We start from the raw sequence: 110,668 nt of genomic DNA on the forward strand, positions 1-110,668 counted from the left end.
GCGGCTTTTTTGTTTTCCGGCCGCCCCGTGTTGACCGTCAACACCTGCTGGCCGGTGATCCAACGAAACCCGTCGGTTCAGGTGGCGATGGTGGCCTGTGCTGCCGCCTTGACCGTTGACGCCTTGTTAACCGCTGCCCGATCCGACTCCCCACGCTGCCGCCCTCCACGGCCCACCGCTGCCGGATCGTTGACGGCGTGGGACGTGCGGTGATCCTTGCCCGTCCGATCTGCCCAGGAGCTCGCAGACGCCCCGTCATTCGGTACCCGCCGCTGACGTACAAAGACACCTCAAACCGCATGGCGAGCCCTCCCCGTGGTGCGGACCACCGCCAGGACCTGCACACGTTGCGCAGGCGATAGCTCCGCCCAAGCCTCAATGACTTCCTGCAACGTCAGCCCCGCTTGAATTTGTGAGCGCTTTTCTCTGCCAAACCCGCTTGGCGCTATCGAAAAGGCCGAAATGTTGCGGGTTCGAGCCCCGTCGCCCTCGCTTGCAAACACATTATTTTTAGCGATGCATAGATCGCTGCGCCGGGGGCGGGTACACCTTAGCTCGATTCAGATCGCGGCCCGCGTCGGAGTGATGAGCGCAATTACTGCAACAGGGTTCGCAGCAAATACACGCTCACGTTGAAGATTAAGAGCGATAAAAAAGCCGCGCGGCTGCGCGGCTTTTTCGTTAATCCATATTCCCAATTTATGCACTGACTACCCGCGGACTCACCCGCCGCATTATTTGAATGCGGGATCATCCACTTCCGCCGGTGCTGGCGCTGGAGCCGGTGCCGGGGCCGGGGCGACTTCGACGGGGGCCGCCGCTGCTGCGCCTTCACCTGCGGTGCCCGGGCCGGTGTAGTTGTTGGGTACGAGGAAAATCTCGACACGGCGATTCTGTGCTGCACCTCGCTGGCCGTTGGGGACCACGGGTCGGTTCTGGCCATAGCCCGCCACACCGATGCGCACCTCAGGCACCCCTGCGCCCGCCAGCACATCCTTGACCGCGATCGAGCGGTGGACCGAGAGGTGCCAGTTGGTCGGGTGCTTGGCTCTGGTTTCAGCCCGTGCGATGCGCACGTTGTCGGTGTGGCCGACGATCCGTGCTTCGTAACCCTGCGCTACCGGCCGTGCGAGAATGTCCGCCAGTTTCTGGAGCGCGCGTTTACCTTCCGCGGTGACTTCGGTGCTGCCGAGTGCGAAGGTCAGGTCGCTCTTGAAGCGGACCATGCCGAGCTTCGAGTCATATTCCATGAGGTTCGGGTCGGACGCGGCCAGATCGCGCAACGCCTGATCGAGGTCGCTCGGCAGCGGGCCATACGTGCCGCTGCCCTGGGCGAGCTTATCGAGCGCGTCCTGAAGTTTCTTCGCCATCGCGTCACGATCCGCCAGTGCCTTGGCGAGCTTGTCGGCAAGGTCGGCATCTCCCGGTCTGGCAGCCTCGGTCAGAGCCTTGATGCGGGCGTTGAGTTCCTCGATCTGCGCCTGAAGCTGCGCGACCTGTTCCTGACTGCGGCGGTAGAGCTTGACCTGATCGTCATATTGACGCTGCGATACGCAACCAACCGGGCCCAGCGTCAGCAGAGCCAAAAGTGCCACCGTCGAGTAAACCATCCATGAACGATTTTTCACAGGGATTTCCTTTCAAGCATTGCTCATCTGGAACGGAGTCGATCAGATTATCAGGCTATCGTGTGGGTCTGTAAAGGCAACGGGGTGTACCCGCTGCGAGTTATACGGATCGAGGCGGGGAGTTACGTTTCCCAGCCGTGGGTACGCGGGGCGGACATTGCGGAAACCCGCGCGATCCGATGGACTATCGCCATGAGCGAGCCGTTGACGACAATCTTTCGCGCCGGTGCGGTGCGGGACGCAGCCCCTCGTGAGGTCGCGCCGCAAGGCCCGGTGAATCTCAGCCCCGGTGCGGTGGCGGTGTGCGAGGGGCGGATTGTGGCGGTTGGCGGATGGTCCGAGGTCGAGCGCGCGGTTGGGCGTCCTGTGCGGCTGCGCGTCGTTGATCTGCCCGACCGGCTGATTTTGCCGGCCATGACCAACGCCCATGCGCATCTGGACCTGACGGACATCGGAGCGGTGCCTTACCCCAGCACGGGCCGTGACTTTATCCGGTGGATTGAGATGGTGATCCGGTCCAGGCCGCGCACACAGGAGCAGATCGAGACCGCGGTGCGAAATGGTCTGCGGATGAGTCGTCAATCAGGTGTGGGAATGGTCGGTGACATCGCAGGCAGTGAAACAGCGGTTCGTGCCCGCTGGTGTGCCTCAGAGGAAATACGGTTACCCGGATGCAGTTATCTCGAATGTTTCGGTATCGGCGCAGGAGAGTCAGCAGCAGCGGGACAGGCGACTCTGCGGCGCGATCGGCTGTGGGATGAGTTGAAGCCCAACCCGCAGGGAATAAATCGGGTCGGCTTGCAACCGCACGCACCTTACTCGGCAGGGATCGAGCTTTTTCGGGCTGCGGGTGATCCGCCTTTTACCGCTGCCTGCTCGACCCATCTCGCAGAGACACCGGAAGAAGATCAATTCATACGGCACGGCAGCGGGCCGTTTGTCGAGTTGCTTAAGCGTCTGGGCAAATGGGACGAATCCATCAAACCCACGGGGCATAGTCCGGTTGAGTATCTGGCCCCGGTCCTCAGGACGAGTCGTTGGGTGGTTGCCCACTGCAACGAAGTTTCCGATCGTGACATCGAGCTACTCGCCAGCACGAAAGCAGCGGTTGCCTATTGTCCTCTCGCCAGTGAATACTTTGAGCACGCGGGACACCGTTACCGGGACATGCTGGAAGCGGGGGTCAATGTGTGCATCGGGACTGATTCGCTGATTTGTCAGCCGCCTCACGAGTCGCAACCTCTGGGGGTGATGCCTCAGCTTCGTCGTCTCTACCGCCGTGACCGCACGGATCCAGGTGTTCTGCTGGCGATGGCGACCTGGCGCGGTGAGGCAGCATTGTGCGGGCGGTCTTACGCCGAGGTGGAAACCATCCGTGTCGGTTGTCACGCTGCGCTGGCGGCGGTTCGGTTTGACCCCGCCGTTTCAGCCGACGCACTGACGCAGGCATTGCTGAATGACGAACCGGTTGAGCCGTTGGCTGATGCGGCCGCTTTCCTCTGAGCGAATATCCACAACCCGCATGAGCGGCTAAAGGAAAAAAGTAATGACTCCCATCCAACACGTCGGATACATCGGCCTGGGCATCATGGGTGGTGCGATGGCGCAGAACCTTCTCAAAGGCGGGTACAAAGTCACCGTGTGGAATCGCACCATTATCAAAGCTGACGCACTCCGGGCGGTCGGCGCAGCCGTCGCCACCTCACCAGCCGACCTGGCGTCGCGCAGACCCGATGTGATCTGCATCAATGTCACCGACACGCCCGATGTCGAAGCGATTCTGTTCGGAGATAACGGGCTGGCGACTCAGGCGTCACCCGGCCTGATCGTCGTGGACCACTCGACGATCAGCCCCGTAGCTACGCAGGAGTTTGCGCAGCGATTGGCGGCCCGACACGTCACGTTGCTCGATGCGCCGGTTTCAGGCGGCGATGTCGGCGCACGCAACGCGACATTATCCATCATGGTTGGCGGTCCGGCGGATGCCTTTGAGCGCATGCTGCCGATGCTTCAGAAGGTCGGCAAGACGATCACGCATCTTGGACCGGCAGGCATGGGTCAGGTTTGCAAGGCATGCAATCAGATTGCAGTGGCGCTGACTCTGATGGGTACGTGCGAAGCGATCGCACTGGCGAAAAAAAGCGGCCTGGATGTGGAGAAGATGCTTCAGGTGGTCGGTGCCGGGGCCGGTGCGTCGTGGCAGATTTCCAACCTTGGCCCGCGCATCGCGCAGGGCGATCACAATCCCGGATTCATGATTGATCTGATCCTTAAGGATCTGGCGATCGTCGGGGACACGTCCCGCCGGTTACAACTGCCGCTGGCAGGCACCGCGCTGGCGGAGAATTATTTCCGCGCGGTGGCGGCTGGCGGAGGCGGTCGGCTCGGTACGCAGGCGATGTGCCGCCTGCTCGAACAACTCGGTAATTTCAAAATCAAATAATGCACTGTGACAAAGGGCACATGCGCACTGCGATAAATCGCGGCGCTAAGCGGGGCGAAGCCTTTGCGTGATCATTCATGCAGCCCGCGGCTTGCTGCGGTTTTACGCGCTTAGCGGCTGTGCACCGGGGGCGAATGCCGCATCAATGATGATCGCCAGCAACTGTTCCGGAGGAGTGCGGTCGCACCAAGCGGGGAATTTCTCACCCGGCTGCCGCCCCGCCAGCCACGCCTCGATGAGGCTCTTGATGGACAGGTGAATCCGGTCGGCGGGCACCACGTTCTTTTTGTTGATGTACTCGCCGAACTTCGGGTCTGTCCCCAGCCGCCCGCCCAGCAGGATGCGGAAGCCGTCCACCTTCAGCGGCTTGCCCGCTTCATTTTTCAACACGGGGTCCGCGGTGGGTGTGCCGGTCATGCCGATGTCCGCGATCTGGTACTGGGCGCAGCTGTTGGGGCAGCCGACGAACGTGATAAAGAGCTGATCTTCCTTCGCCAGTGGTACGTTCTGTTCGAGCCAGCTTAAGACTCGACCGGCCCGGTGCTTGGTCTCGACGACCGCCAGGTTGCAGAACTCGGTTCCCGTGCAGGTGATCAGCGAATCTCGCAGCGGGTGCGCCACGACCGGCAGATGTACGGTCGGGCTGGACAGCTCCGCGGTCAGTGCATCGACGTTGCTCCGAGGTACATCGAGGATGATGACATTCTGCTTGGCGGTGAGTCGGATGCGCTTCTGGCCGACGGCGTAGCGATCCGCAAGCCGGGCGATATCCGCCATGTTTTTCGCGGTCCATCGGCCGCGCTCGATGGGTACGCCGACGTAGAAGTTACCGTCCTTCTGCTCGCCGATACCCATATGGTCACTGTGTTCAGAGGGGGGATGGAGCAGCGTATCGTCATGTTCAAGTTTGAAGCCGAGCTTTTCTTCGATGCGGTCGCGTGTCCACTCCCAGCCTTTGTCGTCAACGAGGAATTTGAGTCGGGCGCGGTTACGTTTTTCACGGTAGCCGTAGTCACGGAAAAGGTGGGCGACAGCTCGGGCGACCTGTGTGACCTGATCGGGTCGAACAAAGGCGCGCAAGGGCTTGGCGTAATAGGGGGTGTCGGAAAGCCCGCCGCCGACCATCAGAGCGTAGCCGACTTCGCCGTTGGCGCGTTTGACGCCGTAGAACGCCAGGTCGTTGATTTGCGGCTGGTGGCAGTGGATAGCGCAGCCTGCGAGGGAGGTTTTGTATTTGCGGGGCAGGTTGGAGAATTCCCTGCCGCCGAGTCGGTACATCTCATTGACCTCGAGAACGTGCGCAGAGGAATCGATAATTTCGTCTTTGGCGACGCCTGCCAAGGGGCAGGAAACGACGTTACGGGGTGTGTCACCGCAGGCGAACTGGCAGAAGAGGTTGACCTCTGCGAGGGTGGCGTAGATGGGTTTGATGTAGTCGATGCGCAGCCAGTGGAGCTGGATAGTCTGCCGTGTGGTGATGTCACCAAAACCGCGGGCGTATTTTTCGGTGATCTCGGAGATGCGTTTGAGCTGGGCGGGGAAAATTTGACCGCCGGGAATCTTGATGCGCTGCATGAAGAAGCCGGCTTCATTGGGTCGCTGCGGGTAGAGACCAAACCAGCGGAACAGTTTGCGCTCGGATTCAGACGCGGCAGAGAAGTCGCCCTTGGCGGAGTATTCGAGAATATTTTCGAGAACGGAAAAGCCATCTTTTTCGAGCTTGTAAAGCTCAAACTTGGACAGCGGAGGCGTCCCGGCAGGTGTGGTCGTGGGTGAACTCGGCGGAGTGACGGTACTCATGGTGCTCTCAAAACGGAACGGATTGGTTAAATGCGACTAATTTTGTCGCCATTAAAAAAGATGGTAGGGGAAACGAAAGACGGAGGCAAGGAGAAAAGTCAAACTTTATTCGAGCCGTGCAGTCTAACCGAAACTGTCTCCGGCTGTGCAACTCAGCCGGCTATTCCGACACGCCGATGCGAAAATAACAGGGCCATCATTGCCGATCGACAGGAGGAGCGCATCCTGACAACTTGTTGTCGGCTGCGATTTTCATGGAGTTGCCTTTGTCAAGCTACAATAGCTAAAATGATCTAACCATTTAACGGTTAACAAAATAAAGCTAGACGTGATAGTCGTCACAGGGTCAGATTGATGGAGGATGGCTGGGGGTTAAATGGGACGGAAAGCAGTCAGGGTCTAGCGGAGGCGGCAGCGTACAGAACGGTATTTAGTCCCGATAAGATAGGTAATTCAATACCGTCAGGCTGGTTAACTCGATTCGGCCTCGCCGATGGCCGACGATAACCCTCACGGGATGCTGCGTCGGATCGCGGCATCGCTTTGTTCAGCAGTTTCAGACCAAGGACAGTTTCATGCGCATCACGATGGTGGGAACCGGTTACGTTGGCCTCGTCACGGGTACTTGCTTTGCCAATACTGGAAACGACGTGACCTGTCTCGATATCGATGAAAAAAAAATCGCTCGGCTTAACAAGGGTGAGTCACCCATCTACGAGCCGGGGCTTGATGAGTTGATCCGTCGCAATGTTAAAGCGGGACGACTCAAGTTCACCACGGACAAAAAGGCGGCGTATCAACGCGCGGAGGTTGTCTTTGTCTGTGTCGGCACACCTAGTGACGATCGCGGCCGGGCTGATCTGAAATACGTGCTGGCGGCGGCGCGGGACATAGGCGATGCGATCGAGAGCGACACAGCCGAGGCTGACCGTCGCGCCAAGATCATCGTCGTTAAATCCACCGTGCCTGTCGGCACCAACGCAAAGGTCAAGGCGGAGATCAGCTCACGCACCCGCAAGCCTTTTTACATGGCTTCGAACCCGGAGTTTCTCAAGGAAGGCGCAGCGATCAACGACTTCAACAAGCCTGATCGCGTGGTCATCGGCTGCGCGGACAAGGGCACGGGTGATCGGCTGCGCGATCTCTACGAGCCGTTCGTGCGTCAGGGAAACCCGATTTTTCTGATGGATATTCCCAGCGCGGAGATGGTCAAGTATGCCGCCAACGCCATGCTTGCCACGAAAATCTCGTTCATTAACGAAATCGCCAACCTCTGCGAAAGCTACGGTGCGGACATCGATGAAGTCCGTCGCGGGATGTGCAGTGATAAACGGATCGGCAACCAGTTCCTCTATCCGGGTCTGGGCTACGGCGGAAGCTGCTTCCCCAAGGATGTGCTGGCGGTGATCTCGATGGGTGACGAGGCGGATACCAAGACGCACCTGCTGGCCGCGGTCCACGATGTCAATCAGAAACAAAGGCTGGCGTTCCTGGCGAAAATCGACAAACACTTCGCCCCCGCCCCCGGAAACAAATTCAGTAACGGTAACGGTAAGACGGCTCCCGCGAATCTCAAGGGCAGGCGGATTGCAGTCTGGGGTATTGCATTCAAGCCCGGCACGGATGACATCCGCGAAGCGCCTTCGATCACCTTGATGAAGGCTCTGCTTGAGCGTGGTGCGCAGGTTGCGGCATATGACCCGGTGGCCTTTGAGCCGGCCCGGCATGTCTTTGGTGACAAGATCGAATACATCAACGAGCCGACCTCAGCTCTGGATAAAGCCGATGCGCTGATCGTCTGCACCGACTGGGATGAGTTCCGCCAACCGGACTTTGAGGATATGAAGCGGCGGATGAAGTCCCCCGTGGTGTTCGATGGTCGAAACCTCTACCGCCCGGACCACATGAAGGAACAGGGGTTCATCTATCACTCGGTGGGGCGTGACGCGGTGATCAAAGATTGAGTCGCCACGTCGCCGAATTGAGCAAGCCCGGGCGTTCCCACCGCCTTAAGTTTCGACCATTTTTTGCACCTGATTGTTGACCCGCTTGGGGTGGTAATCCGCTCGATTCGCGGGTTGATAGTGTTATTTTAATGCGCTTGTAACTAGTCAATTTTACAATATTTATACCCGACAGGTTATTTTGTGGTTAGTTGATCGGATTTGGGTTGACACCTTATCGGGCTGCGGTAATTTCGTCTTCGTGGGGACAACGATCAGCATTTCATTCATGTCCCTCAAAATCAGTTTCGTCGTCAGGCTGGGTGCGGGGTGGTGAACGCCTGTCGATGAAGTTTTGCTGCGGTTGAGAGTTTAATTTTCAGGAGACGGGCTGACCGTCTCCGCCGCGCGGCCTTCTTTCCCGCGCGTTTACGGGGAAGTTTTCAAAATCCAGGTTCTGCTATGGCTCTGCTCGCGCGTGCGACAGTGCATCCGAGGTGTTTCTGGCGGTCCACATTTCCAGGAGGATTGCGATGAAAAGTACATCCCTTCTTTTCGCTCTGGCGGTTTCCCTCTTAACCTCGACGCTGGCGTTCGCGGCACCGGTCACTCACGGCACATTGGTGGCTGATGATGGTGTGGATGTTTATGACTGGGAATTGGCTGACCTGATCAGCACCCATATCCCGACCTATGAAAGCATGATCCTCGCCTTTACCGAGTGCTACGGCGGGGACAAGATGGATGACTTTGCTGGCAAGCCCAATACCACCGTTCTCTCCGGCAGCACGCCAGGCAATACGACACAGTACGGCGGATACCACGCTGCCCTCAGCGGCGCGCTGACACCCGGCAGCACCACCAACGCGGCACATGCCGCTGGTGTCGCGGGTGCCCATCCGACCGGCGACTCACCCACCTCAGCAGGCCCCAACCAGACCATCGGCGGGACCAACTCCACTCACATCCTCATCTGGGCGGGTGATCCCAATGCCCAGGATCAGCAGGACATTCAAAACATCCACAACAACTTTGCCGGCCATCCCAACACCACCATCACCACTCTCTCCGGCGATGGTACCGGCCCTAACGCCGATGGTGCCGCCACCAAGGACAACCTCATCGACGCCCTCGATGACATCGGCGACGTGATGAACGCCAACGAGCAATTCATCCTCTTCGTCACCGACCACGGCGATCTCGATACCGGTGAAAACGCGGCGACTCTCACCCCCGGTGCGAACAATTTCACCATTCCTCTGCCCGCGCTGCCCGACATGATTAACGATCCGCTCAACATCCCCGGACTGTCCATTTTCAGCCAGCACCAGATCGTGCCGACTGAGATCCTGCAGATGCAGCTCAACGGGCAGAACATGCCTTCGTCGTTCTTTGATGTCTTTACGGAGATTCAGCTCGACTACGACAACGACACGATCATCGACATGTATGAGTACCACGCACCGCTGTGGATCTCGGAAGGGGCACTCCTACCGTCCAACAATCTGTTTATCGGCGCGGGTATCTCCTCGTCGCTGGACTTGATCTCGCTGGAAAGCGGCGCGATTTCCCGGCTGCCTGAGCCGGCCAGTCTTGTGCTGCTGGCGGCAGGAATCCTCGGTATCGCACCGCGGCGCAGGACAACTGGTCGCGCGTAACGCGCCGCCAGCCGCAATCCTCGTAAATCACACGCCTCACTCACACGCGCTCAATGAGCGCGTGTTTTTATTTAGCATTCAGCGCATCTGGTTGCAGCATGATTTTCATCACAGATAATCTGCCCCAAAGGACCCGTGATGACAATCAGTTCATGCATTGACCGTGCAGCGATCGCGGCTGCAGACATCATCAACAGCGCCACGCCGCTCGAATGCACGCTATTAGGCGTTCATCCGCGTCTGTTCTGTATTACGCATCCGTTCGAGATACTTCGGCAGCGGCTCGATGCTGAGCCGTGGAAGCATTGGATGGAGCGTCTGCGGCGCGATGGCGAGTCGCGCCTGACGATTCAAATTCCTGAACGACTTATGGGCGTGAGCAATCCCGGCTTTGATGCTCGCGGAATCGGCGGCCACCTCATCAGCCTCTCCCTGCTTTATCGCCTGACCGAGGAGTCCAAATACCGCGACCGAGTCTTGTATCTCATGCGGCGGTTGGACGGCGAGCCGAACTGGGGTGACTCGCTGACCTACGGCCACTGGGCGCAGGGCTACGCGGTGGCGCTCGACTGGCTCTGGCACGATCTCGATGAGGCGACGCGGCATGCCTGTATCGAAACGCTGTACAGCCGCACACGCTACGTCTTCGACAAGTGGGCTACCTACCGGGCCGGCGATGCGTTCGGATATACGTGGAACATCGCGGCGGTTGTCCTCGGCGGCGTGATGGCCGCGGCCGGCTGCCTCTACGGCGAGCGTGCTGATGTCGCACCATTCGCCAACCTCGCCTGGGAAAAAATGCACGCCCAGAGCAACGCCCTTGGTCCCGACGGCGTGTCACCTGAAGGCATCATGTACGGCGGGTACTACGCCAGCTATCTCACAGCCAATTTTTTTCTGGCCGGCGAGTTGCTAGGCCACGACCTTTTCGCCATGACTCCGTGGCTGTCGCGGTACGCAATGGCGCTTTACGACCAGTCGCTCCCCCGCGCTTCATGGATTGCTGACGACGCTTTTTTCATGCAGGGCGACGCCCACGGCAATGTGTTCGGCAGCGAATCCGTCCTGCGGATTATCGCCACCGCGACTGGTGATCCTGCTACGCAATGGCTGGCTGACGAGTTTCTCAAGAGCGGCTTCGGGAGTGTCAGTCCGTTCACGTTCCTGCTCTACGATCCTGGGATCAAAGCTGTGCCTCCGCTCGGCCGCTCACCGTTCGCATGGCTGGAAGATCACGACATCGTGATCATGCGCGACAACTGGAGCGGGACCGAATCAGCCAGCGTCGTCAAGTGCGGTCCGAATGTCGGCCATCATGCCGCCCGCCGCTACAACCACCCGCTCGGCGGCGGACACATGCAACCCAACAACGGAGAAATCCAGATTTTTTCCCATGGCGGGTGGGTCTTGACCCATCCCGGCTACGTTTACAAAAACACCGCATTTCACAACACTCTGCTGATCAACGGCGTCGGCCAGTATGGTGAAAACTCGGAGTGGTTCGAGGACTTGCCGTATCGCCAGCGTCGTCAGTATCCATTCATGGAACGGGCCGAGCATCACGAGTTGTGGGATTACTGCATCGCTGACATGACCCTGGCTTATCCTGTGGAATTGGGTTTGCGCCGATTGCGGCGGCATGTCCTCTACATCAGGCCCGATGTCTGGATCATCGCCGACGCCGTGGAGAGCGTGTCTCCGATCACGCCGACGCTCCTGTTTCATACGGCCTTTCCCGTTCGGGGCAGTGATTCCAACACCTTTGTCGGACGCGGGGAGAAGGTTGCCTGTCGTCTCCGCTTTCATGCTGCTGCGGCACTTAAGGCGACGACGGAGGACCAGCCACGCATCCACACCGGGGGCAAGACGCATGGCACGATGCCTCTGTTGCGGATTTCTCCAGCCACCGCCGCGACGCGACATCTGCTGGTAACGTGCGTGCAGACTGCGCCAGCCGCTGCTGAGGTCACGGAAGCGGTTCAGATCGATGTGTCAGGCTTGGAGGATGAGGTGCGTATCCATACGGCGATGCCCCGCCTGACCGTGACGCTTACGCCTTTCAGCAGTCAAGCACCGGCTGCTAAGGATGCCTGAGCTATCTAGCGAACGGCGACCACCGGTGCCTTGATGGGTGGAGTTTTATGCTCGTGGAGTTCCTGCCGTGATCTCCATGATCGCGTTCCTTTTGTCATGCTTCTGCCGTCGCTGGCGCGAGCGTGTGATGTGATGCACAACCCGGGCTGCCACTCGACCTGGTTACGCTGCCGCGAAATCGAGATATTCAGCTTCACCTCTGTTCACCCCCTGCACAGTAAGCGGCAACGATGAACAAACGCACGGTTTGAGAACTCGCTTGCCGGATACTTTTAGTTACAGATAATTCGTTCACGAAGTCCTGCAAATCGATGCGGGGATTTTCGGTCTGAGGGCACGCTGGAGATTTACTCATGCTCGAAGCAGGATTTGGCCGCACGGACATCACGCCTCGCGTGGGTGTGGAGCTTTGCGGATATGGGCCGTATCGCAACCGCCACTCGACCTCAGTCCGCGACCGACTGTGGGCCAAGGCTATAGCCCTGAAACTGAGCGGTACGACGCTCGTCCTGGTCAGTTGTGACCTTATCGGCGTCGCAACCGAGGTGACCCGGCGAGTCCGCGAGTTGGTACGGCGATCGTCCGGCCTGCCTCCCGAAGCTGTCATGGTGCATTGCACCCACACGCACAGCGGGCCTAACCCGCTGCCGCATCTGACCGGCTGGGGTGACGTGGACGCACCGTGGTATGAGATGCTGCCCTATCGCATCGCCAAGGCCTGTGAGCAGGCGATCGGCGATCTTCAGCCCGCAACTCTCCGCCATGCGGCGACGCCTTGCGAAGGTATCGCGCTCAACCGGCAGTATGACCGGGACTCTCCGCCATTTGCTGAGGTTGCGGATGAAAATTGGCGGCCGGCTAAACCCGAACTGACCGATACCCGTTGCCACGTGCTGACGGTTAATCGTGGTGACAAGCTCGCAGGATTCCTCGCATACTTCGGCTGCCACCCGGTTGTCGGCTCGTCAGTGACGACCTGTATCCACGGCGATTTTGTCGGCGTCGCAATGACGATGCTGGAACGCGAAGCGTCCGGCTCTCCGGGGATCACCGGCATGTTTCTTCAGGGCGCGCTGGGCGATGTCAACTCCGGCTTCGTCCACAAAAACGAGGCTGAGACCATGATGGGGCTGGACATCCTCGCCTCACGGTTTGCCCGGAGCGTGAGGCGGGGCATCGTGGAAGCACAGCCCATTGAGGTTGATGTGATTCGAGGTGTGCTGCGTGATGCGGTGTTCAAGACCCGCAGGATGACCGAACCCCAGTTACGAAAGATGCTCGCCGAGTACGAGTTGAAGTTGCACACTCCCGATGCATCCGACGAGGATGGTCAGACGCGGCTGGCGATGGTTTACGTTTCTGCTTTACGTGATCTGATTGCGAGGCGTAAGCGGGGCGACTCGATGGACCTGTCCACGCAGGTGCAGGGATTCCGCATCGGGCCGGTCTCGCTGCTGGGAGCACCGCTGGAGATTTTTCAGGCGATTAAGAATGACGTGGTGAAACAAGCTGTTTCGCCGGTCCCGCTGGTTTTGAGCGTGACCAATGATGAGCTGGGCTACGCCACGGATCGCACGACAGCCGCGACAGGGGGTTATGCAGCCGAGCAGGTGCCGTTCATGTGCCGACAACTGCCTTTTGATAAGGTCCATGACTCACTTGCCGGGCAACTCCTCGATCTGGATGCGTCCCTGCATGAGGGAGCCGCCGTCACCCGTAAGAGCAAGCGTATGTTGAAGCGAAGCGGTAGGCGTTTAGCTAAATAAATATCCGACCGTATTTTTTGTACGCTTATCATCTTGTAATAATTTTATAAGTCAATTTATATTAAATATTTAATTCTGAAAGTTCTGGTTAAGGTAAGTCGAAAATTCGTTCTGTAATTTTTGGCGTAAAGGTAAAATTGTTGTATAATGACGGGAGAAGCTGCCTTGATGTAATTGCTATCTGTCCTCGCAACAGTAGCGATGTATTCGTTTTCTGAGCACAGGTAGTGTTGTCGGAGAAAGCAAGAGGAAATTAAGGAGGAGGAAGCATGCCCTGTTTGACGTCTCGCAAGTCCGCTCTATTCATGGGTGGATCGGCCGTTCTTCTGGCGTTATCGCTATCGACTCCCACCCACGCTGCACCGACCGATGCTGCATGGGGATGGGGGTTTAACATCTACGGGCAGCTTGGCTACGGATCAGCCGTTGACACTCATCCCACACACGTTGCTGTCAACTCTCCGATGGACGGCGCTGTCTCCGCGGTCGGGGCAGGGTTTTACCACAGTCTGGGACTCACCAGCAGCGGCGCTGTCTATGCGTGGGGTCGGGGCGACTCAGGCGAGTTAGGCAACGGTGCGAACAGTCATTCGTCCTCTCCTGTGGCTGTCAACACGCTGACCAGCAACGTGACCGCCATCTCGGCGGGAGGGAATTTCAGTCTGGCGATCCAGAACGGCAACGCCTTCTCCTGGGGGGCGAATGGAAGCGGCCAGCTCGGTAACGGCAACAACACCAACTCCAACACCCCCGTTCAGATTCTCACTGGCAGCGTGACCGCCATCTCCGCGGGAGGCGACGCCACCGAGGGGCCAGAGTTCGCCTTGGCGGTCCAGAATGGTGCTACCTATGCGTGGGGAAAAAACGCCAATGGCCAATTGGGTAACGGCACGAACACTGATTCCAATACTCCAGTAGCTGTCAGCAGCCTGACCAGCGGTGTCACGGCTGTCTCGGCTGGGGGATATCACAGTCTGGCGATTAAAAATGGTGCCGTTTACGCCTGGGGTTATAACGGACAGGGCGAATTCGGAAACAGTACGTTTACCAGCAGCAATACTCCCGTCGCCGCTTCGGTCCTTACCAGCGGCGTGACCGATATTTCAGCCGGGAGCTATCACAGCCTGGCGATCATGAACGGCGACGTCTATAGCTGGGGATATGACGCCTCTGGTCAACTCGGCAACGGCGCGGGCGGGTCCAGCGTCAACACTCCGACGATGGTGCTCCAAGTAGTTGGCGTGCCCTTTGTCCGCGTCGTGGCGTCTAAGGGTTCCAGCTTTGCACTCTCATCGGACGGCAGCATCTGGAGCTGGGGACTCAACAACTACTATGGCGAGGCGGGCTTTGAAAGCGGAAGCCCTGCCCAGTACGACACTCCGCAGCACCTGCTCCCTCCGACGGGCTATGTGTACACCTCTATTGATTCCGCCCATGCACACGTCATCGCTACGCTTGCCTCTATCCCTGAGCCGGCCAGCGCAGCACTTCTGGCCGCAGGCGGGCTGTTGGTTCTGCCCCGTCGCCGTGGCCGATAAACAGTACGCGGGCTGCGCATCCATGCGCGGATACAGCTTTCGTCTCTATTTAACGAGACCGTAAGGCGCGGTGATTGACGGTGGAAAGCTCCGCACTCTTAAGGCCGCGACTCGTCCAGACAGAGTTTCTCAGATCTCTTTCTGCGTCCGCCTGCGATCGTATTCGATCGAAGTCGTTGTCCGGGTGGTTCAGATCGCCAGCATTCGCTGGTACTCCGCCAATCGCGTGTCCAGGTCTTTGCGGGTGATCTGCATGAGACGGCTGAGGCTGAAAGATTCGATGTTGTAACTGGCGACGATGGTTCCATACGCCATCGCTTTTCTGAGGCTGGGCAGGGAGAGATCATCGGTGGAGGCGAGGTAGCCCATCATGCCGCCGGCGAACGAATCGCCCGCGCCAGTGGGATCAACGACGTGATCCGCCGGATAGGCCGGCAGCACGACTTTGAGATTGCCGTGCGTGATCAGCGCGCCGTGTTCGCCTTTTTTCACCACCACGAACTTCGGCCCCATCTTCGTGATCTTCTCCGCCGCACGAATCACGTTGCTGTCACCGGCGAGTTGTTCCGCCTCATCATTGTTCAGCACCAGCCCGTCCACACGCTTGAGCAGCTTCAGCAGCGTCGGCCGTTCCGTTTCGATCCACAGATCCATCGTGTCGGCGATGGTGAGCCGGGCGTGGGGGAATTGTTCGAGCAGCGATAGCTGGCCCGCTGGATGGGTGTTGGCGAGGAAAACGTAGCGGCTGTCGCGGTACGCCTCAGGCACGGGGGGCAGTGCCTCCGCCAGCACGTTGAGCTGGACCTCCAGCGTGTCACGGTGGTTCATGTTCTCGTGATATTTGCCGCGCCAGCGAAAGGTCTTCGACCCTTTTCGTGTTTCCAGCCCCGCCAGATCGACCTTGAAATGCCGGAATGTGTTGAGGAACTCCGGCGGGAAATCCTCGCCCACAGCGCCGACGAGCCGCACTGGACCGAAAAACGATGCCGCTGCCGCGAAATAAATCGACGACCCGCCCAGCACGTTGTCAGCATTGCCTGTGGGTGATTCGATGGAGTCGATGCCGATAGAGCCGGTGACGATCAGTGACATGGTTTGATTAGGGTAGGGGGTTGAGGTTGAGGATTCAGGGTTGAGGTTGCGGATTGTAAGGATCAGCGAGGTAACGCGGCAGCGCAGAAGGTCAGGCAGCGATCGATTCTTCGGATAGTCGCTGATTTACCGAGGATCGCCAGCGTGTCGTGAATGGCCGGGCTGACCGTCGTGCCGGTGATGGCAACGCGCAGCGGCTGTGCGACATCGCCCATGCCGCGATTTGTCCGGGTGGAAAACGTCTCGATAAAGGTGTGCAGCGCAGCGGGGGACCAGTCGGACAGGCTGTTCATCTCGTCGCGAAGCTCGGTCAGGACTTTCAGACCCGCGCTGTCATTTTTTCGGAGTACTTTTTCGACGGCTTTGGCGTCAAGCTCGATCGCTTCATCGTCTGTGATAAAAAATCGGCCCATCATTGCCGGATCAGCCAGCGTCTTGCTGCGCGGGCGGTAAGCCTCGGCGATCATCCGCAGCGCATCATCACTGAGTTTGCCGGGAAACTCCGGCTGGAAGGCTCTCAGATGTCCCAGCCATCGAGTGAAAAACTCATCCGGTGAGAGTTTGGAGATCGTCTCCTGATTGAACGCGAGCAGCTTGAGACGGTCGAACTTCGCATTCGACTTACCCACGCGATCCAGCGTGAAATGGCTGACGAGGTAATCGAGGTTGAACCGTTCGTGATCCTTATCCGGTGGTGACCAGCCGAGCAGCGCGAGATAGTTGAGGATCACTTCGGGCAGATAGCCGCTGCGTCGGAAGTCGATCACGCTCACTTCGGGGAGCTGGAGTCGCAGTGTCCGGCCGAGGCTCTCGGCGATATCCATGTCGTCGTTTTCTTTGGCCATGAATGCCGCCATTCGGGGGCCGTCCACGCCGCTCTGTTGTGCAAGTGTGGCGACGGTTTGAGTCGGGGCTTTCTTAAGCCAATCCTCTGCGGCTTTGCGTGCGGCTTTGGCTTTGTCGCGCTTGCCCATCTTTGAGTTGTCGGGGTTCAGGATCGCCGGCATGTGTGCGTAGCACGGCGTGGGATAGCCCAGTGCCTCCTGAAGCGCGACATGCTTAGGCGTGTTCATGAGGTGCTCCTGACCACGGAGCACGTGCGTCGTTCCCATCGTCGCGTCATCGACCACGACAGCCAGGTGAAACGTGGGAAATCCGTCACTTTTGAGGATGATGAAATCTTCGAGCTGATCTTTGGCGATGGTGATATTACCCAGCACTTCGTCGTGAACAGTGATATCCCGGCCGGGCATACGGAAGCGGACAGCACCGTTCTCCTCGAAAGCACGACCGGCGGTGATGAGCTTCCGAGCGCAGTCGCGGTACTGTTCAAGCCGCTGACTCTGGAAATAGGGTGCGTGTGGACCTCGCTGACATTGATAAGGATCGGCGGCGTCGGGATCAGGCCCTTCGTCCCAGTCGATCCCCAGCCACTTGAGATCGTCGATCATGGCGACGGTGCTGGCGGCACTCGAACGGCTCTGGTCCGTATCCTCGAAACGCAGAATAAACGTGTTGGCGCCAGTGTGGCGGCGGGCAAACGCCCAGGCAAACAACGCCGTCCGCGCCCCGCCGATGTGCAGATAGCCCGTCGGCGATGGAGCGAAACGAGTGACGATCTTGGTATTCACATCCGGCATGATCGCGCGATTGTAACGTCAGCGATCAGGTTGTCGGTGCGGATTGTTTGGCGTGCTCGAGTGCATCCTCACGGGTGAAGCCCAGCCACTCAAGCATGTGCTCCTCATATGCACGCGAATGATCTTCACGCGACAGGTCGAGACGCAGCTCGTTGATGACCTTGGTGCCCATGCCAATCCACTCGCGCCAGGTGTCCTGCGTGTAGTAGTCGTAGATGAATCTGCCGATCGGTCCGCGCATCGGAGGGTCGGCGAGTCGATTGCCCGGCTTGCCGCTCTTGCGATCGACGATCACGTTTTCACCTAGCTCCACCTGTGCGGTTTGCGTCCGCTTAACCTCCGGTACGGGCTGGCCCAGCTTCTGAAGGAGCGAACCCATCGCCCGCTGCGGCATTACGTCACCCTGGCTGGCAGCCACCACGTAGCCCTTGGTGAGCAATTCCGCGGCGTCGTCATTGCGGTTGAGTTGAATGAGCACCTGTCCCAGAAGCTGATAAGCGCGCGAGCTGCGCGCATTAAGCTCGATGGCTCGGTTGAGTGCCTTGGCTGCTTCCTCGGAGCGGCCGGCATCGCGGTACGCATTGCCGAGGCTGAACCAACCCATGTCGTTGTCGGGATCGGATTGAGTCATCTTCTCCCACTGTTCGATACGTGTGTTTGCATCCATGCTCATAGCATAGGCGGTATGAACGACAGGATGTAGTGCGCAAAAGAAACCGGGCGTGACCCGCGTGTTATTCCGTTCACCGTAGATCCGAAAAACACCCGACCGGCGCGAGACTTGGTCAGATGTCCTGCGTCAGGCGTTTGTTAACATGCCCTCATGTCAGTTGAGCGGGTGTTTTTAGGTTGGGAGTTGCCTGCATTACGGCGAGCAGCAGAGTGGCTGCGTCAACGTTACATCCGTGATGGTGTGTGGAATCTGAGCGAAGTGGCGTTGGTGACGCCCGGCTCTCGCGCGGGCCGGCGATTACTTGAAGTTCTGGTGGACGCAGCTGACGGCCTGATGCTGCTCCCGCCGCGGATCATCACGCCCGGCGACTTGCCGGAGTTGCTCTACCGCAGCCCTGATGCGGTCGTGATCCACGATCTGCGTCGCACGCTGGTGCGCGCGCACGTGTTGAGTCAGGCTGAGGATGGGTTGATCAAGAGCATTATTCCCGATCCGCCGGAAGCGGAAAATGTGCGCGGGTGGTGGAATGTGGCGCGTGAGTTGGAGAGAGTTTACGACGCCGTCGCCGCCGGTGCGGTAGAGCTGGAACAGATCCCCGCGTTATGTCGAAATCAGTTGGACTTTCCGGATGAGCAGCGATGGGTGGCCCTGGACCAGCTTGACCGTGCGTATCAGAAAATGCTGGATCGGCATGGATTGACGGATCGCAACCGTGCGCGGCTGGCAGCATTGAAAGCCGGCTCGTGCGCTGCCGAGCGCGACATCGTCCTCGTCTGTACCGCAGACCTGGATCAGCTTCCCATTCGCATGCTTCGTCAGGCTGCCCAGACGAGTGAGCAGGGCAGCGGCAATATTTTCGCGCTGGTCCATGCTCCTGAATCCGAGGCGGCGACGTTTGACGAGCTGGGTTGCCTGCTGGTGGATTCCTGGAGTGCGCGACAGATTGACCCGGACCCTCGGATCATCCGCATCGTGGATCGTCCGCGCGATCAGGCGTATGAAACCCTGCGTCAGATGGAATCGTTCAATGGGCGCTTCGCCGCAGATCAGATCACGATCGGCATCGGTGATGACAAGATCTCGCCGATGATTGCGCGTGTGCTGGAGATTGCCGGTATTTCCACACGGTCAGCCATCGCACGGGAGGTTTCGCAGTCCGCACCGGTGATGCTCTTGACCGCGATGACACGGTTTATCGAGAGCGAGCGTTTCGATGACTTTGCCTCGCTCCTGCGTCATCCGGACATCGAGGAATTTCTGCTGGAAAGATCACGGCCCAATGCCGCGACACCCGCTGCTGAAGATACAGCGCACGGTTCAGGTGACTGGCTTACGCTGCTGGATGATTACATCACCGATCACCTGCAAGGCCGGCTGTCCGATCAATGGCTGGGCGAAAAATTCCGCGCAGCTCGACTCAAAAAAACGTGGGAGACGATCCGTGCGCTGGTGCCAGCGGACCATCACGTGGCGCGACCGCTACCGGAGTGGGCGACGGTCTTTTCCAAGTTGCTGGAGCGAGTTTACAGCCACCGTGAACTCAACCGCGAGATACCGGACGATCGGTTGCTGCTGCTGGCGTTGCAGAAAATCGCCGACGCCATCCGCGAGTTGGCTGAACTTGATGCAGCCGATCCCCTCACGCCGTCACTCTCGCTGGTGGAAGCTACAGCCATCCTCATTTCCTGTCTGACCGGTGCGACCATTCCGCCTTTGTCGAGCGGGCCGGCTGTCGAGTTGCTCGGCTGGCTTGAACTCCAGCTTGATGATGCGCCAGCGCTGATCGTCACCGGCGTCAATGAAGGCTATATCCCTGAAAGCGTGCGGGCCGATGCTTTTCTGCCCGATCGCACCCGCCGTTTTCTGGGGCTGGTGGACAACCGCCGCCGTCTGGCTCGTGATAAGTACGCGATGTATGCGATCCTGCGCAGCCGTCCGACAGTGCGATTTATCAGCGGACGACGAGGATCGGACGACAACCCCCTCACACCCAGCCGCCTGCTTCTGTCCTGTTCACCGGATGAATTACCCCGCCGCGTGCTGCGGTTTTACGACCCCAAATCCGCGGACACTGATCATGCTGTGTCGTCCACCGTACTTGAATCGGGAAAAACCAGTCGCTTCATCGTGCCTCCACCGCAGCCGCCGGCAACACCGATCAACCGGCTCTACGTCACCGCATTTCGGGACTATCTGCGGTGTCCGTATCGTTTCTACCTTCAGCACGTTCTCAAATTGAAAGCTCTCGATGATCGTGCGGTGGAGCTGGATGCGGCTTCTTTTGGCAACCTGGCGCATGAAGTACTTCAGATGTTTGGAGACAGCGATTTAGCTGTGTCGTCCGACGCCGACGCCATCGGGAATGATCTGCTCGCCCGGCTGGGTGAATTGGTGCGCCACCACTATGGCGATGAGCTTGGCGCCGCGGTGATGATCCAGACGCAGCAGCTCAGCGAGCGTTTGCGTGCCTTTGCCCGGTGGCATGCCGCCCAGACCGCGCAAGGCTGGCGCATCGTCGCGCGGGAGCAGAAAGTAACCGCCACGATCGACGTGGACGGTCAGCCGTTCGAGATCACCGGAAAAATCGACCGCATCGACAGAGACGAAGCGGGCCGCGTGCGTATCGCGGACTACAAAACCGGTGACAAAGCAGCGAAACCAGAAGCCATTCACCGGAAAAGCGGTGAATGGGTCGATCTTCAACTGCCCCTCTATCGCGTGTTGGTTGCCAGTCTGAATCTGCCGGGAGTCCGCGGCGAGCCGGTGATGGGTTACATCCAACTGCCCAGAGAATTGTCGAGTGTCGGCTTTACCGAGGCAACGTGGTCGCAGGCGGAGCTTGATGCCGCCCTCGAAACTGCGGCAAAGGTGGTCCGTGGGCTGCGTGAGGGAGTATTTTGGCCGCCGACATATCCAGTTGACTACATGGAAGATTTCGCGGGTATCTGTCTGGACGACTGGGAGGAGCGTGAGACAGCACTGTCTGAAGGTAATCGTCTGGCTGGTCTGCCAAAGAGGAGCGGGCGATGACCGTATCGGCCACGCATCTATTGATTAGTGCGTCGGCGGGGACCGGCAAGACTCACGCCCTGACGGCTCGCTATCTCAAACTGTTGCGCCACGGCGCACTGCCGGAGACCATCCTGGCCACGACGTTTACCCGTAAGGCTGCCGGTGAAATCCTCGCCCGTGTGCTGTTGCGGCTGGCGAAAGCAGCTAGCTCGGATCACGAAGCCGCCAAGCTGGCCGAAGACATCAAGGATTTCACGCTCACACAGCAGGATTGCCGGAAACTCCTCGTCCAGCTCTGCGACTCGCTTCATAGCGTGACCATTTCAACCATCGATGGTTTCTTCAATCGCGTGGCGTCGAGCTTTCGGTTCGAGTTGGGTATTCCGCCATCGCCGCGCATCGTCGATGAGCGCGATTCCCTGATTAACCAGATTCGCCTGCGCGCCATCGAAGCACTGCTTGCTGACGACCAGCCGCAGGTACTCATCGATCTGCTCCGAAGGCTGCACCACGACAGTAATAAGCGGTCGGTGACCGATTCGATCGAGACCATCGTAAGCGAGCTATACGAGATCTACCGCGAAGCACCAGAGGAAGACAAGTGGAACAGACTCAGCGTCCCGCCCGTGCCGACGGAGGAACAGATACGCGACATTAGTAACGGACTGCTCGCCGTGTGCGTTGAAGGTGCTGTCCCAACCAAAAATCTCGCCAAGGCACTGCGCACCTGTCGTGAATTGTTTGAGCAACGTCAATGGGATGTACTGGCGGGAAACACCCTCATCTGCGCCGTGCGCTCCGGTAAATGTACGTATGGCGGGACGACAATCGATCTCCGTGTGGTCGCTGTACTGGAGCCTTTGGTCCGCTGCGTAGACGCGATCGCGATTCAGCGCGTCGCGCAGCGCGGTGAGGCGTCCTATGACCTGGTCCGCCGGTTCGACAGCCACTTCACCCGTCTCCGTCATGAACAGAACGTGCTGCTTTTTTCCGACCTGACACATAAGCTCGCCCGCGAACTGCAAACACTGGGTGAACAAATCTGGTTTGACGTTTACTACCGTCTCGATTCGCGCGTCAAGCATCTGTTGCTCGACGAATTTCAGGACACGAGTATTGCCCAGTGGACGGTGCTGCAACCCGTGGCCTCGGAGATCACTGCCAGCGATGATGGCACGATGTCGCACAGCTTTTTCTGCGTCGGCGATGTCAAACAGGCGATCTACAACTGGCGCGGCGGTTGTGCCGAGATTTTCAACCAACTCCCCAAACAGTTGAACCTGATAAATATGTCGATCGAAACGCTCGACAAGAGCCACCGATCCTCATCAATCGTGCTCGACGCGGTAAACGCAGTGTTCAGCGACCTGACGGAAAATCCTGTGCTGAATACTCACGCTCCGATCGTGCAGCGGTGGGCGCAGAAGTTCCCCAGACACGAAGCAGTTAAGTCCCTGCCCGGTTGTGTGGAACTGCTCACATCGACTCTGACGCAAGGGGAAGTCACGGTTAATGAAGATAGTGATGGTGACGATTCCGCGGTCACGGAGCAGGCATCAACACATGAGGTGTTTGTCGCGGAAAAAATCACCGCTTTGCATCGTGCTGTGCCCGGAGCTTCCATTGGAGTGCTTGTCTCAACGCATCTCGCAGCGAGTCGTCTCCTGCCGCAGCTTCGTAATCTGGGAGTGGACGCCAGCGGCGAGGGCGGTGTTGCCATCACCGGCGATCCGGCGGTGCTGGCGATCCTTGCAGCTCTAACCCTGGCGGATCATCCCGGCGACAGCATCGCGGCTTTTCACGTGCTTCATTCGCCGCTGAACGAGATTGTCGGTCTTGGAAGTCAACGCTCCGCGGATTGCCACGCCGTCGCGATGCACATCCGACATGAGATCTTGAATCGCGGTTATGCCGACCTCATCGCCGACTGGGTGCAGCGATTGGCGCCCTCATGCGGGCCGTCGAGCACAAGGCGGCTGCTGCAACTGATCGAAATAGCCGACAGCTACGATGCGACGATCACGCTGCGCACCCGCGATTTTGTGGAGTATGTCCACGCGAAGCGCGTCGAAGAGACATCGCTTTCGCCGGTACGGGTGATGACGGTGCATGCGGCAAAGGGGCTGGAGTTTGATGCGGTGGTGATGCCGGAGCTTGATCGTCTGATTGTGAAAATGACCGACCTGCCTGCTTATGTGGAACGTGATGCGCCGACCTTGCCGATCAGTGCTGTCTTCGCCCCGGCGAATAAGGATGTGCGGTCGCTTTCCAGCGATCTTGAAAAAGCCTACAACCAGATGCTTGAAAGCCGTCTGCGCGACGACCTGTCCGTGCTCTATGTTGCGATGACTCGGGCACGTCACGCGCTGTACATGATTGCCAAACCATTGTCGATGAAGAAAGATGGTAATGCCTGCGCGCGCGGATGGAGCAATCTCAGCTACGCGGCGATTCTCCGGCGGGCACTGGGGCCAGAGCAGCCGACCTATGAAGGCGGGGAGACTTTGTATTCCAAGGGCGGTAATGAGTGGATGAAGCTGTTTGCCAGTGTTGCACCCGCTCCGCCTGTTATGGAGTTGCTGCGACCGAAGCTCGCGCAGTCACCGTCGGTGGCACAACGGGCATTGGCGGTGGTAGCGCCGTCATCTCGTGAAGCTGGAGGGACGGTTCGGACCGCCGACCTGTTCGCTTTAGAAACCAGCAGCGCGAGGGTCCGAGGCAGCATTTTTCACGCATGGTTTGAGCAGGTTGAATGGATGGATTCTGCGCTGCCGGACGATTCTGCTTTGCTGCAAATTGCCGCTGATGTGGTGAATGATCTGGGCCGTGCGGGCGGAATGAGCGGTGAAGCCCGGCTTCGTCCGCTGTTGGCGGAGTTTCACCGGATGCTGGAGATTCCTTCGGTTCGCGCAGCTCTAGGACGCGCTGAAAAAGGCGCGGAGCTTTGGCGCGAGCGGCCATTTATCGTGCGGATCAACGGAGAGATCATGCGCGGGCAGTTCGACCGCGTGGTGGTTCATCGCCATACCGGCCGACAGGTGACAGCCACGCTGACCGACTTTAAGAGCGATACGGTGACTGTTGACAACCTGTCGCAGCGCGTGGAGGCCTATCGCCCGCAGATCGACAGCTATCGAGCCGCACTGGCAGCCATGCTCAAAATCCCGATTGCGAACGTCACCGCTAAGCTCCTTTTCATCAACAGGGGTGAGGTTGTCGATATCCATTGACCGTATCATGTTTGCGTGATGGCGGGCCTATCCATGATTCATCGCTGGTCGATCGGCGTGGCGGCGACAGTGATCGCGCTGAGCTGCACAGGATGTAATTCCTGGAAGCGTGTCGATACCACGGTGGGGCTGCTGACGGTACCCAACGTGGACACGGACAAGGTGGATGGGCGGCAGGTCATCCGCATGAGAGGGCGTCTTTCCAGCGTGACGATCGATCCGGTGGGTGCCCGCGTCATTGATTTTCATGTTGGTCGTCGTCCGAAATGGATTTCAGAAAAGGTGGATCCCCGCAGCCTGGCGGACCCGACCTATCGCCTGGTCGAGCGGCCGCAAAAAGCAAATGTCCTCAGTTCGCCCGGATGGATGACGACCGTGGAGGGCTGTCCCGCACTGGACGCTTCGACCTATTGGCAGGTCGAAGCATGGGGCGATCATCTGGTTTTATTAAGCGATAAGCATTGCGGCCTGCGCTGGCGCAAGACATTTGATCTGCATCGAGAGTCGGCGACGCTCGATATCACCGTAGAGCTGGAAAACGTGCAGGGAAAACCGCTGCCTCACGGTGCTGTCACCTCGCAGCTGGCGACAGCGGGAGAGTTGACGGGTGACAGCGCGGTGCAGCGTGGAATTGTCGAAGGTCAGCAGTTTGAGCGTCAGTGGCTCGATGGACCATCAACAGCAGAGATGTTCGCCATGCCCGCGGGGACGCTCAGAGGCTATGGCCGATTAAAGTGGCGCGAACGCTGGATGATCAAAAGCGGAACACCGGCTACTCAGCCGGGAGAATCGGCGGATGCGTCCCTGTCCTCGCAACCCACGGAAGGACGATAAAGCCACTGTGAAAACCGTCGCATGGTTAGTCTGCCTGGGAGCGGGAATTTTCGCACTCTTTGCCTGCGGCGAGGACGTGCCGCGCGGTTCGGGGCCGGGTAATACCGCGGCTGCATCCGCACCGGCGAGTGAGCCGGCCAAACCGCTTGTGGTTGTCTCGATTTATCCCGTGGCGAGCATCGTGGATCAGCTCGCGGGGGACTGGTTGGAGATTTACACGCTGATTCCACCTGATGGCTTGTCAACCAGCCGCAAGCTAAGCGATTACTCTCGCAAAAAGCTTTCTCAGGCTCAGGTGTTGTTTACCGTTTCTCCCGAATACGACGGATGGATTGAGGCAGAGGCGAAGGAGGTTTCTCGCAAGGATCTCAAACTCCTGCGCTTCTCTGATATCGTCGGCCTCACCGGGGCTGGTGCTCGGACAAAGCCCGCCACGGAGCCAGACACTCGCGACGCGCAGGCACTCTGGCTCGATCCAGCCCTGGTGGATTACTTCATCCAGCAACTCGGCGATCGACTTTCCCCGCTGGTGATGGAGCATGCGACATCGCTGCGCACACGGGCGAAACTGATGCGTACCCGCCTCATCGCCATCGACGTGGAGTTTGCGGCCAAGTTTCGTGAGTCGGAGCAACGCAAACTGGTGGTTTACGATCCGTCGTTCGACGGCTTGATGCGGAAATATGGTTTGGAGGTCGTCGGCCATGTGAAAAGCTCGATCGCCGATGACACGCCTGCACTCGATGCACAAGAGCTGGCGCACGTGATCGAGGAGCATCACCTGCCCGTGGTGTACGGCTACGCTAGACGGAATGATCCGACGCTTGATGCGGTGATTCGCCACACCGGGGTGAAACTTATCGCGCTCGATCCGATGGGTGGGGAGGGGATCAGCGGTTACGACAACTACCTTGACATGCTCAAATCAAATCTGGAAAAACTTGAGTACGGCCAGGCGCGGCCGACAAAAAAACAGAGTGACGACGATTTCTGAGTCCGGGAGTCAGTGTTCATTTGCTGACTCGTGACTGGAGTCATGCACCGGCGACGTGTTGCGGTCGTGTTCATGATGGGGGTGAAGTTCGAATCGGCTGACACCCCACGCCAGCGCCAGCCCCAGCAAAAAGACGATGGACAACGGCACGCGGTCGTGAGCGTGAAATTGCAGTTCCGGCAAAAGGTCGCTGGTTGAGATGCAGAGAAACGTGCCGGCGGAAAACGCCAGAGCACAGCCGACGACGACACCGCTGTGGTCGGGGCCTACGCCGATGTAGAAGATCAGCACTCCCAGAGGGATCGCCAGCGCGAAGAGGCCGTTGACGATATGGCAGGCTTTGGTGGACCAGCCGCCCGAGGACATGAGCGTGACGAGAGTCATCGAATCAAAAGGCCGGTGCAGGAGGATTACGAGGAAGACGGTCAACCCCGCCGCGACGGAAGCGGCGTCGCTGTGAGGGCGAGTGGTAGCCGCAACAGCGGCCGCCAACGCGATACCGTCGAGAATGCTGTGGAGCGTCAGGCCGATCGCGGCTCCACTCCACGAGAGCGCGTGGGTGCTCAGAGCGTCCTCATGGTGGACGTGTCCGGTGCAGGCGTGATCGTGGTCATGATGATGCGCGTGGCTGTGGTCGCGGGTAGGGGTGTCGAACTTGTCGGCCTCTGATTCAGGCACGTCGTGGCGGTGATATTGAAAAAACCGCTCGATAAAAAACATCGCCAGGAATCCCGCCAGCAGCCAGAGCACGACACGGTCTATGTCTCCGACCGCTTCGGCGGCGTGCGGCAGCATGTGCAGCAAACCAACTCCCAGCATGAAGCCGGCGATACCGCTGATCGCCAGTTCCATCCGTTTATGGGTCAACCGGACAAAGTGGGGAATCCATCCGCCCAGAAGCGATGCGACGACAATCAGCAGGCAGTAAACGACGAGGCGCGTGGTGGGGGGCATGACGGCCTTCCGCGTTGCGGATTACAGATGCGCCTGATTGCGAACGAACCGTCAATTATGGTGCCCTGTGCCGCTTGTGCAAGAGTGCCTTGAACGTGCAAAGCTCCCGGCGGGCAGTTATCACGAATCGATCAGGCTCGATTCACCGCGGAGATCCTTTTTACGGGCTTCCACGGGTTCATATCAGCGAATCTTCCTTGGAGATTCCCAGAGCCGGCCGCACGTCGAGTTGTACCAGCTTTTCCCGTTGGACTTTCTTAGCAGTTTCGGGGTCCACGTAGTCGCTGTGACAGGATGGCTTGGCAGCCGTATCCGTTGAGGTTGCCGTGTTTTTGCTGTCGGTGGTATCGTCGGTACCGCCAGTCATCGCTTTCTTTGTTTTGCTTGCGAGTTTGTGGATTTCATCGGGACTCAGTACGCCGCGCTTTGCCAGGATTTCCTGCTGCTGGGCGGTAAGAGCCGCGGACTTGATGGGCTTGTCCCACTCGTAGTTTTCATCTTTGCCGGAGCAGAACTCATTGATCTCCTTGCTGATCCGCACGCTGCACCAGTCGTGGCCGCACATGGCGCAGAAGTCGGTGTCCACATCAAGGTCTTCATCGTGGTAGGCGCGGGCGGTGTCGGGATCGAATGACAGCTCGAAATGTTTCTGCCAGTTGAGGGCGGCGCGGGCCTTGGTCAACTCATCATCACGGTCGCGCGAGCCGGGGATACCCAGGGCCACGTCAGCCGCATGAGCCGCGATTTTGTAGGCAATACAGCCCTGTTTCACGTCATCCTTTTTCGGCAGGCCCAGATGTTCCTTGGGGGTCACGTAGCAGAGCATGCTCGCGCCGTGATAGGCGGCATACGTGGCACCGATGCAACTGGTGATGTGGTCGTAACCGGGGAAAATGTCCGTTACCAGCGGGCCGAGCACGTAGAATGGCGCGCCATGGCAGAGCTGCCGTTCGAGTTTCATGTTGTATTCGATCTGATCCACCGGCACGTGTCCGGGGCCTTCGATCATCACCTGCACGCCGTGGGTCCAGGCGCGTTCGGTCAGCTCACCCATGGTCGCCAGCTCGCGGAGCTGCGCCTGATCGGAGGCGTCCGCCAGTCCGCCGGGTCGCAAGCCGTCGCCGATAGAGAAGGTCACGTCATACTGCCGCATGATCCGGCAGATGTCATCCCAGTGGGTGAACATCGGATTCTGTTGGTTGTGAACGAGCATCCACTTGGCCAGCAGCGAGCCTCCACGGGAGACGATGCCGATGAGTCGTTTTCTGACAAAAGGCAGATGTTCGCGCAACACGCCGGCGTGGATTGTGAAATAGTCCACACCCTGCTTGGCCTGATGCTCGATCTGTTCGAGGATGAGGGGAGGAGTGAGGTCTTCGATCTTTCTCCCGATAATCATGGAATAGATCGGTACCGTGCCAATGGGTGTTGTCGATTCGCGGATGATCGCCTGTCGCGTCGCGTCGAGGTCACCACCCGTGCTCAGGTCCATGACCGTGTCGGCACCCCATTTTTCCGCCCACTTGAGCTTTTCGACTTCCTCATCGAGTGAGCTGGAAACGGGAGAGGCTCCCATGTTGGCGTTGACTTTGGTCTTGCTCGCCCGGCCAATCGCCATTGGTTCGAGCTTGTACTTGAGATGCTGAATGTTGGCGGGGATGACCATCCGGCCGGCTGCGACCTCATCGCGTACCTGCTGCGGTGTTAGGTGCGGTTCACGCTCCGCGACACGGCGCATCTCCGGCGTGATGGTTCCCAGTCGTGCATGCTCAAGCTGAGTGATGGGTTTGAAGTCCGCCGGTGCCCGCCACGCCTGTGCGTGTTCCTTGTTGGCCGGATCGACACATTCCCAGTCACCGGGCATGAAATCCCACGCGGTCTTGTCCGACGGCTCAGGCATGCCGGGTGTGTCCGGTGAGCTGAAGGTGTACCGACCCGCGAGGCCGGCAGCGATTTGCGGCTTTTTCGCAAAGCTGCCCGGTGTCGTACCTTGCGCATCAGTCGATGGATTCGCACCTAGCGGCGGCAGGGTGAAAGGTGCTTCGGTGGAAGCAGACGGATTGGAACGGATCATGTCGAACTCCTCAAAAACAGCTTGGGAAGCTCGACTCGGAGAGCGACGCGGGAGCATCGCCCAGGAGTTCGCTTCCCTACGCCGGGGCCAGCCGGATCAGGTTCTAAGGGTTTGATCTCAGTCCAGCCCGCTGATGGCGCAGGCGACGGACACCCCTAGCGAACGCTTGGTATTGTAGCACCTTCATTGCGCCGACGTCGGCGGTAAAGTCTTGGTTAGTCGAGCCTCCACCCGTCTCAACATCCTCAGAATAAAATCGTTCGCATGTCCGAACCTGCTTTTATCACCCGTCTGGTCGCCAGTGAGAAGCGTATTGATGAAGTGGTGGTGATGGTGGGTCAGCGTGTCGTCGCGACGCTGCCCCTATCGGTCGTCATGGAAGCAGGCCTGAAAGTGGGGCAGGCGTGGGACGGAGCGTTGGCAGCACGAGTCAAGTCACTGGCGGATTTCAACCGTGCGGTGTCCGCAGCGATGAAAGCGGTGGGACGCCGTCCGCTCAGCATTCGCAGGCTTGAGGGAAAGATGCGAAAGGCTGGTCATGACGACGACACGATCGCGCGTGTGGTCGAGCGGATGAAGGGCCTTGGCGCACTGGATGATGAAAAATTTGGCCGGGCACTGGTGGCGGAAATCCAGTCGCATAAACTAGCCGGCCCCGCGCTGCTCCGCGCCAAACTCCAGCAACGCGGGCTGGAACAGCGACTGATTGCAAAACTTCTGCGAGAAACAGCGGAAGATCCCGCCCGTGATGCGGTCGCCGACGCCAGAGAGCTGGCTCGGAAAAAACTGCGCGGTCTCAGCCGACTCGAACCCGTGACCCGGAAACGTCGTCTCTGGGGTATGCTCGCTCGACGAGGGTTCGACTCGGAGACGATCTCAACGGCATTGTCGGGATTGACAGAGTTGAGCGGCTCAAGCGAGGAGGAGTTTTAGGGCGTCAGGACCGCAGGACTTCATCCCTGGTCAAGTCGTCACCCCAGAGGACGAAAGTTTGCCGTCTTTAGATTTGCTGATGAGTCTGATATTTTCGATGCGAAGGGCCTTGTCAATAGCCTTGGTCATGTCGTAGAGCGTCAGACACGCGACGCTCACCGCCACCAGTGCCTCCATTTCGACACCTGTGCGAGCTGCGATGCTGGCACTGGCGGTGACGCGGACAACATTCGACGCGGTTCGGGCGAAGTCAACCGATACGTGATCCAGCGGCAGCGAATGGCAAAGCGGGATCAGCGCATCGGTACGTTTGGCAGCGGAGATGCCGGCAATGCGAGCGACGGCGAGGGCTTCACCCTTGGGCAGGTCGCCACGCAGCAGGCGGTCCAATGTGGCTGGCGCGGCGACAAAGTCCCCCGATGCGATGGCGACACGATGGACGATCGGCTTATGGCCAACGCCCACCATTCGGGCTCGCCCAGCTTCATCCAGATGCGTCAGCTTGGTTCGAGATGGGCGGTCGGCAGTCTTTGATGAGGAGCGTTGGCGCGGCATGGCAAGATTGTAATCGACATCGCAGCGGATCACGTGTGACGGATTACATCATCACCCTCCCAACTTAATCGCTGCCGTTACAATGCCATCATGCCCGCAAGGCGATTGCTCATCATGTTGGCACTTCTGACGTCGGCTGGCTGCGTCGAGCGGACGATCAGCATCACGTCCGAACCTGACGGCGCACTGGTGTACCTCAACGATGAGGAAGTCGGCCGTACGCCTGTGACCGTACCGTTTACCTACTACGGCACCTATGACGTGCGACTGGAACACGAGGGCTACCAACCCCTGTGGACGCAACAGCGTGCCAAGGCTCCCTGGTGGGAAGCACCGGGCCCGGACCTGCTGGCGGAAGTCAAACCGCACAACAAAACGGAACAGGTCTGGCATTTCACGATGAAGCCGGAAGAACCGGTTGACCACGATACGCTGGTCGATCGCGCCCGTCAGCTCCGCGCTTCGCTATCTGATCAAATCCAGCCAACGCCGACGACACAACCAGACCGCCAATAGCACGGCTCGATACCCGTTATCTGGGCGCTTTTGTTGACGATCCATCCAGCGGATTCACAAAGAGCAGATATTTTTCGACGATCCTGCCATTGACGAGATGTTCGTCCACGATTTGTCGGAGTGCTTCAGGCGTGCATCGGCCGTACCACGTACCTTCGGGATAGACGACGGCAATCGGCCCGCCCTGACACACTTTCATGCACTGCGTCTTCGTCGCCCACGGGTGCGCACAGCCGTCGAGACCCAATTCTTTGACACGTTCCTTGAGGTAGTCCCACGATCGTTTCATCTCTTTGCGGCCGGCGCATGCGGCTTCTTCGGTGTCACAACAGAGGAAGATGTGTCGCTGGATGGAGGTCAGGCCGAGTTTTCGCGCGCTTTGCCGTGCCTTGTGCAATTCGTGGGTGAGATCGTCGGACAAGGTGACACTCCGATACCGCGGATCAAAGTAATCCGAACAAAGGATAGGCGCGATGCGAGAAAAAAGGCGCGAACGTCCGTGAGGCATATCCGTCAGAGGTTGGGAAGCCTTGGTTCGCAGAAATTGAAACAGCATAGTTCAGCAACAGACCTTGCCTAGGCTTAATGAGGACGACCGATACATGCACCGAGAGCAAGGATGCTTCGCTCCGCACACGTTAAACGGATGCGCGATCCTATTACGGTTGCGGTTTGTTGAGATGCGGCTTCGTAGTCTCAGATGAGTTCGTCTGACAACCGAGAGATCCGGCTGCGATCAGGTGTTCCTCAACGATGCGTCCGCCAATGAGGTGTTGCGTTATGATTTTTTCGAGCACTGCGGGATCGCATCCGCCGTACCACGCACCTTCGGGATAGACGACGGCAATTGGCCCGCCGCGGCAGATGCGCAGGCAGTTGGCTTTGGTTCGCGCGACGCCGCCTTGTTCGGACAGGCCCAGTTCCTTGAGTCGGGTTTTGAGGAATTCCCATGCGACGAGCGAGCGTTGTTTGTCGCAGCACTTGGGGTTGGTCTGATCGCAGCAGAGGAAGATGTGTCGCCCGGTCGCAGGCAGGCCCAGCGATTTCGCGACTTTTCGTTGTTCTGCCAGTTCCTGGGGTGATGCGGGTTCGTTCATCCTTCGATTACTTTCAAGGCCATGAGGTCGAGCACGTCGATGAGGCCGAGCACCTTGCCCGTTTCGTCCACGACGGGAATTTCATCGAAGCGGAATTCGCGGACCATCTGCACAGCATCGCGCACTAATGCTGCATGGGTCAGGACGCGGGGGTTTCGAGTCATGAACCGTCCGATCGGCTGCTGCCACGAGGACAGACCGTGCTTGATGAACGTGTTTCGCAGGTCGCCATCGGTAAAGAGTCCCGCCAGCGTGCCGTCCGGATGGACGATGATCATTGCGCCTACACGACGACCGCCTTTGGAAAATTCTCCGGCATAGGCATACGCCTGTTCGATGGTCATCTCCGGCTGGATGAGGGGGAGGTTTTTCCCCGCATGAAGACGCATGGCTTCGGTGACGGGCATGAGGTGTCGCCCCAGTCCGCCGCCGGGATGAACTTTCTTGAAATCTTCGATACCGAAGTTCCGTCGCCTGCTGACGCAGAGTGCCAGCGCATCCCCCAGGGCGAGCATGGCAGTGGTGCTGGCGGTGGGGGCGAGGTTGAGCGGGCAGGCCTCGGTTACATCACCGATGCAGAGTGTGACAGCCGCGAGTCGGCCCAGGTCGCACGCCTGTTTACCTGTGATGGCGATGACCGGCACGCCGTCCTGTCGCAGCAGCGTCGCCAGCGCGACGATCTCTTCGGTGTTACCTGAATAAGAAAGTGCCAGCACCACATCGACGGCACGAACGCGGCCCAAGTCGCCGTGCATCGCTTCGGTCGGATACAGAAAATGGCTCGGTGTACCCGTGGAAGCGAAGGTGGCGGAAAGTTTCTGACCGATGAAATGGCTCTTGCCCAGCCCGGTCACCACGACCGCTCCGCTCCCAGTCTGCGCGGTGTTGCCGGTCCGTTCCAGGATCAGATCAACCGCACGGTCAAATGCCTCGTCGATCAATACCCGTGCTACTGCGTCGGCTTCCGCGCGGAGTACCCCCTGGGCAAACTCCCGCTGAGTTTGCTCCGGTACCGCTGCAGGCTCGCCACGTGCTTTATTCATGCTGCGTAAATGGGTAAACTCGACATTATGCGAGGGCCATTCCGGTCCCGCAAACCCGGCGATACCCGCACCGGCGGGAACGCGAAGTCACGGAGGACATCATGCCCCGCACGCTGGAAGACTACCGAGTCGAGCTTGACTTCTATGCCGGCCCGCTCGATCTGTTGCTCCATCTGGTCAAGCGGCATGAGATCGATCTCAACGATATCCCCCTCGCCCGACTCACCGAGCAGTACCTCGAACACCTTCGTGTGATCGAACAGATTGACGTTGATCTGGCAGGTGAATTTCTGGTGATGGCTGCGACTCTGCTGGAGATTAAAAGCCAGATGCTCGTGCCTCGTCCGGAGATGGCCGAGGGTGAGACCGCCCTTACCGCGACGACGGAAAATCCGCTCGATCCGCGCTATGAGCTTGTGCAGCAGTTGCTCGCCTATAAGCGGTTCAAAGATGCGGCGAACGGTCTGGAGCATCGCCGCCGTGAATGGGAATCGCGTTTTGCCCGCGCGGGGAATTCTGCGCCGGCGAGGAAGACGCTTGCGGAGCTGGAAGCCGAAGGCCGAAACGAAGACTCCGAACCGGTTGAGATCGACCTTGAAGATGTGCATGTGCTCGATCTATGTGCTGCGTTTTCGCGGATTCTCGACTCGATCGGACAGAACAAGAGCCATCAGGTCACCTACGACGATACGCCTATCGCCCTGCACGCGGACGACATCGTGGATCGGCTCCAGCGCGACGGTGCGATGTCGTTACAGGCGATTTTTGTTGGACGTCAATCACGGAGTGAGATGATCGGCCTGTTTCTGGCGACGCTGGAACTGGTTCGGCAGCGTCGCGTGCGCGTGCTTCAGGATCGGGCAGCGGGGGAGATCAAGCTCGAGCTGCGCCCGGAGGCGGATCAGGTCATCTCCGAGGATAAGGCTACCGATTGGCGCGACCCTCAGACGGGAGAAATGCAGTACGAATGGCCGAGCGAAGATGCGAGGCTCCGCGCTCAGCGTAGGGCGAAACTGCGTGCCAGCTACATCGCCCGCAGGAAAGCGGGAGAAGCTGTACCCGATGAAGAAGTCATCGACGTGGATGATGAGATCGAATCGAGCGACGAAGAGGCCAGCCAAGACGACCAGACGGTATAGAGCTTATTCGGATTTTCGATCACTCGTCGATCGATCACCCACACATTGAGCGCAGTGGTTTACGGCACGCGGCTTGTCGAACGTTGTCTCTCAAGTCACATCATTACGCACCGTTCCTCACGCACGGAGAGTGGAGGCGTCACCGCATGCTTTCATTTATGCTCATTCGGATAGATTTTTGATCTTCCGCGCGTGATCTTCATCCGAAACGAACGGAGTAAACCGGCGGCAGGTGCTCGCTCACAGTCTGCCAGGTATCGCCCTGATTTTCCGTCACCCATAACGAGCCGGTCGTCGTGCCAAAGGCCAATCGGTTCCCGCTGCGGTCGATGTCCAGAGCATGACGAAAGGTGAGGTCGTAGGCGTGTTCCTGCGGCAGACCGTTGCGCAATGCCTCGAAGGTTTTTCCGCCATCACGTGTGCGCGTTACACATACCTGGCCGTTGGCTGCGACGCGCTGTTCATCCTTGATGCCGGGTACAAACCATGCGGTATCAGGTTTCGTGGGATGGACAGCGACTGCGAAGCCGAAGGCCGAAGGTTTGACGTTCTTAATCTCCGTCCACGATTTGGAACTATCGGTTGTTCGGAAGATACCGTTGTGATGCTGGATCCAGAGGTTGTCGGGCTGTGTCGGACACTGCACCATGCGATGAGCGTCCTGGCCGTCGGGGTTGTATGCCTGATCGGGGGGCAGATAGTCGGAGCGCAGGCCGTGTCCGGTCTGTCCCCATGATTTACCGGCATCGGTCGTGGTCCAGACACCGCCGCATGAGATGGCGATGCGAATGGTTTTAGAGTCACGGGGATCGACGCAGATGGAGTGGGGTGCTGGCCAATCCGTGCCGCCTCCGACCCAGGCTCTCCGACCGGGGTGATCCCATAACGCGCGGTTCAACTCCCACGATTCACCTGCGTCTTCCGAATAAAAGACCCCACCCGGTGCGGTGCCGCACCAGAGCGTGCCTTTGCGTGCGGGGTCCGCGACTTCGAGCGCCCAGATACCTTCGAGATTCCAGGGAATCGGAACCTTGCGCATTGGGCAGATGTCATCAGCATTTTCAGGGCGGGCCGGATACTTGGGCACCGCGACTTCGATCCACGTCGCGCCGTTATCACGAGTGCGCTGGAGTTTGCGCCCCCAGTGGCCGTGGTCGATCACGGCATACAGCGTACCGCCCGGATCACGTGCGTCGGCGAGCATCAGCGGCACCGGCGCGCCGAGAAAGTCCACACGGTCGATGCTCCACTTCGCTGCGGGCCCTCGTTTAATCGTGAACAGCCCCTTACGCGTGCCGACGAGTAGTCGCTCGGACATGGACGCGGCTCCTTGATAGCGTGATGCCATCAGGCGGATCGGAGTTCGCCTGTTTTCTTTTAACCCCCGGAAAGCGCCTGCATCACGTCTATCTGAGCGCTGGGGCTTACCGCATCGGAAAGTGCGGTACGGTCAAGGATCGGCAGACCGTCAACGAAAACATTCACATGCTTGCGCAATGCACCCTGATCGTCCAGAAGATACCCGCGGACCACAGGAGCTTCGGCAAACACCGCTTCGAGTGATTCACGAACGGTGCGGCCTTCCACTTCTCGCGGCGCACACTTCACATAACGCTGGATATTCTGCGTGAAACGAATGTGGGGCATCGGTTCGCAGCTCCGCATAAGACCCACGAGTGTCCACAATAGAATCACGGCAAAACCGCAGCCATGCAACGGCTGACACTTTACGGGTGATTACTTGCCGCCGAGCTGATAGCGCACAAAGCTCTTGATCGTCGCGCCCTTGGGAAGCAGGTCCTTGACCTTTTTCTTTTCTTCCGGCCGGAGCACGAAGAGCTGTTCGTTAAGCACGGTTTCCTCGAAGAACTTGCGAATTTTCCCTTCGACCATTTTTTCGGCGATCTGTTCGGGCTTGCCTTGTTCGATGGCCTGGGCTTTGGCGATTTCGCGTTCCTTGGCGATGATTTCAGGGGAGATGTCCGCCTGTGTCACACCTAACGGGACCACCGGGTTGGCGGTCACGTGCTGACAAATTTCCTTGAGGAGTTCATCGGTTACGTTGGCGTCGCCGGTCTCAACCTCGACGACCACGCCGAGTTTCCCCGTGAAGTGGACGTAGGAGCCGACTTTACGACCGGTGCCGCCAACGACCTTGCCTCGTGCGAACTGTACGTTTTCCTTGGTCGTCAGACGCACTTCGTCGATGGCCGCCTGCATGGTATCGGTCTTGGTTACGTCGCCGGGCCCTGCTTTGAGGGCTTCGTCGGCGACCTTCTGTGCCATCTTGACGAACGTCTCACTCTTGGCGGTAAAGTCAGTCTCGGTGTTGACCTCGACGATTGCGCCGCGAGTGCGGTCGGCATTGACGACGGACGCGATACGACCTTCCGCGCTGGCGCGGTCAGTTCGTCCATCCATCTTGGCGATACCCTTCTTGCGGAGCAGGTCGATTGCAGCCTGCACGTCGCCGTTGGTTTCATTGAGAGCCTGCTTGCATTCCATCATCCCCAGCCCGGTGCGCTGGCGAAGGTCGTTCACATCTTTGGCGGTGATAGCCATGGGAGAAACTCCAAGGTTGATTGCTTGTTGAGTGTGATTACAGCCACTGACCGGATAAGCAGCGATGCGTTGGCACCTGCCGCAAGGACGATCGGCGGCGATCCATCGTCAAACGGAAAGATTACTTGGCGTCCGCGGTCGCTCCGCCGGTGGTCTGAGCGGCACCTTCGTCGCCGGCGTTCAGATCATCCGATCCGCTCGCAGAGGCGGAGCCTGTGTCATCGGCACGGAACTTGGCGCGGCTGCTCCGGCGCGGACGATCCGACTTTTCGCCCTGACCGGCACCTTCGTTATCCGCTTCCTTGCCGGTTTGTTCACGACGGGCCTGCTTACCTTCCATCACCGCGGCGCAGAGGTTCTGCACGATCACTTCGATGGCGCGCATCGCGTCATCATTGCCAGGAATCGGGATATCTGCATAGTCCGGGTCGCTGTCAGTGTCGATGAGGCAGACAGTGGGAATGCCGAGCTTGCGGGCTTCCTTCACCGCGTTGAGCTCGCGGTTGACGTCGATGACGACCATAGCGCCGGGAAGCTTGGTCATGCCGCGCAAACCGTCGAGGTTGCGGACAATTTTTTCGCGTTCGCGGTTGAGCTGGCTCTCCATTTTCTTGGAGTAGTTGTTGATCTCACCGCTGGTGACCAGACCTTCGAGTTCCTCGAGCCGCTTGAGCCGCTCACGGATGGTGCGGTAGTTGGTGAGCGTGCCGCCGAGCCAGCGTTCGGTGACCCAGTGTTGGCCGGTTTCTTTGACGTACTTTTCCAGACACGCCCGCGCCTGCCGTTTGGTGCCGACAAAGATCACATCTTTGCCGGAGGCAACGGTGCGGGTGAGGAATTTACGCGCCAGGAGCAGGCCTTTGATGGTGGCCTTGACATCGATGATGTGGATCTTGTTTTTCTTGTCGTAGATGTAGGGGGCCATTTTGGGGTTCCAGTTGGTCGTTCGGTGACCGAAGTGGATACCCGCTTCGACGAGGTCTTTGACGAGAGAGGCCATGAACAGACTCCTTCAAGGAGGCAGCGACACCGGCGGCGGCACGGGCAGGTCCGGGTGGGATCAGACGGCGGCAACAACGCCGCAGTCAAACCCGTTTTCGGATCCTCTGGGATCACTCCCGAAGGGTGCGACCGCTTTTAGGGCGCTTAGGATGAAAGCGTTAGGCACGGCCTCAAACCGTTGAGGCCTGTTACCGCTCAGGTTAGGGGTTTCGCCGGCCCGATTGCCGAACGAAGCCAATCCGCAGGTCCTGACCTTCCCTGCAACGCCGAATTGTAAAGGCGTTTCATCATTGTCGCAACTACACAGCGGCTCCCGCCGCCGAAAACCCTTGATTTACCGACAAATATTTACAAATCGGACTGCAAACCGACGGTCCGCTATGGTCGCGGCCTGCCAGACGGGATTTTTAGAGATGTTTGAACGTTAGTGTGCCGGGAGCGATTGCGGACCAGGATCGGGGAGGATGGAAAGTTCGCAAGGTCGTTGGCGATGGCGCAAGTGTGTTAACATCCCGCGTTTCTCGCAACGCTCCGGCTTGGGCCCGGGGTGATTGCCCTGACGAAACGAAGGAACGATGTATGGCTGAAAATCAGAATACGCCTGCTTCTGGAGCTTCGGAGTCTTCCGGGGGTGCGTCCGCACTGACGAAGACGATGGATAACATCGTCGCGCTATGTCGGCGTCGTGGGTTCATTTTCCAGTCTTCCGAAATCTACGGCGGGATCAACGGCTTCTGGGACTACGGCCCGCTGGGTGTCGAACTCAAACGCAACCTCAAGGACGCCTGGTGGCACGACATTGTGCGTGCCCCCGGCAAGGGGCCTGATGGAAGCCTGATTGAGATGGTGGGGCTGGATTCCACGATCATCACACACCCCAAGGTCTGGGAAGCGTCCGGCCATGTGGCGAACTTTGCTGATCCGATGTCACGGTGCGCCCGATGCGGCAATGCGGTACGGGCGGATCACCTCTGGGAAGTAATCACGACGCAATCGGCATGGTTTGATTCTCTGCTTCAGGAGGTTGAACCTAGCACCGGAAAGATCGATACGGAGCGCCTTTTGCGATGGGCCAGAGGGAAAGGGAAGCGTCTCGCGCCGAATCTGGCGTTAGTCCGCAACCCGGAGGTAACGCTGTCGTGGTTGACCGAGCGTATAAACTCGCAACCAGCAAACCGCCTCGAATTGAAAGAGCTCACGCAGTACCTGGCGACCGAACAGCTTGCTCAAACCGGGCTTCAGACGCCTTGCCCTGTGTGCGGCGGCGAGATGAGCGAATCGCGGCCGTTCAAGCTTATGTTCGAGAGCCATGCGGGACTGACGCAGACGGAAGACAGCAAGGTCTATCTCCGCCCGGAGACCGCGCAGGGAATCTTCTGCAATTTCCGCAACGTCGTGGATACCTCACGGGTCAAGGTGCCGTTCGGCATAGCGCAAGTCGGCAAGGCGTTCCGCAACGAAGTCACGCCACGGCACTACACCTTCCGCTCGCGTGAGTTTGAGCAGATGGAGATTGAGTTCTTCATCCGCCCCGATTCTGCGAAAGAATGGTACGCCTACTGGCGCGACACGCGGTTCAACTGGTGGAAATCAGTCGGCCTTTCCGGTGACAACCTCCAGCTCCGCGAGCACGACCGGGACGAGTTGGCCCACTACGCCAGAGATGGTGCAGGCACGTCCGACATCGAGTATCGCTTCCCCTTCACGGCTCCGGGCTTTGGTGAGCTGGAAGGTGTCGCGCACCGCACCGACTTTGACCTGCGTCAGCACGCGCAGCACTCCGGCCTGGGCGACAAGCTCAAATATTTCGACCAGGAACTCCAGGTGAAATTACAGGCCGAAGGCCGGCCCAGGGAGGAAATCACGGAAAAGTCGAAATACTTCCCGCATGTGATTGAGCCGTCCGCCGGAGCTGATCGCGGCACGCTGGCCCTGCTCTGCGAAGCCTTCACGAGCGATCCATCGCGGCCCAGCGGTGTTTACATGAAGTTCCGCCCGCGCATGGCTCCGATCAAGGCGGGCATTTTCCCTCTGGTCAACAAGGACGGAATGCCCGAAGTAGCTGAAAAGCTCTACCTCGAGCTGCGGGAGAAGTACACGGTACAGTTCGACGAGAAGCAGACCATCGGCAAACGCTACGCCCGCATGGACGAGGCCGGTACGCCGTACTGCTTCACCATTGATGGTGAGACGCTTTCCGGGGGTGGGAGCACGGTAACGGTTCGCCACCGCGATACACAGCAGCAGGAACGCATTGCCCTCGATAAGGTGGGGGCGTTTCTGGCAGAGGCGATCAATGGTTGAACTTTTGCGCTATCCCGCGGCGTAGTCGGAATGATGAAGGGAAGTTATTGTTGATTTCAGGACGTTGTAGTCGCGTGGTGCCATGCCGCAACACCCGTTTTCTTCTCTTTCACGGCTTTTACTCACAACGATATCATTGAGACTCGGTCTCATGTCGGATATACTTGCTGGATGAGCGTTGGATGCAATGTTTGGTAAAGCAAACGAATTGACCTCGGCCATGGCGAAAACCAACTGCCCCTGTGTTCTACCCAGTGCCACCGAAGAGGTGTTGGCGACGATTCCCGGATCGATACCCGGCACAGCGATTCAAGTGCGCGTCGAGCCGAAGATTGATGGCTACGTCCGGCTTGAGCATCTGGCGTACAGCTCGGACTTGGGCTGGTACACGCAGAAAAGTTTCTGCATCCCCGGCGAATTGATCAGTCAACTTATCCCGCAACTGCGCAAGGCTGATTGTCTGATCCCTCGCCCAGCGCAACAGGAGGAAGACGCGACACTCGCGTTTCCCGTGCCGATGGTTGGTTCGCGGCTTGTGCTTTCTACACGTCGCGAAGCGTGAAGCGTTCATCAATTCGTGATACGAATGGAATGTTGACCGAACAGTTGACTCACGCGCTTTTTGAAGCGCGACGTCCGCCGGTGCCGCTGGCGAGCTTCGTCACTTGGTTCAGATACTTCTCAAGCTCTTCGACATCCTCTGTCTCAGCTTGGATCTGATCTTCGAGCAGATTGCGGTAGCCCGCATGGTCTTCGCAGTACGTCAGCGCCTGCGTATAGATTTCGACAGCCCGCCTTTCGTGGTCGAGGCTGTTCTGAAGCATCTCATGGACATCGCTGGTTTGCCGGACGGTTTCAGGTTCGACAGCCGGCACGCCGCCCAGAGCGGTGACTCGCTCCGCGAATTTGCGAGCGTGTGCGAGCGACTCATCGCTTGATGAGCGGAAAAATTCGCGCCAGATTTTGCGATCCTGCCCCATGAGTACGTTGGAATATTGGTTGTATTGGAGCAATCCGCCTAGTTCGAGGCCGATAGCCTGATTCAGTTTCTCGACGAGTTTGACCTTATCCATTGGTATGTCCCCTTATGTGATCGAATACAACGAAGCATCATCACCGCTTCAACCTGACATGCTAGCCTCGGATAGAGCATTGCATCATCAAGTATTTCAAAAAAAATTAGGTCACATCGACGGGTTAGATGCCTGGCTGGCCTATTGATCCCTAAAATACCCTCGTGGATTGGCTTTACCTCGACAATAACGCTACGACGCAACCCGCGCCGCAGGTCCGTGCCGCGATGAACGAGGTATTGGAATGCCTGTGGGCGAATCCTTCCAGCGTGCATCGGTTCGGCCAATCGGTGCGGCAGCGGGTGGAACTCGCCCGCGCATCAGTGGCCAGACTCATCGGTGCCAGGGAACGTGAAATCGTCTTTACCTCCGGGGGGACCGAAGCGAATAACCTCGCCCTGCGCGGCACTCTGGAAGCGGCAACCCCATCGGACAGTAGCTCACCTCGCACACTGATTACCACACGCATCGAGCACTCCGCGATCCGTCAGCCGAGCGAAGCCCTGCGTGAGCGCGGCGTGACAGTCATTCATCTGCCGATTGACCGCGCGGGTGTCGTTCGTGTCGAGGATCTGACTGCGGCATTACAGGAACACGGCCAGCAAGGCGGTCTTCTGATGGTCTCCATTCAATGGGCAAATAACGAGACCGGCGTGATCCAGCCCATCGCAGACCTCGCCAATGCGATCAAGGCTGCACGCGAGGGTGCAGCAAAGGTCACGGGAACGCGAATCGTCTTTCACGTCGATGCGACACAGGCTGTCGGCAAGTTGCCTGTGGATGTGAAAGCGGCTGGTGTTGACCTGCTCACACTCGCAGCACACAAGTTTCATGGAGCCAAGGGAGCCGGCGCCCTGTACGCCCGTACAGGGGTGCGGTTTCGACCGCAACAGCTTGGCGGGCCGCAGGAACGTGACCGTCGTGGTGGAACGGAAGACACCGCTGCCATCATTGGTATGGGGGTGGCTGCGGAACTGGCGGAGGAGTTCCTGCGCGATACGGCGACGATTAACGCCATCGCAGCACTGCGTGACTCGTTGGAAGCAGCCATCGTCGCTGAGTTGCCGGATACCGTGGTCAACTCCGTCGGTGCATCAAGCGGTCGGCTGTGGAACACGACCAATCTCGGATTCCCCCGTCTTGAGGCGGAGGCGATTCTGCTGGGGCTCAGTGAGCGTGGCCTCTGTGCCTCGGCTGGTGCAGCCTGTTCGAGCGGCTCGCTCGAACCCTCTCCGGTACTGCTGGCTATGGGAATCCCGGAAGCGGTGGCGCATGGCTCAGTGCGTTTTTCACTGAGTCGATACACGACCCGTAAGGAGATTGATCGCGCCATCGAGATCGTGCCTGCGGTCGTCCGCCGTCTGGCTCAGGCGATGCCTGCAGAAACGATGCGGCCTACATCATCAGTGCCTCGTACGTGACGGGGAATTCGCTACACAGACTGCTCAATCGGTTGGTGAAGCCCGATCGCCGTGCGGAAAGCTGTTAAAATCAAGCGATTCCAACCTTTGATCAGGAGCCGGCCTTCCGGACGAACCATGCCTCCGACATTTACTGATCCTGTAATTGCGGCACGAGCCGAAGCTGAACGCATCAACCTTGATCGCCATTACGAGCTTGATGCGAGGATTGATCGCGTCATGAACGATGCGCCGTGGGTGGATCGACAGAGCCTGCTTGCGGGTCTGACAAAGTTTCATCGGGAGAGAATGGAGAAAATTCCCTCAGCTGCGAAATTTCCTGAAGCCAAACCGTGGGTTGAGCATCGGATTGCACTGGACCGCGAGCTCAAGAAGCAGGCCAATCTCACGGACGAGCAACTGGCCATGCGTCGGAGCCTGGGAGCTTATTTGACCTTCCGCGGGTTTGCTGCTGCCAAGCCGGTGATGACTGAAAAATGCAGAGTCGCTTATTTGCCGGAGACGGATCACGGGCAACTCCACATCAAGAACGTGGATGACCCCGCGACTTACTGGACAGGTAATCTGCCGGCTCCGACAACGCTGCCTCTTAATGACGCGATCGTGGACGATGGCGTAGGCAGCGGCTTGCACATGGATGACGAGCCGGAGGAGATTTTTCCTCTCGACGCGCGGGTGATGATGCCACACTACGCATCGGACGTGCCGGGTGCGGTAGAGTTTTTCACGCGGTACAAGAACTTCTGGGGCGGGTGTAACTGTGTTGTGCGCGATAAGCAGAAGCGCAGCGTCGCCATCGAAAAATGCAGTTTCAATTTCATTGAGGTTTTTTATCCCGGCCCGGATGGTCGGAGTCACTGTTCGGGTATGGCTTGTCGCGATTCCAAGTCGCCTCAGGCGCAGTACCAGAAAAAACGCCGTGATGAATATGTGAAGAAATTCAATCTTGGCGACGAGGCACCGGACGAAACTTTCTGGGCGGCATGTGATCGGGCGGAAAAAATGCTCGCCGACGGACTGGCAAAACTGGGGAAGGTGCCAAAACTCGATGATGTGCTCAAGCTGTTCATCACTCCCTGGCCGGACGGTCTGAACAAGAACGGCGGCAAGCTCCATCCCGGCCAGTCATGTGTTGAGTACACGCTGCTGACGCATGGTTCGCTGCTCGACGAGAAGAAGTATTTCCGCTGGATGCGTGATGCCAAGACGCTCAAAATGCCTGTGGAACGTGAAGTTTTTGAGTTCGCCTGAAATCTTGAGGCAACTCGACGGCCGATCTTTTAGACAGGTTATATGGCACGTAAACGGGATTTCCGCTTCAAGTAATGGAGAAGTCGGAGACAGAATACCCATGATGGGCGGTCTGTGACGATTAGCGAGTAAGACGGGATAGAATGATGCGGCAGAGTTATATCGGTATGACATGTTGAGTCGATAATGAAACGGGGGCTTGGAGCGAAGACATATGAATGATTCGCTTAATGCTCGGAAGCGCAGCTGCGGCTTTACGCTGGTGGAATTGCTGGTGGTGCTCACGATCATCGCGCTGTTGATTGCGCTTCTGCTGCCATCGCTCAATGCCGCCCGTCAGAGTGCCAAGTTAATCGATTGCGCCAGCCGGATACGACAGATCACGTTCGTCACGCTGCAATACCATCTTGAGTCCAAGGAAGGTTGGCCGTGCGCCATGATCTACAACTCGGCCACCGACCCGCCGGAGTGGCGTTCGGTGGTGGCGCGCGGCTTCAACATGCTTGATTTTCTGAAAACCAGCAACACTACGACGAAGAACCCGTTGATCTGTCCAGCCAGTTACAGTGTCGGAGCGCCAGCCCCGTCCTACTGGCATCCGCAATACCCCAATCCGCCATGGGTCGATGGTGTGTACGCCTACAGCAGCGAGAATATCAGCGCCAGCTACCACATCAATAACTTTTTCGGTTACTCGGATCGGACTATTTTCCCTAACCGAAAAGGGGAATCTCCCAATCCTGCCAAGACGCTCCTCTATGTGGACGGCTGGGCGGAGACCTACCTCTCCTATTGGTATGTTGCCTCTGGCTCAGGCTATATGCGGTTTCGACACTTCGAATCCTCGACGGCTGCCAATGATGGCACCAACAACATGAGCTACACCGACGGCCACCAGAGAAGCTGGAAGTTCAGCACGACCAGCGATATCTACCCGCGCGGGGGTAACGGTTACTGGTCCGATCAACCCGGTTTCTGGTGGTGGGCCTCGACCTATTCTGCATCGCTAGCGCCGCCGTAAAAACTATCGATGTGGAGCATCTCGCAACAGATATCCAAGGTTGGTCGAAGTTTTCCTGAGCACCGCTGACTAGCGGATGCGGTACTCCAGCATTACGTCGTCGCCAAACCATTTCACCTTGTGAGGGGTAATAGCTGTCATCTCCCGGATTATGGTGTGCTTCAACCCGCGGACTACCGGAACGCTGCCGTCATCGCCCGCTAATTTCGGCGCGATAAATACCAGTGCTTCATCAATCACGCGCTGGCTGAACGCATGACCCAGCAGCGTGGAACCGCCTTCGATCATGACGTTCGTGGAGCCATGAACCGATGCGAGGTGACGCAGGAGCGGAACAAGGTCTAGAGTGCGTTTATCGTCATTCAATGTCGGCAGCTCGATGATCTCAACACCCTGTGACTTAAGCTCACTGACACGAGATGAGTCAACGATACGCTCCCGGTTGACTGCGATCGTCAGCGGCACGGGGAGTGATTGCAGCAGCCTCGCGCCGGCCGGCAACCGCAGCGACGGATCGATCACAACGCGGCGCGGCTGGCGGTGCCAGGACAGCCGCCTGCGCGGGCGGGGCGTGAGCAGCGGATCATCAGCCAGTACCGTACCGATGCCGACGATCACCGTGTCCAGCCGAACGCGCAACTCGTGAACGTAGGCTCGTGACTGTTCATTACTGATCCAGCGGGTTTCCGGTGAAGCACAGTCGCTCGGAGTAAGAGCGATCCAGCCATCGAGTGTTTGTGCCCACTTGGCGATCACGTAGGGCAAACCAACCGTCACGCGCTTGAGGTACGCGCGATTAAGTTCACTCGCTTCCGTTTCGCAAAGCCCGGTCTCCACCGTGATACCAGCCGCTCTCAGCCGCGCGACGCCTTGGCCGGCCACCTGTGGAAACGGATCGATCATGGCTGCAAATACGCGGCTGACTTTCGCTGCGATCAACGCATCCGTGCAGGGCGGGGTTTTGCCATGATGAGAGCACGGCTCAAGTGTGACATACACGTGACACCCTGCTGGATTGACGCCTTTGCTCGCAGCATCTCGCAGAGCTTCGACTTCCGCATGAGGGCCGCCGTACTTCTGATGAAATCCCTCAGCAACGATCTTGCTGTCACGTACCAGCACACAGCCCACGAGCGGGTTAGGTTCGACCTTACCCAGGCTGCGCCGAGCCAGGGCCAGCGCGCGAAGCATGTAGCGGCGATCCGACATGAATCAAATCGTACCGCGTAGAGGATGATCGACGCGAGACGCCGTGAATCGGAGTATGTACGTCAAAACGTGAGCCTGATGGAATTGGGGACAGGTGGTTCCACCGTCGCGTCGTGGCGACAGATTGACTAAAATTCAGCTCTCATGTCCGAAACCAACGAATCACCCTCGATTTTTCACCGTATCAGTCGGGCGATCACGCGCACTTTTTTCAAAGGGCTGCTCGCCGCGTTGCCGATCGCGGCAACGATCTACGTCATCGTGTGGCTGGCGAGTATTCTCGAATCGCCGTTTCGTCAGGCTCTGGAGCCGTGGCTTGGCCGGTACATCGACGGCAAATGGGTTTCGTACTACCAGCCGGGTATGGGGCTGGTCGTAGGATTGCTGCTGATTTTTATTCTAGGACTGCTGCTCAACGCGTGGATCATCCGTGAGTTCATCGGCGCCAGTGAAAGCCTGCTCCAGCGGCTGCCGCTGGCCAAGACGATTTTCAGTTCTGTGCGAGATTTGACCGGATTTTTTTCCAAGCAGAAGAAAGCCAAGGATCAGCAGGTCGTGCTGGTGGAGTTGTCGGGTATTCACATGCTGGGATTCGTAACGCGGTCAGATCTGGGTGACCTGCCGCCGGTCATCAGCGCGGGCGATACCGTCGCTGTGTATTGTCCGATGAGCTATGCGCTTGGTGGTTACACGATCTTCGTGCCCCGGTCAGCGATCAAGCCAGTGAACATGCCTATGGAGCAGGCGATGCGGTTCATCCTGACCGCCGGGATCAAGAGCGAAGAAAACACATCGCAAACAAACAAATGAACCGTGCCGGGTGTGTGACCGGAATTCGCCATCAATTCTGAGTGAACTTACCGTTATTCGAGGCTTGCCGCTCCCGCGATGATTTCGGAGAGCTCGGTCGTGATCGCCGCCTGTCGGGCGCGGTTGTAGCGGCGGCTGAGGGTCTTGCTCATCTTGCCCGCGCTGTCAGTCGCAGCCTTCATTGCCACCATGCGTGAGATCTGCTCGCTGACCACCGCTTCGTTGAAGCACTGGAAAAGCTGCGTCTTAACCGTGATCGGAAGCAACTCGTTGAGCAGCGTCACCGGCTCAGGCGAGAAATCATAATCGACGACTGCTTTACCCTTTGCTGCGGGAGAGTTGGTGCCTGCAGAATCTTTGGGGCTTTCGGCTGCGGGGTTGGAGAGCGGAAGGAGATTCAGAATCTTCGGCGACTGTCGCGCCATGGAAATAAAAGCCATGTAGATCACATGGATCGCGTCGTATTTACCGTCCGTAAACTCTGCGATGTAACGATCAGCAAGTTGTTCAACCTGCTCGTACGTAGGTTGATCGCTGAACTGAGAGTGAAACTGGGCGACCGGCACGTTGTTGAACTTGAAGAATGCCAATCCCTTTTTACCGACGACTTCGACGACAGTTTCCCGGCCGGCACGTTCGCGTACGAAGCTCAGTGCGGTGCGGAGAATGTTGCCGTTGTATCCGCCGGCCAATCCGCGGTTGGACGTCAGGACCAGGACAAGCTCACGATTAGTTTTCGGATCGGGCAGACGCAGGAGTGGATGGCTCAGGGCGGAGGATGTGCCGTCGTTTCCACCCGCAGCCGTCTGTGCGACCTGCGCCAGCTCGCCAACAAGTTCAGCAATTTTTCGCGTATAGGGTTGTGTGGCGACAGCCCGCTTTTGTGCCGCCTGGAATCGCGCGGTTGCGATCATCTGCATCGTCTTGGTGATACGGCGAATGTTACCGACTGCCTTGATGCGCCGCTTGATTTCTCGAGTCTTGGCCATGGGGCGGACATGATAGCGACCCGCGCGACCCGCAGCAAAACAGCGACGACAGGATTACGGACGAAAGCGTGCGAAATATCATCAACCGACAAGACGCCGCATTCCGTCTTGGATTCGTAATCTGGAAATATTCCAATTCAAAACTTCTGTGCAGATGATTTTATTGAGGCAGTCGAAGAAAATTATCGGAGAATTGTCAAGGTATCCAGAAATGCTCAATCTTCCATGCAGGGGATATGGAAATATACGCTGATCGAGCGATTCTAAATTTCAAATCGTAGTGACCTTGTCATCATCAATTTATAAGTCGAGTTAAATCAAATAATTTTAATGATATCGGTAAGGTTAATCCCCTAAAGTTAACCTGACGTGATTGACGATGAAAAATCTGCACCACAAAGTGGAAGCGTATCTGATACACTTGACTTAGAGTATTATCGGATTCGTTGGAGGGTAGTTTAGATCATGGGGTTGTTCGTAGTTTTATCGAGGATTGTCGCCGTTTGATGGCGCCGATTTTCTGTGTTGGGTAGCAGGGTCGGTCAGCTACGGATCGCCTGCTGAAAATGGAGTCCATGCCGGTCAGGGTGTGGCGTGGTGGAGACGAAACATGAAGCTAAGCAAGACTTCTGCGCACGCTGCACTTGCTCTTGCGTTTCTGGCTGACCAACCTGCGGGGGTGGTTATTCAGGCTCGGCATATTGCGACGCATTTAGGGATTCCAACCGACAGTGCGCTAAAAATTCTTCAGGTGCTCGCACGACAGGAAATCATCATCAGTCAGCTTGGTCGGACGGGTGGCTATCGTCTGCACCGACAGCCGCAGGAGATTTCTCTGGCGCAGATCGTCGAAGCCATCGACGGTCCAATCAACGGATCGATGCGGCTGGATTCCCGTGAGGCGATCGCAGCAAGCGTGAACTTACTGCAGTCGGTATGCGACCAGGCAGCATCACGGCTACGCGAAGAGCTTAGCCGGACCACTGTGGCGGATCTTGTCCGCTGCAAACAACCTAATTCCGTAGCGCAATCTGCCTGAGGCGCACCGCCCGATGAGCAGGGCATGCGGACCATCCACATCACTTCTTTTTCTTATCCCCGAAGATTCCCTTGCCGATGTCATCGATCGCTTTACCAGCGCCTTCGCCGACTTTGTTGACGGGATTTTCTCCTGATTTTCCATCCTTGCCGATGTTCCCGATGCCTTCGATGGACTTTCCGAGTTCACCCACGACACCTTCGACGACCTGACCAGCCGCTTTGCTTACATCGCCGATGACCTCAACGGGTACCGCCTCAAGTTTGTCGAGCTGGCCGGAAAGGTCCGAAAGCATTTCCGCGGGCAGGATGCCTCCGGCTTTTTTCGCTATCGCGGTGAGCACTGCTTTCATGATGAGGTTCGTCACCTCCTGCATCGCCACGCCGTTATCACCGGCACTTCCGACGTTTTTTACGTGGATTTCAGGAATCACTAGATCGAGCGCAGTGAGCTTTCCACCCAGCGGCATCATCTGCGCATGAACTTTGATGTCGCGGATCGTTACATCATTAATCACAAACTTTTTGCCTGCCTGCGCGTTGGGATCCTGCGTATCTTGTTTCTTCAGGTGATCTGTAATGACTTCGTAATTTGCCTTGCCGCCTTTCTTTTCGAGGTTGATGGTCAGATTGCTCAGCTCCAGCGTAGGGGCTACGACCTTATCACCCATGAGCGTGCCCAGAGAGACGACGAGCTGACCATCCTTCATTTCGAAGAAATGCTCAGCCGTATAACCCGCGGGATTTCGCACTTCGAGATTACGAAGTTTGACCGAACCTCGAAGAATTCCCAGCGACAGGGAATCGAGCGAGGTATCCACTCCAAGCGTGGTGGTTGCGGCGGATTCCACCTGTCGCTTGGCGATGCCGTCGATAGAAAAAGAAACCACAGCAACAGCCACGATGATAAGAATGATCAGGATGAGGAGTACCTTGATCCATTTACGCATGGCGAGACTCCGTAAGGGTTGGACTCATTGTAAAGAACCGTAGGTACGACTTTCACGTCAAATAGCTTCGGAATGCGATCCTGTGATTTCGCAACTGCGTTCTGTTCCCATTGGGGGGCGACTCGGGCTGCCATTGTTCGGGTGCTTGTCACGGACATAACCCCATAGCCTTTCGCTTGGCATCAATGAAGGAGCAGTGATGCTCCACATGGTCGATCATGTCTTGAACAAGATTGCGTAACGTGATGATACCAGCCTTGTTATGAACGCAGTCCCGATCAAAGGCCTCGTCAGGAACCAGACGCAAGATCCGTGTCATCTGGGCGCGGTTGATGTTGATGACCGCCAGTTCCTCAGCAAGATCCCGCTCGTGATAGGCGAGGTGCTCTACGTAGTCGGTTTCGGAGAAACCGATGATCAGTGGCCGCGACGTCGCGATCACTCGTTTCATGCGGTCGCAATAGACCTGCTCGGTATCCGCCAGATGCGCGACTACTTCAAGGGTGGACCACTTTCCCGGCACGGGTCGGGTCAGGAGTTGTGTTCGGGTCAGGCCGCGTACCGCGGACTCGATCCGTCTGGGGGCAGCAGCGTAGGTGTCGATCAACGATAAAAGTTTGGTGTCCATATCGCGAGGCTAACGATTGGAGCGGCAGGGGTAAACCCCGTCAGCGTCATCTGCCCCGCCTCTGGATTCAGCGTATCGACATGATCTGCCCAAAAATAAGTCACTCAAGCCATCGCTGTCTCCGCCAACCCGGCAGCTATTTCCACCCAGCGACTGTTCCTATCACTCCATTTACCAGTTGATTATCGATGTTGATGCGAATACGCACCTCGCGGCCATGCTTCTGGCGCAGCGTTTGTTCTATGTGTGTTTGAGTGACCCGTGCTGCTGTATCAATGCGCATGTAGAGGAGGCGATCACGCCATGACTACGACCAGCCGTCGATTGCTGTTAGCCCTGACGCTGCTTTTAGCCCTTCCAAGCATGGTGTTTGCGGTTGATACGCCGGCTGTGGATACGGGTGCCACCGCATGGATGCTCACATCCACTGCACTGGTGCTTCTGATGGTGCCCGGACTAGCGATGTTTTACGGCGGCCTGGTCCGCACAAAGAACGTGCTGGGCACCATGATGCACAGCTTTGTCGCCATGGCGATCATCGGGGTGCTCTGGGGTGTCTGCGGTTATGCGTTTTGCTTTGGCTCGAACATACTCGGCGGATGGATCGGCTGGGATGCCAACAAAATCGGTCTGGCGGGTCTTGATGGAAGCGTCGTAGCTCCGATGGGGGTCGGGGTACCTGAATATGTCTTTGCCATGTTTCAGGGAAAGTTTGCGATTATCACGCCGGCCCTGATCGCTGGTGCTTTTGCCGAGCGCGTCCGTTTTCGGGGCTACTGTGTGCTGATCACGCTCTGGGCGCTGCTGGTTTACAACCCGCTCTGCCACTGGGTCTGGGCATCGGACGGATACTTTTTCAGGATGGGGGCGATTGATTTCGCCGGCGGCACCGTCGTCCATGTTTCCGCTGGTGTCAGTGCCCTGGTGATGGCTCTCTACCTTGGCGTACGCAAGGGCTATCCGAAAACAGTCATGCAACCCAACAATCTGGTGATGACGATGATGGGGGCAGGTCTGCTCTGGGTCGGCTGGTTCGGCTTTAATGCTGGCAGTTCCGTGGCCAGCAGTAATCTGGCGGCCCGTGCCTTGACAGTAACGCAGGTGGCCGCGGCAACCGGTGCGATGGCGTGGATCCTCATCGAATCAATCCATCACCGTAAAGCAACGAGCCTCGGCTTCTGCTCCGGAATCCTTGCAGGCTTAGTCGTTATCACGCCAGCCGCCGGTCACGTCGGGGTGCCCGGCGCGCTGGCGCTGAGCGTCCTGGCGTCACTGATCTGTTATGGCGCGATCATGCTCAAGAGCAAGCTCGGTTACGACGACTCGCTCGACGTATTCGGCATTCACGGTATCGCGGGCATCTTCGGCGCGCTGGCGTTAACCTTCTTCATCAGCCCGGTCGTCAAACACGAATTGATCACTGCCAACCCGCAATGGAGTGTCGCGGGCCAGCTTGTCACTCAGGTCAAGGCTGTCGGCGCAGCCATCCTTTACTCGGCATTCTGCTCGATAATTCTTGTTGTGCTCGTGGATAAAACCGCGGGTCTGCGGCTCGATCCGACACGTGAGAGTGCAGGCATGGACCACAGCCTTCACGGCGAGCACGGGTACGGTTTGCTGAATCTCCATTAAGGCAAGTGTCGGAAGCTGAAAGATCAGGTCGAAGAGCTATCAAAATCGTCCTTACCACCTGCTCGCGGGTTGATGCCGCAAGCCTCCGCTCTTCTTGAAGGATTTCATATGAAACTCGTCACAGCCATCATCCAACCCGACAAACTTGATGAGGTGCGCGAGGCATTGATCAAGGCCGAGATCACTCGTATCACGGTCAGCCGCTGTACGGGTCACGGTCAGCACCAGCGCGAAGATCAAGGCGAGGATGTGTATCGCGGGCAACTCGTCGTACCCAATTTGTTACCCAAGGTTCGCCTGGACATTGCGTGCAACGATGCGTTTGTGGATATCACAGTCAACGCGATACTCGCAGCCGCCCGCCACGGAAGTGGTGAGATCGGTGACGGCAAAATATTCATCACGCAACTGGATGAATGTATCCGCATCCGTACCGGTGAACGCGGCGGCCAGGCGATTTAATACCGCCCTCACGAAGTGTGTTCTTCTACAAACCAGAGCGTGCTTACCAACGATGCTGTACCTCTGTCGAACAGCAGGTGATGCGGTCTCATCAATCCGTGTTTTCATATAACACGATCTGCCGGACTACGTCTCCACGGGCTAGAACATCGAACGCCTCATTCAAATCTTCCAGCCTGATTGTTCGTGACCGGAGTGCGTTCACGGGCAGCAAACCCGCGCGATACATCGCGATGAATCGTGGAATATCCCGTCGGGGTACGCATGACCCCATGTAGCTGCCTTTGAGGGTGCGTTCTTCGGCTGTCAGGGATACGGCGGGTAAGGTCAAATTCAAGTCAGGATGGGGAAGTCCAGCCGTGACCGTTGTACCGCCGCGGCGTGTGGAGAGGTACGCCTGTTCCAGAGCCGCCACAACGCCGGCGCACTCGATAGCGTACTGCACTCCACCGTGTGTGAGGTCTTTGATCTTTGCGACGACATCACCAGCGGCGTCCACGGTATGCGTCGCACCGAGTGTTTTCGCCAGACTGAGTTTTCGCGGCAGCGGATCGACCGCGATGATTATTCCTGCGCCGGCAGCCCTCGCACCCATGATTGCGCTGAGTCCGACGCCACCGAGTCCGAAAACCGCCACACTTGCGCCGGGTTCGACTTTCGCGGTGTTGAGTACCGCGCCAACTCCGGTCATGACCGCGCAGCCAAAGAGCGAAGAGACATCATCAGGCAGATCAGGTTCGATCCTGGTGAGTGATTTTTCAGAGGCGATGGTGAACTGTGAAAACGCAGACACACCCAGATGGTGAAACAACTTTTCACCTCGCCGTGAGAATCGCCGATCACCCCCAAGGAGTGTACCGGCACGGTTGGCGACGATGCCGTTTTCGCAGAGCCATCCACGGCCTGATACGCAGCTCAGGCACCCGCCGCAGACAGGCACGTAGGAAAATACGACGCGATCTCCCACGCGAAGATCACGTACCTCCGGGCCGCATTCACGGACGATTCCGCTGGCTTCGTGTCCAAGCACCAGCGGTGTGTTCCATGGCCGGGAGCCGTTGATCGTGGATAAGTCCGAATGACAAACCCCGCTGCTCCGCAACTCGACAAGGACTTCTCCAGCAGCTGGTGCTTCCAGCTCAATGTCTTCGATGCGCAGCGGCTTGGATTCGGAGTACGGCTCAGGCAGCCCCATCTTTTCGAGAACCGCAGCACGGGTTTTCATACGGGAAGTTTACTGCCTGTGGATACCTATTCCGATCCACGATGGTCGGATAGGCGTGTGATTGGAATCGGACGACTTAAAAATCAAACAGCAAAGCTGCGTAGTACTTGAGATCGTTATGGTGCTGGTCAGTATCGACCTGCGATTCATACTCGTGCAGAAGACCGACCTTCAAGGACAAGCCGTCCGCTTTGTCGATCGCACAAAGCCAATCAAGCGAGTTACGCAGACGGAATTCACCGATTTCTCCCAGATCGGGATAGATCGTGGAACTGCCCATCAGGGTCTGGCTGTCGGAGAGTTTCCATCGGAACTCACCGCTGGCGAAACCTTCAGGCGAGAACTCCTGATCGTCTGAGCCCCACTCTTTACGACCGCCGACACCGGCACGGCCGATGAGCTTGAACTTATCCGTGTCGTAAAACGTGTAACCGGGCCCGATGTGGCCCGCCACGCGCTGTCGCCATGATTTGAAGTCGTCGTAGTCATAGCGTCCATCCGCCCACCAGAACCACTTGCTGTCCTGAAATAACCAGTCCTTTAACACTCCCACGGTGAAGTCATTACGAGTGGTTTCACCCGAGCTGGCGCTGGTGAAATAGGCGGTGTCGAATTTCCAGCGGTCCTTGGAGTCCTCTTTGCTTGCGAGGAAGCCGACGTGACCGTCGAAAGTGTCGGAGTTGCCTTCGGTGCCGGCGATACCCAGTTCGAGCTTGGCGTCCCAGTTATCAATGAAGCGGTTTTCCGGGCTGGGAAGGGCTTTGATGTCAGACTTGGCCTTAGAGATCGCGTCCTTGGCATCGGGAGAGGCAGCAGCAGGTCCGGGTGAAAGTACAGGCTTCGCCTTTGGCACCGGCGCGGGAACGATTGTCGATGCGACGTTGGCTTTGGGAACATTGATCGTCCCTAACACGGGGTGTTCAAGCACTACCTTGTCATCATCCTGGGAGGTGATGGTGCCCTTGAGCACCTCGCCGGTGGAGAGAATGACCTGGTCAGCCCTGATGGGTGTGAAGGTGAAAGTAATCATTGCCGTGGCGAGAAGCAGCATCTTCTTCATTACTGGCCTCAAGAGGTTAATCGAGAACTGACCTTCCGCGGAAGGTCGTTGAGCGAGAAACGGTATCGGGATACGCCACGTTATGCAATGTAATCAACGGTTGTATGCAACCGGTTGAGGAGAGGCGGCGGGGTGGCTGGTCTCTCAATGCGTGGTGGGTGCAAAATAGAGTCGTCGATCATGCGCTCAACCGGCTTGCGACTTACATCGCTCCGGCAGTGGTCAGCGGTTCACTGTTCTGCTTTTTAGGTTCAGGCAGCCATCGCGTGCTGATTTGCTCACGCGGAACATCGGGATGAGCGTGGTGAATCGCAGCGGCGACAAGACCCATGAACATTGGTTGCGGACGCAAGGGGCGGCTGGTCAATTCCGGGTGAAATTGCGCACCGAGAAAGAACGGATGGTCACGCACCGGTAATTCGAGGATCTGCATGATCGGCTGCTCAGGATGCCGACCGGAGAAGACTAATCCGGCCTTTTCCAATTGCGCGATATAGCGAGGATCGACTTCATAGCGGTGTCGGAATCGCTCACGGATGAGGAAGGAGCTGGGATTTTGCGTTTTGCGGCTTTCACTTTCATACAAGAATGCCGCCAGTGTTCCGCTGGAAATCAACACATCCTTACCTCCCAGCCGCATGTTGCCGCCCAGACCTTCGATCTGTTTTTGTTCGGGCAGCATGTCGATGACCGGGTAGGGCGATTTCGCGTCAAACTCCGTGCTCGCGGCCCCCTTGAGGCCGACCACGTTGCGGGCGAATTCGATCACGGCCACCTGGAAGCCAAGACATAATCCCAGATACGGCAGCGCGTTTTCACGGCAGTAGCGGATGCAGGCGATTTTGCTTTCGGTGCCTTTGACGCCGAAGCCTCCCGGCACGATGACAGCATCCAGCCCTTCGAGCTTACTCGCGGATTCCGCAGGCTCGAATCGAGTCGTGTCGATCCACTGAAGCTCGATATCCACGGACAGGTGGGCGGAACAATGCTCCAGAGCCTTGTCAATCGATGCGTAGGCATCACGGAGAGCGGCATATTTGCCGGTGATCCCGATGCGGGTACGGAAGCGACGCTTACCCGTAAGTTTTTCGACAAATCCCCGCCACTTTTCGCGGGCCTCGTCTTCATGGACCGCGTTGACGCGTTCGTGCAAATCGAGAATGCCCAGGATTTCTCTGTCGAGGCCCGCCTCGCGCATCGCTTCGGGAATGGTGTAGATGCTCTTGCGGTCGTGCATCGAGAAGACTCGCTTCATCGGCACGTTGGAAAACATCGCGATTTTCTGTTTGACCGTCTCGCTGACGGGATTCTGTGCACGACAGGCGATGATCTGCGGTTGCACACCTGCTTCCATCAGTTTTTTCAAGCCTAGTTGCGCCGCCTTGGATTTCTGCTCACCAAGGGCTTTGGGTTCGATGACGTAGGTCAGCGCGACAAAGCAGACGCTGTTCTCGCCTTCATCAAACGCCAGCTCGCGCAGTGCTTCGATATAGAAGGCATTTTCGTAGTCGCCAACGGTTCCGCCGACCTCCACAAAAATAACATCAGCGTTCTGCTTGACCGCCAGCTCGCGGAGCATGTATTTCACTTCGCCGGTGACGTGCGGGATCATCTGCACGTCGCGGCCGAGGTATCCGCCGTGACGCTCCTTGTCGAGCACTCCACGGAAGATCTGACCGGAGGTCGTGTAGTTGTCGCGTGTGAGGTTCTGGTCGAGCAATCGCTCGTAAGTTCCCAGATCCATGTCAGTCTCAAGCCCGTCATCAAGCACGAACACCTCACCGTGGCGGTAAGGGTTTAAGGTGCCCGAGTCAATGTTGAGGTAACCCTCCATCTTGATGGGCGAGACTGCGAGACCTTTGTCTTTGAGTAGTTTGGCGAGCGAGCTGGCGAAGATTCCCTTACCGAGTCCTGACATAACGCTGCCGAGGACGGCCACATACTTATGCCGTCCCCTGACATAGCCTTCAGGAATGGGGTTGAAAAACTCGGTCTCTTGAGATTTGTTGCCGGCTGCCGCGAGGAGATCTTGCGTAGAAGGCATAGCCTACGGTACCACCGAAAAGGGGAGGGTTCAAGCAAGCGACTGTTTTATTAAGGTAATAGGCAAGAAATAGGAAGAAACGAGCGCGTCTTCCCTATGGGAGGGTACCAGACAGGCGATTCATCGGGTTTGCTACCGTGGAATCGCCTCGCTACGTTGCTTGCATGTCGCGTTACGAAGAATCCATCCGCGCCAGCGCAGCGACTATCGAGTCTTTGCGTAACCTTGAGCCGTCGATGGCCCGCGCTGTGGAAATCGTAGCGCGTTGCCTCGGCGGCGGGCACAAGCTGCTCATCGCCGGTAACGGCGGCAGTGCCGCGGATGCGGCTCACTTCGCCACGGAATTTGTCGTTCGCTTTGAACAGGACCGCCAAGCATTTCCCGCGATCGCGCTGGCGGAGTCAAGCAGTGCCCTCACCGCCACGGGTAATGATTATTCATTTGACGAAATCTTTGCCCGGCAGGTCAAGGCATTTGCGCATCAGGGCGACGTGCTGGTGGTCTTTACTACCAGCGGAAAATCGAAAAACATTCTTAAAGCCCTCGACGCTGCGCGAGCCGTAGGAATTGAAAGCATCGCCTTTCTTGGTCGTGACGGCGGAGCAGCGAGGGGAAAAGCGACAGTCGAACTGGTCGTCGTCAGCAATATCACCGCTCGAATCCAGGAGGCGCACAAGGTGCTGCTGCACGTCTTGTGTGAGGCTGTCGAACCGTTACTGCCGCGGGAGTAAGCCGTGGCTGGCACAAATCTCTATCTCGGACTTGACGTAGGCGGTACGAAATGTGCCGTGGTGATCGGCGATGATAAAGGCACGATCCGCGAACGCATCGAGTGGCCATCGCAGGCGGAACGTGGTCCGCAACCGATGATCGCCGATCTGACGACCAATGCTGGTTATCTGCGGGAGAAGCATGCGGGAGTACAGGCTGTCGGCGTATCGATCGGTGGGCCGCTCGATGCGAGGAACGGGATTATTCACGCTCCGCCGAATCTCCCCGGCTGGGATGCGATTCCGCTTCGTCAGATTCTTGAGGAGCAGTTCAAACTGCCGGTGTTCATCGAGCACGATGCAGCAGCCTGCGCACTGGCTGAGTATCGCTGGGGCGCGGGGGTCGGTGCGGAGCGGCTGGTCTATCTCACTTGTGCGACGGGTTTCGGGGCAGGCTACGTTTTCGACGGGAAAGCGTACTACGGTGCGCAGGGGCGATCAGGTGAAATCGGCCACACACGTTATGCGGTTGATGGACCGGAGGCATTCGGCAAAACGGGAAGTGCGGAAGCCTTCTGTTCAGCGAAGGGACTTTCACGGTTGGCAGCGTGGAAGTTTCCCCATCGATGGGAACACGCTGTGCCATCGCCGCCCGAAATCGCCCGTCTGGCCAGAGACGGCGACGCAGATGCCCGCGAAGTCATCACCATCAATGCCCGTGCGGTCGGCGAGATCTGCTCTCGCATCGCGGATATGCTCTTTCCCGATGTGATCATTCTGGGCAGCTTGTCGCAATACCTCGGCGAGTCGTGGCTGAACGAGGTCCATGCGACTTTTATCCATGAAACACTCCCTACCGCGAGTAGGAACTGTCGGCTGGCTCCGCCGGGCTTAGGGAAGCGACTTCAGGATTGCTCTGCCTTGGTTGCCGCGATGCGCGGGGTTTAGCGTTTGCCTTCGTTGCGGGAACCAGACCAAGTGGATTTCAGGCGTTGTCTGATAGACCGGCTGCGGCACCGTTATCATGATTGTCTATGCGACTCTTAAGTGATCTCCAATCGCGCGGGCTACTCGCGCAGACATCTGATCCTGATCTCGACACCAAGCTCGTTTCGATCATGTCGAGGCGTTCGGTGGCAGCTTACGCGGGCTTTGATCCCACGTCCGACAGTCTGCACGTGGGGAACTTCATCGCCATCCTCTCGCTGATGCACGCGCAGCGCAACGGCCTGAGGCCGATCGCCATAGTCGGCGGTGCGACCGGGCTTATTGGTGATCCCTCCGGTAAAACCACTGAGCGTCAACTGCTCACCAAAGAAAAAGTGGCTCAAAACGTCAAGGGAATCCAGAAAGTTCTCGAGCGGTTTCTTGACTTCAACCACCCCAAAGCCCCGGCGCGGATCATCAACAACCTGGATTGGTTCGGCAGCATGTCTGCGATTGACTTTCTGCGCGATGTGGGAGCGCACTTCCGCATCGGCTCAATGCTCGCGAAAGAGTCAGTCAAGGCCCGCATGGAAGGCAGCGGCTCCGCGGGTGAAGGCATGAGCTACACCGAGTTCAGCTATCAACTCCTTCAGGGTTACGACTTCTACAAGCTTTATAAGGAACATGACTGCGTGCTCCAGCTCGGCGGGAGCGATCAATGGGGCAATATCACGGCAGGCATTGATGTGATCCGCAGACTTGAGGGCGAGAGCGGCAATGCGTTCGGCGTGACGATGCCGTTGATTACCACCGCGAGTGGCCAGAAGTTCGGCAAAAGCGAGGGTAACGCGGTCTGGCTCAGTGCCGAAAAAACGAGTCCTTACGACTTTCATCAGTTCTGGCTGCGTGTTGAGGACGCCGATGTGGAGCGTTACCTGAAATACTTCACGTTTCTGCCACTGGAGGAGATTGCGCAGTTATCCGAGCAGGTCAAAACAGCACCGCAGAATCGAGCGGCACAGAGACGGCTCGCTGAGCTGATGACGACGCTCGTACATGGAGAATCGGCTGCACGTGAAGCGGCATCGGCGGCGGCGGTGATGTACGGCGGCGACGGAGCGCAGACTCTCGATGCAGCAGGTATCGAAGCGCTGTCGAAGGAGGTACCCAGCTTCGAGGTCGATCGCGCCAAGCTGATTGCTGGCTGGTCACCCATTGAAGCCCTCCGTGACAGTGGCTTGGTTAAGAGCGGCGGAGAGGCGCGACGGTTGATCGCCCAAGGCGGTTTTTACGTGAACAATCAACCCTGGAACGACCCCACCAAAGCACTGGGAGAAGCCCAACTTGCGGCTGGTGTCGCAGTGGTATTGCGAACGGGAAAAAAGAACTACCGGATTGCGAGAGTGAGAAGTTAAATCATTTCGCAACCAATTGCCGATAAAGAGGTCTGATAAATCTTTATCGGAGCACGGATTGCAAACTTAAATGCTTCTGCTAGTTTGTTTGTCCCATTTTCAGGCCTGAAAATGAGGGCCTTATCGGCGGTCACGGAAATCAGATCAGGGGAAACCTCCCACAACGTCACGAACAGATGAGCACCAATCGAACCGGCGGTTTTCTGGCCGGACACGTATCACCACCGCATCCCTGGAGACATTCATGAAGAGGTTCAAGCGAGGCAAGCAAACCAAGTCGATCCTGTTTTTGATTGGGTTGCTCGTATTCTTCGTCGGCATGTACGTACATGCCGGCGTGTACGGCACACCCAAGGGGCTGCTGGCGCAGGCGGATGCGCCGGCCGTGGTCGAATCCACCGCCGCCGACACCAGTTCGGCAGAGTTGCCGCCTTCCGTCGCCGAGCGGGCGCGAACTCAGACCGTTACCGCGGCACCGGAGGTTCACGCGGACCCGCATGCACGGCCATTCTCATACTTTTCGTTCATGAAACCGGACTCCGGCTTTTCACAGGGTGAGGTCATCGCCCTGTGGGTTACGCTCGGCGTCGCCCTCGCAGCCCTGCTTTACGCATGGATGCTCGTCAAACAGGTCGTCAGTGCCGATCAGGGCACTCCGCGGATGCAGGAAATCGCCGCAGCGGTACGCGAAGGTGCCAACGCTTATCTGGCTCGACAGCTTAAGGTCGTGGGCATCCTGATTGTCGTGCTGGTGATTGTGCTCTATTGCAGTCGTGCCTTTAAGGAAAACGATCCGCTCGCACACACTTACGCGATCGGGCGGGCACTCTCCTTCCTTGTGGGTGCGATTTTCTCAGCCTTGGTAGGCTTCATTGGCATGCGAATGGCAACGATCGGTAACCTCCGCGTCGCCGCGGCTGCCCGTGTCGGTTTCGGTAAGGCGCTCATGTACGGCTACCGCTCAGGCACCATTACCGGCATGCTCACCGACGGTCTGGGTCTGCTCGGCGGCACCGTCATCTTCATGACCTATGGCGAGCACGCTTACGAAGCCCTGCTGGGCTTCGGCTTCGGCGGTACGCTGCTGGCACTCTTCATGCGTGTCGGTGGTGGTATCTACACCAAGGCTGCAGACGTCGGGGCTGACCTCGTCGGTAAAGTCGAGAAGGACATCCCTGAAGACGATCCTCGCAACGCGGCGACCATCGCCGACAACGTCGGTGACAACGTCGGCGACTGCGCCGGTATGGCAGCTGACATCTTCGAGTCTTACGAAGTGACCATCGTCGCAGCCATGATTCTGGGCTGGGCGAGCTTCGGTCATAAGGGTGTGTTATTCCCCATCCTCGTCCGTGCCATCGGCGTCATCGGGTCGATCATCTCGACCTACTCCGTCCGTGCCGGTGACAAGGGCAACGTCGGCGAAGCCATGAAGCAGATCAACAAGGGCTTCTACATCGGCTCGTTCCTGTCCGTCGTTGGCTTCATCATCCTCGGATGGTTCTACCTGCGGTTTACTCCGGAAAATACGGCCAACCGTCCGGGCGTCTGGGAAAACATCCAGGCACTGCCTTTCTGGTGCAATTTTGGCCAGGAAGGGCTGGACATGCGGCCCGCATGGACCTGCTTCATCGGTATCATCCTTTGCATCGCGTTGAATCGGATCACTGAGTATTTCACAGGTACCGAGTTCAAACCCGTTCACGGCATCAAACGTAACTGTGAAACCGGCCACGGCACGACGATCATCGAGGGCTTTGCCGTTGGTTATGAGTCGGCTGTGTGGACCGGATTGGTTCTCTGCGTTGCGATTTTCTCTTCGGTGCTCATCTACTCCTCGACGATGAACGAGTCGAACCCGATTTTCATCGCCTACGGTGTGGCGATGTGCGGCATCGGCATGCTGACCCTCACCGGTAATACCGTGTCGATGGACGTCTTCGGCCCGATCGCCGACAACGCCAACGGCATCGCCGAGATGGGCTTTTCCAAGAGTGACTTCAAGAGTGAGGCAGATTACAAGGAGGCACGCCAGACGTTGGCGGACCTCGACGCGGTGGGTAACACGACCAAGGCTGTAACCAAGGGCGTGGCCATCGGTTCGGCGGTTATCGCGGCGGTTTCGCTTTATGCGTCGTTCATCACCGTCATCGGTTCGGGTGGTGGCGGCGAGGAAAAAGCACTACCGATCGAAATCTTCAACCGGGTCGCCGGCCTGTTGACCGTCAGCTCGCCCAATCTGCTGATCGGCATGCTCATCGGCGGTGCGGTGCCGTTCCTCTTTTCGTCAATGCTCATCCGTGCGGTGGGTCGTGCAGCCTACCTAATCGTCAATGAGTGCCGCGTGCAGTTCCGTGACAAGGAGATCTGGGCCGGCACCAAGAAACCCGACTATGCCCGCGTGGTGGACATCTGCACCACGGCAGCACAGAAGGAACTCATCGGCCCCGCGTTCCTGGGTGTGCTGACGCCGATCCTGGTCGGTTACTTCCTGGGTCCGATCGGTCTGGCGGGCTTCCTCGGCGGGTCAATCGTCGCCGGCCAGCTTCTGGCGAGCTTCATGTGCAATGCAGGCGGCGCATGGGATAACGCCAAGAAAATGGTCGAAGATGAACCTCGCGACCTCGAACGTAACACGGGCAAAGGCTCGGAAAAGCACAAGGCTTCAGTCACCGGTGATACCGTCGGTGATCCGCTCAAGGACACCGCTGGCCCTGCGATCAACCCACTGCTGAAGGTGATGAACATGGTGGCCGTCCTCGGCGTGCCGCTCATGCTCGCTTACGATGCTTCCGTGGTGAAGACGGTGAATGCCGGTGCCCAGCAGTACCCCGGCGCGGTCAACACGCTTCCGACCGACGGCGGCAACATGGCGGTTCGCGTTGCGGTCATCGTGGTGACCCTGGTCCTCATCGGCTGGGCGATCTTCCAGTCGAAGCGCGTCGTCAAGGGTTTCAATCAGTAAGACAAGCCCAACAATCGGAACGTAGATCAGAAAGCCCAGGCGCAAAACGTCTGGGCTTTCTGTGTTTAGTGAGCAAACCGCCTATCATGCTTTGTTGCTCGATGCGGTCTGTGAAGATGCGGGTAATTTTTCGTTCATCCCCGGATTGCGGTTTTACTCTCTGACTTTGCAGAGCAAAATCCAACAAACAAATCGTGAGGACGATTCACCATGGCTGTAGAAATTGACGGAATCTACGAAGGTCAGCTCCATTGTCGCGCGATCCACGGCCCCAGTGGTTCGGCAATCGTGACCGACGCTCCAACCGACAATGGCGGCAAAGGCGCGAGCTTTTCCCCTACTGATCTGGTCGCCACCGCACTGGGAACCTGCATCCTGACCACGATGGGTATCCTTGCTCAGCGGCACGGGTGGGATATCGAGGGCACTCGTGTCCATGTCATTAAGGAAATGGTGACACAACCATTACGCCGTATCGGAGCCTTGCGCACGGTTGTTACTTTTCGGGCTGATAAGGCAGCGAAGCTCGGCGCAGAGCAGCGTCAGCGGCTCGAAGCTGCGGGACTTCATTGTCCCGTTCATCAGAGTCTGCATCCGGATGTGCAAGCCCCAATCACTTTTTCCTATGAAGGATAGATAAGATCTGCCGGTTGTAACGGCTCGCGGGATCAACCGGAAAAATTGAAAAATCAGGGCTGAAAACATGGCAATCCCATGCGCATTTCGCGTGGTTGGGGTTATCATGAATCCTTCGAGGAGAGGGGCGTGCATGCAGTTGAGTCGAGGCCGTAAATCTGACCGCTTCATGGTCCGAGGCGCAAGTATCAACCGTACTACGGCTGGAGTGTGGTTTGGTCTCGAACCGCTGGAGTCGAGGACACTGCTCAGCTCGACGCTGCCCGGCTCTGAAGAACTCGCCGGTGCCGTATCGGTTGCTGATGTCACGCCATCTCCCGCCACTGGTATTGCGGCTGCGAACTGGATTGTCAGTCTTGGTTCCGCTGCGGATGTCGATCTGGTCACCGGCCTTGATTTTTCTTCCTTAGGCCTCTCCGCTGCACCACAATTTGAATCACTCGGCGGGTCGGGCCTTTATCGGCTCAGTACGAACGAGCAGATCTCGCAGTCTGCACTGACCTCGCTGTTTGAGGGTGTGCCTTCGTTCCGCTACCTCGAAGCGGACCACAAACTCTTTGTCGATGTCGTTCCCGACGACACGAGCTTCAGCGTCCTTTATGCCCTGAATAACACCGGCCAGTCGAACGGTACGCTTGATGCGGATATCGACGCCCCCGAAGCCTGGGACATTACGACTGGCAGCAATACCATCGTCATCGCGGTCTTGGACACCGGCATTGATCTGACACACCCGGACCTTGCAGCCAACATTTGGACCAATCCCGGCGAAATTCCGGGAGATGGAATCGACAACGACGCGAACGGCTACATCGACGATGTGAACGGCTGGGATTTCAAGAACAACGACAATAACCCCACCGACGATCAGCACCACGGCACACACGTATCCGGCACGCTCGCTGGTATCGGCAACAATAACAACGGCGTTACGGGCATCGCATGGAACGTGAAAATCATGCCTCTCAAGTTCCTCGGCAGCGACGGGTTGGGGGTCGCTTCCGATGCGGTCAAGGCGCTCAATTACGTCGCGATGATGAAGCAACGGGGCGTGAACATTCTTGTCACCAATAATTCATGGGGTGGCGATGAAAATACGCAGGCGTTGTATGACGCCATTGCCACTCAACGTGACCTGGGCATTCTGTTCGTTGCCGCAGCCGGCAATCTCAATCAGAACTCGGACCTCACGCCGTATTACCCGGCGTCCTATGATCTGACGAACATTATTTCTGTTGCTTCGACCGACAGGAATGATTCGAAATCGTCATTCTCAAATTGGGGGCCGGTAGGTACCGATCTGGCGGCTCCGGGTACCAGCATTTACAGTACGTCGCCTGTTTCCTCGTACCGCACGCTCAGCGGTACGTCGATGGCAGTTCCATTAGTCTCAGGTGTCGCTGCGCTGGCATATGCAGCCAAGCCCACCGCTACCTGGCAGGAAGTCAAGAGTGCGATCCTGGATTCCGTCGATCCAATACCTCAATACGCGGGATTGACGGTTACCGGCGGACGGCTCAATGCGCGGGCAACACTGGAAACGATCCTTGGTCTACCGAATCTGGAGCCGATACTCGCAACCTTAGCTGGCAGTGTTTCCACGCTCAATGCGGGTGATCCGTTGTCGTTGACAGCCACCGGTGCGCAGGATCCGGACGGAGTGGTGTCGAAGGTCGAGTTCTACCACGACACCAACAGCAACGGGCTTTTCGATGCAGGGTCGGATGAGCTGCTCGGAAGCGACAGTTCAGGATCGGATGGCTGGACGATCAACGTCAACACGGCCGGCCTGCCCGATGGGTCGAACACCTTTTTTGCCCGCAGTGTTGATGAGCACAACCTTGCAGGCGTTCCGCTGACTACGACTGTCAACGTGAATGCCACGGGTGTTACGCCTGGATACATCCAGGATGCCGGCCCGGATGGATTGGTAGTCATCGAAGCGGAAGAGTTTGATGCGAACAGCAGCGCGAGCGGCAGTTCGTGGAGCGCGATCTCCGATCCGTCTTATGCCGGCGGAGTCGCGATGCAGGCGACGCCGAACACGGGTTTTGGTGTTTACTCAAACGTCGCGGCGACGAGTCCGCGACTGAGCTTCAATGTTTACTTCAACCGCACGGGCACGCATTACCTGTGGATTCGTGGCGCGGGGGCGAGCCTTCAGGATGACTCGGTTCATGCGGGGCTGGATGGCGTAGTGCAGCCGGCTCTGGACAACCTTAACGGGTTTAAGAGTCTGGGCTGGTATCACAAGAGCAACAGTACCGTCGCGGTGGTGAATGTCGCCACCGTGGGGTTACACACGATCGATCTTTACATGCGTGAAGACGGCTTTGTGGCTGACAGGATTCTTCTGACCAGCAATTCGGCATACACCCCGACGGGTTCTGGTCCTGCGTCGAGTCCTCGTACCACGACGGGGGGCGGGAACCAGCCGCCATCGGTGGGAGACCTGAGCGTCAGCCCTGACCCTGCGACGGTGGGGACGACATTGACGCTGACGGCAACGGGCGTCACCGATCCGGACGGAACGGTGACGCGAGTGGATTTCTACCGTGATGACGGTGACGGGGTACTCAACACCTCAAGCGATGTTCTGGTCGGCTCGGATACCAACGGTGCCGATGGCTGGTCGGCGACAGCCTCGACCTCAGGTTTGTCGAGCGGTAGCTACCTGTACTTTGCCCGCGCTGAGGACAACGGATCAGCGTCGGGGAGCGTGTCCACCTCGCATACGCTGGAGCAGGAGTCCGGAGGCCCGCCGGCGTACCAGGAGTCGGGCGGTCAGGTGACGATTGAAACCGAGATTTTCGATGGTGTCGTCTCCCGGAGCGGCGCGACGTGGGCGATGGTCTCGTCGGGGAGCTATTCGGGCGGCTTTGCGATGCAGGCGACGCCGAACACAGGGTTTGGTGTTTACTCAAACATCGCGGCGACGAGTCCGCAGCTCGACTACCGCGTGAACTTCACCACGACGGGGGTGTATTACATCTGGGTTCGCGGTCGCGGTGCGACTCAAAGCGACGACTCGGTGCACTTGGGTCTGGACGGTGTGGTCGCCTCGACGAGCGACAACATAGCGGGATTCAACAACAGTCTGGGGTGGTCTCGTTCGACGATGGACAAGGCGGTGGCGACGATCCAGGTGACGACGCCTGGCCTGCATACGGTGAACCTGTACATGCGTGAGGACGGGTTCATCATGGACAAGCTGGTGCTGACGACGGACAGCGGGTTTACCCCGACGGGTTCTGGTCCTGCGTCGAGTCCTCGTACCACGACGGGGGGAAGTGAAGCCAGCGAGGTGATGACGGTCTCCGATCGGTTCTGGGCGGCATTGGCGGCACTCCGAGAACGTAAAAAGAAAGCTGTCTGGTGGGATTGAGTTACCTCCCTCAGGTAAGATTTTTGCCTACGGGAGTCCATTCATGCCGCTTTCCTCTCAACAGATCAGTCAATTTCGTCAACAAGGCTATGTCATTGCGCCGGAGTTTTTCACGCCGCGTGAAGTCGAGGCGATGCAGGCGGAAGTCGCACGGTTTCAGCGTGAAGGCCTGTTACGAAATGTCGCCACAGATGGTGACGGCAAAACACCTTCAACCCGGCAGCGAAATCTCCAGCTCTGTCCGACGGTCAAGCACAGCACGTTTTTTCGTGCGTTGCCTTTTGAGGAAAAGGTAATTGATGCTGTCAGCGATTTGCTGGGTGACCCATTCATTCTTCATCTTGACCAGATATTTCTGAAACCCGGCGGTGACGGCATGGGGACCAACTGGCACCAGGACAACGCCTATTTCAAAATCGCCGACCCGCTCAAAGGTACCGCCATGTGGATCGCGGTACATGATGCAACAGTCGAAAATGGAACAATCGGGGTCATACCCAGCGTGTTTCATGAAGAGTTGCCGCATGTCCGTGACCCGATGAGCGACCATCACATCCGTTGCTATCCCGATGAAACTCGCGCGATACCTTGTGAGATAAAAGCGGGTGGCGTGGTGTTTTTCTGTTACGGCACGCCGCATGCGACGGGAGCCAATCACACGCAAAAGGATCGTGCTGGCTTCGCGTATCACTTTCTTCGTGCCGATCAAGCACAACAGGAACTGCTTGCCGCTGATCGTGACTACCGACCCTATTTGACGGGGCCTCAAGCTAGCGGAGGCGTTCGAGAATACGGCGTGCGTGTCGCTGGAACATGGCAGAACGAGGTGGAACGTCTGCTGAGTCACGCGACTGCTGCTGCGAAGTCAAGCTAAGCGGATTACGCCTATCTCTCGCACAGGAATGATCCCATGCGCGTATGCGTCATCGGAGGCACCGGCAATATCTCCACTCCCTTCGTTCCGCTGCTTCTGGAGATGGGGCACGAAGTGACGCTTTTTAATCGTGGACAGAGCAAGCCATCGTCCGCGTATGACGCGCACGCGGAACGTCGCCGAGGTGTGCGCGTGATGCAAGGCGATCTCAAAGATCGTGAAGCGTTTGAGCAACGGATGCAGGAAGAGCGATTTGACTATGCCATCGACATGATGTGTCACAACCGTGATGATGCGATCAGTTGCATCCGCGCCTTTCGCGGTATTAAGCACTTTGTTCAGTGTTCGACTGTGTGCACCTATGGCGTGGACTATGACTGGTTACCCGCGACGGAGGATCATCCGCTCAGGCCGATCACGGACTACGGCCGCAATAAAGTCGCAGCCGATCAGGTGTTTCTCGAAGCATTCCATCGTGACGGATTCCCCGTCACGATCATCAAACCTTCAACGACCTATGGCCCCAAGTGGCCGATACTCCGCCAAGTCTGCTGGGACACGACTTGGATTGATCGCATCCGTAAAGGGAAACCGATCGTGGTGTGCGGCGACGGCAAAGCACCGCACCAATTCCTCTACGTCGATGATGCTGCGCCGGCATTCTGCTTTGCATTAGGTCGCTCGCGATGTGTGGGCCGAGTTTACAACATGATGCGGCCCGGTTTTATCACTTGGGAAAACTACACTCGTACGGTGATGAAAGCAGTCGGCCGGAAGGTCGATATTGTCGGCGTGCCGTTGGCAAATATCATCGCTGCAAATGTTCCGTCAGCGGACATCTGTGCGACGATCTTCGCGCACAATGTCATTTATGACTCTTCTGCAATCTGCCGGGATGTGCCTGAGTTCCATCCACGCATTTCGCTGGAAGAGGGACTGCGCCGCGTGATCGAGGCCAACGATCGCGAAGGCCGCATTGGTAACTCCGATGAACTGATGTGGGAGGACTCCCTGATCGCTGCACAGCGTCGGGTCGGTGCTGCGTGAAGTCTCTGCACCGAAAATCACATTGGTGTTTGACGCGGTATTCCCATCCATCCAAACCTCGGCATAAAAACCCGTGATTGACGACTCCGTGCGTGCGTTCCATCCTGATTTGTGCGTCGTCAACGCCTGAATGGCCGACGAAGACTCATTACATCGCGCTGAGGGTCGCCTTGAACATCCGTCCGTCATCACGCCCTGATCTTGGTCCGTTCACCGTCCGTTTTTGTCGGGCGGCACTGTTGATTTACTGGCCGGCACTGGCGGTTTCCACCCATTTCCCAAATCTGAACATTCAGCGGCCTGATATTGCCGGTTTTGGTTTCGACAAGTGGCTGCACTTTGCCGCGTTTGGATTACTGACGACACTGCTGATCGGCGCATGCCTTGCAAGTCGGATGCGGCGGTTTACGGTCAACCTCGCCGCCGGCGTGTTGGCGGCTCTCATCTATGCACCGCTCGATGAATGGACACAGCGGTTTGTTGCTGGTCGGGAAGCCTCATGGTCCGATCTCCGTGGGAATGCGGTCGGCATTGCGATGGGAACCATCCTGGCTGTGATTTTCTTCCTGGCAAGCCGTCGGTTGATCGGTGAGCCGATGCCGCCGGCATCTAACGTCGAAGGTGACGCAGCTTTTCCAGCGCCACTTGAACCAACGTCATCGGCAAAGACAGTTCCGAGTGAATCAGACTCGGATCATTCCTTTGTCGGCGGGGCGATGGTCGTCAGTGTGCTTACCTTCATCTCGCGCATCACCGGTCTGATCCGTGATAGTTATCTTGCTGGTGCGTTTGGGCTGGGCGGAATAGCGGATGCCTATACCCTCGGTTTTCTTGCTCCCAATCTTTTTCGCCGGCTCTTTGGTGAAGGTGCTCTGACCGCAGCATTTATTCCGGCCTATACGGACTTGCTCAAGGTGAATCCGGAACTGTCGCGGCGGTTCGCATCACTCTGCCTCGCGCTGACTGCGGTACTGCTAGGGCTGCTGACAATCATTGGCGAGGTGATTTTGTGGGGCTCTCTCCATGCTCGACCGTGGCCGGAAGAATCCGAGCTGGCGATCCGTCTCATCATGGTCACGTTGCCTTACATGCCGATGGTCTGTCTCGTCGCGGTCTTCGGCAGCATGCTGCAGGTTCACGGTCGGTTCGGTCCCAGTGCGGGTATGCCGATCCTGCTTAACGTGGTGATGATTGTCGGTATGTGGGTGTCGCTGCGCCTGAAACCTGACCAGGGAACTCAGACGCTGCGATATGCAGCATTTGGTGTGTGCGTGAGCGTGGTGATAGCCGGCGTCGTACAGGTGTTCAGCCAGGGCGCGGTTCTATCTCGATATTTCAAGTTCACCACGATCTTTGCCGGTACGCACGAGGCTTTTCGGGGAATGTTGAAAGTGCTGCTGCCGATGTTGTTGGCGTTGTCGGTTTTTCAGATCAACACTGCGCTGGACAACGTAATCGCCTTTGCGCTCTCGCCACAGGATCGCGGGCCGGCGATGTTTCATTTCGGTTCGTTTACCGCCGATTACCCGATCAAACCCGGTGGCGTGCGGGCATTGGCCAACGCATCCATGCTCTACCAGTTTCCGCTGGGTGTTTTTGGCCTGGCCATTGCAACCGCCATTTTTCCCGCACTGGCACACGCTGCTGCTGAAACAGGTGCGACCGGCGCAGAAAAGTTTTGTAAGACGTTGAGGCAGGGACTGCGTCTGACCGTATTCATCGGACTGCCCGCGAGCGTCGGACTGCTCATGGTCGGCCTGCCGACCATTCGTGTGTTCTATGAACATCACAAGATCACGCTCGATGACTCGCTGCGTATCGCGGAAGTTCTGACAGGATTTGCACCGGCCATCTGGGCTTACTCCATGACACACGTTGTCACGCGCGCGTTCTACGCACTTAAAGACTCGCGGACCCCTCTAGTCGTAAGCGTGATTATTGTGATGCTTAATCTAGTGCTCAATCTCATACTCGTCTGGCCGCTGGGTGCAGCGGGTCTGGCGTGGTCAACGTGCATCTGCGCGATCCTTCAGAACGCCGTCCTGCTCTGGCGGCTGGGTCGAAAGGTTGATCGCCCGATTGACACGAGTGTGCTGCGCGGCTGGACTCGATCAGCATTGCTTTCACTGGCGATGGCTGCGGCACTCTGGCCGATCATCTACCGGTGGGATCCAGCGAAGTTATCACGGAAAGAAACGATGTTTGAGCTGGGCGTCATGATCATCGTTGGTGCTGTCGTCTTCCTTGGCGGCGCATGGATCACTCGCGCGGAAGAAATACAGTGGCTGCGCCGGCGCGGATAGACGCATCCGGTCGGATAGACGTTATCACCATGTCATTGAGAAATTGCTGTCCGCATCTTTTCTCGCTCTGAGGCTGCGCATGAGTTACATTCACCTGCATGAATGACACGGAATTCATGCGTGAAGCACTGGATATCTGCCGACAAGGCATTGAGTTTGGCCAGTCGCCGTTCGGTGCGTGCATAGTTGCTGATGACCAGGTCATTGCCCGGACACACAATCGCGTTTGGGCTACCACTGATCCAACCGCTCACGCGGAAGTCTGTTGCATCCGTGAGGCCTGCACCGCCCGTGGACGGGTCCATCTACCCGAATGCACGATTTATTCCACGACCGAACCATGTCCCATGTGTTTCAGCGCGATTCACTGGGCACGGATTCCTCGGATCGTTTATGCAGCCACGATTGATGATGCCAAGAGTTTCGGGTTCAACGAGCTTCCGATTTCGAATGTAAAACTCAAAGAGATCGGCGGTGCTAAGGTGGAAATTGTCGCTTCAATGTTGCGTCCTGAGGCACTTGAGCTCTATCGGCTTTGGCTTTTGCAACGAGATCGCCGAGCGTACTAATCGCGTGCATATTTCCTTCATGCTTTTGCAGTCGTTCGCTATTGAGACTTGTTGGTGATACGGCTCAACACGGCACGTCGTTAGACGTGCAGTCCGCTGGTGACAAAGTCATCCACGATCTGTCCGAGGATGTTTGCCCACTTCACCCCGTGGCGTTCCGAAAGGTCGATACTCTTAAGGTACTGTCCTTCGTACAACGTCAGCTCATCCGCTACAGCGGCAATCTTTGCGTAGTAAATGTGCTTGATGTTTGGATAGGCGTCACCGCTGATCGTTGTGTAGTCGCGGAAGTGTGCGTAGGTGAGCAAGTCGTAACCGATTTCTTCTTTCACCTCGCGCACGAGTGCCTGTTCGTAGGTTTCGCCCGGCTCGACATGACCGCCGAAAAAATCCCAGTGATTGGGAAATGGAATCGACGGTTTATCATCACGGAGATAAATCAGCAGGCGGCCATTACGGTCAAAGAGCAGGGCCGCAGCAATGTGCTTAATTGGGAGATGGGGGTGCGGCTGGCTTGGTGCGGATGTGTTGACCATATTTCAAGCGTAACCTCATCAGCGTCATTCTCTCGAATCTGGCCAATTCGTGGGGACAGCTATTTTCGGGTTTTCGCCAGCCATTGGGTCAACTCCTCTTTCGACATGCAGTTCACTACTTGACCAGCTGTAGCCCCAGCGCGACGGGCAGTCAGCACGCCGTAGGGCAGCTCATCAAGGTCGCCAGGTCCATGGGCATCAGTGTTGATCGACAGTTTGGCACCCGCTTCGAGTGCCAGTCTTGCGTGCGTGTCGCGCAGATCGAGGCGGTAGTGGTTTGCGTTGATCTCCAGTGCCACGCTGCGCTGCGCAGCAGCGGTAACCAGTTCCTTGATGTCGGGCTTAATTCCTTCACGTTTGTTGACCAGTCGTCCGGTGGGGTGGCCGAGGATGGTTACATAAGGATTGTTGATCGCCTTAATCAGGCGTCGGGTTGCCTTCATAGGCTCCTGTGTCAATCCTGCGTGTGGAGAGGCGACGACGATATCCAGCTCTTTAAGCAGGCTGTTTGGGTAGTCGAGCGTACCATCCACGAGGATATCCACTTCGCTGCCGGCAAGTACGCGAATTTTTCGCTTCAGTGCCGCAGCTACCTCGTGCACATCCTGGATGTGTTGCTCCAGCCGCTCTGTGCTCAGGCCATTGGCGATGTGCTGGCTCCGGGAATGATCTGTGACAGCGATCGTATGAAAACCGCGATCGATGGCTGCCTCCGCTAACTCACGGATCGACCACGAGCCGTCGCTGGCTGTCGTGTGAGCGTGCAATTCGGCCACGATGTCGCGCATCTCAATCAGTTTTGGCAGTGAACCATTGGCTGCCTGTGCGATTTCGCCTTGATCCTCGCGTAATTCAGGTGGTATCCACGACAGACCGAGATGTTGATAGACCTCTTCCTCAGTACGGCCGGCGATCAGTTTTTCTTTACTGCTGCGGGTGTCAAAGAGACCCCATTCGCTCAGCTTCATCTGCTGTTTGATCGCTCGCTCGCGGAGCGCGATGTTGTGGTCTTTGGAGCCGGTGAAATACATCAGGGCTGCCCCGAAAATATCCGGTGTGACGATGCGCAGATCCACCTGGACGCCATCACCGCTGTCACGTTTCGTGCGGATGGATGTCTTTGTATCCCCTTTGGCGAGCACCTCGGCTACGGGTTCCAGTTTGATGAATCTATCGCTGATGATTCGTGCGTTTTCAGTATCAGCAGCTACGAGCAGGTCGATATCGCCGATTGTCTCACGGCCACGCCGCAGACTGCCCGCATGGGAGGCAGTCTTGACCTCTTTCATTTGTTGGAACTGCTCGAGAAACCATCTCGCCAGCGGCAGGGCTTGGCCGATTCTGATTCGTGATTGTGTTGTCTGGGCAAACTCCAGGTTTTTTCGCAGGCTCTCTACCTTCTTGGGGCCCATCCCTTTGATCTCACACAGGGCAGCCTCATCGTTTTCCAGCTTCTGTTTCAACTCCTCCATACTCGTGATGCCGCACTCTTTCCAGAGAAGTGCGACGGTCTTCGGACCTAGTCCCTGGACACGCAGCAGTGGGGCGAGTGTCGGAGGAAATTGCGCGAGCAGATCGTCGTGATCTTTGATATTTCCTGTCTGGAGAAACTCAGCGATCCGCGTGGCCGATCCTTTGCCCACGCCTTCGATCTCCTGAAGTTTTTTCACATCAGGCCCGATGGACGCCACGTCCACGGGATACTGTTCAAGCGAACGAGCAACCTTCTCAAAGGCCTTCACCTTGAAAACATCCACCCCCAGGATCTGCATGATGTCCGCCATTTCCTGGAAAAGGGCGGCAAGCTGGGCGTTGGTGGACATGATCAAAGCGTAGCGGAGAAAATCAGAAATGCCTACCAACGGACCTTTTTGCATGCGGATCTGGCTTTGACCAGATACCATCTCAGATCGCGATCATCAATTTTTCATTGCAGGATGTCTGTGAGGTATCGTTCGTGATAGGCTCGATATCATTTTCTCACAAACGACCTATAAGGAACTTCGCTATGGGCAGGCGTCGCTGCATATTCAACGCCGACGGCTTAGTATTAACAGACTGGATTTGCCGGGAAATACTCAACTCAAGAATGGAGGTCGCAATGAATATTCGCAGAACGATGGGTATCCTGATCGCAGGATGCGCTTTGGCTGTCAGTCTCGTGGGCTGTGGAAGTCAGACGAAGGTTTACCCCGCGCCAACACCGGAGAATACAGGCGAGACGTCGGTTACTACGCAACAACGATCGAGTAATCCGTCGGCAAACACGGGATCGAGTGTGTGGAAGGAAACCAGACCGTAAGGCACGGAGAGAAAGTAAACGCCGACAGGTTCGTGTCTATCGTCACCGCGATGGTGAATCGTCGTCAATCCTTGAAGTTCACGAACTGAAGGGGAACCTCGAATCCGCCGCTGCGGAGCAGTGCCATCGCCTCCTGAAGATCGTCGCGTTGCTTACCAGAGATGCGCAGTTCCTCGCCTTGGATGGACGCTTGAACCTTGAGCTTTGAGTCTTTAATTGCTCGCACCATTTTCTTGGCGGTGTCCTGTGCGATGCCTTCCTTGACCTTGACGTCACGCTTGAGCTGACCGGCTGAGGTGGGCTGTGGTTCCTCAAATTCGAAAGCTTTGATATCGAGGCCGCGCTTGACGGCCTTATTCAAAAACATCTCTCGAACCGCGTCCATCTTCATCTTGTCCGCAGTCACGATGTGAATCTTCTTTTCCTTCTTGTCGAAGGTCAGCTCCGTTTTGAGATTGCGAAAATCGTATCGAGTGGCGATCTCTTTGATCGTGTTGTTGATGGCATTGTCCAGTTCCTGCATGTCGATCTTGTTTACGACGTCGAACGAAGGCATGACGATGCTCCCGCAAGAAAAAATCAAGGTACCACGCGCATGGTTTTCATGTGTTTCCGCATGGCCCATGCTCCGATGCGGGGGAATGCTGCCGTCAGTGCAAGGCCAAAGCGTGTACCGGTATGCGGCCAGATTTCCGGCGGGGGGTTGTGTCGCTTCATCGCACGAACGATCGCCCGCGCCGCATGCTCCTGGGTCTGACGAAAAAAGTCCGGCGTACTGGACTTCTGCTCAATGCCACCCGTGCTCGGACGTTCGCGCATGCGATCTCCGAACTCGGTCTTTGTCCCGATCGGATGGACGGTGCTGACGGCTATATGCTCGCCGTCAAGCTCGCCGCGAAGCGCGGTAGCGGTCATGTGTTGTGCTGCTTTGGTGGCTGCGTAAAAGCCCAACATGGGCGGACCGATACGGCTGGCTGCACTGGAACAGATCAGGATGTGGCCGCGATATTTTTCGCCGACTGGTACCGGGTTCTGCCGAATCAGCGGTACCGCAGCACGGATGAGCCGGATCGTTCCATAAAAATTAGTCTCGAACATCGCCCGCAAGTCGGCGTCAGTGGTATTCAACACACGATCGAAGATCCCAAATCCGGAGTTGGCGAAAATCGCATCGAGCCTCCTCCATTTCAACCGTACAGCTTCTATAAAAGCGTTAACTTCCAGGTCGTGATCGACATCGCAGCGATACACCAGGGCTTCTCCTCCTGAAGCACTGATCGCGGCTGCCACCTGTTCGAGTTTTTCCAGTCTTCGACCCGCCAGCGCGATGCGCATTCCCGCCTTGGACGCTTCCATCGCAGTAGCAGCACCAATACCTGAGCTTGCTCCGGTGATAGCGAGGACATGTCCGAAAAGTCTGGTGCGTGTCACAGTGTGAATATAGTACGCTCATCAACGCTTCATCAGTGCGTAACGCGGTACACCACGTTTTTCCTATACTTTCATCATGAACGATCAGCAACTCGCCCAGCGCATCGCCCAGGCTGCACTTTTACGCGGTGACTTTACTCTCCGCAGCGGCCGAAAAAGCAAGTATTACCTCGATAAATATCTTTTCGAGACCCAGCCCGATATTCTCCGTGCTCTGGGCGAAAAGTTTGCCGGGCACATTGACAGTTCCATCGACCGCCTCGCCGGCGCTGAGCTTGGTGGAATTCCTCTGGTAACAGCAGCCGGTATGGCCACCGGCAAGCCGACGGTTCTGATTCGGAATCAGAAAAAAGATTACGGCACATCAAAACAATTAGAGGGTAGGCTCGAACACGGCGAGCGAGTCATCATCGTCGAAGACATCGCCACCACGGGGGGGCAGGTACTCGAAGCGGCGAAAGTGCTTCAGGATGCCGGTGCGATTGTTGTGAAAATCGTGGCGGTCATTGATCGGCAGGAAGGTGCGCGCGAAAACATCGAAAAGGCAGGTTACGCATTCGCAAGCCTGTTTACCAAAACGGATTTGGGGATCAATGAATAGTCCTGCAACGATTCTCATTCAGTCTTGATGAATGGGTCACGTCGTTGGATTTCGACTGAGCAACATTCGTGTAGCACCCCGGCGTCAGGCGGTGATCCGTGTGGCGGTGCCCGAAACGTCTTTCAATGGTCCGCCGGGTCCTCGCTGGGCGTCGCCGCTGAGTAGTTCCACACCCTGTGCCACCAATGCAGCCTTGACATCGATTCCTGGCAGATCTGCAGGCTTCACCCCCTGTGATGCCGCCATCGCCGCCGCAACTCCCGCAGCTTGTCCTACTGTGCAGGCCGGCGGCATCACGCGCATGCTGCTGTGTACCGCGTGATCCACCGAAATCGGCCGCCCACCAACCAGTAAGTTGTCAACGTTCAACGGTACCAGGCACCCGTAGGGGATTTCGTACCAGTCATCAGGCGGCAGGTGAACGATCTCGGTACCCGATCCAGAGGGATTGTGGATGTCGATGGGGTATCGCACCCGCACGATGCCATCCGGGTATTTTGCGCAGCGTTCGTAATCCGCCCGCGTGACATAGGCGTGACCTCGCACTCGCCGTGACTCACGGACGCCGATATGCATGCCGACAGAGAGCAGGTAGCTGCGTTCAAAGCCGGGGACATCCGCACGTAGCCAGGCGACGAACTCAATAATTTGTCTGCGTGCCAGTTGCTCCGCTTCGCTGAGGCTTTCGACGTTGGTGGCATCGTGCTTGACGACGCGCGTGGTGTTGAAGTGGATGCGATCTCGCTCGGTGGTTTTGAACCAGAGGCAGTTCTCCCGCGGGCAGCTTAAACGTCCCGCTGCCTTTGCCGCATCGTAGAGTTCGTTGATTGCCTTACGGCCGCCCATCCGCTCGACATCGACACCCCCCATATCAAAGTTGGCGGTCATCGGCTGTGTGAGATGATCCTGCTCACGTCCCACCTCGATCGGCGCACCCGCACGAGCTGCGAGGTCGGCATCGCCGGTGGTGTCAACATAGACTTTCCCTCGCACGGCGACAGTTCCTGACTTGGAATGGAGTGTTACCGCATCAATGCGGCGGCCCTCCATCAGCGGCAGATCAAAGCTGGCGTGGTAGAGCAGATCAACACCGGCCTCCAGACAAAGCTGCTCCGCAGCGAGTTTGGCAATCTCCGCGTTGAAGGTCTGCCCGTCGGGCAGAATTCCTCCGAGACGATCCATCGCAATGCACCAGTCGGTGAATACGCCGGTATCGAGCCTCTTGCCGCCGATGTGGTTGGGCATGAAAGGATTGACGCCGCCAGCGGTCGCCATTCCGCCGAGGAATCCGTACCGTTCGACCAGCAGTGTTTTCGCGCCTTGTCGTGCCGCACCGACTGCTGCTCCCAGTCCGCCGGGTCCGCCGCCGAGAACGACGACATCCGCCTCGCGCAGGACACGCACGTTATCTTCCGCCGGTCGCCTCACTGTCTTTGCCATGCTGTTCTCCTCAAGGTCCAGGGCCGCCGTGTCTTGCTGGCGGTACGAAATCAAACTTCGACGGATTGTGAGTTTTCAGTTTCGATGCAGCATCGCAGCACTCGCAACGATTGGTCATCGAAAAGTTAACCGATCACATCCGAAGCCGCGGCATTACCACGCACGATGATCGGATCTACTTCGCCTTCGATCGTCACCCGTCCGGCTGCGTCAACAACGCAGACCGGAATCTTGCCCGCAGCCCAGTCAGCCAGAGGCAACAGCGGCCAGCGCTGGGAGTAGTGGCGATCGGGTTCGACGCTGATCCGTGCTCCGCCAGCGGCGAGTCGATCGATTACCAACCGTGGGTAGCTCCACAGAAATCCGAGACTCGTAACGCCGCGCGGGTAAAAATTCAGATTTCGACTGATGTAGGTTTCGCAATACCCCATGCTCTGCTCGTGGGTATTGCTCATGACCTGTAAATCCCAGTAATTAGGAGACCACGCGAGGTTGTGGATGCCCAGGTAGCGCGCGACGTGATCTCGCCACAGGTTTTGGCTGATCCAGATCGTGTCGGGATCAGCTGATGTGTGGCTGCATCCGTAAGGCGTGATCGTTTCTCGCAACGCGCTGGTCAGATCGGTAAGCAACCGCTGGCTGTCAAAAAGCAGCGGTTGTGCGGTAATCATGGGAAGCAGCAGCCCGTTGGCGGTATGGATCGAATACGCATCGCTGCCCTGAAATTCAGCGGGTTGGATCAGCTCGGTATCCGCGTCCGCATCCCAGGAGTCCAGTCCGCTCCGGTCTGCGCGTGGTGTTGCGCAGACTGCATAGTGTTCACCCAGCCATGATGCGGAGTCCACTTTGGTTGCGCCATCACGGGCTGCATCCTCGCATCGGCCGGCAATTTCATCACGACCGACCTGCGAAAGCAGCTCTGCCGAGGCGTTGAGTGCTGCAAGTCGCTTGATCGCCAGGTAGGTCTGCGAAGTTCCCTCGTGAGCAGCCGGGCCGGCATCGACGAGTGTGTTAGCCACACCTTCGGTTGGAAATCCGCTGCCGGTGCGATCCGTCCAGAGAAGATACGAGGCGAGGTTGTGAAGGAGGTCTGCGTGCTTTGTGATCGTGTCGCGGTTGCCTGTGACGTGTACGTATGCCTGCATCATGAGGAGAAAATTCGCGGTCTCCTCGACCGGCATGTCGTGATGATAAGTCTGCCCGGTGATGCGCAGATCGCGGCCGATGTCATGCGGCAGGTACACGCCGCCCGAAGCGGCATGCGGTTTGGCGAAGCGTGCCCACTGGCTGAATTGCCGCTCAAGCAAACGAGGCCAGAAAGATAGGTAAAAAGGAGTCGCGTTATATTCCACGTCGAGCGTGGAGTGTCGGAATTTGCTGCCTTCCCACACGCTGAACCAGTCGGTCGCAGCCACTTCGCCGCGCCGCAGTGCGGTGCCGCTTTTCTTTTCTGCCGAGGCAAACGTACACCAGAACGTATTGGCGATGAATGACTGAAAGCTCTGATTCACAAGATGCCGTTCAGCATTTCGCAGCGGTGCCTGCTCGATGATCTTCTCAACCCGACGAGATAGTGCTAGACGTTCATCGCGGGTGTCGATCGCGTCGCGCATCATTTCGTCAAGGTTGTTCCAGTACTCGTGGTACTTGAATTTTGCGGAACGTGTACTCGATCCCTCGGTTACCTCGATCACGTTATCGCCGCAGAATGCCCCCCAGACGAGTCGCCACTTGATACCGCTGCCGACTTCACTCACCGGCAGTTCAAGGCTCAGCCCTTTGCCGTCTGCATCAACCGCACACTCACCGCTGGAGCTGAGGCTTACGATGCGCTCACGGACCTCGACGGAGTTTTCTGATGCTTTGGGTGGTACTGTTGCGTCATGACGCGGCTGAAGTGAATTGCGGTAAGTCAGATCGATGCGAGCGCCGTCTTGAGTCGTTGCGGTGATCGCAGTCTCAGGACGATCTACACGAAAAAACAGTCTGACTCGTGAAGGCGTCGGGCCGGCAGGCTCGATGGCCCGTACGCTCGGCGCAGCACTGACGCGCATCTCGAAATAGATAGCTGGCATCAGGCAGAGTTGTTCATTTTCGGGATAGAAGACGCTATGGACGTTAAGCTCGAAACGGAGTCGATATTTTTCGCTGAAGCCGCGAAAGGTGATCGAGTTGAATCGCTCGAATTGTTCGAGGTTGTAGAGGAGTGTGCCGCGCTGAGTGAAGGGCATGACGCGTTCAGTGCCGTCAGGCTCAATCAGGCCGACCATCAGATCCATTGGCCGGTCGAGAAATCGTCCCAGTGCCGAGTGGAGCACGCGACGGTGATAAGGCTCGAAGAAGAAGCCGAATCGGCTCCCCAGCCTTGCAAGCGGCCAGCTCATCAGCTGCATAGTCACAACCCTGAGACAATCCCGCATACCCTCCGACGCGGGGAGGTTATTTTGCGTGAATCTTAGGTGCGGGTAAAGCCCGGTTTCGAGGATGATCAGATTTCAGGGTAATTGTGCGAGTTAAATCGTTCGTAATAGTGGGGGATGGTCATGAGGCCGATCCTATCGCTTTCCCATCGGTACAAAAGCCGCAGCGAGAGCGACGACGATTACACCCCCCAGAAACAGCATGGGTAGCGATTTGAGAAGTTCAGGCCGAGCGAAGAGCAACGCAAGCCACGCAGCGAGGACGGCGTAGCGCGCGGTTGAGAGACGAGAGCGAAAATCCGGTCGCATCGGATCGATCAGCGTTTCAATCACCATCAGCGCGACCACTGCCAGCACCAGCGATACGCCGATGTTCGCAAGACGACTTCCACGCTGGCGGAGGGCTTCCTGGTATTGAGCAAGGAGCGGAGCCTTCGTCTTATTCAGGTCCGCCAGCTTTTCTTCCATCGCGACATCGCTTGCGCCAGCCATGCCTGTCTGGAGCATCCGTTGAACAACTGCTTCCTGTTCCTCCAGCCGTTTTGATTCATCAACGCCGCCGACGAATACCCGGCGGTATAGCTCAGGCTTCAAAGCCCCTAAAACGTATGGCCCGATGAGAATGCCCGCGAGTATGCCTATCACAATCAGATAAAGGTCGCGGTGGTCCGGCCCGCCGGTTTGTGGCACGGAAGTCCGGGATGCAGACGCTTCTCCGGGAGCAGGTTCGTTGAGCATGGCCATAGCGTAACGTGATCCTCCTAAAAAGAACCGGCGTCACCTCTGGCGACGCCGGCTGTAAGGGAGCAACGTGACGAGAACAATTCACCCGCACATCAGCGGTGGGACCGGTGCGGTTGACCAGTCGCCATTCTTCAAGCCCGCTTGACGCAGGTCCTCAAGGGCTTCAATGACCAGCTCGACTTCGCGGTCGATTTCCAACGGTGACGCAGGTGAGGAGACGGCGAATTGCTCTTCGATCAGCGATCGACGAATGATCGGAGCCAGTTCGCAAGCCGGTCGGTCGTGTGTCTCAGCCACGAGGTCGATGAATACCGGCCGAATCCGCTTTGCTCGTGTCTCATTTCCGCTTCTTCGTGAAGAGGAATGATTACCGCCGCGACGTGCGGGTGTCGCATTAGACAGAGTCTCAGTCATGATGCACCTCCCGTGAGAAAGACAGACCTGTCTCCTCATTCGTTCCTTTGAGAGGATTCCGATTGGATGTTTCTACAAGCTGTCAAAGTCGTGTTGCATCCGTGCGGATTTCCCGTCGAAAACAAAATGAGGCTTTACTTTGCAGGTTATGACTCGGTGCTGCGCTAGTCAAGCAAATTTCGTATCAGGGATACTCCTAAAACAGCCGTACCAAAATCAGGTAGTAGAATCCAAACGTACTGCTCGTAAGGCTGAAGTCGATCAACTCATCGAGCGGTGGAGTCTGCGCTTGCCCTCCTCGTTGCACCCAGCCTCGCGAGGATGACGTTACAGCCAGGCTTTGGAGCGGTTCAATCGGGTGTTTGTTGAGAGAAGGAGTTAAGGAACCAGGAAGGTATCGGTTGTGCTAGCGGGGGTCTCGGTGCCGGTGTAACGATCGACCCCATTAGCGAGCCAGATGTTATCGCCGGACGGCAAAATCGGTTTGGCTGACCACAGTACGCCGCCTTGAAGCATCAGGATGTTCTGCCCCTTGCCGCGATGGAAATTGCTGGGTGTATCCGTCGAGAGACTGCGATGGAAGTGCATGGGTGCGCCGGGTCGAACTTGGCCGCCAAAGAGCGGGTTTTTGTCAGCCATGAGTGAGAGGTTATTGCCTGGAATTCGTGAGAGTTTGATCGGCTCGCCGTACTGATTCTGGGTGCTGAAACCCACTTCGGAAGCGTTGCGCCAATCATGCATGTCACGGGTCAAACCGCGACCGGCGTTGAGGTTGTCAGGACAATTCAAGGCGTCAGGACTCACATAACCCTGGCGCACGAGCAGATAGGTGTGGGCTGAGTTTGACTGTACAGGCTGGCCTTTTCCGGTCTGCTGGCCGACGTTCCACCACGGCTGGCCGGCTGTGATCGGCAGGCGCGGCATGGAGTCCTGATTGTCCGCGGCATATCGGCCAATCGCCATCCCCGCAGTCTGCAGATTCCCCGCGCAGGCGACCCGGCGTGCGTCTTCGCGTAAGCGACCCACCATCGGGAACAGGAGCGAGAAACCCAAAACCAGAATGGCCGCCACTGCTGCGATTTCACGCCAGGACATACCAACACGCGGTGCCGCCAATGCCTGCGCCTGCTCGGCAAACCACCGCCGCCGTCGGTCATCCGCAATACGTTCGAGTGTTCGTCTGGTCAGGTCGGCTGGAGGGTCATCTACCGGACACTGACCGATGAGGCTGAAGAGTTGTGCGACCTTCGCCGCTTTTGGTGCATGATCTGGGGGAAGTGCCGATTCATGGCTGGTCAGCCGGAGCGTTGAGCCGGTGTCGCGCTCCGTGCGCGCCTGTGCGAGTGATGCAAGTAACGCATCAACCGCGCGGGCTTCGGCGGTGCTGAGTTGGGGTCGGCGATCGGGGTTGGTCTTACTCATGATCGTTCGTGCTTGGCTGTGTGGGATGACAGGTCACGCTGGTGAGTCTGCATCATCGTGCTAAGTTTTCTTGTCACCTTCCGACAGTTTTGCCTCGTACCGCTGTCTCCATAAATCCGCAAAGGTTGCGACGGCTGCATGCAATCGGCTCTTAACGGTACCCAGCGGGATTTTGAGCATCTCCGCGATATCCTTGTAGGCAAGCTGCTGAAAGTAAGCCAGCAGAAGCACTTCGCGCAGGTGGTCTGGCATCTCGCTGACCACTTGCTTGACTAACTGTTGCGTCTCCTGCTTCTCCACCTCCTCAGGTGGAAGCGGGAAATCGCCCGCCAACAGATCCTCAAATGAACGGCTGTCGTCACCCGATTCATCGACGGGGGCCGAAAGCTGAGGGGTCTGCCTGCGATTGTTTCTACGTAAGTAGTCCCTGGCTTTGTTCGCCGCAATCGTAAAAAGCCATGGCCTAAATCGCCTTTGGGGGTCAAAAGTTTCCGCCGAAAGGTGAACTTGGAGAAAAGTTTCCTGAAATAAGTCTTCTGCAGCCGCCCGGTTTCCCGCAAAACGAGAGAGAAAATGGAATAGTTCCAGCCGGTATCGCTCCACAAGCTCTTCAAAGGCAGGGGTTTGCCCGCTTCGGTAGCGTTGGAGCAATTGCTCGTCGCTGATTGTGGATCGTGTGGGCGGCTTGTCTTGGGCCATGAGTTGACGCCAGCGGTGCCACGAAGGGGAATTATCACCGAATGGTGAATAACTCAACAACCCACCAGCCCGCCTGTTCCGGCTGGCCAGCAGCATCCGTCATTATTCCAAAGGATTAATCACAAAACCTGTCACCAGCTTGGGGTAAAAAAACGTACTTTTCTGCGGCATCAATTCCCCCGCCTGACTGACCAGTCGCACCGACTCCAAAGGCGTCGGCTGGACGAGCAGGCCTAGTTGAAATCCCGTGCTTGTGGTGTCACGCTGAAATTCCTCCAGCGTGTGCGGAAACTTCCACTGCACTGTTTCACTGCCTCCCGAAGCGCAAAGCGACGGCTGGCAGATACCCTCGACGATCAGATGCTGGACGATGGCCACATCGAGCTGTCGCCATGCCTCCGATTGTTTGGAATGACTCAGACGAAGCGGGTCTTGCTCCACCGTCGTCGCGATTGCCAGCGGGCTTGACGGATGGGACGGGCAGAACAGGCCGATAGCATGTGGCCCAGCTGTGGGAAGCGCTGCTTCAAGTTTCGCCAGATTATCTCCTGCGAAGGGTTTGATATTGAGTTTGCCTTTAGCCGCAGCGACAAACTTTTCCCAGGTAAACCCGCTCATGCCGCCCAGAACGCGATGCGTTGGCAGCACAATCATTCCCGGATCCTGCATCGCCACGAGGACGAAAAAGCAGAAGTTGGCGGGATGGTCCGCAGCCAAAGTTCCGCCCGATTGTTCTGCCAGAGAGTTTCGGTAGTTCAACGCGGTCGTGTAACGATGGTGTCCGTCCGCGATGAAAATGTCTGAATCAGCAAAGGCATCGAGAAACGGCTTCTGTGCGGCTGGATTCTCGACAGACCACGCTTCGTGCAGTACCCCGTCGCCAGCAGTCGTGCCGCGAAGCACCGGCCTGGTGCTCTCGATTGCTTTTGTCAGCAGGGCGTGGACTTTGTTCGTCGGGTCTGAATGCAGGCCGAAAATCGGCGAAAGTTGCGCCCGAGTGGCGCGCATCAGCTTCATGCGGTCTTCCTTAGGCCCGCTGAAAGTCTGCTCATGGGGATGGATGCCGCCCTTGTTGTCGGAGGACTTACCGAAGGGCTGAACTTTGACGTTGGCGATCAATCCCCGTCGCTGAAAAGTTTTTCCGCTGTGGCGATAGGTCTGTTGATAGACAAAGAGGGCAGGAGTCTTTTGCCGAATGAGCGTTCCATGGCTGAGCCACGTCCGATAAAGCTCCGCAGCTTTCTCGTAAGTAGCGTCCGGTCCGACGGTTTTGGCAGGCAGGTGGGGCAGGTCGATCGCCACGATATTTCGCGGATCGACACTGAGCAGCTTGGCTTTGCTCGTCTCATCAAGCACGTCATAAGGAGGTGCAATTTTGCTTGAAAGATCTCCTCCCGAAGAAGTAGAATACGTGATGGCGGGAATCGGCTTGATTGGGGGCATTTCAGTGGCTCGCGGATAAAAATCGGCAAGGCATCTAAGCATGGAATGAACTTTATTCCACGCGGTGCGTTTGGATGGATAACAAAAGCGCACAAGATTAGCGGTTCCCCGTGCTGTGAGCCAGTCGCGGGAAGCCGAAAGATGACTGCAATAAGGTGTCGTTCGGTTCGTTGGTCCGCGTATTCAAAAGGATCGTTGCCATGTCTTCCATATCTACCAGTCTCAAGCCGCGTACGACTGCTCACCGCATCAATCGGCTGATCGCTCGACTGCGTCATCGTCAACTCATGAGCGCCCTGCGCGGGCGGCTGCCGGATTCGTTCCGCTACGCCAAATCGGTGGCGCGGATTCGGCGGGTCGTCAGCGGCGTGATGGTGTGACAGATGCGGGTTTTCTTCTTGATTTGCATCCGCGCGAGGCTGTAGCGCAGGTACTTTGTTAACCTACCACCATGACCAGACTCGCTGTTTCGGTCATGGTGCAGACACTCGAGCAGGGGCTTGCCGCTGCTGCGCGCGCGGGAGAAGCCGGCGCGGACCTTGTTGAATTTCGCATCGATCAGTTCAAACGCGACCCGGCACAGGTTGTCGCTCTGGTCGAGCGATCCGCACTGCCCTGCATCCTCACCTGTCGGCCAACGTGGGAAGGCGGAGATTACGACGGTGACGACCAAACCCGTATCGCTCTCCTCGAACACGCTGGTTTAGCTGCGCGGCCGCCAGCCTACATCGACATCGAGCTGGCCGCCTACCAGCGTTCGGCCAATCTCCGCCAGAAAATCGGACTGGTGGTCGATCACCCCGGACAGGTCAGACCCACCGGCACCGGTCTCATTCTTTCCAGTCATGATTTCGATGGCCGGCCGCGAGATCTTCTCCAACGTCTCGAAGCGATGGCTGCCGCCCCAGCCTGTCGTGTTATCAAGCTCGCATGGAAAGCTCGCAGTCTTCGCGACAACCTCGAAGCCTTTGAAATTCTTGTCAGCCATCACAAACCCACGATTGCGCTTTGTATGGGTGAGGACGGGCTGCCCAGCCGCATACTCGCAAAAAAATTCAATGCGCTGCTTACATTTGCAGCTCTCGATGCAAACTCAGGCACCGCGCCGGGGCAACCGACGATCTCGCAGCTCAAGAACCTCTACCGCTGGGACAGTCTCAACGAAGCAACAAGGGTGTACGGCGTGATCGGCCATCCCGTCGGACACTCGATGAGTCCAGCTATTCACAACGCCGGCTTTTCCGCGACGGGATACAACGGCGTGTATCTGCCGTTGTCAATCCCGCCTGAGTACGAACATTTCAAAGCCACTGTTTCCACCTGGCTTGATATGCGAGGCCTGGATTTTCGCGGCGCGAGCGTGACGATACCGCATAAGGAAAATCTGCTTCGCTTCGTGCGCGAGCGTGCCCATCCGGGAGATGTGATCGAACCGCTGGCCGAGCGCATCGGCGCAGCCAACACACTTTCTGTCAACGATGACGGCTCGCTTCATGTGTCAAACACCGACTACGCAGCAGCGCTTGATGCGGTGTGCGATGGGCTGGGAATGACACGTAAGGAACTGATCGGCAAGCGCGTTGCGGTGATCGGTGCCGGCGGCGCTGCGCGGGCGGTGGTTGCCGGATTCGCCGAGGCCGGTGCGACGGTCGTTATCTACAACCGTACACTTGATAAAGCGCAGGCGATGGCGGAACAAATGGGCGGATCGAATGGAAAGATCGTTGCAGCCCGGCTCGATAAGTTGTGTGACTCGTGCTGCGAGGTGTATATCAACTGCACTCCGATCGGCATGTCGCCGAATGTGGACGCGACGCCGATACCCTCTGCCGGTAAGACCAAAGGCTGGGGCCCCGGATCGGTCGTATTCGACACGATCTACAATCCGCTTGAAACCCGCCTCCTGCGTGAAGCACGTACGGCAGGGTGTGTCACCATCTCCGGTACGGAAATGTTCGTGCGACAGGCTGCGGCACAATTCAAGCAGTGGACGGGACAAGAGGCTCCGATGGATCTTTTCCGCACGACCCTCAATGAATTCCTGACGAAAAAGGCTGGTCGTTGAAGGCCGGATCCTGCCAATTGCGAGACGGTCCACAATTTTTATCAGTGGCAGCCGTTGGCATTTATCAGTTGGTTGAAGTTTTAGTGTCTTTGTATCAACCATCGTCTTTGTGTGATTACGGAAGCCGCGACAGATGATCTGCATGGCTCTTTTGCAGGAAAATTAGTGCATTGATAGTGCATCAAGTAGTGATATCGGCCGGTAGAACGGGGTATAATTCAGCCTGTTTTTGTGGACGATCATGAGAAGTAAATGGGCGAATGTGAGATAGATATTTTGAGACGTAACATGCGTGTTCGGGTTAAGGCGTTTACTTTGGTCGAACTCTTGGTAGTGATTTCGATCATTGCCTTGCTTATTGCCATGCTGCTTCCCGCGTTGAGTGCTGCGAAGGAGTCAGCGCGAGCGATGGCGTGTCTCTCCAATCTGCGGCAGATGGGTATGGCTGCGACGATGTACCGCGATGAGTACCAGCAGTATTTCCCCGTGATGTACGACTTGGAAGTGGAACCCTATCCCGGCTGGGGCAGATATACCGTTGCCTATCCCTATCGTCTGGCACCTTACTTATCTCCCGGCGGGCTTAATCGGGGCATGTTCAATACGACTCAGATTGGCCGACATATCGCTTATTGCCCCAGTGCTCCGCTCATGACCGAGGCGGACTATGTTTTCCCTACTTTTCGTCTTACTCAGGACGCATGGATCTATGGGCCTTTCTGGAACAAGACCATCGCGACGTACAGCATGACCACCGGCCTCGGATACAGTTGGGCAGCTGTCAACGTATCGGATCCGTGGACATGCCCTAAGCGAGAGTTGACCAAGCCGACCCTTACCTTGATTTATATCGACAGCAATCGTGAACCCCGTTTTGATCATTCGTTCCGCTTCTATCGTCTCCGGCATGGCGGCGGCGCTAACCTGCTCATGGGTGATATGCACGCCTTCCGTATCAACACGCAGAGCGAGATCGACGCACGAATGAGCGAGCGAGTATTTCACCTCTATGATCCCGGGCTGTGGCGGTATGCAAGGTGACGGTCATTGTCCGTTCAAATTCCTGCTCAAGCACGCATCGGGCAGCAGCTTGCGATTCAAATCCATCTCCGCAGAACTGCGTGATGGCGTTCAACTTTCGGCTGACGATGGAATATCGGATAGGCTGTGATCCATGCCGGTTGTTCGCACCAATGTCGTCGAGATATACGTTTTTCGCCGCAACCAGGGAGAACGCGCGATCGCGCATGGCGTCGAGTTTCTCCAGTTGCATCGATGCAAGGGCATGATCATCAATACCTGGCAGCCGGTGATGGGGCACATTGAAGAGGGCGAAACCGCAACTGCTGCAGCACTACGTGAGCTCGAGGAGGAGACCGGTTACGCAAGAGGACGCGATCTTCTTGCCGGATGGCAGCTTGAGTCGGTTAATACTTTTTTCCTCGCTTCGTTGGATGCGGTTATGCATAGTCCCGGGTTTGCCATCGAGGTATCGGGAAGGATCGAGCCGAAACTCGATGACGCCCATGATGGGTTTCGATGGGTGACACGCGACCATGCGGATCGTGCTTTTCTCTGGCCGGGTCAGCGTCGCGCGGTCGAGGAGATCGTCCGCGATATTCTCCCGGCGGATTCGCTGACCGCTCCGCTGCTCCGAATTTTCTAGAGATAAAACCCGGCATGCGGCCCGAGCGAACAGCCCGAACGCTGACTCCACGAAAGGCGTGGATCTGTTTCAATGTTGCCCTGATGTTTGCTGCGCAGGGCTGCGGTCGCTACCTTCCCTCGTCTTAGATTAGATAGCGTGCGGTCGACTGACGCGGATAGCGGGTCAGGAACCGATCAGCAAAGGTAATTCAAGGAAAAACATCATGGCAATCCCCATCGGCCTTCAACTCTACACCGTTCGAGACCTACTCGGAAAAGATTTTGAAGGGACGCTCGCGCAGATCGCAAAGATCGGCTACAAAAATGTTGAATTCGCCGGTCTCTATAACCGCAAAGCATCGGACATTCGCAAACTCCTGGATAAACTCGGCCTCAAGGCGTGTTCGGCGCACATCAACATCGATGGCAAGCCCGAAACGCTTCAGCGTCACATCGACGACGCCCGCGTCCTTGGCTACGACGTGATTATCTCCGGCCTGCCGAGCTGGAATATGGAAAAGACCGCGGCTGAGTACCGCAAAGCGGTCAAGACTCTCTGCCAGGCTGCAAAGGACGCCAAGGCCCAGGGGATCTCCTATGCCTACCACAATCACAGTTTTGAGTTTCAGCGATTCGCCGATGCTGACAACAAAAGTGCGATGGAAATTATTTTTGACGAGTCCAATCCACCTCTTGCTGCGGAGCTTGATGTGTATTGGGTACAGCATGGCAACGATGATCCGATCAAGTGGATCAAGAAATTGACAGGTCGTGTGCCCTGCCTGCATATCAAAGACATGGAAAAAGGAGCGGGTCGCGGATTTGCCGAAGTGGGCACAGGCATTGTCGATATGAAGGCGGTTGTGGCGGCAGCACCGGCGGCAGGCGTGCGCTACCTGATTATCGAGCAGGATTCCAACTGGGTGAAAGGTGATCCGCTCGAATCGGTCCGCATCAGCCTGGAAAACTTCAGGAAGCTCGCGTCCTGATGCACAGGCATTACGCACGCACAGCATGCCCGTCATTGACAGCAAGCTGAGCTTTGTGACATCACACATCCTCCGCTGGTTCACTCTGCGTCCGCGCGGAGCTAAACCATTCCATGCGCCGAGTCCTTACTCGCAACTCGAAACTTCCTGCCGTGTTACTCCTTCCGCATCAAGCGGGTGGAGGTATGCCCCATCACGGGTCAGCGATTTTCGTAAGCAATTGAAAATCAAGGTGTTGAAGTCTAGTTTTCTACTTTGATAGTCGGTGCCGGTTTATCGTTTGTTGATGCGGTAGGAGGTTTTGTAAAGAGTGCGCCGACTTTCCGGTCAGTCGAACCAACGCGACCCGGCAGGCGAGTTTTTCACGTCTGTGTTGGCGGCTCATTTCCCGATGGCAGCTCTGCTCACGGCCTGGAATTGTTGTGAAACAGAACCATTCGCCGATAGGTGAAGTGGTATTTGAGAACAATTGCGTTCTTCCATCACTCAGAAGTTGAGGGCTGACACCGTGAAGGAAACACCCATCGAGATCGGCAAACCAACTTCACTTCCGATTACCGTCACGCTTGGTGATGAGAGTCACCCGCCAGTTTCGTTAATCAGGACGCCCGCTGAATCTGTTCCGTCGATTCAGCCCGTGATGGTTTTTCGCAGCGCAGCCATGCACCGGCTGTACACAGCGACTCAACTGACTGCCCGGCGCGACTGCACCGCGATCGTTCTAGGCGAGCCGGGTACGGGTAAGGAGCTTGTTGCCAGACAACTGCATCTCTTGAGTGATCGCGCTGATCGGCCGTTTGTCGCGGTGGATTGCCGAACGCTCAACGATCCGGGAATGGAGAAGCAGTTTTTCGGATCGGCCGGCGATGATGCGAGCCAGACGCCGCCGACTCACGGCTTCATCCGTACTGCGCATACGGGCACGCTTTATCTGGATGAGATCGGCGACATGCCGCTGGACTTCCAGGCCCGGCTGATGAAGGTGATCAAGTCGCACGCGGTTGTACCGATCGGTGCGAGCAAGGGCGTCTCGGTCGATGTGCGCATCATCGCCTCGACGCATCGTGATATCGAAGCACTAGTCAAGCGCGGCAGATTCCGCGAAGACCTTTTTTTCTGGCTGCATGTTGTGCAACTCCGGGTGCCGCCGCTGCGTGAACGGATTGAGGACGTGGTACCGCTGGCGGAGCACTTCGTCGCACGGATTTCCCGACTATTCGGAGAGAAAGCCAGACCGCTTTCCAGCGACGCGCTCGAGGCGCTTCAGGCGTATAACTGGCCGGATAACGTTCGCGAGCTTGCCGTTGTGATCGAACAGGCAATTTCAGCGGGTGGCTCCGACTGCATCACAGCCAATGACCTTCCTGACAAAGTTCGTCTGGCGAAGCCCTCCGCTTCACCTTCGATCTATGAACCTGTGATTCCACTGGCGATGATGGAACGCAACCAGATCGCTCACGCTCTGCGCATCGCGGAGGGCAACCAATCCGAAGCTGCTCGACTGCTCCAGATCCAGCGGCAGCGACTTTATCGCAAGATCGAAAACTACGGCTTGCAGTACCTCACTCGTGCAGGTGAGCGCGCCGAAGAGAGGAATCGCCAAACGAACGATTCCGCCGTGGAAAATTTCGTCGCTTAAACCAAGATGCTTCAACGCATTTTCCAGAGAGCCCCAGTACGAGTGGGGCTCTTTTTTTTGAGCCGGGGAATCTTTCCGTACAGACCAGATGGTGACCGGCTGGAAATAACCCCGATAAGGTCACCATTGTTCATGTGAGTGAGACAGCTAATCCTTCGCCAGTTCTTTGGTCCGAAACTCCGTTTCACCTTTGAGCCGGGTGGTCTCTGCGCGAAGCAAATAGGTGATATCCGGTCCAAGCGTTTGTGCTTTTTTGAACTCCGGTTCCGCTGGTTTCATACCACGCGGAACATTTCCGTAGCGAAATCCCTTGACCTTGACCGGCTTGTCAGGATTGGCCTGAATCAGCGACCAGATGGGGGTCGCATCAGAATTGGCTTTCAATTCCGACGCAATAAACACCTGTAACTTCGTGAGTTCATATTCTTTATCGAACGTGAAGACGACAGGAAACACGCCGGCTTGTGTTTCCGCGGTCAGTTTTCGCGGTCGTCGTCCATTAGTCGGTTGTACGACGCTTTCGGGCCGGAGCTGGTAAACGATGCGGATTTCTTCACGCTCGAACAGGCTGGTGAAAAAATAGACGTACGATCCTCCGAGCAAAACCGCTATGACAATCAGCGCCCAGGTTCGTGTTCCCATGGCAATACCTCAAGCGATGGTACGTATGACAAATTGAGGAGGAGCCTCTAATGAGAACGCATCACGGCTGTCACTATTTCATTACGGCGCGAGATTGCTCCGTTGCTGTCCGTGCGTTCACCCTCGTCGAACTGCTTGTCGTCATCGCCATCATTGCGATTCTCATTGGCATGCTTCTGCCGGCCCTTGGTATGGGCAAGGAGGCAGGTCGGCGGATCGCCTGCGCGAGTAATCTGCGGCAATTCGGACAGAGTCTCACCATCTATGCGAACGACAACAAGGGTTCGTACACGCCGCGCTACGGCGGGGCGCTGCCTCGATGGCCCGCACTCCTTGAATACAACTACCAGGTTGTCACGCTCCTGATCTGCCCCAGCGACGGGACAGACCCTGCAACCGGTGCGTTGAATCCCGCTTATCCCACCGATGCGGCACCGCGCAGCTACATCATCAACGGATGGAATGATTACTTCGGCACCGACAGTTACACCGACGCGATGCTCGAACAGAACGTCAAAGTTCCATCCGAAACCATTCTGTTTGGTGAAAAAGTCCACAGCAGCGCGCATTACTACATGGACCTTTTGGAAAGCATCGGCAACGACGCAACGGAGTTGGAACAAAGCCGCCATCTCGGCTCAGGGCCAGGCTCGCGCGGCGGAGCCTCCAACTTTGTTTACGCCGACGGTCACACCGGCACGCTTCCCTTCGGCGGTTCATTGAATCCGGTGAACCAGTGGGCGGTGATCGACGCAGTTCGCAATACAGTCGTGGCGTACTGAAAAAATAAAATCCGTCGCGGCTCACGCACAGATCAGCAACTCGTCGTCTCTATACCGTGCCCTGATTCTTCGTTATCCTCGCGTTATGCGTCTTGTCTCTCTTTCCAGCGGCACGGGTTGGCATGTCGGCGATCTGGCACGCGCTGCCGGGTTGCTTGGTCACAAGCTCTTCGCCTGTTCATGGCGAAACCTCGTGGGGCGTGTCGGTCTGGCTCCGGCCATCTCGGTGGATGGTTGCATCCTTGATGCGACGCAGCCGACGGTTGTGCTGTTACGCACCATGCCGCCGGGGTCGCTCGAGCAGATTGTTTTCCGCATGGATTTGATGCAGCGACTCGAAAGCAGCGGTGTGCATGTGGTGAATCCTCCGCGTGCCATCGAAGTGGCTGTCGATAAATACCTCGCGCTGGCGCGACTTGAAGCGGCGGCTGTTCTCGTGCCGGAGACGGTGGTTTGTCAGAAGTTGAGCGATGCACGTGAGGCGTTTCATCAGCTTGGCGGAGATGTGGTCATCAAGCCGATTTTCGGATCAGAAGGTTTCGGTCTTACGCGAGTCAGCGATGCCGATACCGCCGATCGTATTTTTGCCGCCCTCGAACGAATCCAATCCGTCATCTACCTTCAGCGTTTCGTGCCGCATGGCGGAGAAGACCTGAGGCTTTTCGTATTAGGTAACCGGGTCATTGCTGCGATGCGACGTCGTGCTGCTGATTGGCGGACGAATGTCGCACGCGGCGCGTCGGGTGAGCCATTCGTCGCCGACTCGACGCTCAGTGAATTGGCGGTTCGGGCTGCCGGGAGTTGCGAGGCTCTTGTGGCGGGCGTGGATGTGGCGATTGATCCAAAGCGAGGCCCGCTGGTGCTTGAGGTCAACGCTGTGCCCGGATGGCGCGAGCTTTCGCGTGTGACTGGTCGAGATATCGCGGTTGAGGTTCTGCGTTTTGCGCTTGCCGGTGCGGTTAAAGTATCGTGATGAACCGCGATACCTCGAGTAATGATGAAATCCTCGGCTTTACCGTCGGCCAGCTCGCGCAACTGGCGTGTATTGCTGAGGTCAGTGCAGCCAAAGCCGGCAATGTGACCGTCAATCAATCATTCAGCGATACGAACTGGCTCGATTTTGTCGCCAGCGCATTGGCGATTGGTCCGGTACTCGACCGCTGCGCCGAGCAGGGTGTCGGAGCGACGGTTCTGCAATGTGTTCGCGCGACTCAGGCTGTGGCGCGGGGCAATACCAACCTGGGCATGATCCTGCTGCTGGCTCCGTTATGCGCTGTGCCTCTGGATAAACCGCTGGAGACCGAGGTTCCGCGTGTGCTGGCGGAATTGACGCAGGCCGACGCCGACGCGGTGTACGAAGCGATCGCCCTTGCGCGACCGGGCGGGCTTGGCCGTGTAGAACACGGCGACGTGCATGACCGGCCAAAGATGAGTCTGATCTCCGCGATGACCCTGGCAGCCGACCGCGATGCGATCGCCAGGCAATACGCCAGCGGATTCGATGACATTTTCAAACGCATCGTGCCCGATCTGATTGTGCTCGCGCAACGCTATCCTCTCGATGCAGCGATTACATGGGTGCATGTGGCGCAGATGGGAGCTGAAGCAGATACGTTGATCCGTCGGAAATGCGGCGACGAGGCTGCCCATGAATGTCAGGATCGGGCAGCGGAAGTGTTCGAGGCTGCACTCAAGGGTGACCCACAGACACGCGCCAAGTTCGTCGAATTGGACAAATACCTGCGTGCGGAGGGTAACCTGCGAAATCCGGGAACATCCGCGGATCTTATCGCAGCAGGCCTTTTCGTCGCACTGCGCAATGGTGCGATCAAGTTGCCGACCGCGTGGGCACAACCCATGCGGCCGTGAGATTTCATGCGGCCCGCTCCGCCTGCGGTAACTTGTTTTGAATCAGCATCATTCTTCACACGCGATGTCGTATCATTGATACAGGATGCGCATCCTTATTTTTGAGCATATCTGCGGGGGCGGGCTTTCGGGCGAGGAACTGACTTCAAAACTCGTTTGGGAAGGCGGGGCGATGCTCCGCGCGGTGGTCGAGGATTTTGTCGCTCTGGGGCATGAAGTCATTACCACGCTCGATGAACGAGTGCCGCTCGACCTGACTGGCGCCAAGGTGACGCGAGTGCCTGCGGGATCTGATTTCGATGCGGTGTTTGACCGGCTGGTGAAGTCGGCGGATGCAGCACTGGTCATCGCACCGGAGTTTGACGGATTGCTGCTGCGCTGGATCGAGCGGGTCGAGTCATCGGGTGTTCGCTCATTGGGATGCGAAGCCGACGCAGTCAGATTGGTATCCGACAAATACAAGCTCTGTGATGTGCTTAGTCGTTTGGGTATTCCCACGCCGGTGACGACACTGGGGCTGCCCGAAAAGTTGATGAATGGGCCGGTGGTCGTCAAACCACGCAGCGGTGCGGGATGCGAGCGGACATTCGTCTGTCACACAGTCGAAGACTTCAGCCGTCTGCCGCGAGCGGATGACTGGATCGTGCAGCCGTTGATTCCCGGTCTGGCGAGCAGTGCTGCGTTCATTGTTCATAACGGTAAACCGCGACCGCTCCGCGCTGGTGAACAGTTCGTGCGCGGCAGGCAGCAGTTTTACTACCACGGCGGACGGATGCCGCTGCCCATCCGTCTCGCCGAGCGGGCGTTTGCCCTGGCGGAACGAGCTGTACGCGCTGTTCCCGGACTGCGCGGATATGTCGGCGTCGATCTCGTGCTGGGTGATGCGCCTGCAGGGGATCATGTCATCGAAGTTAACGCCCGGCTGAGCGTCGCATACGTCGGACTGAGACAACTCTGCAAGACGAGCGTGGCCGCTGCGCTGCTCAACCCCGCTGCGCCGTTGGCGTGGAAAGACGGCGTGGTGAGCTATGACGCATCAGGACGTATCGGCTGGGAGAGCACTTGATGGCTGTGCTGGCGCTGGATATCGGCGGAGCCAATATCAAGGCAGCCCATTCCGCTGGCGGGGCATGGTCCGTCTCATTTGCGCTTTGGAAAGAGCCGGAAAATCTGGCGGAAAAGCTCCGCGAAGTTGTGCGGTCAGGACCCGGCTTTGACGAGTTGCGCGTAACGATGACCGGTGAGTTATGCGATTGCTTCGAGACCAAACGCCACGGAGTCAACCACATCCTCGATGCTGTCGAAACGCTCGGCAGCGACTCAGTGCGCGTCTGGAGCACTGCGGAAAAGTATGTCGATGCCGCTGCTGCGCGTGCTGAGCCACTCAGGGTGGCTGCGTCGAACTGGCACGCGCTGGCGACCTGGGTTGCCCGGCGATTTCCCGAAGATCAGGCGCTGCTTGTCGATGTCGGCTCCACAACCACGGACATCATTCCGCTGTCACGCGGCCGGGTGGCGGCAAAGGGATCGACAGACATGGATCGTCTCGCCAATGCCGAGCTGGATTACCTTGGTGTTAAGCGGACGCCGTTGATGGCACTGGCGGAGGTGATCACCTGGCGTGAGCGAACATTTCCCCTGATGGCGGAGCGGTTCGCCACCCTTGACGATGTGCATCTGTTAACCGGGGATGTTCCGGAAAACTCTGACGACTGTGACACGGCTGACGGCCGGCCGAGGACCAGAACTTTTTCCGCCGCCCGGATCGTTCGCATGATCGGTGCCGATCTGGAGATGCTCACCGTCAACGACGCAGTGGAAATCGCCCGGATATTCGCCGGGATACAGGAAAACCGGATTATCAGAGCCATCACTCGCGTTGCGACACACGATCCATGCCGGGTCGTCGTCAGTGGAAGCGGGGAATTCATGGCATGCCGTGGCGTGCATGCCTGGATGGATCAGGCGAAAGCAAAAATGGAAATCGTCCGTATGTCCGAAATGATCGGCAGCAAAGCGTCTGTCGCAGCTTGCGCGTGGGCACTGTTGAGGTTGCAGTCTTGACGTCTGGTGCAATCGTCGGTTTGACGTGACGAGAGGTGTTCGCGATGTCGGTTTCTCCCATTCATGTCGTGAAGCTCGGCGGGAGCCTGCTCGATCTTTCCGATCTGCTGACACGATTCGAGCAATGGCGCAAGACACAGTCGGCAACCATGCTGCTGGTCGTCGGTGGCGGTGCGGCAGCGGATGTCGTGCGCGATTTTGACCGGGCTTTCAGTCTCGATGAATCCGTCGCCCACTGGCTGGCGATTCGTGCGATGCGGTTGAACGCGGAAATGCTCGCATCCGTGATGAAAGATTCCGAACTTGTTGGGAATCGACAGTCTTGCGAAGCCGCGTGGAAGCGGAAAAAGCTCGCGATCATGGAGCCTGTCGCATGGCTGGAGCGTGAAGCGGATGAAGGCGTTCACATTCCGCATCGTTGGACGTTCACGAGCGACTCGATCGCTGCTCACGCAGCATCGAGGCTGGGTGCGTGCAGGCTTACACTCCTGAAATCAACACTTCCGGACGGTAATTGCGATCCCGAACAAGCAGCAAAATGCGGGATCGTCGATGCAGATTTTCCTGCGGCATGTTCCAGGATCGCTGCGGTTGAGATCGTCAATTTGCGCGAGCACCCACCCGCTTGTTGTGATCTGAGACGCGCGTAGCCAGAGCACGAACACACGAACACTCGATGGTTTTTTCCCGCGCGCCATCCGGACAGGCTGCACCGCGTACCGCCACGATGTCCGGTTCGAGTTGCAGTGCTTTTTCCAAGCTCTCACCCGCCAGCGAACCCGCCAGAGCGACGAGGATGTCAGCTTTGCGTGCAGCGGTGATGAGTGTTGACAGCTCGCGGCTGGTCAACCAGTCGAACAGGCCGGCACCGTCCTTCACTGCGGTATCGATGAGAAACCCCGCCGCGCGATGATGTTGTGCCCAGTCGAATACTTCGGTGACAGGCGGCGATCCGGCTCGCTGGTAGTCGGCGTATGCCGCCGCAACAGGCCGGGCGAGGCCATAGGTTTGAAAGCGTTTCTCCAGCATATCGGGCCAGGAGTTCCGCTGCTGTGCGTTGGCCAGACCGATTTTGATGTATTCAAATCCAGTCGGCAGCGTGATGGGTGGGTGATCGAGCAGTTCACCTCCGGCTGCGCTGATCGGTTTCCGCCCAGCGACTTTCTGAATGATCTCGGTAAGTATTTGAGCATCAACCGGACCGAGTGAGCCGCGACAAGGTTCTTTGGCGTCGATGATGTCAGCACCACAATTTACAGCGATGTCGGCTTCAGCAGCGTTTCGCACGCTCACGAGCAGTTTGACTGATCGGGGTTCGAGTCCGGTCATCCTTCTTCCCCCGTTTCCTCCGCGGCGGCGTGGTCGTCGGACTTCATGATCTCACGCAAAATACTCGTCGCAAAAGAGCCTCGCGGCAATTCAAAGGCCGTTCGGATATATGGCCCATGTTCATCCACACCGCCGGAAATCTCCGCATCACGCAAGGTGGTGCGCATCGGCCTGCGGCTTCCCTGGGCGGTACCCTGTGGACCGCCGGCGAAATTGGATTCATCGACATCAAAACTTCGCAGGGCTTCTTCTTCCCACGTCAAAACCTGGCCGGCGGGTTTTGTCATGCCGATGCCCCACATCGGCCCTGACGGTGACACGGCAAGCGAGGCGATGCGGCCGCCGTCAGCGTTCTCTGTGTCTGCGGTTGCCTGATCGACGGCAAACACGGCGCGGCTGTCGTGTTTCCACGCCAGGTCGCCGTCCACCAGGCGGGCGAATAATCCGCGCTCGATTCGTTCGCGGAGTACGCGATTGAAGACCTCGCTCTGGAACGCGCTGATGAGAAACTCGCGCTGCTGGAGTTCGATCGCACGCACCGCCGCCTCAGGGCCTTTGCCGCCACGCAGCGCATCAAGTGCCTGACGATCGGGCTTGAGGTGTCGAGGCCAGAGTTCCAGCGCAGCAGCGTAGTCGCTGCGTTCATAGGCCTCGCGCGCTGCACGGGTCTGCTCGTAGTCCGTCTCACGCGGCTCACCAAGCATCAGATCGAGCATTTCCTGAAAGCGACCCAGCAGGAGCAACCGTCCAAGCTCACCATTGGTCTTGCGGTATCCAAACCTCTGCTCACCGACGTAGTTCGGGGCGCCTTGCGCGACCAGACGATCGAGAACACGCTTGGCGTGAATGACCGCGGTGGGTTCGACATTGCGGATTCGGATGACGAAGCGATTACCAGTCAGGTGGCCGCGACGGAGTTTGTTGCCGTGCCGCTGCGCCCAGAGGAGTTTGACTCGCGGTGTGTCCACGAGCTTCATCAATTCCTGATCTTTTGACTTGTCGGGCAGGTAAACCGACAAGTGCTGCCGTGTGATTGCGTGCTTGTCTTTCAGGCCGGCATACCCGATGTCACCCCGACCGACGCGGAACACGCGCGCCAGGTGGCGCACCACGTCACTGGTCGTCAGTTCCTGCTTTTCGATGAAGACGTAAAGGTGTTCGCCGGTACCTGAAGGTTCGTAAAGCGGCTGCTCGTCAACAAGGAAATCTTCAGGGCGTTGCTTGATGACGCCGCCGATACCGGGAATCTCTCCCGTCAGGAAGGTCAGCTTTCGGATGTCGGATTTCGGATTGGACGAGGAAGACACTGCACTCATTCCTATCGCGTAGGGCTGTCGGACTCGACTTGATGAATCAGACAGCAGCCTCGCTCTATCGGAAATCAATCTTCCGGCGCATCTTTGGCCACCAGAGCCTTGAATGCAGCGATGAGCTTCGTCGTCACCGGTCCCGGCTTGCCGCTGCCGATGACCCGGCCATCCACCTTGGTCACGGCGATAATCTCCGCGCCGGTGCCGGTGAGGAACATTTCATCGGCCGTGTAGATGTCATGACGAGTCATATCGAGGCGCTCAACCGTCAGACCGTTGCGCACAGCCAGATCGATGACGGTGTTCATGGTCACGCCTTCGAGCGCGCCGGCATGGAGGGGCGGCGTCATGATCCGCGGCATGCCGGAAAGCCCCAGGCTTTCACCGCCACGCATCTTGATGATGAAAAGGTTGTCGGCGGTACACTCGGCGATCAACCCCTGATGATTGAGCATGATGGCTTCGGGCACACCGGCGTCGTGGGCCTCGATCTTGGCGAGGATGTTGTTGAGATAGTTCAGGCTCTTGATGCGTGGCGAGAGCGCAGCAGGATGATTGCGGATCGTCGATGCGGTGATCACCGCCATGCCGTTCTCGTACATCTCACGAGGATAAAGAAGCAGGCTCTCGACAATGATAAAGACGCTCGGCTTTTCGCAGGTGAAGGGGCTTAGCCCCAAGGGGCCGGCACCACGGGTCACACAGAGGCGGATGTAGCCGTCCGTCCGTCCGTTGGCTAGCATCGTCTGACGCATCGCTGCGGTGAGTTGCTCGGCGGTGTAGGGAATAGCGAGACGGATAGCCTTGGCGGACTCGAAAAGCCTGCGAAGGTGTGTGGCGCACTTGAAGATGCGCCCGCCGTAGATACGGATACCCTCAAAGACACCATCGCCGTAAAGCAGACCGTGATCGTACACGCTCACGGTCGCCTGGTCGGTGGGTACTAGCTTGCCATTGAGCCAGATCTGCTGAGGCACGGCGGGATCCTTTGAGTAAGCGGCGAAAAGAGCAGAATTGTAGCGGGTTTTTTGTTTTTGATTTTAGCTCAATGATTTGCGATCTTGGCGTACGGCTCCTTCGGTTAGCCCGACGACTGACGGGCAGGTGCTGTCTGGTCCAGTGTCTGATTTTCCCGTAACGATTGGAAATTCCATGAAACTCTCATTTATGACCTTTGCCTGCCCGGAGTGGACGCTCACCCAGGTGCTCGACGCGGCTCATCGACATGGGTATCAAGGCGTCGAGTTGCGCGTCGATGCGCATCACCTGCACGGAGTCGAGGTGGAAACCGGGCCGGCTCTAAGGCGTGATGCGGCACGGATGATTCGTGACTCAGGCATTGAACCGTGCTGTCTGGCGACGAGTTTGCAACTGGTTAATCCCGCCTCCGTCAACGAGGCTGGCCCGCTGATCGGCTTGGCGCAGGAGATGGGTGCGCCGGCCCTTCGTGTTTTTTGCGGTCCGTTGCCGGATGGCGTTGATGTATCCGAAGCCATTGACCGCGTGGCGACGCATCTGCATCACGTGTGTCTGGAGGCCGTTCAGGCAGGTGTGCAGCTCTGGCTGGAGACGCATGACACGTTCAGCAAGGCCCACGACGCAGCCGCCGCTGTTCACAGAGCGGATCATCCCTCCGCCGGGATCAACTACGACAACATGCACCCTTTTCGTAAAGGCGAGTCGATCGAGGCAACCTTTGCCGCGATGGGTGATCTGATCCGTCACACACATTTTCACGATGCGATGAATCATCCGGACCAGGTGGCGATCAAGCCCGTTGGGGAGGGGGAGATGCCAATGGAGGAGATGTTCGCCGCCTTGGTGAAGGCCGGCTACACAGGCTATCTCAGCGGGGAATGGTTCGGCACGATGTACGGAGCGGATCCGGAAAGCTCGCTGGCTCGCTTTCGTGATGACATGACTCAGCTGGCTGATCCGTTTGGAATCAAGTTCGGCTGATGCTGAATCAATGAAATCGCGGGCTGGTTTGTCTCATGCCCGTGGGAAGAGAGTGTCTGCTCAGCCGGATCAGGAAACAACTTGGAAAGGGCAAGGCATCAACGTGAACCACGACAATCACCCATCCGTTGATGGGAGAGAACCCAGACCCGGCAGGTATCTCCACTACAAAGGCAACGCCTACGAAGTTCTCGGCATCGCACGACACAGTGAGACTATGGAGGAACTGGTCGTTTACCGCGCGCTTTATGGTGAGCACGGATTATGGGTGCGGCCACGGACGATGTTTTGTGAATCAGTCACCGTCAGCGGAAAAACTCTGCCGCGATTTCGCTTTGTGGGCGAGGAGATGAAGTGATCGCCCCGAAGCTACGGGCTGCCTTCGGAGCACCCTCGTCAAGCATCTAACGAAAATTTTATTACCGGACGTCACGTCAATACTGTAAACGCGGATTGTCCGGTTCACGCGATGGTTGTTAACGTAAGAGTATAAATTACAATAAATTGCGTCTAAATGCTGGAGATTTTCATGAGAAATCTTTAAGGTGCTCAGGTTCGTGGTCGATGGGGAGAGTGATGAGTGCGATTGACTCCAGCAGGTTGAACTCGATATTCATGGCCAACCAGATAGGAATTGCTGTGGCGGTCAAGAGTAGAAATGTTCAGAAGGCGCAGGCAGCGGCGGTGCTTTCTCTGCTTGATTCTGCGATGGAAGTTCAGCAGCAGGTCCGTGGTTTTGCCCAGAATTCAGGGACGAAACTGGATGTTCGCGGTTGATCTGGCCGGCTCATTCGTGCCTTATTCCCCCTGGCGGATGCTGGGGATTCGCAACAGCTTTGGAGTTGAAGCATAAAGAAAAGTGGCTGAAAACAGCCAGGTTTGACGATACTTGGAGATACGCAATAGCATCGGAATTTGAGAAATTGAAACAGGGTTCTGATTGAGTCCGATATTGACGAGTAATTCACAAGGGCTTGACAGGGCTTGACGACTTGACTGGCATCCGCACAATATCGACCTGAGCCAATGGGGGATACTCCCCTTGCAGATTGGGCGAAAGAAAGTAATGATGGTTCCGCGGAGTTGCGGAATCAGTCAGACCAGGGCGCCGAGGTTGGGATGACCGAAGCGTGTAGAGGCACAGAGGTTTATTACAGTTGGTAATCAACCTCTCGCATCAAGGATGACAATGCTGGTGAACGTCACCAGCTTGCAAATCAGGATTGTTCCGTCGGCGCTCGTTGCGTCGGCAGAGTCTCGGCTGCGTTGGCCGGGATGGAAGGGCAGCCCGCCTTCGTGTGAAGGGGGCAATGAATGTCCGACCACAAGCGGTAACTTTTAAGGAGAGACGTAGATGACAAGTCGCAAACAACTGTTTGCCCTCGGTAGCGGGTTGCTGCTTGGTGTCGCGGGCGTTGCCAACGCCGATGACGCAGCCCTCCAGGCCAAGATCGATGCGTTGACCGCCAAGGTCTCGCAGCTTGAAGGCCAGAAGTCCGAGAGCTGGCTCAACCAGCAGCGGGCTGAAGAAGTCAAGGCCCTGGTCCGTGAAGTGCTCGCCGACGCGGACACCCGCGCCAGCCTGCTCGAGAACGGCATGACCGCCGGTCACAACGGCAAGAACTTCTTCCTCGCCAGCGAGGACGGAAACTTCCGCCTCAACGTCGGTGGTCAGATCCAAGTTCGCTACATCGCGAACTTCCGCAGCGAAGAGGACAGCAGCGATGGCCCACAGGATGACAACGAAGCAGGCTTCGAAGTCAACCGTGTCAAGCTTCGCTTCGATGGTCACATCGGCTCACCCCGCCTCATGTACACCGTACAGTTGGCGACCGGCCGTGACACGTCTTCCTCGGAAGGCGTGGTTCTCGCTCCCGGTGGTGGTGCAGCTGCCGTCGGTGCCTCGACTGACTCCAGCTCAAACGCCGTGTTTGTTGACGAGGCGACCATCGCCTATCAGCTCACGGACAACCTCGTGATCAGCGGTGGCCGTTTCAAGGACACCTTCCTCCGCGAGGATATGACCGACAGCCGTTACCAGCTCGCCATTGAGCGCTCGGTTGTCAGTGCGATCTTCGGCACCGGCCGTGTCGAAGGTCTCGCCGCGACCTGGACCAATGACACCTTCAGGGCAAACCTGACCATCAACGACGGTCCGGGCTCTGGCGAAGTCAACAACGACTCAGGCGCTGCATACCCCCTCACCAAGAACTTCAACAACGACGCCTCTGATTTCGCGATCACTGGCCGCCTCGATGTGAAGCTCATGGGTTCATGGGATCAGATCCGCGACTTCTCGGCGTGGTCAGGTCAGGAGACCAGCCTCGTCATCGGTGCCGCGGTCAACTGGGATAACGTGGACACCGGCCTGGCCAACACGGTCGGCGCTCCTCCGACTCCTCCGCTCAACCCCGACTTCAACGGCGGGTTTGGCAGCGGTCTGGGTGACAACCGTCTCTCGTGGACCGTCGATGGTTCGTTCGAGTCGGCTGGCCTCAGCATCTACGCCGCGATCGTCGGCCAGCATGTTGAAGGTACCGAGAACGCGGGCGACAACGGCATGGATAACTTTGGCGCGGTCGTTCAGGCCGGCTACATGGTCATCCCTGACAAGCTCGAACCGTATGTCCGCTATGAGTGGATCAACATCGATGATGATGAAAACGCCACCAGCGGCACTGGTCCGGCTGATGTGCACATCATCACTGTCGGTGCCAACTACTACTTCCGCCAGCATGCGGCGAAGTTCTCGGCTGACGCGGTTTACGCGTTCCAGTCCACCAGCGGCGACGACTCCAGCATCTTCAGCGTTCCCGGCGCGAACACCGGCCACACCGGCCTGCTCGACGACGTGAACGACGACGCTGGCCAGCTCGTCCTGCGGGCGCAGTTCCAGCTCCTGTTCTAATTCGAACAGCAGCTTCGGAACAGTCTGCAAAGTTTGATTTCAAAGCCGACCGGCCTTCTGGGCCGGTCGGTTTTTTTACGCGCTCATCACCATCGCCCGCGAGGTGACACTCGCATCCCTCTGCCTGCGATTTATCACAGCGTACATTCGTCCTGCACATCAAAAATGTTCAGCATGAGCTGCACGACCTTTTTCGCTCGACCGCTTATCATTCTGTCCTATACCGTCATCGGAGATGCACATGACTATCTCTCACAGCTTGCGCGATCGTCTGGCCGTTTTGTTCTCCATTCTGATTCCGATGCTTGCCCTTGCCATCGGATGTCAGCAGGGTGCTTCAATGGAATCAGCCGCGGTAGCCGCGGAATCACCATCAGCGAAACCTGCCCCTGCAGGGCCAGCGGTCACGATCATTCGTGACGGGCAGTCACTGGCTGTGATTGTCATGCCTGATCGAGTCGGTGCGCCCGATGATCCCCACCTTAAATCACAAGAACTGATTGAGCCCGGACGAGAGAAAGAGGTTCAGCGGATTCGTCTCCGTGAATCGCTTGAGGATCTGGCGCAGACATTGGAGAAGATGTCGGGTGCGAAGGTGGAGGTTGTCGCCGAGTCCGCGCGTCCAGCGGGTGACACACGCCTTGCGATCCTCGCCGGCGAATCAGCGGAGAAAGAATTTGGAAAATCCGGTGAGTCCGCGCCCTACAAGCAGGGTTTCCGACTGGTCGTTTCCCCCAAAGGCATCGGATTCATTGGTGAGTCTGATCTGGCGACGAGTTATGCTGTGTACGAGTTACTCGACCGTCTGGGTTGTCGGTGGTACATGCCCGGCGATCTGGGAGAAGTGATTCCGACCGCCAAAACGGTGAAGATCGCCAGTACCGACTTCAGTTCCGCGCCATTCACCATTTACCGCAGCATCTGGTATGCGGATGAACCCTATCGCCGCCGCAACCGCATGGGTGGCCTTTTACTCAACGCCGGCCACGCACTGGAAAACTCCTGGATCACCAAAGAAGACCGTAAAGCTCATCCCGAATGGCAGGGCACGGTGAATGGCAAACCTCGCGGTCACCGGCTCAAGTGGAGCAGTCAATCGCTGGCGGATGCAATCGCTGACAAGATTCTCGCAGCCTACGCACAAAATCCCCAGCCGTCCTACTCGCTTTCACCCGACGATGGCATGGGCTTTGACAACTCCCCTGAGGATCGCGCCCTCGATGCGGGAGATATGGATCCCGGTTTTGGTGAAATCTCAATCACCGATCGACTCATGGTGCTGGCCAACCGTATCGCAGAGCGGGTTTCCAAACAGCAGCCGGATCTGCTTCTGGGCATCCTCGCTTATGTGAACTACACGAGGCCGCCGGTGCGGGAGAGCGTGAATCCGATGATCGTGCCCCAGATCGCGCCCATCACTTACGCTCGCGCTCACCCGATGGATGACCCGAATGTTCCGGGTAATAAGGAGCTGCGTTATCTCGTCGAGGGCTGGGCTAAAAAAGCTCGGATGACCAGCTATTACTTTTACGGCTGGTTCCTCGCCGAGCCGGTGGCTCCGAATCCGATGCTTACCAAATGGGGACACGACGTTCCCTACGTGTTGGAGAAGGGCAATTGCCGGTTCTGGCAGCCGGAGACGACGTCGAACTTCGAGACGTCGATGCACGCTTTGTACATGGCTAATCGTCTCGCCTTTGATGCGAAGCTGAAACCCGCTGACATATACCGCGAAATCAATGAGAAGCTCTACGGCCACGCCGCGCTGGAAATGGCTGCCTATTGGCAGTTCATCGATGACGCCTGGACGAACGTACCCGAGTATTCGGGATGCGGCTTTGGCTACCTGCGCCGCTGGACCAGAGAGACGATGGCCGGCGCAAGGCAGCGGATGAATGCTGCGATCGCAGCCGCGAAGACCGACATGGAAAAGCGGCGCGTCGCGCTGGCGGATGATTCACTCAAGCTTTTCGAGTCCTTCATGCAGATGCGCTACGATCAGGCGGAAGGGCGTTTCGCCAACCTTGCGACGCAGGCGGAAGAATGGACCAGGCAGGCAGTCGCGCTGGGTCAGAAATACCAGGAAAACTACGCTTTTACGAAGGTGTCCTGGACTCCTCACACCATGGGAGGAGCTTATTTCAAGAGCTTTTACGAGTTGACCTACATCGATGCGTCACGGATTGCCCGTGACTTCAAGATCCTCACCACGCCGCCGCTCCGCCAGTGGAAATACCTGGCCGATCCCGAAAAGCAGGGCGAAGCCGCAGGCTACGCGGGGAAAAACTTTGACGATAAAGCGTGGAAGACGACCGACGTGGCGGTGGAAACATGGTCCACGCTGGGCTACCACGACTACTTCAAGTCGATGTGGTACCGCGCATCGGTCTCGGTGAAACCCGTCGCGGGCAAGAAGACGTACCTGTGGCTCGGTGCCACCGATGGTGCCGCCAAGGTTTTCGTCAACGGCAAGCATGTGCCGTACGTTTCTCCCGCCAGCGACAAAAAGCCCGAAGCGACGCTGGACGAAGCCGACGGCTATTGCAATCCCTTTTCCTTTGACATCACTTCCGCGCTTGACGCGGGCGGCCAGAATACCATCGCAATTTTCTGTACCCGCAAGTTTTTCAACGAACTGGGTACGGGAGGACTGATCGCGCCGGTTGTCGTGTATCAGGAGAAATAATCCGCGACCCGGCTCTGCGGCTACGCACAGGCGGCGGTCATCGCATCGGCTACTCCACGACTACCACAGCGTGGATGTGGACCTCCGGCACGGTGACCGTTGCGGTTCCCTTGTTCCACTTAAACGCCAATCGCTTGCCGCCCGGCTCCAGCGTGATGCGCCGGGGACGACCATCACGGCGTATTGCCAACTCGATCGGTCCGACCGGCGGGATTGCATCGACCAATAAATAGTGCGGCGAGCTGTACCGCTGCCGGCTCAGATTGCAGAGGTTGATGATCAGGCGGTCACCTTTCTGACGCACGACCAGATCGACCAGGCCCCGGGAGCCTCCGCCCCGCATGGTGACGGTCGGCGTGTAGAGCCTGCGGAGCAGGTAGTCGATCAGGTCACGGGTCCACGGCGCGCGATTGTGAAAACAGGACTCGGCGAGCGGGCCGAATACGCCTGCGATTCGACCGCGACCCAGCGGCGCGATGGTGACAGCCGGCTGGAGATCCGTTGTCGCAGCCCAGTCGGGACTGGACCATGCGATGACTTTCGTACCTGCGGAAGGCTTGATCTTCTGCCATCGCCCGGTGATGGCTGTTGAAGGGCCGTCACTGACGAAGCCTCCATTGCGCCCCTGCAGGATGCGCCGCTGCTCCACTGCATCACCATCGAGTTCGACCCCCAGATGTTGGCGGAACAGTCTGCAAGTCTGGGCACCGGTGAGGACCAGGCTGCCGCCGCGTCGAGCATATTCCACCAGTTCCGTCACAAGTCCGGAAGGCAAAAATTCCCAGTCGGGGATGATGATTACCGGCCAGCGGTCGTACTGTCCCGCCAGATGGTGATCAGCCAGAACGTCCACACTGTGCCCAGCATCGAGCGTCTGGATCATGATTCCTTGAATACGTTCGTAATCACCAGCACACGGTGCGTAGCACTGCGGGGTGTTTTTGAAAAGGCTGGTCGTGTCGAGCACGAGGGCGATCTGCGGTACGGTTTCAGTTTTGAAGCAGACATCCCGCCGCTCACGGCAGAAAGCTCCAACTTCCTTCATCACGTTGATGTGATAGTCGGCAAAGCCGCCGTGCCGGTCTTGGTGAAAATACATCTGGAATCCGCCCCCAAGGGCGATGACGACAGCCGCTTCCTGCTGAAGCTGCACCGCCGGTTTGTATTGATGGCCTTGATGGGTGTTTGAGACGAACGCCCAGGCCATCAGATCCCACGGCAAGCCCGTGCTGGCCATGTAACGGCCGTTCCAGCGCCCGGAGTTGACCGAGTCGGTGGGCGCATAGTCGCCGGAAATGAAATCGATATCCGACTTGATCGGTTCGGGACACGTCGGCGTGTAGAGCCAGTTGCTGGCGATCTGAATCCTTGCCTCACCCGGCTTGTACGCATGCAGCGCATCCATGTAGGTGCGCACGTAATCAAAGAATCCTTCGCGATGCAGATTGCACCACTCGACCCATCCCGGATCGCCCGGTTGGATCGGGGCCTGACTCAAACCGGTCGCTGCACGAAATCGCTCGATGGTCGGCTGCGAGTAATCCAGCCGCACCGACCAGCAATCGCCATCCACCCAGAAGCCGTCCACGTTGTAGCGGTCCACGACTTCCTTCATCTGTGGAATCATCCGCTTCGTCACATAATCACTAAAGACGTGCGTGATTCCTTCGTGAGGTTTTGCAGCGTCGTGGTTGACAGCCTGCCACTCGGGGTGGTCCAGGCAGGCGACGTTGTCCCAGATGCCGGAGAAGTGGACGAACAGGCTGATGCCTGCCTCCGCGGTTACCCGCCGGTAGATCGCCAGTGAGTCGTTGATGATGCCTTTGCTCCCCGGCCCGCCCGCCGAGGTGCTGACCTTGCTGTCGGGATAGCCCATGTAGCCGACGTGTCCCTTGCAGTCGTATTGGAGATAGTCCGGCCGAGCGGCGCGAATGATCCGACGTACCAGATCTGTGGTGACGTTTCTACCCAGATCGCGATCATCTTTGTGGGGGTGCAAATCGAAGTGCAACCCGAAAAAACAATCCGATCGCCTTTTGGGAGTACGTGGTTTCGCAGCCATGGAACGGATTCCCTGTAAAGTCGCCTCTGTGCGGCTGGCGCAACATGTTACCGGAGGCGAGAGGTGTTGTCGGAATAGACTCTTTGACGAAATTCAATCCCGATCCGCAGGAGAATGGCTTCACGATTGCGCCGATTTTTCAACTGGACCGAGGAGAATCCAGACGATATCGCAATGGTCGCGCAGCACGGTGGAAGCGTCCTGGTCGGACAGCTTGAATCGTGGGTGAGGTTGTTGAAGGTGAAAATGAGCGGAGTTACGCCGAACGACGGAAGATCAGAGCTGCGCCGAAGGTCAGCAGTGCCAGGCTGGCGGGTTCAGGGATCAGCGCGTTTTCCAGTTTGACCTGATCCACGTTGATCAAGCCGGTCCGCGCATCAGTGGGATCATGGCGGTAACGCCTGATCTGGATCTCCACCGCAGCCAGGGGAGCGGTGTTGGTCCCCGTGATCGGGTAGTTGTTTGAGCCGCCGGTGGCGCCGTCCCCAGCCCAGGTCATCGTGATGTTATTGATGCCGTTACCGGTGCGGGTGATGGTGACTGTCGAGCCATTGGAGACAAAGGGAAGGTCGTTGATGGCACCGTCGTGACTGACCCCATTGATGGTCCCCATTCGCTTGGCACGAGCCGAGGACCAGTCGTCCTGCATTCCCGCGGTGGCGATGAGGTTGTTTGAGCCATCCCGCAGATTGATCAGAATAGCCGGCATGGGCTGAACGTTATTGGTTGAATAGCTGCCGGCAACGACGTTGTTATCCCAGTTGAATGCGAAGGTCAGGGTAAAGTCCGACTCCGTTCCCGAAAGGGTGCGCCGGAAATAAATATTTCCCCAACTGGTGTCGGTTGTCACGCTGATCGCACTGGGGAAATCGCCAGACTGATAGGTGGCAGCAGGATCGCTGTCAGTAAAAGTCAGCATCGAGGATGCGATTGAGTATTTGTAATCGGAGACGTTACTGGTGGAGACAGCCCATGCGGGGTCGAGGCTGTTGCCGTTGAATTGTTCATCGAAGAGAACCGCAGCCTGTAATGCAGTCGTGCCTGTTACCACAGCCAAAGCAGCGATCAAGCGAACCAGACCAATGCGATTTGTTGTA

At 57.5% G+C, this 110,668-nt stretch carries 92 protein-coding genes and 1 riboswitch; of the genes, 51 read left to right on the forward strand and 41 right to left on the reverse strand.

The annotated features are described in order from the left end of the window. Window positions 1–734 precede the first annotated feature (734 nt). Window positions 735–1,628, reverse strand: a complete 894-nt coding sequence (locus IT444_10005; GenBank protein MCC7193099.1) for an OmpA family protein — start codon at window positions 1,626–1,628, stop codon at window positions 735–737. Between the two features lie 60 nt (window positions 1,629–1,688). Between IT444_10005 and IT444_10010 the strand changes: the two genes are divergently transcribed. Both IT444_10010 and IT444_10015 read left to right on the forward strand, forming a co-directional pair. Further along, window positions 1,689–3,131, forward strand: coding sequence for an amidohydrolase family protein (locus tag IT444_10010; GenBank protein ID MCC7193100.1), 1,443 nt, complete (start codon window positions 1,689–1,691; stop codon window positions 3,129–3,131). A 43-nt stretch (window positions 3,132–3,174) separates the two neighbouring features. Beyond that, a complete protein-coding gene (locus IT444_10015) occupies window positions 3,175–4,071 on the forward strand; it encodes an NAD(P)-dependent oxidoreductase (protein ID MCC7193101.1) in 897 nt (298 codons plus the stop codon). A gap of 102 nt (window positions 4,072–4,173) precedes the next feature. On the opposite strand, the gene IT444_10020 is transcribed toward IT444_10015, so the two are convergent. Further along, the gene (locus IT444_10020; GenBank protein ID MCC7193102.1) at window positions 4,174–5,871 is read right to left on the reverse strand and encodes a nitrite/sulfite reductase; all 1,698 of its coding nucleotides are present in this window, start codon (window positions 5,869–5,871) and stop codon (window positions 4,174–4,176) included. A gap of 575 nt (window positions 5,872–6,446) precedes the next feature. Between IT444_10020 and IT444_10025 the strand changes: the two genes are divergently transcribed. From IT444_10025 to IT444_10045, 5 genes are all read left to right on the forward strand, one after another. Beyond that, window positions 6,447–7,835: a UDP-glucose/GDP-mannose dehydrogenase family protein gene (locus IT444_10025; GenBank protein ID MCC7193103.1), complete on the forward strand. Its 1,389-nt coding sequence runs from the start codon at window positions 6,447–6,449 to the stop codon at window positions 7,833–7,835. A 512-nt stretch (window positions 7,836–8,347) separates the two neighbouring features. Continuing rightward, complete coding sequence (locus IT444_10030) at window positions 8,348–9,472, forward strand: PEP-CTERM sorting domain-containing protein (GenBank protein MCC7193104.1); 1,125 nt, start codon at window positions 8,348–8,350, stop codon at window positions 9,470–9,472. Window positions 9,473–9,610: 138 nt separating this feature from the next. Beyond that, on the forward strand, window positions 9,611–11,566 hold the full coding sequence (locus tag IT444_10035; GenBank protein MCC7193105.1) for a heparinase II/III family protein: 1,956 nt from the start codon (window positions 9,611–9,613) through the stop codon (window positions 11,564–11,566). A gap of 353 nt (window positions 11,567–11,919) precedes the next feature. Continuing rightward, complete coding sequence (locus IT444_10040) at window positions 11,920–13,332, forward strand: neutral/alkaline non-lysosomal ceramidase N-terminal domain-containing protein (protein ID MCC7193106.1); 1,413 nt, start codon at window positions 11,920–11,922, stop codon at window positions 13,330–13,332. A 269-nt stretch (window positions 13,333–13,601) separates the two neighbouring features. Then, a complete protein-coding gene (locus tag IT444_10045; GenBank protein ID MCC7193107.1) occupies window positions 13,602–14,870 on the forward strand; it encodes a hypothetical protein in 1,269 nt (422 codons plus the stop codon). 189 nt (window positions 14,871–15,059) lie between these two features. Here the strand turns inward: IT444_10045 and IT444_10050 are convergent, their stop codons facing one another. From IT444_10050 to IT444_10060, 3 genes are all read right to left on the reverse strand, one after another. Then, entirely contained in the window at window positions 15,060–15,962 is a 903-nt protein-coding gene (locus IT444_10050; GenBank protein MCC7193108.1) for a sugar kinase, read from the reverse strand. 62 nt (window positions 15,963–16,024) lie between these two features. After that, complete coding sequence (locus tag IT444_10055) at window positions 16,025–17,602, reverse strand: glutamate--tRNA ligase (GenBank protein ID MCC7193109.1); 1,578 nt, start codon at window positions 17,600–17,602, stop codon at window positions 16,025–16,027. A 25-nt stretch (window positions 17,603–17,627) separates the two neighbouring features. Beyond that, complete coding sequence (locus IT444_10060) at window positions 17,628–18,269, reverse strand: Fe(2+)-trafficking protein (protein MCC7193110.1); 642 nt, start codon at window positions 18,267–18,269, stop codon at window positions 17,628–17,630. Between the two features lie 156 nt (window positions 18,270–18,425). Here IT444_10060 and IT444_10065 point away from each other — a divergent pair, with 156 nt between their 5' ends. The 4 genes from IT444_10065 to IT444_10080 are packed head-to-tail and all read left to right on the forward strand — an operon-like array spanning window position 18,426 to window position 26,345. Next, the gene (locus tag IT444_10065; protein MCC7193111.1) at window positions 18,426–21,305 is read left to right on the forward strand and encodes a PD-(D/E)XK nuclease family protein; all 2,880 of its coding nucleotides are present in this window, start codon (window positions 18,426–18,428) and stop codon (window positions 21,303–21,305) included. After that, the gene (locus IT444_10070; GenBank protein MCC7193112.1) at window positions 21,302–24,517 is read left to right on the forward strand and encodes a UvrD-helicase domain-containing protein; all 3,216 of its coding nucleotides are present in this window, start codon (window positions 21,302–21,304) and stop codon (window positions 24,515–24,517) included. Before IT444_10065 ends, IT444_10070 begins: the two co-directional genes overlap by 4 nt. An 18-nt stretch (window positions 24,518–24,535) precedes the next feature. After that, complete coding sequence (locus IT444_10075) at window positions 24,536–25,351, forward strand: hypothetical protein (protein MCC7193113.1); 816 nt, start codon at window positions 24,536–24,538, stop codon at window positions 25,349–25,351. A gap of 7 nt (window positions 25,352–25,358) precedes the next feature. Beyond that, on the forward strand, window positions 25,359–26,345 hold the full coding sequence (locus IT444_10080; protein MCC7193114.1) for a zinc ABC transporter substrate-binding protein: 987 nt from the start codon (window positions 25,359–25,361) through the stop codon (window positions 26,343–26,345). A 9-nt stretch (window positions 26,346–26,354) separates the two neighbouring features. On the opposite strand, the gene IT444_10085 is transcribed toward IT444_10080, so the two are convergent. Together IT444_10085 and thiC are read right to left on the reverse strand one after the other, a co-directional pair. Continuing rightward, the gene (locus tag IT444_10085; protein MCC7193115.1) at window positions 26,355–27,299 is read right to left on the reverse strand and encodes a ZIP family metal transporter; all 945 of its coding nucleotides are present in this window, start codon (window positions 27,297–27,299) and stop codon (window positions 26,355–26,357) included. A 178-nt stretch (window positions 27,300–27,477) separates the two neighbouring features. After that, complete coding sequence (gene thiC, locus IT444_10090; GenBank protein MCC7193116.1) at window positions 27,478–29,199, reverse strand: phosphomethylpyrimidine synthase ThiC; 1,722 nt, start codon at window positions 29,197–29,199, stop codon at window positions 27,478–27,480. A 230-nt stretch (window positions 29,200–29,429) separates the two neighbouring features. Continuing rightward, a riboswitch (TPP riboswitch) is annotated at window positions 29,430–29,540 on the reverse strand. 97 nt (window positions 29,541–29,637) lie between these two features. Here thiC and IT444_10095 point away from each other — a divergent pair. Next, the gene (locus tag IT444_10095; protein ID MCC7193117.1) at window positions 29,638–30,306 is read left to right on the forward strand and encodes a RecX family transcriptional regulator; all 669 of its coding nucleotides are present in this window, start codon (window positions 29,638–29,640) and stop codon (window positions 30,304–30,306) included. A 30-nt stretch (window positions 30,307–30,336) separates the two neighbouring features. Here IT444_10095 and moaC read toward each other — a convergent pair whose 3' ends face one another. Next, window positions 30,337–30,861, reverse strand: coding sequence for a cyclic pyranopterin monophosphate synthase MoaC (gene moaC / locus IT444_10100; protein ID MCC7193118.1), 525 nt, complete (start codon window positions 30,859–30,861; stop codon window positions 30,337–30,339). A 90-nt stretch (window positions 30,862–30,951) separates the two neighbouring features. Here moaC and IT444_10105 point away from each other — a divergent pair, with 90 nt between their 5' ends. Next, window positions 30,952–31,377, forward strand: a complete 426-nt coding sequence (locus IT444_10105; protein MCC7193119.1) for a PEGA domain-containing protein — start codon at window positions 30,952–30,954, stop codon at window positions 31,375–31,377. A gap of 16 nt (window positions 31,378–31,393) precedes the next feature. On the opposite strand, the gene IT444_10110 is transcribed toward IT444_10105, so the two are convergent. The 3 genes from IT444_10110 to IT444_10120 form a co-directional block, all read right to left on the reverse strand. Continuing rightward, window positions 31,394–31,798, reverse strand: coding sequence for a (2Fe-2S) ferredoxin domain-containing protein (locus IT444_10110; protein ID MCC7193120.1), 405 nt, complete (start codon window positions 31,796–31,798; stop codon window positions 31,394–31,396). 238 nt (window positions 31,799–32,036) lie between these two features. Then, complete coding sequence (locus IT444_10115; protein ID MCC7193121.1) at window positions 32,037–32,474, reverse strand: hypothetical protein; 438 nt, start codon at window positions 32,472–32,474, stop codon at window positions 32,037–32,039. Continuing rightward, window positions 32,471–33,517, reverse strand: a complete 1,047-nt coding sequence (locus tag IT444_10120; GenBank protein ID MCC7193122.1) for a KpsF/GutQ family sugar-phosphate isomerase — start codon at window positions 33,515–33,517, stop codon at window positions 32,471–32,473. Before IT444_10120 ends, IT444_10115 begins: the two co-directional genes overlap by 4 nt. 101 nt (window positions 33,518–33,618) lie before the next feature. On the opposite strand from IT444_10120, the gene IT444_10125 reads away from it, so the two are divergent. Continuing rightward, a complete protein-coding gene (locus IT444_10125) occupies window positions 33,619–34,656 on the forward strand; it encodes a segregation/condensation protein A (protein ID MCC7193123.1) in 1,038 nt (345 codons plus the stop codon). 199 nt (window positions 34,657–34,855) lie between these two features. On the opposite strand, the gene IT444_10130 is transcribed toward IT444_10125, so the two are convergent. The 4 genes from IT444_10130 to rpsB form a co-directional block, all read right to left on the reverse strand. Continuing rightward, on the reverse strand, window positions 34,856–35,974 hold the full coding sequence (locus IT444_10130; protein ID MCC7193124.1) for a hypothetical protein: 1,119 nt from the start codon (window positions 35,972–35,974) through the stop codon (window positions 34,856–34,858). A gap of 59 nt (window positions 35,975–36,033) precedes the next feature. After that, window positions 36,034–36,303 (reverse strand): hypothetical protein, encoded by a 270-nt coding sequence (locus tag IT444_10135; GenBank protein MCC7193125.1) that lies wholly within the window; start codon window positions 36,301–36,303, stop codon window positions 36,034–36,036. A 90-nt stretch (window positions 36,304–36,393) separates the two neighbouring features. After that, complete coding sequence (gene tsf / locus IT444_10140) at window positions 36,394–37,218, reverse strand: translation elongation factor Ts (protein ID MCC7193126.1); 825 nt, start codon at window positions 37,216–37,218, stop codon at window positions 36,394–36,396. A 121-nt stretch (window positions 37,219–37,339) separates the two neighbouring features. Beyond that, window positions 37,340–38,218 carry a 30S ribosomal protein S2 gene (gene rpsB / locus IT444_10145; protein MCC7193127.1) on the reverse strand — a complete coding sequence of 293 codons (879 nt, stop codon included), beginning with the start codon at window positions 38,216–38,218 and terminating at the stop codon, window positions 37,340–37,342. Window positions 38,219–38,799: 581 nt separating this feature from the next. Between rpsB and IT444_10150 the strand changes: the two genes are divergently transcribed. Together IT444_10150 and IT444_10155 are read left to right on the forward strand one after the other, a co-directional pair. Beyond that, window positions 38,800–40,524, forward strand: coding sequence for a glycine--tRNA ligase (locus IT444_10150; GenBank protein MCC7193128.1), 1,725 nt, complete (start codon window positions 38,800–38,802; stop codon window positions 40,522–40,524). A 187-nt stretch (window positions 40,525–40,711) separates the two neighbouring features. Continuing rightward, window positions 40,712–41,086, forward strand: a complete 375-nt coding sequence (locus tag IT444_10155) for a hypothetical protein (protein ID MCC7193129.1) — start codon at window positions 40,712–40,714, stop codon at window positions 41,084–41,086. A gap of 49 nt (window positions 41,087–41,135) precedes the next feature. Here the strand turns inward: IT444_10155 and IT444_10160 are convergent, their stop codons facing one another. Continuing rightward, on the reverse strand, window positions 41,136–41,597 hold the full coding sequence (locus IT444_10160; protein ID MCC7193130.1) for a hypothetical protein: 462 nt from the start codon (window positions 41,595–41,597) through the stop codon (window positions 41,136–41,138). Between the two features lie 164 nt (window positions 41,598–41,761). Here IT444_10160 and IT444_10165 point away from each other — a divergent pair, with 164 nt between their 5' ends. From IT444_10165 to IT444_10175, 3 genes are all read left to right on the forward strand, one after another. Then, window positions 41,762–43,018 (forward strand): aminotransferase class V-fold PLP-dependent enzyme, encoded by a 1,257-nt coding sequence (locus IT444_10165; GenBank protein MCC7193131.1) that lies wholly within the window; start codon window positions 41,762–41,764, stop codon window positions 43,016–43,018. Window positions 43,019–43,135: 117 nt separating this feature from the next. Then, entirely contained in the window at window positions 43,136–44,269 is a 1,134-nt protein-coding gene (locus tag IT444_10170) for a hypothetical protein (protein ID MCC7193132.1), read from the forward strand. A 214-nt stretch (window positions 44,270–44,483) separates the two neighbouring features. Then, window positions 44,484–45,290 carry a prepilin-type N-terminal cleavage/methylation domain-containing protein gene (locus tag IT444_10175; GenBank protein MCC7193133.1) on the forward strand — a complete coding sequence of 269 codons (807 nt, stop codon included), beginning with the start codon at window positions 44,484–44,486 and terminating at the stop codon, window positions 45,288–45,290. Window positions 45,291–45,359: 69 nt separating this feature from the next. On the opposite strand, the gene ribD is transcribed toward IT444_10175, so the two are convergent. Beyond that, the gene (gene ribD / locus IT444_10180) at window positions 45,360–46,499 is read right to left on the reverse strand and encodes a bifunctional diaminohydroxyphosphoribosylaminopyrimidine deaminase/5-amino-6-(5-phosphoribosylamino)uracil reductase RibD (GenBank protein MCC7193134.1); all 1,140 of its coding nucleotides are present in this window, start codon (window positions 46,497–46,499) and stop codon (window positions 45,360–45,362) included. Between the two features lie 144 nt (window positions 46,500–46,643). Here ribD and IT444_10185 point away from each other — a divergent pair, with 144 nt between their 5' ends. Further along, the gene (locus tag IT444_10185; GenBank protein ID MCC7193135.1) at window positions 46,644–47,309 is read left to right on the forward strand and encodes a DUF502 domain-containing protein; all 666 of its coding nucleotides are present in this window, start codon (window positions 46,644–46,646) and stop codon (window positions 47,307–47,309) included. 53 nt (window positions 47,310–47,362) lie between these two features. Here the strand turns inward: IT444_10185 and atpG are convergent, their stop codons facing one another. After that, window positions 47,363–48,298: an ATP synthase F1 subunit gamma gene (atpG, locus tag IT444_10190; protein MCC7193136.1), complete on the reverse strand. Its 936-nt coding sequence runs from the start codon at window positions 48,296–48,298 to the stop codon at window positions 47,363–47,365. 610 nt (window positions 48,299–48,908) lie between these two features. On the opposite strand from atpG, the gene IT444_10195 reads away from it, so the two are divergent. Beyond that, window positions 48,909–49,337, forward strand: a complete 429-nt coding sequence (locus IT444_10195) for an Rrf2 family transcriptional regulator (GenBank protein ID MCC7193137.1) — start codon at window positions 48,909–48,911, stop codon at window positions 49,335–49,337. Window positions 49,338–49,377: 40 nt separating this feature from the next. Here IT444_10195 and IT444_10200 read toward each other — a convergent pair whose 3' ends face one another. Beyond that, window positions 49,378–50,286 (reverse strand): hypothetical protein, encoded by a 909-nt coding sequence (locus IT444_10200; GenBank protein MCC7193138.1) that lies wholly within the window; start codon window positions 50,284–50,286, stop codon window positions 49,378–49,380. A gap of 148 nt (window positions 50,287–50,434) precedes the next feature. Then, window positions 50,435–50,914, reverse strand: a complete 480-nt coding sequence (locus tag IT444_10205) for a DinB family protein (protein ID MCC7193139.1) — start codon at window positions 50,912–50,914, stop codon at window positions 50,435–50,437. 303 nt (window positions 50,915–51,217) lie between these two features. Between IT444_10205 and IT444_10210 the strand changes: the two genes are divergently transcribed. Next, entirely contained in the window at window positions 51,218–52,546 is a 1,329-nt protein-coding gene (locus IT444_10210) for an ammonium transporter (protein ID MCC7193140.1), read from the forward strand. 108 nt (window positions 52,547–52,654) lie between these two features. Next, window positions 52,655–53,008, forward strand: a complete 354-nt coding sequence (locus IT444_10215) for a P-II family nitrogen regulator (protein ID MCC7193141.1) — start codon at window positions 52,655–52,657, stop codon at window positions 53,006–53,008. Between the two features lie 91 nt (window positions 53,009–53,099). On the opposite strand, the gene IT444_10220 is transcribed toward IT444_10215, so the two are convergent. The 3 genes from IT444_10220 to IT444_10230 all read right to left on the reverse strand — a co-directional run bounded on the left by IT444_10220 (window position 53,100) and on the right by IT444_10230 (window position 57,337). After that, the gene (locus IT444_10220; GenBank protein ID MCC7193142.1) at window positions 53,100–54,233 is read right to left on the reverse strand and encodes a zinc-dependent alcohol dehydrogenase family protein; all 1,134 of its coding nucleotides are present in this window, start codon (window positions 54,231–54,233) and stop codon (window positions 53,100–53,102) included. Window positions 54,234–54,309: 76 nt separating this feature from the next. Then, window positions 54,310–55,293 (reverse strand): DUF481 domain-containing protein, encoded by a 984-nt coding sequence (locus IT444_10225; protein ID MCC7193143.1) that lies wholly within the window; start codon window positions 55,291–55,293, stop codon window positions 54,310–54,312. A gap of 202 nt (window positions 55,294–55,495) precedes the next feature. Beyond that, on the reverse strand, window positions 55,496–57,337 hold the full coding sequence (locus IT444_10230) for a CTP synthase (GenBank protein MCC7193144.1): 1,842 nt from the start codon (window positions 57,335–57,337) through the stop codon (window positions 55,496–55,498). A 164-nt stretch (window positions 57,338–57,501) separates the two neighbouring features. Here IT444_10230 and IT444_10235 point away from each other — a divergent pair, with 164 nt between their 5' ends. From IT444_10235 to IT444_10245, 3 genes are all read left to right on the forward strand, one after another. Then, entirely contained in the window at window positions 57,502–58,068 is a 567-nt protein-coding gene (locus IT444_10235) for an SIS domain-containing protein (GenBank protein MCC7193145.1), read from the forward strand. 3 nt (window positions 58,069–58,071) lie between these two features. After that, entirely contained in the window at window positions 58,072–58,995 is a 924-nt protein-coding gene (locus IT444_10240; GenBank protein ID MCC7193146.1) for an ROK family protein, read from the forward strand. Between the two features lie 86 nt (window positions 58,996–59,081). After that, window positions 59,082–60,389 carry a tyrosine--tRNA ligase gene (locus IT444_10245; GenBank protein MCC7193147.1) on the forward strand — a complete coding sequence of 436 codons (1,308 nt, stop codon included), beginning with the start codon at window positions 59,082–59,084 and terminating at the stop codon, window positions 60,387–60,389. On the opposite strand, the gene IT444_10250 is transcribed toward IT444_10245, so the two are convergent. Continuing rightward, entirely contained in the window at window positions 60,386–60,604 is a 219-nt protein-coding gene (locus IT444_10250) for a hypothetical protein (GenBank protein ID MCC7193148.1), read from the reverse strand. The two genes, IT444_10245 and IT444_10250, sit on opposite strands and share 4 nt — an antisense overlap. Before the next feature lie 29 nt (window positions 60,605–60,633). Between IT444_10250 and IT444_10255 the strand changes: the two genes are divergently transcribed. The 7 genes from IT444_10255 (at window position 60,634) to IT444_10285 (ending at window position 72,168) form a co-directional block, all read left to right on the forward strand. Then, window positions 60,634–63,354, forward strand: a complete 2,721-nt coding sequence (locus tag IT444_10255) for a sodium-translocating pyrophosphatase (GenBank protein ID MCC7193149.1) — start codon at window positions 60,634–60,636, stop codon at window positions 63,352–63,354. Between the two features lie 210 nt (window positions 63,355–63,564). After that, window positions 63,565–63,990: an OsmC family protein gene (locus IT444_10260; GenBank protein ID MCC7193150.1), complete on the forward strand. Its 426-nt coding sequence runs from the start codon at window positions 63,565–63,567 to the stop codon at window positions 63,988–63,990. A 133-nt stretch (window positions 63,991–64,123) separates the two neighbouring features. Then, window positions 64,124–67,375, forward strand: a complete 3,252-nt coding sequence (locus IT444_10265) for a S8 family serine peptidase (protein ID MCC7193151.1) — start codon at window positions 64,124–64,126, stop codon at window positions 67,373–67,375. Window positions 67,376–67,418: 43 nt separating this feature from the next. Further along, window positions 67,419–68,249 carry a phytanoyl-CoA dioxygenase family protein gene (locus IT444_10270; protein MCC7193152.1) on the forward strand — a complete coding sequence of 277 codons (831 nt, stop codon included), beginning with the start codon at window positions 67,419–67,421 and terminating at the stop codon, window positions 68,247–68,249. Window positions 68,250–68,285: 36 nt separating this feature from the next. Then, complete coding sequence (locus tag IT444_10275; protein MCC7193153.1) at window positions 68,286–69,296, forward strand: NAD-dependent epimerase/dehydratase family protein; 1,011 nt, start codon at window positions 68,286–68,288, stop codon at window positions 69,294–69,296. A gap of 92 nt (window positions 69,297–69,388) precedes the next feature. Further along, entirely contained in the window at window positions 69,389–71,599 is a 2,211-nt protein-coding gene (gene murJ / locus IT444_10280; protein ID MCC7193154.1) for a murein biosynthesis integral membrane protein MurJ, read from the forward strand. 98 nt (window positions 71,600–71,697) lie between these two features. Then, complete coding sequence (locus IT444_10285) at window positions 71,698–72,168, forward strand: nucleoside deaminase (GenBank protein ID MCC7193155.1); 471 nt, start codon at window positions 71,698–71,700, stop codon at window positions 72,166–72,168. Between the two features lie 80 nt (window positions 72,169–72,248). Here IT444_10285 and IT444_10290 read toward each other — a convergent pair whose 3' ends face one another. The 4 genes from IT444_10290 to IT444_10305 all read right to left on the reverse strand — a co-directional run bounded on the left by IT444_10290 (window position 72,249) and on the right by IT444_10305 (window position 76,437). Next, on the reverse strand, window positions 72,249–72,704 hold the full coding sequence (locus IT444_10290; protein MCC7193156.1) for an NUDIX domain-containing protein: 456 nt from the start codon (window positions 72,702–72,704) through the stop codon (window positions 72,249–72,251). Between the two features lie 59 nt (window positions 72,705–72,763). Next, window positions 72,764–74,527, reverse strand: a complete 1,764-nt coding sequence (gene polX / locus IT444_10295; protein ID MCC7193157.1) for a DNA polymerase/3'-5' exonuclease PolX — start codon at window positions 74,525–74,527, stop codon at window positions 72,764–72,766. Window positions 74,528–75,070: 543 nt separating this feature from the next. Next, window positions 75,071–75,562: a YajQ family cyclic di-GMP-binding protein gene (locus IT444_10300; protein ID MCC7193158.1), complete on the reverse strand. Its 492-nt coding sequence runs from the start codon at window positions 75,560–75,562 to the stop codon at window positions 75,071–75,073. Window positions 75,563–75,585: 23 nt separating this feature from the next. Continuing rightward, window positions 75,586–76,437 (reverse strand): SDR family NAD(P)-dependent oxidoreductase, encoded by an 852-nt coding sequence (locus tag IT444_10305; protein MCC7193159.1) that lies wholly within the window; start codon window positions 76,435–76,437, stop codon window positions 75,586–75,588. Between the two features lie 76 nt (window positions 76,438–76,513). On the opposite strand from IT444_10305, the gene IT444_10310 reads away from it, so the two are divergent. Continuing rightward, window positions 76,514–77,038: an orotate phosphoribosyltransferase gene (locus tag IT444_10310; protein ID MCC7193160.1), complete on the forward strand. Its 525-nt coding sequence runs from the start codon at window positions 76,514–76,516 to the stop codon at window positions 77,036–77,038. Between the two features lie 84 nt (window positions 77,039–77,122). On the opposite strand, the gene IT444_10315 is transcribed toward IT444_10310, so the two are convergent. From IT444_10315 to IT444_10345, 7 genes are all read right to left on the reverse strand, one after another. Then, complete coding sequence (locus tag IT444_10315; GenBank protein MCC7193161.1) at window positions 77,123–78,478, reverse strand: FAD-dependent oxidoreductase; 1,356 nt, start codon at window positions 78,476–78,478, stop codon at window positions 77,123–77,125. A 125-nt stretch (window positions 78,479–78,603) separates the two neighbouring features. After that, window positions 78,604–80,862 carry a DUF4965 domain-containing protein gene (locus IT444_10320; protein MCC7193162.1) on the reverse strand — a complete coding sequence of 753 codons (2,259 nt, stop codon included), beginning with the start codon at window positions 80,860–80,862 and terminating at the stop codon, window positions 78,604–78,606. A 171-nt stretch (window positions 80,863–81,033) separates the two neighbouring features. Continuing rightward, window positions 81,034–81,636, reverse strand: a complete 603-nt coding sequence (locus tag IT444_10325) for a hypothetical protein (GenBank protein MCC7193163.1) — start codon at window positions 81,634–81,636, stop codon at window positions 81,034–81,036. A gap of 87 nt (window positions 81,637–81,723) precedes the next feature. Continuing rightward, window positions 81,724–82,056: a hypothetical protein gene (locus IT444_10330; protein MCC7193164.1), complete on the reverse strand. Its 333-nt coding sequence runs from the start codon at window positions 82,054–82,056 to the stop codon at window positions 81,724–81,726. Window positions 82,057–82,434: 378 nt separating this feature from the next. Next, window positions 82,435–83,478 (reverse strand): hypothetical protein, encoded by a 1,044-nt coding sequence (locus IT444_10335; protein MCC7193165.1) that lies wholly within the window; start codon window positions 83,476–83,478, stop codon window positions 82,435–82,437. Between the two features lie 60 nt (window positions 83,479–83,538). Then, a complete protein-coding gene (locus IT444_10340) occupies window positions 83,539–84,177 on the reverse strand; it encodes a sigma-70 family RNA polymerase sigma factor (protein ID MCC7193166.1) in 639 nt (212 codons plus the stop codon). Between the two features lie 102 nt (window positions 84,178–84,279). Continuing rightward, the gene (locus tag IT444_10345; GenBank protein ID MCC7193167.1) at window positions 84,280–85,620 is read right to left on the reverse strand and encodes a DUF1015 domain-containing protein; all 1,341 of its coding nucleotides are present in this window, start codon (window positions 85,618–85,620) and stop codon (window positions 84,280–84,282) included. Between the two features lie 200 nt (window positions 85,621–85,820). Between IT444_10345 and IT444_10350 the strand changes: the two genes are divergently transcribed. The 6 genes from IT444_10350 (at window position 85,821) to IT444_10375 (ending at window position 91,960) form a co-directional block, all read left to right on the forward strand. Next, window positions 85,821–86,000: a hypothetical protein gene (locus tag IT444_10350; protein ID MCC7193168.1), complete on the forward strand. Its 180-nt coding sequence runs from the start codon at window positions 85,821–85,823 to the stop codon at window positions 85,998–86,000. A gap of 71 nt (window positions 86,001–86,071) precedes the next feature. After that, window positions 86,072–87,685 carry a shikimate dehydrogenase gene (gene aroE, locus IT444_10355; protein ID MCC7193169.1) on the forward strand — a complete coding sequence of 538 codons (1,614 nt, stop codon included), beginning with the start codon at window positions 86,072–86,074 and terminating at the stop codon, window positions 87,683–87,685. 288 nt (window positions 87,686–87,973) lie between these two features. After that, the gene (locus IT444_10360) at window positions 87,974–88,726 is read left to right on the forward strand and encodes a DUF1559 domain-containing protein (GenBank protein ID MCC7193170.1); all 753 of its coding nucleotides are present in this window, start codon (window positions 87,974–87,976) and stop codon (window positions 88,724–88,726) included. Window positions 88,727–88,859: 133 nt separating this feature from the next. Beyond that, window positions 88,860–89,351 (forward strand): NUDIX domain-containing protein, encoded by a 492-nt coding sequence (locus tag IT444_10365; protein ID MCC7193171.1) that lies wholly within the window; start codon window positions 88,860–88,862, stop codon window positions 89,349–89,351. 205 nt (window positions 89,352–89,556) lie between these two features. Then, a complete protein-coding gene (locus tag IT444_10370) occupies window positions 89,557–90,321 on the forward strand; it encodes a sugar phosphate isomerase/epimerase (protein MCC7193172.1) in 765 nt (254 codons plus the stop codon). 508 nt (window positions 90,322–90,829) lie between these two features. Then, on the forward strand, window positions 90,830–91,960 hold the full coding sequence (locus IT444_10375; GenBank protein MCC7193173.1) for a sigma-54-dependent Fis family transcriptional regulator: 1,131 nt from the start codon (window positions 90,830–90,832) through the stop codon (window positions 91,958–91,960). 147 nt (window positions 91,961–92,107) lie between these two features. Here IT444_10375 and IT444_10380 read toward each other — a convergent pair whose 3' ends face one another. Then, complete coding sequence (locus IT444_10380; protein MCC7193174.1) at window positions 92,108–92,602, reverse strand: hypothetical protein; 495 nt, start codon at window positions 92,600–92,602, stop codon at window positions 92,108–92,110. Between the two features lie 50 nt (window positions 92,603–92,652). Here IT444_10380 and IT444_10385 point away from each other — a divergent pair, with 50 nt between their 5' ends. The 6 genes from IT444_10385 to IT444_10410 all read left to right on the forward strand — a co-directional run bounded on the left by IT444_10385 (window position 92,653) and on the right by IT444_10410 (window position 97,967). After that, window positions 92,653–93,384, forward strand: a complete 732-nt coding sequence (locus IT444_10385) for a prepilin-type N-terminal cleavage/methylation domain-containing protein (protein ID MCC7193175.1) — start codon at window positions 92,653–92,655, stop codon at window positions 93,382–93,384. Between the two features lie 85 nt (window positions 93,385–93,469). Beyond that, window positions 93,470–94,357: a RimK family alpha-L-glutamate ligase gene (locus IT444_10390; protein MCC7193176.1), complete on the forward strand. Its 888-nt coding sequence runs from the start codon at window positions 93,470–93,472 to the stop codon at window positions 94,355–94,357. Further along, window positions 94,357–95,253, forward strand: a complete 897-nt coding sequence (locus IT444_10395) for a triphosphoribosyl-dephospho-CoA synthase (GenBank protein MCC7193177.1) — start codon at window positions 94,357–94,359, stop codon at window positions 95,251–95,253. Before IT444_10390 ends, IT444_10395 begins: the two co-directional genes overlap by 1 nt. A gap of 85 nt (window positions 95,254–95,338) precedes the next feature. Beyond that, complete coding sequence (locus IT444_10400) at window positions 95,339–96,319, forward strand: ATP-grasp domain-containing protein (GenBank protein MCC7193178.1); 981 nt, start codon at window positions 95,339–95,341, stop codon at window positions 96,317–96,319. Then, entirely contained in the window at window positions 96,319–97,317 is a 999-nt protein-coding gene (locus tag IT444_10405; GenBank protein MCC7193179.1) for a hypothetical protein, read from the forward strand. The genes IT444_10400 and IT444_10405 overlap by 1 nt, the downstream gene beginning before the upstream one ends. A 44-nt stretch (window positions 97,318–97,361) precedes the next feature. Then, window positions 97,362–97,967, forward strand: coding sequence for a hypothetical protein (locus IT444_10410; protein MCC7193180.1), 606 nt, complete (start codon window positions 97,362–97,364; stop codon window positions 97,965–97,967). Here the strand turns inward: IT444_10410 and IT444_10415 are convergent. The 3 genes from IT444_10415 to ilvE form a co-directional block, all read right to left on the reverse strand. Next, window positions 97,918–98,646, reverse strand: a complete 729-nt coding sequence (locus tag IT444_10415) for a hypothetical protein (GenBank protein ID MCC7193181.1) — start codon at window positions 98,644–98,646, stop codon at window positions 97,918–97,920. The genes IT444_10410 and IT444_10415 overlap by 50 nt on opposite strands. Beyond that, complete coding sequence (gene truD, locus IT444_10420; protein MCC7193182.1) at window positions 98,643–99,953, reverse strand: tRNA pseudouridine(13) synthase TruD; 1,311 nt, start codon at window positions 99,951–99,953, stop codon at window positions 98,643–98,645. The genes IT444_10415 and truD overlap by 4 nt, the downstream gene beginning before the upstream one ends. A 74-nt stretch (window positions 99,954–100,027) precedes the next feature. Beyond that, window positions 100,028–100,921, reverse strand: coding sequence for a branched-chain-amino-acid transaminase (gene ilvE, locus IT444_10425; GenBank protein MCC7193183.1), 894 nt, complete (start codon window positions 100,919–100,921; stop codon window positions 100,028–100,030). Window positions 100,922–101,108: 187 nt separating this feature from the next. Between ilvE and IT444_10430 the strand changes: the two genes are divergently transcribed. From IT444_10430 to IT444_10450, 5 genes are all read left to right on the forward strand, one after another. Next, window positions 101,109–101,915, forward strand: coding sequence for a sugar phosphate isomerase/epimerase (locus IT444_10430; protein MCC7193184.1), 807 nt, complete (start codon window positions 101,109–101,111; stop codon window positions 101,913–101,915). A 103-nt stretch (window positions 101,916–102,018) separates the two neighbouring features. Next, a complete protein-coding gene (locus IT444_10435; GenBank protein MCC7193185.1) occupies window positions 102,019–102,273 on the forward strand; it encodes a DUF1653 domain-containing protein in 255 nt (84 codons plus the stop codon). A 257-nt stretch (window positions 102,274–102,530) separates the two neighbouring features. Beyond that, window positions 102,531–102,692: a hypothetical protein gene (locus IT444_10440; protein MCC7193186.1), complete on the forward strand. Its 162-nt coding sequence runs from the start codon at window positions 102,531–102,533 to the stop codon at window positions 102,690–102,692. Between the two features lie 577 nt (window positions 102,693–103,269). Next, window positions 103,270–104,823 carry a hypothetical protein gene (locus IT444_10445; protein ID MCC7193187.1) on the forward strand — a complete coding sequence of 518 codons (1,554 nt, stop codon included), beginning with the start codon at window positions 103,270–103,272 and terminating at the stop codon, window positions 104,821–104,823. 241 nt (window positions 104,824–105,064) lie between these two features. Beyond that, window positions 105,065–107,509, forward strand: a complete 2,445-nt coding sequence (locus IT444_10450; protein MCC7193188.1) for a DUF4838 domain-containing protein — start codon at window positions 105,065–105,067, stop codon at window positions 107,507–107,509. A gap of 49 nt (window positions 107,510–107,558) precedes the next feature. Here IT444_10450 and IT444_10455 read toward each other — a convergent pair whose 3' ends face one another. Beyond that, window positions 107,559–109,571, reverse strand: a complete 2,013-nt coding sequence (locus IT444_10455) for a hypothetical protein (protein ID MCC7193189.1) — start codon at window positions 109,569–109,571, stop codon at window positions 107,559–107,561. A 256-nt stretch (window positions 109,572–109,827) separates the two neighbouring features. Further along, window positions 109,828–110,668, reverse strand: an 841-nt coding sequence (locus IT444_10460) for a hypothetical protein (protein ID MCC7193190.1), incomplete at its 5' end; no start/stop codon positions are given.

The organism is Phycisphaeraceae bacterium (genome assembly GCA_020851465.1).
Taxonomy (GTDB): Bacteria; Planctomycetota; Phycisphaerae; order Phycisphaerales; family Phycisphaeraceae; genus JADZCR01.

Bases quoted from the DNA above. Each gene is read 5' to 3' on its own strand.
- IT444_10015 (MCC7193101.1), top strand. From the start codon at position 3,175: ATGACTCCCATCCAACACGTCGGATACATCGGCCTGGGCATCATGGGT.
- IT444_10020 (MCC7193102.1), bottom strand. From the start codon at position 5,871: ATGAGTACCGTCACTCCGCCGAGTTCACCCACGACCACACCTGCCGGG.
- IT444_10025 (MCC7193103.1), top strand. From the start codon at position 6,447: ATGCGCATCACGATGGTGGGAACCGGTTACGTTGGCCTCGTCACGGGT.
- IT444_10030 (MCC7193104.1), top strand. From the start codon at position 8,348: ATGAAAAGTACATCCCTTCTTTTCGCTCTGGCGGTTTCCCTCTTAACC.
- IT444_10035 (MCC7193105.1), top strand. From the start codon at position 9,611: ATGACAATCAGTTCATGCATTGACCGTGCAGCGATCGCGGCTGCAGAC.
- IT444_10040 (MCC7193106.1), top strand. From the start codon at position 11,920: ATGCTCGAAGCAGGATTTGGCCGCACGGACATCACGCCTCGCGTGGGT.
- IT444_10045 (MCC7193107.1), top strand. From the start codon at position 13,602: ATGCCCTGTTTGACGTCTCGCAAGTCCGCTCTATTCATGGGTGGATCG.
- IT444_10050 (MCC7193108.1), bottom strand. From the start codon at position 15,962: ATGTCACTGATCGTCACCGGCTCTATCGGCATCGACTCCATCGAATCA.
- IT444_10055 (MCC7193109.1), bottom strand. From the start codon at position 17,602: ATGCCGGATGTGAATACCAAGATCGTCACTCGTTTCGCTCCATCGCCG.
- IT444_10060 (MCC7193110.1), bottom strand. From the start codon at position 18,269: ATGGATGCAAACACACGTATCGAACAGTGGGAGAAGATGACTCAATCC.
- IT444_10065 (MCC7193111.1), top strand. From the start codon at position 18,426: ATGTCAGTTGAGCGGGTGTTTTTAGGTTGGGAGTTGCCTGCATTACGG.
- IT444_10070 (MCC7193112.1), top strand. From the start codon at position 21,302: ATGACCGTATCGGCCACGCATCTATTGATTAGTGCGTCGGCGGGGACC.
- IT444_10075 (MCC7193113.1), top strand. From the start codon at position 24,536: ATGGCGGGCCTATCCATGATTCATCGCTGGTCGATCGGCGTGGCGGCG.
- IT444_10085 (MCC7193115.1), bottom strand. From the start codon at position 27,299: ATGCCCCCCACCACGCGCCTCGTCGTTTACTGCCTGCTGATTGTCGTC.
- thiC (MCC7193116.1), bottom strand. From the start codon at position 29,199: ATGCCTGAGCCGTCGGACAAGACCGCGTGGGATTTCATGCCCGGTGAC.
- IT444_10095 (MCC7193117.1), top strand. From the start codon at position 29,638: ATGTCCGAACCTGCTTTTATCACCCGTCTGGTCGCCAGTGAGAAGCGT.
- moaC (MCC7193118.1), bottom strand. From the start codon at position 30,861: ATGCCGCGCCAACGCTCCTCATCAAAGACTGCCGACCGCCCATCTCGA.
- IT444_10105 (MCC7193119.1), top strand. From the start codon at position 30,952: ATGCCCGCAAGGCGATTGCTCATCATGTTGGCACTTCTGACGTCGGCT.
- IT444_10115 (MCC7193121.1), bottom strand. From the start codon at position 32,474: ATGAACGAACCCGCATCACCCCAGGAACTGGCAGAACAACGAAAAGTC.
- IT444_10120 (MCC7193122.1), bottom strand. From the start codon at position 33,517: ATGAATAAAGCACGTGGCGAGCCTGCAGCGGTACCGGAGCAAACTCAG.
- IT444_10125 (MCC7193123.1), top strand. From the start codon at position 33,619: ATGCCCCGCACGCTGGAAGACTACCGAGTCGAGCTTGACTTCTATGCC.
- IT444_10130 (MCC7193124.1), bottom strand. From the start codon at position 35,974: ATGTCCGAGCGACTACTCGTCGGCACGCGTAAGGGGCTGTTCACGATT.
- IT444_10135 (MCC7193125.1), bottom strand. From the start codon at position 36,303: ATGCCCCACATTCGTTTCACGCAGAATATCCAGCGTTATGTGAAGTGT.
- tsf (MCC7193126.1), bottom strand. From the start codon at position 37,218: ATGGCTATCACCGCCAAAGATGTGAACGACCTTCGCCAGCGCACCGGG.
- rpsB (MCC7193127.1), bottom strand. From the start codon at position 38,218: ATGGCCTCTCTCGTCAAAGACCTCGTCGAAGCGGGTATCCACTTCGGT.
- IT444_10150 (MCC7193128.1), top strand. From the start codon at position 38,800: ATGGCTGAAAATCAGAATACGCCTGCTTCTGGAGCTTCGGAGTCTTCC.
- IT444_10155 (MCC7193129.1), top strand. From the start codon at position 40,712: ATGTTTGGTAAAGCAAACGAATTGACCTCGGCCATGGCGAAAACCAAC.
- IT444_10160 (MCC7193130.1), bottom strand. From the start codon at position 41,597: ATGGATAAGGTCAAACTCGTCGAGAAACTGAATCAGGCTATCGGCCTC.
- IT444_10170 (MCC7193132.1), top strand. From the start codon at position 43,136: ATGCCTCCGACATTTACTGATCCTGTAATTGCGGCACGAGCCGAAGCT.
- IT444_10175 (MCC7193133.1), top strand. From the start codon at position 44,484: ATGAATGATTCGCTTAATGCTCGGAAGCGCAGCTGCGGCTTTACGCTG.
- ribD (MCC7193134.1), bottom strand. From the start codon at position 46,499: ATGTCGGATCGCCGCTACATGCTTCGCGCGCTGGCCCTGGCTCGGCGC.
- IT444_10185 (MCC7193135.1), top strand. From the start codon at position 46,644: ATGTCCGAAACCAACGAATCACCCTCGATTTTTCACCGTATCAGTCGG.
- atpG (MCC7193136.1), bottom strand. From the start codon at position 48,298: ATGGCCAAGACTCGAGAAATCAAGCGGCGCATCAAGGCAGTCGGTAAC.
- IT444_10195 (MCC7193137.1), top strand. From the start codon at position 48,909: ATGAAGCTAAGCAAGACTTCTGCGCACGCTGCACTTGCTCTTGCGTTT.
- IT444_10200 (MCC7193138.1), bottom strand. From the start codon at position 50,286: ATGCGTAAATGGATCAAGGTACTCCTCATCCTGATCATTCTTATCATC.
- IT444_10205 (MCC7193139.1), bottom strand. From the start codon at position 50,914: ATGGACACCAAACTTTTATCGTTGATCGACACCTACGCTGCTGCCCCC.
- IT444_10210 (MCC7193140.1), top strand. From the start codon at position 51,218: ATGACTACGACCAGCCGTCGATTGCTGTTAGCCCTGACGCTGCTTTTA.
- IT444_10215 (MCC7193141.1), top strand. From the start codon at position 52,655: ATGAAACTCGTCACAGCCATCATCCAACCCGACAAACTTGATGAGGTG.
- IT444_10220 (MCC7193142.1), bottom strand. From the start codon at position 54,233: ATGAAAACCCGTGCTGCGGTTCTCGAAAAGATGGGGCTGCCTGAGCCG.
- IT444_10225 (MCC7193143.1), bottom strand. From the start codon at position 55,293: ATGAAGAAGATGCTGCTTCTCGCCACGGCAATGATTACTTTCACCTTC.
- IT444_10230 (MCC7193144.1), bottom strand. From the start codon at position 57,337: ATGCCTTCTACGCAAGATCTCCTCGCGGCAGCCGGCAACAAATCTCAA.
- IT444_10235 (MCC7193145.1), top strand. From the start codon at position 57,502: ATGTCGCGTTACGAAGAATCCATCCGCGCCAGCGCAGCGACTATCGAG.
- IT444_10245 (MCC7193147.1), top strand. From the start codon at position 59,082: ATGCGACTCTTAAGTGATCTCCAATCGCGCGGGCTACTCGCGCAGACA.
- IT444_10255 (MCC7193149.1), top strand. From the start codon at position 60,634: ATGAAGAGGTTCAAGCGAGGCAAGCAAACCAAGTCGATCCTGTTTTTG.
- IT444_10260 (MCC7193150.1), top strand. From the start codon at position 63,565: ATGGCTGTAGAAATTGACGGAATCTACGAAGGTCAGCTCCATTGTCGC.
- IT444_10265 (MCC7193151.1), top strand. From the start codon at position 64,124: ATGCAGTTGAGTCGAGGCCGTAAATCTGACCGCTTCATGGTCCGAGGC.
- IT444_10270 (MCC7193152.1), top strand. From the start codon at position 67,419: ATGCCGCTTTCCTCTCAACAGATCAGTCAATTTCGTCAACAAGGCTAT.
- IT444_10275 (MCC7193153.1), top strand. From the start codon at position 68,286: ATGCGCGTATGCGTCATCGGAGGCACCGGCAATATCTCCACTCCCTTC.
- IT444_10285 (MCC7193155.1), top strand. From the start codon at position 71,698: ATGAATGACACGGAATTCATGCGTGAAGCACTGGATATCTGCCGACAA.
- IT444_10290 (MCC7193156.1), bottom strand. From the start codon at position 72,704: ATGGTCAACACATCCGCACCAAGCCAGCCGCACCCCCATCTCCCAATT.
- polX (MCC7193157.1), bottom strand. From the start codon at position 74,527: ATGTCCACCAACGCCCAGCTTGCCGCCCTTTTCCAGGAAATGGCGGAC.
- IT444_10300 (MCC7193158.1), bottom strand. From the start codon at position 75,562: ATGCCTTCGTTCGACGTCGTAAACAAGATCGACATGCAGGAACTGGAC.
- IT444_10310 (MCC7193160.1), top strand. From the start codon at position 76,514: ATGAACGATCAGCAACTCGCCCAGCGCATCGCCCAGGCTGCACTTTTA.
- IT444_10315 (MCC7193161.1), bottom strand. From the start codon at position 78,478: ATGGCAAAGACAGTGAGGCGACCGGCGGAAGATAACGTGCGTGTCCTG.
- IT444_10320 (MCC7193162.1), bottom strand. From the start codon at position 80,862: ATGAGCTGGCCGCTTGCAAGGCTGGGGAGCCGATTCGGCTTCTTCTTC.
- IT444_10325 (MCC7193163.1), bottom strand. From the start codon at position 81,636: ATGCTCAACGAACCTGCTCCCGGAGAAGCGTCTGCATCCCGGACTTCC.
- IT444_10330 (MCC7193164.1), bottom strand. From the start codon at position 82,056: ATGACTGAGACTCTGTCTAATGCGACACCCGCACGTCGCGGCGGTAAT.
- IT444_10335 (MCC7193165.1), bottom strand. From the start codon at position 83,478: ATGAGTAAGACCAACCCCGATCGCCGACCCCAACTCAGCACCGCCGAA.
- IT444_10340 (MCC7193166.1), bottom strand. From the start codon at position 84,177: ATGGCCCAAGACAAGCCGCCCACACGATCCACAATCAGCGACGAGCAA.
- IT444_10345 (MCC7193167.1), bottom strand. From the start codon at position 85,620: ATGCCCCCAATCAAGCCGATTCCCGCCATCACGTATTCTACTTCTTCG.
- IT444_10350 (MCC7193168.1), top strand. From the start codon at position 85,821: ATGTCTTCCATATCTACCAGTCTCAAGCCGCGTACGACTGCTCACCGC.
- aroE (MCC7193169.1), top strand. From the start codon at position 86,072: ATGACCAGACTCGCTGTTTCGGTCATGGTGCAGACACTCGAGCAGGGG.
- IT444_10360 (MCC7193170.1), top strand. From the start codon at position 87,974: ATGCGTGTTCGGGTTAAGGCGTTTACTTTGGTCGAACTCTTGGTAGTG.
- IT444_10365 (MCC7193171.1), top strand. From the start codon at position 88,860: ATGCCGGTTGTTCGCACCAATGTCGTCGAGATATACGTTTTTCGCCGC.
- IT444_10370 (MCC7193172.1), top strand. From the start codon at position 89,557: ATGGCAATCCCCATCGGCCTTCAACTCTACACCGTTCGAGACCTACTC.
- IT444_10380 (MCC7193174.1), bottom strand. From the start codon at position 92,602: ATGGGAACACGAACCTGGGCGCTGATTGTCATAGCGGTTTTGCTCGGA.
- IT444_10385 (MCC7193175.1), top strand. From the start codon at position 92,653: ATGAGAACGCATCACGGCTGTCACTATTTCATTACGGCGCGAGATTGC.
- IT444_10390 (MCC7193176.1), top strand. From the start codon at position 93,470: ATGCGTCTTGTCTCTCTTTCCAGCGGCACGGGTTGGCATGTCGGCGAT.
- IT444_10395 (MCC7193177.1), top strand. From the start codon at position 94,357: ATGAACCGCGATACCTCGAGTAATGATGAAATCCTCGGCTTTACCGTC.
- IT444_10400 (MCC7193178.1), top strand. From the start codon at position 95,339: ATGCGCATCCTTATTTTTGAGCATATCTGCGGGGGCGGGCTTTCGGGC.
- IT444_10405 (MCC7193179.1), top strand. From the start codon at position 96,319: ATGGCTGTGCTGGCGCTGGATATCGGCGGAGCCAATATCAAGGCAGCC.
- IT444_10410 (MCC7193180.1), top strand. From the start codon at position 97,362: ATGTCGGTTTCTCCCATTCATGTCGTGAAGCTCGGCGGGAGCCTGCTC.
- IT444_10415 (MCC7193181.1), bottom strand. From the start codon at position 98,646: ATGACCGGACTCGAACCCCGATCAGTCAAACTGCTCGTGAGCGTGCGA.
- IT444_10430 (MCC7193184.1), top strand. From the start codon at position 101,109: ATGAAACTCTCATTTATGACCTTTGCCTGCCCGGAGTGGACGCTCACC.
- IT444_10440 (MCC7193186.1), top strand. From the start codon at position 102,531: ATGGCCAACCAGATAGGAATTGCTGTGGCGGTCAAGAGTAGAAATGTT.
- IT444_10445 (MCC7193187.1), top strand. From the start codon at position 103,270: ATGACAAGTCGCAAACAACTGTTTGCCCTCGGTAGCGGGTTGCTGCTT.
- IT444_10450 (MCC7193188.1), top strand. From the start codon at position 105,065: ATGACTATCTCTCACAGCTTGCGCGATCGTCTGGCCGTTTTGTTCTCC.
- IT444_10455 (MCC7193189.1), bottom strand. From the start codon at position 109,571: ATGGCTGCGAAACCACGTACTCCCAAAAGGCGATCGGATTGTTTTTTC.